Consider the following 112,007-nt stretch of genomic DNA (forward strand, 5'->3'; position numbering starts at 1 on the left):
GGTTGGGCCATCGCGGTGAAAAGAGCCTTGTTCGAAGCGGCAACCACAGCGAAGAGACAGCCCAGGAAGTAGAACGTCGAAAACACCGCGGTGAGCTCGCCGCCGCCTCCGGTTGCATCGATCAGTACGCCGACGGCGGTGACACCGGCAGCAAGCAGGATCACTCCCCACCAGGGCAGGCCGGGGACGGTCACGATGAGCGATCGCTTGTCCAGCGGTACCCCGGAGCGAGCACGTTGGGTTGCAGACACATAACGACATTAGCGGTTCTTGCGTTGTCGGCCGTGTTTGTGCGGGTCGTGGCTGGCGCATTTATCGGCGCGATGGCGCGATGGTTTCGGGTTCTTCGCCAAACGAACCGGACGGATTGTGTGCAGGGTCACCGGACGTTCGTGGGTTGGGGCACACCGTCGAAGCCGTCAGCGTGGGAGATCGGCAGTGTCGGTGGGCTGCTCTACCGTCGGATTCATGAAGATTCTGCACACCTCCGATTGGCACATAGGTCGCACGTTTCACGGCGTCGATCTGTTGGCCGATCAGGCTAGTGTGCTCGGTTCCATCGCGGATTCCGTCCGCGAACACGGTGTTGACGTCGTGGTCGTGCCCGGTGACATCTACGACCGCTCAATTCCCAGTTCCGACGCGGTCACGGTGTGCAATCGAGGCTTCGAGGCAATCCGGGCGGCCGGAGCGGTCATCGTCGCCACGTCCGGCAACCACGATTCCGCGGTGCGGCTCGGTGCCGGGGCGTCCTTTGCAGCTGCCGGCGGATTGCATTTGATCACCCGAGTCGGCCAGATCGGTACTCCGGTGATGCTCAGTGATCAGTTCGGACCTGTCGCGTTTTACGGGATTCCGTATCTCGAGCCGGAGATCACGCGCGTCGAGTTGGACGTGCCCCGGGCTCGTACTCATTCCGACATCCTCGGTGCGGCAATGTCGCGTGTTCGGCGAGACCTCGCCGAACGAACAGCTACCGATCCGTCGACTCGGTCGGTACTGCTCGCGCATGCCTTTGTCGTGGGCGGTGAGGCGTCTGAATCGGAACGCTCCATTTCGGTCGGCGGAGTGGAGACTGTCGCAGTGGGCGAGTTTGCCGGTGTCGACTACGTTGCGCTGGGGCATCTGCATTCGCCCCAGATGCTCTCGGAGAGCGTCCGCTACTCAGGTTCACCGTTGCCGTATTCGTTCGGTGAGCGCAGCCACCGCAAGGCTGCTCTTTTGATCGAACTCGACGCAGCCGGTCTGTCGTCGGTGCAGCGCCTCGATCTTCCGGTGATTCGAGGGCTGAGCCAGGTGACGGGAACTCTCGAGGAACTTCTCACCGAGTCGAAGTACGCCGATTCCGAGCAGTGCTACGTCTCCGCTTTGCTCACTGATCCGGTTCGTCCCGTCGATGCCATGAGGCAGCTCCAGGCACGTTTCCCCTTTGCCGTTCACCTCGAATGGCAAAGGCCGGAAGGACAATCGGATCTCAAGTATCGCGACGCGGTACGGGGTCGAACCGACATGGAGATCGCCCGTGGCTTTGTCTCGGCCGTGCGTAGTGACCCATCCGAGCGGGAGGTCACGTTGATGGCCGAAGCGCTCAGCGCTGCCGCGCGCGCCGAGGAGTCCACGGTAGAACTGAGTGAAACCGCGTGAGGCTTCACAAACTCGAAGTCAGCTCTTTCGGGCCCTTTGCCGACACTGTCGAGGTCGACTTCGACCGATTGGGTGCAGACGGGCTGTTCCTTCTGCACGGCGACACCGGTGCAGGCAAGACCACGATCCTCGACGCGGTTTCCTTTGCCCTGTACGGGCGGGTTCCGGGTGCGCGCAACGAGGGCAAACGGCTACTGTCCGATCATGCGCCTGCCGGTTCGGTGCCGCGCGTGGAACTCGAAGCGACCATCAGTGGTCGCAGAATCAAACTTGTTCGTAGTCCAGAGTATTCGCGCCCGAAGAAGCGTGGCACCGGTTCGATCACAGAGAATGCAAAGGCCACACTGACGTGGTTGGACGGCCGCGGCGAAAACCTTTCGCGCATCCCTGACATCGGTGACGAAATCAACCGCCTCATGGGCATGAGCGCTGATCAGTTCTTCCAGGTGGTGCTCTTGCCGCAGGGTGAGTTCGCCAAATTCTTGCGTGCCGAGAGCGACGAGCGAGGCAAACTGCTCGAGCGTCTGTTCGACACCAAGCGATTTGTCTCCGTCGAGGCATGGTTCGACGCCAAACGAAAGGCAAGTGCGACCGCGCTCGCGGCCAGGGAGCAATCCGTACGACTGCTGCTCGCGAAGGTCGAGACAGCTGCGGGACTCGAGGTGGGCGCCGAGGCACACCCACTGGAATGGTCGCGCAAACTCCTCGCCGAGGCTCAGGACACCCGCGATGCAAGTCTCGCGGAGCTGGTGACCGCGAAAGATGCAGCAGCCGAGGCTAATCGGGTTCTGTCGGCGGCGCAGCGAACCGCAGATCTGGTAGCTCGCCGTAATCGTGCGACCGCTGAACTCGCAGCATTCAATACGGGCGCCTCCCAAAGAGCTGTGATCGGCGCCGAACTCGAGACCGCCAAGCGTGCACTACCGGTGGCCGCTGTCGCCGGCGATGTGGACGCTGCCGGCTTGCATCTCGCTGCCGCACTCGAATCGATGACCACAGCGATGTCGACCTACTCCGCACTCGACGGTCCGGAGATTTTCGTGCCGGAGGTGTGGCCACCCACCGACGATGAGCGTCAACGCGTCGTAGCTCGGATCCGGACCTGGCGTGACGAGATCGTTCGCCTGGACGCAATGGCGGAGGACGCTCGACGAGCCGATGCGGCAGAAGCCGAGATCGAGAAACTCGGAGTTCGGCGGGACTCCCTGTCCGAGCGCATCGATGCCATCGCGGTTGAACGCACTCAACTGCCAGAAATGGTGCGCTCGGCCGGCCAACGACTGGAGGATGCGCAACGCGCGCACGCGGCTCTGCCTGGCCTCGAGGCTGCACTCGTAAGAGCGTCGGATGCTGCGACAGCGGCCCATGAAATCGTTTCTCTGCGTGCACAAGCCGAGAAGATTCGTGTGCAGGTGTTGGATGCGCGCGACGCCCATCAGAGTGCTCGCGGGCGCTGGCTCGACCTCGTGCAAAAGCGTATCGAGGGCATGGCGGCGGAGTTGGCGAGTTCACTCGCGCCTGGTGACCCATGCCAGGTGTGTGGTTCGCGTGAACACCCTGCGCTGGCTCAGTCGGATGTCGTCACGGTCACCGAGCCCGATCTGGAAGCCGCGTCAGCGGCCGAGCGTGCGGCCGAGAAAGCCCTCAGCAAGGTGGCCGATCGCCAGGTAACCGTCGAACGTGACATCGACCGGGTGATCGCGCGCGGCGGAGACGGCGATTCCGAAGAACTCGACAGGCTCCGCGCCGAGGCACGGAACGCCGTCGACGAGGCGACACACTCTGCCGGTCAGGTTGGAGTGCTGGCACAAAAACTTGCGCAACTCAATGGGCGTGACACCGAACTGCAGCAGGAATCCGCTTCTCTGACAGCCGAATTGGCGGCACTTGCCGAGCGTAGGACGACTCTGTCAGCGACGGTCGTGCAGATTCGAGCGGCGATCGTTGCTGCGGTGGGAGAAGATTCGACCATCGCTGCTCGGCGCTCGCGGTTTGACGGCCTTGCCTCCGCTGCCACGGCGGCGTCCGAAATGCGCGACGACGCCGTTCGTGCGCAGGCCCGATCGGCGGAACTTTCGGCCAAACTGGCCGCTGCGGCGGCCGCTGCCGGATTCGATTCGGTCGAGGCTGCGATCGGAGGGGTGAGAGCGCCTGCCCGAATAGCGGCGATCGAAACGGAACTCGCCAAGGCGCGTGACCTCGAGGTTGCCGCCCGGACTGTCCTCGACGACCCCGAGGTTGTTGCGGTGGGTGAAGTCGAGACCGTCGACGTGGACGGCCCTCGCGGCCTCGCGCTTCAGTGCGCCGAGGTGGTGAACTCGGCTGTTGCGGCCGCTTCCCTGGCCGAGAACCGTGTGTCGGATCTCGAACGTTTCAGCGGACAACTCGAGAAGGCCTACGAGGCGGTTGCACCTGAGCGTGAACTGCACGACGAACTCGCTGCCCTCGCAGACGTGATCGCCGGTAAAGGTCAGAACAGTCGCAAGATGTCGCTGCGAGCGTATGTGCTCGCTTCGCGGTTGGAAGAGATCGCCGTGTCGGCATCGGTTCGGCTGCAGCGGATGTCCGGGGGACGGTACGAGTTCGTGCACAGTGACGAGGCAGGATCTCGGGGTCGCCGCGGCGGTCTGGGACTCGACATCCGGGACGACTTCACGGGCGTCGTTCGCTCGGCGAAGACGCTCTCGGGCGGTGAATCATTCTTGGCGTCATTGTCTTTGGCGCTCGGACTCGCCGATGTGGTTGCGGCGGAGTCCGGCGGAATCGTTCTCGACACGATGTTCATCGACGAAGGATTCGGCACCCTCGACGCCGACACCCTCGACTCGGTGATGGCTGTGTTGGACGAGCTTCGCGACGGAGGACGAGTGGTGGGCATCGTCAGTCACGTGGACGAGATGAGGCAGCGAATCCCGAGTCGCCTGCACGTCATTCGCGGACGTGCAGGCTCCTCGGTGAAGGTGATCGCGGGCTGATCAGGCCTTTTTATTCTCTACCTCTGACTCGGCGTCGTCGTCTTGATCTTCGAGGATGTCCGAGGCATCGCCGGCGGGCATCGGCTCGTTGTCGCTTGCGCGTTCGTCGATCTGCTCTCCGATGTAGCGGATGACAACTGCTGCAACAGCGGCGACGGGCACTGCGAGGAAGGCGCCGACGATGCCGTACAGCGAGCTACCGGCGGCCACGGCAAGCAGCACGATGACGGCGTGGAGTTTCATCGACTTGCTCTGCAGCACAGGCTGAAGGACGTTTCCTTCGATCTGCTGAACGGCCAGGATGATGATCAGCACGATGATGGCGGTGGTTAGGCCGTTTGCCACCAACGCAACCAACACGGCCAGGGCGCCGGCGACAAACGCACCGACGATCGGGATGAATCCACCGATGAACGTCAGAATTGCCAGCACCGGTGCCAGCGGGACCCCGAGGATGAGCAATCCGGCGCCGATGAAGACCGCGTCGATCAGGCTCACCAGTGCTTGAGTCCTGATGAATCCGCCGAGCGTGTCCCACATGCGGGTGAGGACCTCTTCGAGATGCCGACCGGCGCGGCCGCCGCCGACAGCGTGCAGCCAGGGGATGAACCTCGGTCCGTCCTTGATGAAGAAGAAGGCGAGAATCAGGACCAAACCGAGCGTGACCAACAACGAGCTCGCCGTGCTCACACCGCTGAAAACGCCTGAAGCGATGGCGGTTCCACTTTCCTGCACCTTCGTGATGACGGCATGGACTGCGTTGTCGATCTGGTCGTCCTTCAGATTCAGTGGCGGACCCTGGAGCCAGTCCTGAACCTGATTGATGCCCTCGGTGGTCTTGTTCGCGAGCTCGGGGGCCTGGCTGACCACTGACGGAACGATGCCTGCGATCACACCGGCCAAGATTCCGATCGAGAGGACCAGGGTGATGCCGGCTGCCGCGGCCGGTGGCATACCGCGCTTGATCATTCCGCGGGTCGGCGGCCACATGACTGTCGCAACGACGATTGCCAGAGCCACCGGCAGGATGATGACCCAGAGCTTTTCGATCAGCCAACCGAAAATCCAGGCGCCCAGCGAAATCGATGCCAACACCAACGACCACTTTGCGAGCCACATACCCCCTTGCCCGATGATCTCGCCGCGGTCGCGCTTTCGCACCCCTGCGGACGTCCCCTTGTCTTGCTCGCTCACTGATCGTCCTTTCCGTCGGCGCAGGGATCTCCTCGCCGATGTGCGAATCCGGTGATCTAGCTGAGCTGATCGTAACGACTGCATGCGATAACTCGTGTGTTGCGCTTCAATACTGTGTTTTGAAGCATGCCAGGCGGACTAACATTTCCGTCATGAGAATCGCAGCAGCAGTCGGGGCAGCAGCAATCGTCGTTCTCGGGCTCACCGCGTGTAGCACCGAGGATCAGGACAACGCGCAGAACAAGATCAGCGAGGCAGTCACGAGCGGGCAACAGGCGCTCGAGACGGCGAAGCAGTCAGCGGGCAACGCCATCGACCAGGGCAAGACGGCGTTGTTCGTCGCCACCTTCCGTGGGGCTTACGCACCATTGGCGGAGAACCGCGACGACGCAGACATCGAGGAGATCTTGACGACCACGTGCAACGAGGTCGCCAACGGCACAGACGAGGCGGAGGTCAAGTCCAAGATCACCGACCTGGCCGAGAACAACGGCAACAAGCCCACCGACGAGCAGGCCGGCCACATTTACGACCTCGCGAAGGCCACCTGCCCCTGACCGGATTCAGCAGCAGCGGGCGCCCGGGTTGGCGTCGGCTGCTGCATGCCGGCGGCGCCAGAACTCTCGTTCGCTGATCACCGGTGAGTCGGCGTGGTGGCGTCGGGTGTGCTCGACGTAGCGCTGATAGTCGAGATCACCCATCACCGAGCGAACCCACCACAGCGTTCCGCGGAACGCTGTGGTGAGTTTTGCCGTCATGGTCATGGTCAGTGCCCACCTCCGTGCGCGGCGCCGGGTGCCCGGACCTTCCCGGCTTTGATGAGCTCGTCCCATTCCTTCTGGATTTCCTTCTCCGCGGGCGTCGGAATGAAGCTTGCGGGACCGAAGATCTTCGACGGTTCCTCCGGGGACTCGGTGGTCGGCAGCCCACCCGCTCGGATTGCCTTGGCACATACGATGATCCCGGCGATGACGACGACGATCACCAGTGACGCGAAGATGATCGACAACGTGCCCTGAATGAAGGTGTTGCGAATGACGGCATCGATGGCCTCCGGAGTCTTCGCAGAACCGTGCGCCGTCTCACCTGCGGCCTTCGCATCCTTGAACACGTTGTGCTGAGCCCAGTAACCGATCGCGGGGTTGTCGGAGAAGATCTTCTGGTACGACGCGGTCATAGTCACGACCAGGTCCCACACCAATGGCACGCCGGGGATCCAGGCCCATTTGAACAGGCCCTTCTTCATGACGATCGTCATGACCACCGTCAGTGCGATCGCGGCCAGAAGTTGGTTGGCGATGCCGAAGAGCGGGAAGAGCGTGTTGATTCCGCCGAGTGGATCGGTGACACCCATGAGCAGGATCGCGCCCCACGCAGCGACCACGATCAGCGAGCACAGCCACGCGCCGACGCGCCACGACGGGTCCTTGAACTTCTTTGCCGGACCGCCGAAGTTGCCGAGCGAGTCCGAGAGCATGAATCGAGCGACGCGAGTGCCGGCATCGATCGTGGTCAGGATGAAGAGAGCCTCGAACATGATCGCGAAGTGGTACCAGAACGATTTCAGCGAGTCACCGCCGAAGACGTCGCTGAGCACTTCGGACATGCCGAACGCGAGCGTCGGAGCGCCGCCGGTTCTCGAGATGATCGATTCTTCCCCGACGGCCTCGGCTGCCTGCGTCAGCACGTCCGGTGTGATGGGGGCGGTGCCGAGAGGCAGATTGTTGACGTATTCGGCTGCGGTTTCCGGTGTTCCACCGGTCAGCGCCGCGGGAGCGTTGAGTGCGAAGTACAGGTGCTGATCGAGGATGCAGGCGGTGACCAGAGCCATGATCGCGACAAACGATTCGGTCAGCATGCCGCCGTACCCGATCATCTTGGTCTGGCTTTCCTTCTCGAGCAGCTTCGGCGTCGTGCCGGACGCGATCAGCGCGTGGAAGCCCGAGAGTGCGCCACAGGCAATGGTGATGAATAGGAACGGGAACAATGAACCGGCAAAGGCCGGGCCTTCGCCGTTGGAGGCGAACGGCGTCACTGCAGGCATGTTCAGCGCGGGTCGTGCGACCAGAATTCCGATGGCCAGCAATGCGATGGTGCCGACCTTCATGAACGTCGACAAGTAGTCGCGCGGTGCCAGGAGCAGCCAGACCGGCAGCACCGAAGCGGCGAATCCGTACGCGATCATCAGCCACGCAATGGTGACCTTCGAGAGTGTGAACCAGTCTGCGCCCCAACCGGTATCGGCTACCCAACCACCGGAGACGATGGCCAGGAGAAGCAGGACGACGCCGATCAGGGAGACTTCGGAAACCTTGCCCGGCCGCAGATACCGCAGGTACACGCCCATGAACAGGGCGATGGGGATGGTCATCGCGATCGAGAACACACCCCACGGGGACTCGGCGAGCGCATTGACGACCACAAGTCCGAGAACGGCGATGAGGATGATCATGATGACGAACACGCCGATCAATGCGGCGACGCCGCCGACGAGGCCGAGTTCTTCGCGGGCCATCTGACCGAGGCTGCGCCCGCGGCGCTTCGACGAGATCCACAGGACCATGAAGTCCTGCACCGCCCCGGCGAACACCACGCCGACGATGATCCAGATCGTTCCCGGTAGGTATCCCATCTGCGCGGCCAGGACGGGTCCGACCAGGGGACCGGCACCGGCGATTGCCGCGAAGTGGTGACCGAACAGCACCCGACGATCGGTGGGCATGTAGTCGGCGCCGTTCTCCATGATCTCGGCGGGAGTTGCGACGTCGTCGCGGGGCTTGACGATCTTGCGTTCGATCAACCGCGCATAGAAGCGGTAGGCGATCAGATAGGTACAGATTGCGGCCAACACGAACCACACGGCGCTGATGTGTTCACCGCGGACGATCGCAATCATGTACCAGGAGCCCGCGCCGACCAGTCCGAGAACGAGGAAGACGACGCGCGCAGTGGTGGAAATGGGTGTTTTGTCGATGACGCCGACAGGTGGCAGGTCAGGATCGGTTTTCAGGTACTCGACATTTGGTTCCGGCGCAGTCGTCAAGCTCATCGTCGAACTCCGTCCACTAGTGCAGTGTGGCCGCCGTCACAGCGGGCCATCTGTCACTGTAGGACCAGACGGGTGAATCCGCGCGATCTGTGGCGCGGGAGTCGACCGGCGTCAGAATCGGTGAGCGTCGGCGTCGATCCAATCGGTGAGCCAGCTCTGCGGCGGGGAGTCGAGCAGTTCGCCCGGCATCAGCCAGTCGAACAGGTCGGCATAGGTACGCGTGGTGAGACCGTCGACGCGGCGGTTGAGCATTCCCGGTTGCAGTTGGTCGAACGAATCGATGCCCATCGACGCGATCATCTGTTGTGCGCTGGCGACAGTTGCCTTCTGGAAGCGGTAGACGCGCTCGCTCTTGTCGGGGATGTCGAGTGCGCGGGTGCGCGCCGGATCCTGAGTGGCAACGCCGACCGGGCAGCGGTTTGTGTGGCACATCTGGGCCTGAATGCAGCCCACTGCGAACATCATTGCGCGGGCAGCCATCGTGAAGTCTGCGCCTTGGATGATGCGTTTGACGATGTCGGAACCGCTCGCCACCTTTCCGGAAGCGCCGACTTTCACGAGAGCGCGCAGACCGGTTCCCACCAAGGCGTTGTGCACGAGCATCAGGCCTTCGGTCAACGGCATGCCCATGTGGTCCTCGAATTCCACCGGACCTGCGCCGGTGCCGCCTTCGGAACCGTCGACGATGATGAAGTCCGGCGTGATGCCGCGTTCGATCATCGCCTTGCAGATTCCGAGGAATTCACGACGCGAGCCGACGCACAGTTTCATCCCGACTGGCTTGCCGCCCGACAGTTTTCGCAGGGTCGCGATGAAATCGACCAGTTCGACCGGGGTGCTGAACGCGGTGTGCGCGGGTGGCGAAATCACGGTCTGGCCGACGGGTACCCCGCGGGTTTCGGCGATCTCGGGGGAGACCTTGACTCCGGGAAGCACGCCACCCAACCCGGGTTTCGCACCTTGCGAGAGCTTGATAGAAATGGCCTTCACCTGATCGAGTCCGGCACGCTCGGCAAAACGGTCAGGATCGAATCGGCCGTCCTCGGTTCGGCATCCGAAGTATCCCGAGGCAATTTCCCAGATCAGATCGCCGCCGTGTTTGCGGTGATACGGACTGATCGCGCCTTCGCCGGTGTCGTGGGCGAAGCCGCCTTTGGCGGCGCCGGCGTTGAGGGCCTCGATTGCGTTGGCGGACAACGACCCGAAGCTCATCGCGGAGACGTTCAAGAGAGCGATGTCGTACGGCTTCGTGCAATCGCGTCCGCCGAGGCGAACTCGCGGAACGGTGTCGGGGGCGGTCCGTGCGCGAATCGAATGCGTCATGAACTCGTAGCCGATCGCATTGACGTCGCGCTCGGTCCCGAAGGGCTCTTCCGCCAGTGTTCCCTTTGCCCGCTCGTAAACCAGATCTCGCGTTTCGCGATCGAATGGCATTCCATCGGTGGATGATTCGACGAAGTACTGCTGGATCTCCGGTCGAATCTTCTCGAGGAGGAATCGCGCGTGCCCCAGGACCGGATAGTTACGGAGGATGCTGTGGGACCTCTGAGTGAGGTCATAGGTGCCCATCGCCGCCAGCGCGAGAGTGACGACAGCGATCACCCACCATCCGGGCGAGGCGACAATTGCGAGCGCGGCGGTGCCGAGACCCACTATCCATATCAAGAGCACGATCAGCATCCGAGTCACCTCGAGAGCGTAGGCGCCCACTGTGACACGGCAGCGGTAAGTCTCCACTAGGTTCTGCGATAGAGAACCGAATCCGACTCTTTGGGGGAATGATGACCGAACCGCAATATCCGACCGACCCGCAGGATCCGAAGGAGCAGCAGTATCCGGCGAGCCAGCAGTATTCAGCCGGTCAGCAATATTCAGCCGGCCAGGAGTATCCGACGGGCCAGCAGTACCCGACCGACCCGCAGTACTCAGCCGGACAGCAGTATCCGACCGGTCAGCAGTACAGCGCGACCCAGCAGTACAGCGCCGCACCCACGTACGCGGCGCCTCAGTACGGTCCGCCGAAGTCCAACGCGGGATGGGCCGTCGCGTCGATCATCTTCTTTTGGCCTATCGCGTTCGCCGCGTTCAACCATCTCCACGACATCTACCCGAAGTGGGCGATGGGCGATCACCAGGGCGCGCAGTACGCGTCCGAGCGCGTGAAGAAGCTCGGGCAGATCTCGCTCCTCATAGCCGTCATCTGCTGGGTGCTGTTCATCGCGTTCTACGTCATCTTCCTGGTTGCGATCGTGTCGTCCGTCGATTCGTATACCTACAACTGATCACCTGCCGCGACGTGACGGTGGGGCGAGTACCCGTCACGTCGCCGCGAGGCCGTAGAATCCACAGACCGTGAGCCTTACCCTCGGAATCGTCGGACTGCCCAACGTCGGCAAGTCCACCCTTTTCAATGCACTGACCAACAACGACGTGTTGGCAGCGAACTACCCGTTCGCGACCATCGAACCCAACGTCGGCCTGGTCGAGCTGCCCGATCCGCGGCTGCAGAAGCTCGCCGAGATCTTCGGCTCCGAGCGCATCCTCCCCGCGACCGTGTCGTTCGTCGACATCGCGGGAATCGTGAAGGGCGCGTCCGAGGGCGCAGGCCTTGGTAACAAGTTCCTGGCCAACATCCGTGAAGCGGACGCCATCTGCCAGGTAGTTCGCGTCTTCGCCGACGACGACGTCATCCACGTCGACGGCAAGGTCGACCCGGCCTCCGATATCGAGGTCATCGAGACCGAGCTCGTGATCGCGGACATGCAGACCTTGGAGAAGGCTCTCCCGCGTCTGGACAAGGAAGCTCGCAAGAACAAGGAGCTCAAGCCGGCCCACGACGAGGCACTGAAGGCTCAGGCTTTCCTCAACGAGGGCACGACGCTCTTCAGCGTCAAGGACAAGCTCGACTTCTCGCTGCTGCGTGAACTGAGCCTGCTCACCACCAAGCCCTTCCTGTACGTCTTCAACGCCGACGAGTCTGTGCTCACCGACGCAGCGAAGGTTGCGGAATTGCGCGCATCCGTCGCACCGGCCGACGCTGTGTTCCTCGACGCGAAGGTCGAGCAGGAACTCCTCGAGCTCGACGAGGAAGACCGCCAGGAAATGCTCGACTCGATCGGTCAGACCGAGCCGGGCCTGCACGCTCTCGCGCGCACCGGCTTCCACACCCTCGGACTGCAGACCTACCTGACGGCTGGTCCGAAGGAAGCTCGCGCCTGGACCATCCACAAGGGTGACACCGCGCCCCAGGCTGCCGGCGTCATTCACACCGACTTCGAGCGCGGCTTCATCAAGGCTGAAATCGTGTCCTTCGACGACCTCGTCGAGGCGGGTTCCATGGCCGCAGCCAAGGCTGCAGGCAAGGTCCGCATGGAGGGTAAGGAATACGTCATGGCCGACGGCGATGTGGTGGAGTTCCGCTTCAACGTGTAAGTGTGCAGGTCATCGGCAGTTTTGTGTTAGATGGTACGCAGTGAGTACGCAGTTTGAATGTGGTGCCGAACAATCGGCATGACGATTGGGGCCGTTGGGTGGACTGAGCCCACGTCTAACAGGGGTGACTTGCATGGCGCAGTACGGATATCGAATTTTCACCGTCGAACGCATGAACGGCGCAGGCAACACCGTGACGCCCTTCGTTGATGACAAGTGGGGCGACTTCACTGCTCATGTAGCCGAGTCATACGAGCGTGCAATCGGAGGGAAGTGGCACGAGAATCCAAAAGATGCTTTCGACTCGGCCGGTAACCCTGCTCCTCTAGACCCCAACAGTCGGATTATCCGACTCGACTGGGTTCGGCGCGGTGACACTTCGATTCTGTTTGCGTTCTCACTCGGTAAGAACGATGGATTTGCCGACGCCATGTCTGCACAAGCCGGCGACCCTGACGTCTCGATCGAGCATCTCGCGCCCCGGCGCCAATTCCGCGGTGTATACGTTTTCCCGCCCGCTGAAACTCAGGGCGTACTCGTTTTGGAGTGCATCTCTAGATCGTGCCCGATCGTGCCACTCAAGAGGTGGAGCAAGAACTGGGGTAAAAACCTGGAAATGATCGATCCCAAGTCGAAACATTGCCGTGTTAGCTTCGCGCAAATGACGGACGACAGTCAGGTTCGGGAGCTCATTCGCGACGGTGAACCTCAAGAAATCGTCCTTTCGGAGCATGACTCTGCAGGCATTGGACTGCCCAGCGCCACTCAATATCGCCTCACAGCTCCGGTTAAGCAGAGGCAAACCGCCATGAGCGTTGTGCGAAAGTGGGCCAAGAACACGAGTACGACCACGATGGACGAGGGCATCGAGGAAGCAAAAGCGCTTATCGGACCCAAGGTTGCTGATGTGGACTTCGATGACTGCTACGTGAGCGTGAAGCACGAAGGGCAGGTTAAGCATGTCCGACCTGACGCCTACAGTGAGCTGTTCACGTACGACAATCGGATCGCGCAACGGCCCACCGACGAGTACTTTCGACTGGTCCAGGCGAAGTTGGCGTCTCTGGGGCTTGTGCGAAAAATGGGTCTAGACTTGAGGACGTGGCCGACTGATCTCCCTGAACTGGGTCAATCAAGCTAGAACACAAGGGCAGAAGGGGACTGAGGCGATGACTTCACGACTGAATCCCATGCCATTGTTTTACGGGCACGCTCGCACCCTTGCGAGCCATGCCGGACCGGATCGAGTGGCGCGATTGGTCCTCTGGGGTTTGCCGATTGCAATCGGAATAGCGGCGTACGTCTGCGAGTGGCGGTTCACTGCCCCATCCGCGCTGCTGACCGGTGCGGCTCTGTTGATGAGTGGGTTTCTGACTACAGCCGGCGCGCTGTCGACTTTCAGGTTGAAGCTGACCGATCGGGACGAAACGCACCGGGATGCGCAGAGCGCGAAGCGCAACCTTGATGAAGCTGTGCCGCAGGTGCTGGTCGCCGCTCTAGGTTGCCTCACGGCTGCTGTTCTCATCATTCTCGCAATGAACTTCCCGCTCGGCGAAGACACTGCGGCGATCAATCGAGGCTTCAGCGCTGCCGTGGCTACGAGCCTTTCCTTTGTCGCGCTGCTGTTCATCGCAACAATTATTCGACTCTATGCAGCGTACATCCAGGTCAACAGGGTCTCAGATGACCTGAACGGATTCGTGCGACATCATTCAGTGTGAGCGCTCGACCCCGATACCGACCTGCGTACACTGCCGTTCTCTGTAGCTTCCACAAACATCGAATCTGCCGCCTTTCGTGTTCGATCATCGGCGTTGGGCCACAGGTGTGCGTACGTCGACAGCGTGACGTTAGGGGAGCTGTGGCCGAGCGCCTTCTGGACAGTAACGACGTCGCATCCCGCGTAGATCAGGCCCGATGCGTAGAAGTGCCGTAGGTCGTGGAGGTGCCAATCCGGTTGGCCCGCGTTCTTTTTCGCCTTTCGCCATCTGTAACCGACCGAGTTCTGGTGCCATGGATGGCCGTTCTCTCCTGGGAACAGCCATCGCGTCGGGTCGCTGCCGGGCTGCCATTTGGCTATGTACTCGGCCAGCATGTCGAGTAAACCTTGTGGTGCCGGGATCGTCCGCTCGCTGCCATATTTCGGCGCGCGGATTTCGACGGCACCGCCGTTAGCCCGCTGAACCTGACGTTGCACGTTGATCTCGCGCCGCAGGAAGTCGATGTCCAGAACCTGTAACGCGGCGGCCTCGCCCAGTCGAAGGCCGGCGAACGCTGCGAGGGCGACAAACGGACTGAAGTCATCATCAGCACGTGCGACCAATGAGCCAACCTGAACCGGCGTCGGAATTTGCATCGCGGCTTCAGCTCGGCGTCGCCGGGGGAGTGTGATCCTCTCCGTGGGATCTTCCCCCAAAACCCTGTCCCGCTTTGCAGCTCGAAGCACCGAGCGGACGTTCATGAAGCGAGTTTTGATTGTCGAGGCAGCTAAAGGCTTGTCCTGCATTGCCTTCACCCAGGCCTCGATGTGGGACGGCCGAAGTTCGCCGAGTGCAACATTGCGGAAGGTGACCCCATTCGCTGCGAGGTCCATAGACTTCACGGTTCCGGAAACCCACACCTGCCGAGATGACCATTCCTGGTAGAACGACGCGAAGGTGATCTTGCCGAGCCGAGGATCTACGTAGTTGCCGGTAACCTGGCTCGCCACGATGTCATCAAGCCACTTTTGGGCGTCAACCTTGCGATCGAATCGCTTCGTGTGCTCAAGGCTTTCGTCGTCGACGTACCTTGCGCGCCAGCGCTTTCCTGAACCGTGGAGTTTTGACTTGATCTTTTGTTCGTTGCCATCGGCACGGATCGTCTTCCACCACAGATCCTCGACGCCCGCGCGCCGGTTACGCCTCGGGCGCGTCATCGCTGCCCAGCATTCCGAGTTGGTCAAGGAGGTGATTTAGAACAGTCTTTGCCGCCTTGAATTCCCAGGGCGCAACGCTTGCCACGGCGATATTGGCGGAAGTTCCGTCAATGAATAACTTTCCCTCGAACTCTGTCGAGTCCCGTATCTCCTCCAATAGATCGGCTACAGCCTGTTCGCGAGAAATGTCGCCGTCTCGATCGAGAAGCTCCTGCATTCCGAGCGTGTGAGCAACGTCGACAGCGAGCGTCACAATGGAATCTGCTGCGTGCGTATATGAAGCGACCGTATTCGCTACGAGCCCTGCCTCCGAGAATCCGGTCGGCGCAAAGAGGAACAGATCGAATTGCAGAAATCTGGAGAGAGCGATGCCCTCGCTAAGGCGAGGCTCTCGCTGGTTGTTCTCAAGCCTGGTCACGGCACTCGCATCGAGCGGGACTCCAAGTTCTGACATTTTCATCGCGAGCGCCCGCTGACTGAGTCCGAGCCTGTTCCTGCCTTGCCGAATCGCGTCGCCGAGCGTGCGGGGATGTTCGTCGACTGCGCGATTCCGTTCAACGTCACTCTTCGCGTGTTTCATGGGCGCAACACTAATGCTTGACAGCAACACAAATCAATGCCAGCATTCAAACTGTTGCAATCATGCATCGCTGTTGCGTTACAGAAACAGAGGAGTGAACTGGTGACAACCTCACAAGCGTCCGGTCCAGTCGGCATCGAGGTGGTGGAGCGGTACCTGACCACGAAGCAGGTCAGTGAGACGACTGGTCTTCCGCTCGGAACATTGCGCTACTGGCGGCATGTCGGAGAAGGGCCCGAGTCAATGACGTTGGGCAGGAAAAGAGTCGTCTACAAGCTATCGAAGCTGAACGAGTGGCTGGCCGCGCAGGAGGACAACAACGTGCGCGGCGGTGTGGCTTAGTGCGCAGGACCTTTACCACGAAGAGCGCCCTCGACGCCGACCAGGGCATCGAGGGCAATGAGACCCGCACCAACCTTCACGAAAGAACGGATTCAGCCGTGACTGTACCAACATTTCCGACATCTGCCGAGGTGCTCGCCTTGCTGAAACCAGATAGCAGCGAGATGACTAACCTTGTCATCCGCCCGCTCGGGTCAGGCGCACAACAGTGTGTCGTGGTCCTCGATCGTCACGATCAGCGCGACGAAGACGGCACGCCGATTCCCGCAGTGTTCAGCCTCAACTTCCGTGGCATCGACGCGAACTACCCCGAGATTCACCCGTCCGGCATCCCCGCACTGATCGACACACTCACTGAGATGCATCAGGCATGGCTCTACCTGGACCCGGAGAGCTTCGCATGAGCGCGACGCTAGGCCGAACCGTCAAATCCGCAATCGCCCTGTCGGGCATGACGATTGCCGAGGTCGGCCGACGGATCGACCTGACCGCCTCGGCAATGAGCAGACGGACGTCAGGCAGGGTGCCTTTCAAGTGCGACGAGATCGTACGGATTGCGATCGTTCTTGAGGTATCGGTACGGGATCTGTTGGCGGATTGGGAAACTGAGAAGAGCAGGGCCGCCTAGTGACCATCACCGAGGGACTTCTCGCCGCACTCCTGGTCGGTCAGTCGGCCGCCTGGATCGCGATCGACTTCCGGCGCTTCTGCAGAAACTTCGACCACTGGGCTGATCGACCCGCCGTGCTCGCCAACAACTTTGAGGACTTTTCATGATCACACCGACCACACTGGATTCCCTGAAGTACGCCGTCGCCGAAGCCGAACTCGAGATCTATTGGGCCACCGACCACATCGCGTGTGTCGACGGCATGACTGATGAGCTGGAAGAAGCCCTTTCACCAGCCCGAGAAGGACTACATGCCCTCGCGACCGAGCTCCGGTCAGCGCTTGCGCCGCATGTGAAGGATCGAGCTGACTGGTTCACCTACAGCGACGGTCGACCTCTGCAGACCGAGATCACTATCGGCAACAACACGTATTCCCACCTGTGGCACCCGGACCCATTGCATAAGGTCCCCCCAGTCCGAGACATCACGATCCCCTCAGGCTTAGAGGTTCCGTCCCACCGCTCGGCGACGATCTCGTACGAGTTGCCGTCGAAGATCATCATCCGGGCAGGAGATGAGGTGATCGCAGAAGCTGGCCGCGGCGACGCCGAGACTATCGACGCTTGGCGGAGCCGACCCGCGGAGGTGGCGTTAGGTGAGTTACGTAACCAAGCGGCTGACCTCAAAGAACTGGAGGATGCATCCGGTGAATCGCACAGTCCTTCGCTGAACCCGTCCGTGGAGCAGTTGCAATTGATGATTGAGCGAATCAAGGAGAGTCGCGAATCGCAGCCTGAGCGGATCTTTGACCTGCGAACGAAAATCATCATTGCTCGCGACGAAGCGCTGCAGGCGGAGCCGTGGAGTTCGTTTGTCACCGACGTCCCGGCCTTCTCTCGGGATGGTGAGCCTGCCGGTTCCATGGGGGTTCCGAACATTGCCGCGAAGGAGACGTTCGGCGTTCGCCTCGCACTGGAGATCGCGGCAGAGGCTGGTGACGAGAACGACGTCCAGGACACGATCAACGAGTACTTCTCGATGATCCGTGAGCCTGATCAGATGATGCTTGTGGCAATGGCCGCGCTGTCCACGATGGGAACGATGGTTCTACCGGCCCTGTTCGAAATTGCAGAGGAGAAGGCGGGCAACTGGGACATTCGGGTGAACTTTGCCGACACAGCGCGCCACACCTGGACGAAGCGAATCCGTGACTTCGATTCGGACAAGGCGATATGACCGCGCTGGGGGAGTTGCTGCCGTGGCCACCGCCGGACGGGCGGGCGGAGCAGATCCGAGAGTTGCGGCGCGAGAACGGGAAACTGCTGGCGATCGTCGCGGGGGTCGGCTCTGAAACTGGCCCCCGAAAGGGGCAGGACCGTAGGCGTCATGCCGTCGAAATCTTGCAGGCGATCGGTAAGGCCGGCGACGGCCGTCACGTCGCGCACTACGTTCGGTTGGGACGTCAGTACGGGCTCACTTACTCCACGATTGCATCCCTCCTTGATAGATCCGTGGACGAGACGCAGGCCCTCGCTGCGCACGGGAGTGGGGATATCCGCGACGAATAGGCGGGGATGCTCACTACGTGCGCCGGCAATCGAATTCAGAACTCACGGAACGGAAGTGGTCGACAATATGGCCCGCGAGTACGGGAAGGTGTGGTTTTCCATCTTCACTGACGAACATTTCACCGCTCAACCGGCAGTCGACAAACTGCTCTACATCGCGCTGATCGCGCAGCCGTCGCTGAACTACGCGGGAGTGCAGCCGATTAACATGCGCAGGCTTCGGAAGGCTATGCGCCACGGCGACTTGCTCCCGACTGAGCGAGAGCTCGAGCTGTCTCTACTTCGCATGGAGCGGCGCGGCTACGTCTACACCGATGAGGACACCGGGGAGATCCTGGTCCGGTCGTTCATGCGGCGCGACGAGATCGACAAGCAGCCGAATGTACTGAAGTCGGCGCTTCGGGCACTCTCACAGATTGAGTCCCGCAAGCTCGCTCACGTCATGCGCGGCGAATTGGCTCGACTGACAGCGCCTTCCGTGAAGAGCGAGAAGATTCGGGGCGAAATTGCCCGGCTGTGGACTGCTGCGGAAACCCACCTCGAAGGGTTGACGGAAGGGATCACCGAACCCTTTCCGGAACCCTTCACCGAAGGGTTAGCGGAACCCTTACCGCGACCTGGGGAAACGGATGGGTTACCGGAACCCTTAGCGGAAGGGTTACGGGAAGGGTCGGTTGTGGTTGAGGTTGAGGTTGTTAAGTCACCTACTGCATTTACTCAAGTTCTAGAGAAAAAGAACTTGTCCGAATCTTCGATCTCGAACACGCCGCGAAATTCCTACCCTGCCGAGTTCGAGCGTTTCTGGGCCGCGTACCCAAGGCGGGAGCAGAAGCGGGATGCGCTCAAGGCATGGCAGACAGCGATCAAGCGAGTCTCGAACGCCGAGCTGATCGACGGGGCAACGCGGTACGCCCGGGATCCCAATCGCGAGAGCCAGTACACCAAACTCCCGGCGGGATGGCTTCGCACGGACATGTGGCTCGATGGTCCGATCGCAGGCAGGAATGGCAACCAAGTTCGGGACGGGAAGTCCGGTCTGCTGGTGGAGCGATGAACGGGCATTCGGGTCGCCTCCTCGTCGACTGCCCCGAATGCACAAACGCGAAGGGCTGGCAGGGAGCGACCGGAATGCGCTTCGCAGCGCAGAACATCCGCCACGAAGCCGAGACCGAGGCAGATGTCGATCTCGCCGAGCTTTGCCAGTGGACCGTCGACACGCACTACCCCGACCCGAAGAACAACAACCTTTGCGTGACCTGCGGCGAGCGCTGGCACCAGGACGTGAACATCGGCGCCGTTCAATGCCAGGCGTTCACCGAGGTCCGAATCCAAAACAACCTCTGGGCCATGCGTAAAGCCTGGAAGATCCGCGAAAAATGGAAGGTGCAGCCATGAGCGAGCTCAACGATCCTGCTGCCGAAGCGACCGTCCTCGCCGCCGGCCTCGCGCAACGCGGGCTGATCAACGCGATGGTCGACCTCGACCCCGGCGTCTTCACGACGCCAATCCACCAAATCATCCACACGGCTCTCGTGGACTGTTTCCGGGCCGGTGACCCTCGAGACCACGCAACGGTGTCCAGGCGGGCCATTCAGCTGGCAGCAACGGAGCATCAGGGTAAGTCGGTTGCCGACTCGATCATGAACATGCTCGGGAAAGGCGAGGACTACGCAATCGGGTTCTACCTTGATCGGCTCAACCACCTCCGCACCATTCGGGCGGTACGCGACACAGCGCTCCGTCTGATCCACGCAACGGAGGAAGTCGCCGAGACCGAAGACAGCGAAATGCTCGAACTCGGAATCGACCGAGCGCAAGACGAACTCGCTGCCGTCAATCGCACCGCCAGCTCGACCGAGGCCGACCTACCGATGAGCCTCGACGAGCTCCTATCCAAGAAGTTCACGCATGACTGGCTGATCCCGGACCTGCTCGAGCGAACCGACCGGATGATCCTCACCGGATTCGAGGGCACTGGAAAGAGTTTTCTCGTCGCGCAGATGGTCATGACGATCGCCGCGGGGATGCACCCATTTCTCGGTACCCGGGTGTCTGATCACAACCAAGTGCTGGTGATCGACGCCGAGAACTCGGAACGTCAGACCGGGCGCCGATACCGGATGCTGCGAGAGAGGATCACCCGACTGGCCGACAAGTACTCGGTCCCAGTTCCCGACTGGTCGAAGATGGTTCGGTTCGTGATCCGCCCGGAAGGGATCGCGCTCAACGATCCCGCGCAGATGAAACGGATAGAGCGGGCGATCGCGGCAACGCAACCCAAGTTCGTCGCGCTCGGACCGCTCTATCGACTGCACAAGCTCGACACGCGGGACGAGCAGGCGGCGAAGGAGCTCACCGACGCCATTGACCGGCTACGCGTTAAGTACAAATTCGCTGTCGTCTGCGAGGCGCACGTCGCGCACGGTCAAGCGGGTGCACAACGACTCCTCCGGCCGACAGGTTCCTCACTGTTTCTGAGGTGGCCCGAGTTCGGGTTCGGTCTTCGGCCGGCGCAAGGCACCGAGTCGGAGCAACACCCGTCTCGTGTTGACCTTGCGACGTGGCGCGGTGGGCGTGAGGAGCGTTTGTGGCCGAGCACTCTGCAGCACGGCACTGAAAATCATCAGTTGCCCTGGCAGAACGGCGATCCCAACTACTACGACGTCATGAGAGAGAAGGGGTATTTGTGACGGGCGTTGGATCGCTTGTTAGGTCAGTTCCAATAGTCCATCGTAGGCGCGGCGCAGAGTGTCAGGCACAACCCTGTTGGCGAGGTGGGTCTCATAGTCGGAATCTCGTCCTAGATTATCGGGATCGGAATTGAACGTAGCCGAGGACAGCCAGCGTGGCACGCCGAACATCTGAGTGAAGTAGTCGGAATATTGATCACTCAGTTCAGATATCTGAAATATCTGATGAGTGTCGAACTTCCGGGACCAAATCGCTCCCGCGGCACCTGGGACGGTGAGTAGTTTGGGAACCCAGATGGCGTTGACGAAGTCGCCTTGGTTTTTCTTTAGCTCGGACAGCCGGTACATGTGATGCAGGCAGTTCGTTAGTTCAATTTCCGTCTCGGCGCTGCTAGAGGCCTGCAGCATTCGCCCAAATGCTCCCTCGAACCCTTCGCAGATGAGCGATTCGGGATCACGAGAAGTCACAATCAGATACCTGCCTCATTCTGTTGATGGCTACGACTCTGCACGGATGGCTATTTCAGTCCGATTTCCAATGCAACGTCCTCAATGAAGGTGTCGTCGTCGCGGGCCGTGGACACCTGCGTGAAGAGTTGTTGAAAATGCGCATGCCTCGCGGTCGGATCACCACTCTGTGCGGGCGGCGCGAAGGCTGGATTGGTTGAATTGATCATCAATTCCAGCTGGTCCAGCACTTGTTGCTTTCTTGTCAAACTCATCAACACTCCTGAGGTATGCGATAGGTAACGCCACGCTATCTCAGTTGCGTGGAGCTCGGGCTGTGATTAAAGCATGTGGTCCTGGAAGCAAATCAGGGCGGCCTGGACTATTCGGGAATATTCTCCAAACATGTTGTGGCGCAAAGTATCTGGGTGTGATATGTGGTAGAATCAGTCCAGAGTTGCGGACGGTTGGGAAGGTGTGACCATGAGCGTTGGGACGACCGAAGCGGATCACTTCTACCTCGATCGGCAGGGGCAGAAAGAGCTGATCAACATTCTGCGTAGCGTCACAGCGCTCATGGCCGGCCTCGATGCCGCAATCTGCTGCCAAGAGCGATTCTCCGAAGGCGGTCCACGGACGGGCAAGGTTGAGCGGTCGTATCCGCTGCCGTTCAACCCTGCTGCGTCCGCCGCTGCTACCGCTCTGCATCAAGAGTTGGCGTCGTGGGTTCGGTTCGTCTGTGAGCCTCGCGGAATCACCTACTGGCCGATCGGTTACACGCACGAATTCAACTTCATCGGTCCACTGCGAGTGCACGACAAACGTGTGCCGTCGCCGGACTTCCGTGACAACACCGCCGGTCTCGCGCTCTGGCTCGATCGCAACGTCGCCGCACTCGCACTCACTCCGGGTAGCGAGGAATCGCTTCGCGCAATCCGCCACCGAGTGCGCTCATCATGGGCAGTACTGACACCGCCGCGCGACCGATCTTCTCGACCTCTCGACGACGAGAAGCGGGAAGAGGCGCGCAAGTCTCAGGTGAACGCGTCCGCCGCCGCACGCATGGCCAAACTGATGGGCCGCCGAGTTGACGAGGACGGCAACGACATCGAGAACTATCTGACGCTCACCAAGCGGCGGATCTTCCACCTGTGTGAGGTCGGTGCCGTGAAGCCGATCCGGCACACCACGATTCGAGGCAAGGAATCGCCGGTGTTCGTGTTCGGCCAACTGCTCGACGCGCATCTCGCGCACCCGACGCTCGAAAGTGCCTGACCTGCCACGGACAGTGGATGTGTTAAGCTTCGCTCGCAAGGGCGTGAGAGGTATCCGAAAGGATGGGTCTCGCGCCTTCTTTGCGTCCAGGGGCGCGTCTGGATCTGTTGATGCACTAGCCGAAACATCGCCGGTGGGTGCTCCAGGAATCAACGCCACAATCTTCCATCCAGGTTTAAGTCACCGCCCGCCGTATACGTCGTCGGGATCACGGAATCCAAGCGGCTCACTATGGCGAACTTCGACGTCGAGCCTCTGTCTGGGTGGAATCGACTTGCTGCACACCGCGCCGGACCGTCAGACAACGGCGCTCCCTTTTGGGGATGGTGCAGCAACCCCCGTCTGCCGTTGTCCCCAAAATTGGGCAGCGCCGGCCGGGGCTCAACTTCAGGAGGCGACATGGCCGGCCTGCTTGGTGTCACGAACTCAGGCTGGGCTTGCTGTCGACCTCACATCCGAGGACACCGGCGCCGTAACGGATCCGCACGCATGGCCGAGAAGCGTGTAACTCAGAAGTGGTTGGACGAGTACGAGAACCGACCTGAGTCGAGCGCGGATTGTCCAGGCTGCGGCACCGACGCCAACTGCAACTACTGAGAGGTGAACATGATGACCCTCGACCTGATCGAAGCGATCCGAATTGTGTGGGCGCTCATCGAGTTCTGGGTGATCTAGCGGTTGGTCGCTGAGCTCGGCTCACTGCCGGGGCAGTGTCGCTGCTGTCCATTCGCTGCCGTTAAACCAGCGGACCTGAGACGGATCCTGCTGATCGGGATACCACCCCGCGGGCATGAGTACCCCCGGGGCGCGTCGCTGCAAGGGCAGGGGAGCGGGCTTGACGACCAGCGCTCGAATGGCGAACACAACCCAAGTGATCACGCCGCCTGTCACCGAGAACGACAACAAGATGAAGAACAGCCCAGCTCCACTCCAGTTCAGCCCCGTGGCCAACACGAGCAGGACAAGCAGTGCGGCGACAGATATCACCGCATTGGCGATCTTCACACCTTGGTCGTTCTTCACGGATCAACTCGCTTCTCTCGATGGTGGATACATCGTGCCACCTCAGACCAGATGCGACGTCTGGATTCCTGATCGGAAGAACGGCGGTACGCAGATGCCCAGCCTCGAAGATCGGCTCTACGACACTGAGGTGCATCTCGGCCGGATGCTCGCAGACCCACATCACAACAAGGCGCAGCTCAAAGTCCTGAAAGATGGGCGAGATTCGCTGGAATTGCAGATCCGCCAACTACAAGACCATGGCAAGCACTAAGACCACGACCCAACGAGGACTCGGTTGGGAACACCAGAAGCAGCGCGAAAAGCTACTGAGGGCCCACGTAGAAGGAACCCCATGCTGGTGGTGCGGGGAGCCGATGTACCTCGCCCAGGGTCTCGCCGCAGACCACTCCCACGCGAGGGCACACGGTGGGACCAAGGCCGACCGGCTACTGCACGGACTATGCAATAAACAGCGCGGAGACGGCTCCAAAGATGATCTGCGACCCGCGGTTACAGGAAAGCCCCTGGAGCAGGCTCAAGCCGACCAGGCGGCCCTAGGTGTCCGCGTAATGCCCTGGCCATGACCCCCGCCCCGAAATTATCGAGGGAGGGGGGTGCCTGACTGGCCATGTGGTAGTCAGGACGTTTTTTTACAGGGCTCTGAAACGCTGCGTGCAATAGGGGGTGACCAGCATGGAAGATCTCGATGAGTTCGATCCTGAGATTCATGAAACGGACACCCTTTCTCGTGCCGGACGCCAACTTTTCGACTCCTTGTATGACGCACTCGATCCGTATTCATTGACGGTGATGATTCTCGAAGCGTCGCGGATCAAGGATCGGCTCGATCTTCTTCATCGCCTGAACTCCGGCGACGAGGATCTGTGGTTCCACCTGGCGCCGACTCGTGGTGACGGCGACGTTCTCGAGATCAAGATCGATTCCGGACTACAGGAGGCGCGCCAGTTGGCGGCGGTCCTACGGCAGATGCTCGTTGAGATCGGCCGGCAGAAGAGCCCGAAGACAGGGGCTGACGATTATGACGGCCTCGCTGATCTGTGAGGATTTTCCGCAGCTAGAGGGTCGGCAAGAGCCGCACAATCTATCCGTCTTTGACGGCGACATCACCCACGGCGAGAAGTCGATCGAGTTGTCACGTCGAGCCGGCATGAAATCAATGCCGTGGCAGAGGGAATCACAGCACGCGATTCTGTCGATGACGCCTGCGGGTCGGTGGACTCACCCTGACTGCTGCTTGATTGTTCCGCGGCAGAACGGCAAGTCGGAAATCCTGATTCAGCGCTGCTTATACGGGCTCTTCAAGCTCGGCGAGACGATCATCTACACGGCGCAGCGCTGGAAGACTGCTCGCGATGCGTGGAAGCGCATGATGCAGATCATCAAATCTCGCTCCTGGCTGCGGAGTCGAGTTGTACGGTCGACATGCTCGCAGGGCGAAGGGATTATCGAGCTCGAGGACGACATAACGATCTCGTTCGGCACTCGCTCGAATGACACCGGCCGAGGATTGACCAAGGTCGATCTGATCATCTACGACGAGGCATACAACCTCACCGACGGCGAACTCTCGGCGATGTCGTTCGTACAGATGGCGGCTGAGAATCCGCAGACCATCTATGCGTCGTCGGCGGTGAACAAGGATCAACATCCGAATGGCGCTGTGCTCGCCGCGATTCGGAAGCGCGGGCTCAAGCTCGACGAAGGTCTGTACTTCGCGGAGTACATGGCGCCCGATGACATGGATCGCGAGTCTGAGGAGACTTGGAAGTACGCGAATCCGTCTTACGGCGTTGTTCAGACTGCGGAGAAGATTCTGCAGATCATGAAGCGTCTGTCGACTGAGGCGGGCCGAAAAGGCTTTGACGTCGAGGCGTTGGGTCGTGGCGATTGGCCGGTCGAAGCTGAAGATGCTTCATGGTCGGTGATTTCGGAACTGATGTGGACCGGCCTCGTCGACGAACGTCCTGAGCTCACCGGGCCGATCGCTCTCGGCATGGACCGAACACTCGACCGCAAATGGTGGGTGATCGCCGCCGCTCAGCGCACTGTCGAGGGGCGAATTCATGTGGAAATCGGCTACTTCCAATCGGCAGCCCAAGCAGAAGTCGTCGACTACCTGGTCGACATCGTCACAGCTTGGGATCCATGCGCACTGGCCACTGATGCGAACTCGCCGGCGAAGGTGCTCGAGCCACTCTTACTCACCGCAGGCATCGAACTGATCAAGACGACCGGCAATCAAGCCGTGCAGATGTGTGGCGGCCTGTATGACGACGCCGAGTCGAAGGTTCTCAGTCACAGCGATCAACCGGTCCTCAACGACGCTGTCGAGGGTGCCGTCAAACGGTTCTTGCCGCAGGGCGATTGGGCTCTCGACAAGCGCGGCGACACGATCGTCGCCCCGATGGTCGCCGCGGGTCTGGCGCGATGGGCATTGCTGACATTCGGCAGCCGAGCATCGACGCCGCCCGCCAGCCCTGCGTTCAAGCCACCGTCAGCAAGTCGTTCAGTCGACGAATTCGACGCTCTATCAGCTGCTTTCTAAGGGGGAACGATGGCCGAAACCAAGCGAGCGATGCCCTCTACGGCTGAAGTCGGTTACGTCAACGGCAAGGGCAATGACTGGCATCAGTGGGACGACGACGAGAAGGTCCCAGAACTGCAGTGGCCCGACTCGGTGCACGTCTACTCGCGAATGATGAAGGAAGACGGCCGAGTCGCATCGGTCCTTCAGGCGATCGGCTTGCTGATTCGTCGGACTGCTTGGCGGATCGATCCGAATGGCGCTGACCCCAAGGTGGTCGAGTTCATCGCCCAGAACCTCGGGCTGCCGATCGTGGGAACCGAGCCGGATTCGAAGGCCCGATCGCGTGGAAGGTTCTCGTGGCAGGAGCATCTGCAAACAGTGCTCCTCATGCTTCCGTACGGTCACAGTTTCTTCGAGCAGGTCTACCGCGTCGACGAGAACGACGTGACCTGGCTGCACAAGCTCGCACCGCGTCCACAGAAGACAATCTCGAAGATCAATGTCGCGCTCGATGGCGGTCTCGAATCGATCAGGCAGAGCCCGCCGGCAGGACCTCTGACTGTGGCATCGATGCTGCCGGACGGTTTTGTCATCGACGTCTCGCGACTTGTCGCATACGTGCGCGACCCGGAGCCGGGCGAATGGATCGGTACCTCATTGCTGCGTCCGGCCTACAAGCATTGGATTCTCAAAGACGAATTCATGCGCATCCAAGCTGCCACAGCCAAGCGCAACGGCATGGGCGTCCCGGTCGGCACCGCATCGTCGAACGATCAAGGCGAGGTCGACAAGATGCAGGAGTTGGCGTCGAGCTTCCGCGGAAGCATGCACGCGGGTGTAGGTCTCGCAGAAGGCCAGACGATGGAGCTGCTCGGCGTGAACGGAAACCTGCCGGACATGGGGCAGGCGATCGAGTACCACGACAAGCAGATTGCGCTGGCCGCGCTCGCCCACTTCCTCAACCTCGACAAAGGGGGCAGTTTCGCTCTCGCGTCCGTCCAGGAAGACATGTTCGTCCAGTCTGTGCAGACGGTCGCAGAGTCCATCGCCAACACGGCGAATGCGCACATCATCGAAGATCTGGTCGACATCAACTTCGGTGAATCCGAAGCGGCGCCGCGAATTGTGTTCGATGAGATCGGCTCTCGTCAGGACGCAACCGCAGCATCTCTGGCGCTGCTGGTACAGAACGGACTTCTCGAGGCTGACGAGGCGCTGAAGATCGCAGTCCGGCAGAACTTGGGCTTGCCGACGAACTCCCAGGCTGCTGAGGAGTCGACGACATGACCGATCTGGTGACGCCCGACCGCCCAATTCTCGTGACTATCCCCAACGTCGAGCTGATCAAAGCCGGATCCTGGGAAATCTCGACGGGCACATGGAATCCAACATCAGAAGATCTCTACGCCGCAGTCGCTGCACTGAGTTCGCCAGCCATTCGACGCCCCACTCTCAAACTCGGCCATACCGATCCGAGATTCGACGGTGAGCCGACGATCGGCTACATCGACAATCTGCGCGTCGAGGACAACGGGACCACGCTCGTCGGGGACTATTGCGGCCTTCCTGGTTGGCTTGGCGACATCATGGCGTCCGCCTACCCGGATCGCTCGATCGAAGGCCGGTACAACGTCACCGACCAAACCGGAAGAACTCATCCATTCGTTCTCGAAGCGGTTGCGCTACTGGGTGTCACATCGCCTGGCGTCGGGACGCTCGGGAGCATCATCGACGTCGCCAAGCTGTACGGCGTGGCGGCTACTTCCAGCGGAAAGGAGTCATTCACGATGCCAGTATCCAAAGACGGATCACCGCACGCTTCCGCTGTTGTGGTCGCTGCGTCAGTGACTGTGGCGGAGCTACAGAGCTCGTTCTACAACGGGCCCGCGGCAAACAGTTGGTGGTGGATCGAAGACATCTTCGTGGACCCACCCGAAGTGGTGGCAATCAACGACGAGGACGGCACCCTGCATCGGGTGCCGTTTGTCGTTGAAGGCGAAGAGATTACGTGGGGCGAGCCCCAGGAAGTGAAGCGCGAGTACGTCGCCGCTTCCTCCGGGCTCCGCGAACCCCTGGCCCACTGGGCCGACAAGGAATCTTCTCGGGCCGGCGTGCCAGAGAAGACCGTGGCCGCAACCTCGGGCACGAACACATCCGATACAGAAGGAGGCTCGACTGTGGCATTCACGGATGAGCAGATCAAGGAACTCCGCGAGGCCCTCGACCTCCCGGACACCGCAACCGAGCAGACACTCTTCGATGCGCTGCTCGACAAGGCGACGGCCCCCGACAAGTCCGAGGACGTGTCGGAATCCAACACTCCAGTCGCAGCGTCGATCTCGAAGCTGAGTGAGGTCGCCAAGGCGAACGGACTCGTGCTGGTCGAGGCCAGCGGATACGAGGAGACCCGAGCGATGGCCGAGCGAGGCGCCAAGGCGCTCGATCGCCAGGAGAACGCCGACCGCGAGAAGTTGGTTTCCGAAGCCATCCACGCCGGCAAGATCCCGACCGCTCGAAAGGATCACTGGCTCAAGGCTCTCGAAGCCGATCCCGAAGGCGTAGCTGCATCACTCGCAGCGCTCGCGCCGGGACTGATCCCGGTATCCGAGGTCGGCCACAGCGTTGCCGCCTCGACCGAGACCGCCGAACTCGGCTGGTTCGGTGCATCTACCCCGAAGGAGGCCTGATTATGGCGAACGAAAACATCGGCGTGTACGAGCCCGGAGCTGATATCTCCGGCCGCGCCAAGACTGCAGTCACCGGAAAGCGATTCCTCGCCATCGTCGGCAATCGCGACGGCGGGAACATCTCGGTCGGTCACGCAACCGCGGCCGGTCGCACCTGCGGCGTCTCGGACCGCGACACCGCGGCCGGCGATCTCGTGGGAATCAAGCGGGGCAAGGACCGCGTCACCTTCGTGACTGCCTCTGGACCCATCGCCGCCTTCGCCGAGGTGGAGGTCGGCGCCGCCGGCGTCGCAGTCACCAAGACATCGGGTGTAGCCGTGGGCTACGCCGTCACCGCTGCAGCGTCGGGTGCCGACGCTGAGATCAGCCTCTACTGAAAGGGGACGCATCATGCCTTCTCCCTCTCCCGTGGCGTACCCGCTCGGTGCGCCCACCCTCGTCGGCGGCGTCCTCACCGTCGACACTGCCCTGAAGCAGCCGCAGCGCATCACCAAGCGGCTCGCCGACATCACGCTCCAGAAGTTCATCGTGGACAAGATTTTCTCGTCCTCGGGTGTCTCTGTCGCGTCCGGAGCCGTGATCTACGACCAGGTCGTGGCAAACGAGCTCTACACCGCTCGTGACATCGAGCAGCGTGCGGCCGGCAACGAGTACCCGATCGTCGGCGGCGAGCGCCAGGACCCCAAGACCGCATCGGCCGAAGACTGGGGTGGCAAGTTCTTCATCACCGACCAGGCGAAGAGTCGAAACGATGTCGTGTACTTCGACAACCAGGTGACTCAGCTCGCCAACACGGTCGTGCGGAAGGTCAACGCGCGCGCAGTCGCAACTCTCGAGTCCGCCATCGCCGGTCTCAACGGCGCGGGCGTGGTCCCTGGCCACGACTGGTCGAACGTCACCCTCTCGGGCAACGCACCGACCCCCAACGCGGAGCGCCCCGGCGCCGACTTCGCCAAGGTCCAGCTTGCCGCCGACCGCGAGGAACTCGGCGTGGTCTACGACCTCTGGATCGTGAACCCGCAGGAGAAGGCGAACCTGGTCATCGCTTACGGCGAGGACTATGAAGCCATCCTCCGGGCATCCGGGATCGAAATCTTCGATTCCAATCGCGTGACCGCCGGCACCGCCTACGCCGTCGCGCGCGGCCAGGTCGGTTTCCTCGACTACGAAGTCGGCCTGACGACCGAGACGTGGCGAGAAGAGAAGACGCGCAAGAACTGGGTCCAGTCCTACGTCCAGCCGATCTTCGGAGTTACGAACCCGTACTCCATCAAGAAGGTCACCGGATTGGCGGGCTGACATGACCGAGAAGACAATTCGAGTTGCGGTATGGGAGTACCTCAACCACGAAGGTAAGCGACGGTTCGCCTACTTCGGTGATGTTGTCGATCTGCCCGATTCGGAGATCGAGCGCGGTGAGCAGGTCGAGGCGTTCGGCGCAGATCTGACACTCTCGGATCTCGCTGAACAGCCTGATCCGTCGACCAAAGCGGAAGTGCCTGCAGAACAACCTGCTACTCCGGCGGATCCCGGCACGGCAACCTCGGACACTCCACCGGCTTCCGACGTCAAGCTCGAGCGCCCGAAGAATGCGGCACCAAAGCCGGAATGGGTCGAGTACGCAGCCTGGCGCGGTATCGACGGTGTCGAGGACATGAGCAAGGACGAGCTCGTCGCCGCAGTCAACGCGCTCGACGCACAGTGAGATGAGGGGGCTTCATGGCATTCGCAACACCTGATGAGCTTGCGGCGCAATGGGGCCCCCTCGATTCGATCCAACGGGCGCGGGCGACCGCACTGTTGGACATGGCCGAGCGCATGCTGCGAAAGCATGTCGACTTCAGCGGAGCACAAGCGGGCGACGACCTGCTGGAGATCGCCAAGCAAGTGTCGATCGACATGGTGATCGACGCGCTGATTCCCGGGCAGCACCGAGGGAAGTCGTCGTACTCACTGGCTGCCGGAAGTTTTCAGGAATCGGCTACCTTGCTCAACCCCTCGGCGACGCTGGTGTTCACCAAGGATCAGCGCGCTCTGTTCGACCTTCCGGGAGGCGCTTCGCCGCGGTGGTACTTCGGGGATGATCCCCAGTGACATTCTCTCTGACTCGTTCTGTGGAGCATGCCGCGTATGTCGCAGCTGGCGAAGACGAGCTGGGCAACGAAATCGCCAGCTACGCCTTGCCAGTCACTGTTCGCGTATTCGGCTGGGAGCCGCCGCGATCGGATGAGCCCGCCTTGGCCGGCCACGATCGCGTTGTCGTCGACTTGAAGCTGTATGCGCCACAGTCCATGGGCGCCAAGCCTGCTGACTACGTAATGGTTGGCGGCAAACGCTTCGAAGTGATCGGCTGGCCCGAGGATCCGAACGATAACGGCATCTGGAGTCCTGGGCTCGTGTCGGTCAATCTGCGACGAATTGAGGGCTGATGGACAAGCGACTGCTGGTAACGCATGCCGAGGGTGTTGACTCCCACGACACTGATGCTTTCGGCGTCGAGGAAGGCGTCCTCCTGGTCTACGTCGACCGTTCGATGAAGGTCCTCATTAAGGCATACAACCGCGAGGTGTGGGCGTTTGCTGAGTTTGTCGAGGTGTCAGAGCTTACGAGGAGGTGGAATGAAGTTCGAGCCGAATGAACAAGCCTTCTTTCACATCCGCAGCGTGCTCGCGCGACCATTGGTCGAATCGACCGCGGCGCGCATCGCCGGATCGTTCGGCGCCGGATACGGCTGGTCGTCCAGGCAAGGTCAGAAGCGCTGGCGCGCAAGCGTCTACCCCAAGACGTGGGCGGCTCGCATGGACAACGCCACGAACAACACGATGGTCCGAAAGTTCGGGAGTGGATGATGGCCGACAACTGGGGCGAAGCCCCTCCGTCGCAGGCGGTCATGGTCGCAGCGCTCAAAGCCGGACTGGCTGCCGAGGGCGACACCACGCACGTTGGAACGAAGGCGCCGCGAGATACCGAAAACCCGAGCGCTCGCCGGATCCGCGTGTCTCGCATCGCCGGTGGAAGTGAAACCTTCGCCACTGATTCGGCGCGGTTTCTGATCGAGTGTTGGGACCCTAGTGAATTGGCTGCCGAGCAGTTGGTGAACAAGGTGCGTCGGCTCCTGAAACAGTTCCGGGGGCAGCGGTTCGCCGGGGCGTTCATTCACGGATCCAAAGCGACCTCACTTCCCGTCAATTTTCCCGATCCCGGCACGTCGTCGGCCCGTTTCCAATTCACTGGCGAGCTGACCATCGGCTTGCTGTAGCAGATTTCGCTCGACCCTCTGGCCCGGTGCAACGATGCCTGAGAGGGGCAAATCATGACTGTCAATGTCAACAACGCGTTCGTCGGCACTCCTCCCATCGATGGAGGCGTGTTCTTCCGCGCCCCGGTGGGAACCGAACTTCCCACCGATGCACTGTCCGCACTCGATCCGCTGTTTCTCGATCACGGCGCCGTGGGTGAGGACGGTCTGACTGTCGCTCAGACTCGCGACAACACCGACATCAAGATGTTCGGCGGCAAGACGTTCATCAACGTCCAGACCAACTACGACGAGACGATCACCATCACACTGCTCGAGGATGATCTCGTGGCAGTGCTCAAGACCTCGTTCGGTGATGCCAATGTCATCACGACTCCCGCGACCGCGCTGCATGGTGTGCAGAAGACGATCTACCACACTGCCGACCCGCTGCCGATCAGTTCGTTTGTCGTCGAGGCGATCTCCGGAAAGAAGACGAAGCGCTACGTCGTCGAGAACGGCCAGGTTGTCACGGTCGGTGAAGTGAAGGACGTTCACAACAACGTCACGAGCCGCACGCTGACCATCAAGACCTACGCGCCGACTTCGGTCGAGCTCAAGGGCGGAAACGTGGTCGAGTACCGCGACGACGGAGTCCTGACCCCTTAGTCGCCGTGCCGGGCCCAGCCACCTTGCCGAGCACGGCGCTACTCCCAGGAGGTAACTGATGACGTACGCCGAACAGACCTGGACCGACAACGATCCGTCCACCCCACTGTCCGCTTCGCGACTCCGTCACATCGAAGAGGGCGTGAAGGGTGCCCACGATTCGATCGACGAGTTGCCTGCGCCATTCTCTGGCGCATACGGCGATCTTTCCGGCAAGCCGACCATTCCCACCTTGCCGGCGCTGGCGACAGCCGCCGAATTGCAGGCAGGAACAGTCACAACGTCGCGTTTGGTGAGTCCCAAGTTGATTCACGACGAGATTGCACGGCAGATCGCTGCCATCGCGCCGTAACGGCGCTGAACCCACCCGGCAGGGGTTGATTGACACCCCACTGCACCGGGCCGCCCTTGCCGGGTGGCCTCAAAGGCCCGGTCGCATATCTCCCATAAGAAACACAACGAAAGGCCTGGTGCAACATGGCAACCCATCGCATTACCTCCGCACACGCTGAAAAGTCCAAGCTCAAGATCGAATTCGAGACCGTCGATCCGGCCGACGAAAACGCCGAACCGATTCTTCACACTCTGAACGTGCCGAAGTGGCACTACCGACCGAAAGCTGTTGTCCTCGAGTCCAAGAAGTGGCTCGAAAAGGAGAATGCCGATCGCAAGAAGTCCAAGGACGACGAAGTCACCGCACTCGAGCTGATGATCTTCACGGTCGGACTCGTGCAGCCCGAATTGAAGCCGCTCGTCGACGGACTGTCGATGGGGGAGCAGCACGAGATCTGGCAGGTCTGGTCGGGGGAGGTGCCGATCTCCGAGGGGGAATCGGAAGCCTCCTCAGAATCCTAGAAGACAGGAAAGCTGAGGGGGCCATACAGGCCGACCTACTGGACAGAGGGCGGTCGCTCGAAGACTTGGGCGACACCCTCTCCTGGTGGGACCTGGCGTGCATCATCGAGAACTTGCCTGCGTCGTCGGCGTACTCGCGCTACCTGGATCCGGACGCTATCTACCGGACGCCGGAGAACATGATCGCCATTCTCGCCGCAGATGGCGCGCGCGGCACGAACGCGCTCTTCAAGCTCCTGGTCTCAGATCCGGCAAGTAGGCCCGAGCTGCCCAAGAAGTCCGGCGTCGTCATAGATGCACGCGCAGAGATCAAAAAACGTCAGGCCCAGTTCGCCGCACAGAAGGCGGCGGAGGCCATGTGACAACTCAATAGTGGAGGTGCTCCGATTTCGGCAGTCAGACAACATGTGTCGGGTCCCCAGGGGTGTTACCGCGGTCAGATTGGTGAGGCATGATGTCGAGTCGATTCTGCTTGTCGTGTGGGGTTGAGGTGATTCGGGTCGGTCACTTTGGCCCATTTCCCAAGTACTGCTCAAGTGAATGTGTTCCGAATTGTGAGGTTGTGGGTTGCGACCAGCCGAGTCGTGGGTCCCGCTACTGCGCTCGACACAAAGCGCACTTTCGGCGAAATGGCGTTGGCGCCGAAGTGAAGTCGGTCTGGTCCACTGAGCGAAGCTGCCTCTCTTGCGGTCAAGAGGGTTGGCCGCCAAACGGGAGGCGAAAGTTCTGCTCAAGCCGATGCCAATCGATCCATCAGCAAAACGGAAACTGTGCGCCAGAGAAATTCGTGAAATGTGCTCAATGCGACACCCGAATCAACCTTTGGGCTCGGCATGCAAACGGCCGAAAGAAGCGCAGCGACACGCTACTTTGTACTCCCTGTAAGCGGGCGATGGCGAAACCACATCGAACGTCGGTCGTGAAGCTTTGCAATCGGGACGGCGACGTTTGTGGAATCTGTGACCAGCCGATCGATACGGATCTAAACCATCCCGATCCATTGAGCGCATCGGTGGATCACATTCTTCCGCGCGCGCATGGTGGTTCTCACGATCTTGCGAATCTGCAACTTGCGCACCTGCGGTGCAACCTAACTAAGCAGCAGCGCAAAGACTTCAAGCTCGCGAGTCTATCGCCATAGAGCAAAACTTCATTTCATTGAAGCCGTCGACGTAACCGTCTGGCGGCTTTATGCATCTCCGAGGAGGCCGCGATGTCAGGCAGTGTCGAGCTCGGAGTTGGATACCTGAGCGTCGTCCCGGAGACCTCCAAAGTCATCCCTGGTATCGACAAGGCGCTCACCGGTGCCCAGGCCAACGCCGACCGGGCCGGCCAGGGGATGGGCAGCAAGATCGCCGGTGGCATCGGCACCACACTGAAGTTCGGCGCCGCCACTGCAGGAGCTGCAGCCGCCGGCGTCATCGGTACGGCACTGACCCAAGGCATGGCCAGGGTCGTCGCGATCGACGATGCCAAGGGCAAGCTCGCGGGACTCGGCCATACGGCCGAAGGTGTCACCACCATCATGGATTCCGCTTTGGCTTCCGTGAAGGGGACCGCCTTCGGCCTGGGCGATGCTGCCGGCATCGCAGCATCGGCAGTCGCCGCGGGCATCAAGCCCGGCGAGGAACTGACGAAGTACCTCACCCTCACCGGTGACGCGGCAACCATTGCCGGATCCTCACTCGAGGAAATGGGCTCAATCTTCAACAAGGTCCAGACCTCTGGCAAGGCGTACACCGACAACCTGAATCAGCTTGCCGACCGTGGCATCCCGATCTTCCAGTGGCTCCAGGACGAGTACGGCGTCACCGCCGAAGAGCTGTCCAAGATGGTCAAGGAAGGCAAGGTCGACGCTGAGACCTTCAACAAGGTCATCCAGGAGAACATCGGCGGCGCCGCGCTCGAATCCGGAAAAACGCTTCGCGGTTCATTCGCGAACATGAAGGCCGCGCTCGGCCGCGCCGGTGCTGCAGTGATCGAGCCGTTCCTGCCGATGATGAAGGCAGGCCTCGGAAAGGTCATGGAGTTCACCGACAAGGTGACACCCCACCTGAAGGCCGGCGCCGAGAAGGCTGCCGCAGGACTGACCGACATGGGTCGCGCCTTCATGTCGTCGGGCGACTCCATCGAGGGTCCGGCGACGAAGATGGAACGCTTCGGCGTCAAGGCCCGCGAGGTCGTAGACGGCATCAAGGGCGTCTGGTCCATCCTGTCGAAGGGCGAGTTCGCAGGGTCCAAGATGACCTTCGGCCTCGAAGAGGACTCGAAGACTGTCGAAATCCTGTTCAAGATTCGCGAAGGGCTTCAGGGGATCAAGGGGCTGTTCGCGGGCGATGATGCTGGTGATGTCGGTGCGATGTTCGCCAAGTTGTCGCAAAGTGGCGGTGATGCCGAGGCTGCGATCGACGGACTCACGGGCGCGGCTGGCGAGAACAAGAGCGTTCTCGGGCAGCTCTGGGAGGTAACACAGCAAGTCGGCACGGCCGTCAAAGGCGCTGGAATATCGCTGGTTCAGCTCGGTGGAGACTCGGTCACTGTCGCAGCTTCCGGCCTTCGCGTCGTTGGTAACACGATGGGATTCTTGGCTGACCACTCCACGACCGCCCAGGTGGCGGTTGTTGGACTAGCAGGCGCAATGCTCAGCATCAAGGCCACCACTGCGATGGGCAACATCGGCCGATTCGTGCAGGCAATTCAGGCTCCCGCCAATTGGATAGTTCAGCGTCAACTCACGGCGGCGCTGAACGAGAACTCCGCTGCTATGCGCGCAAACATTGCGGCAATGGGTGGCGTGCCACCGGCGGCGGCGCAGAGCACCGCTGCGCGAATCCGAGATGCTGCAGCAACCCGAGCGCAGTCCGCTGCAGCCAGGATTGGCGCTGCAACAACGGTGACATCCTCGCAGGCGCTGGTTCGGTTCGCGACTGCCCAACGTCTCGCGGCCACAAGTAACGGCGTATTCGTCGGCGGCATGCGTCAAGCAACTGCATCCGCAGCGATCTTCGGTGCACGAGTTCAATCGGCAGGCACCGCGGCACTTGGCGGAATGCGAACAGCCGCAAGCGGACTAGCGGGATTCATGACAGGCCCCTGGGGAATTGCCATGGCCGCCGCGGCCGTTGGTTACCTTGCTTTCTCGAATTCCGGCCAGGATGCGGCGCAGCGCACTGACGAGATTCGGAGTGCAGTCTCTGATCTCGCTACGACCTTGCATGACAGTGGCGGCGCGTATACGACGGCCGGACAAAGTGCAGCAGCAGCAGCGCTCGAGTCGATCAAACTCGCAGACAGTTCCGACACTCTCTCGCAGACACTCGAGAATGTCGGAGTGTCCGCCAGGACTGCAGCCGCAGGCCTAGCGGGGAATGCCGATGCGCTGCGGAAGACCCGGGAGGAGCTCGCAGCCCAGGCTGGATCTGAACTCGATATCTGGGGTGGTCTCACAGACGTCAAAATGCCGGACTTCTCCTTGAAGTCGATACTCGGTCAATTCACGATCGGCGGACAATCCGACTACGCCAAAGACACTTTCACGAAGGACAATCCGGCAGGCGCAGCACTGAAGGCATATGACGAGGCTGAAGCTGCGATCAAGGAAAAGCAAGAATCACTGAAGCGGGTCGCGGCAGCGGGCGGCGATGCGAATGTCTCATTTGACGGCACCACCGCGAGTTTGGGGACCATGGCCCAGGCCATGAACGACTTTAAGTCCTCAACTGGTGGGGCGGCCGAGAAAATCGACATCCTCAGCGGCGGTCTTGCGAAGCTCCGTGGCGACCAGTTTTCCGCCGAAGAGGCGCAAAAGAAGGTCAACGACGCGATTCGAGGTTTCGGCGAAGCGGCTGCCGGTGCCGGTGCCAGTGTCGATGAGGCGACAGGGAAGATTGACACATCGACTGCGGCAGGCTCGAGACTCTTTGACTCGATGATGTCGGTCAGGTCCGCATTCGACGATGCGGGCGCTCAAGCCAGAACGGCAGCCGCAGAACAGAAGTTGAGCACTGGCGATGCGGCAGCTGCGGTTGAGGCGGCTGGGCAGCGGATCCGTGATGACTTCATTCGGCAGGCGATGGAAGCTGACTATTCGCGTGCTGCTGCAGAGGCGCTAGCGAATCAGTATGGCTTGCTGCCAAAAGAGCTGGTCACGAATGTCAAGCTGACCGGAACGGTCGAAGCCCAGGCTGCAATCACTGACTTCATCAACCGGAACACTGGCATTTCAGTCGACATCATGGCCAATGTCATCGCCCCAGGCCCATCGAATGCGCCCGCTGCGTCTCTCGGCGACTTCATGATGCCCGGCAGGGCAGAGGGTGGCCCGATCACCGGTGGCATTCCGGGCAAGGACTCAGTACCTATCCTGGCGATGCCCGGTGAGCACGTTCTCACCACAGCTGACGTTGACCGACTTGGCGGCCAAGCTGGCGCGTACCGTTTCCGGGCCGCGCTCGCGCAGGGCAAGGTCGGCAAATTCGCGGCCGGTGGCGCGGTTGGTGAGGCTGTCGACGCAGCTCGAAGTGTCACCGGGGTCAAGTACAAGTGGGGCGGCGTCGGTCCTGACGGGTTCGACTGTTCCGGGTTTGTCGGATGGCTGCAACAGATCCTCATGGGATTCGGAAAGGCCACCAGTCGGATTTACACGACCTACAGCCTGATCGGCGGCGCGACAGCAGGTCTCGCGAAGGGGCTGAACTCGGCCTCGCCGTTCAACGTGGGTGTCTCGGAAGAGCATATGGCCGCGACTCTCGACGGTCAGCCTGTCGAATCCGGCGGTTCGCACGGTGATTCACGGATCGGTGCGCCTGCCGTTGGAGCGAATGACGGGCAGTTCCCGTACAAGTTTCACCTGCCGCTCGACAAGATCGCCGGGGGATACTCGCCGGGATCGGGCACATCGGCCAATCAGTACTCGAGTGGCGAGTCGACGTGGACGGAAAAGGACGACCTGGCGCTTGAATCGGCTCGTGTCTCGATTCAGCAGGCGAAAGAGGCCCGAGACAAGGTCTACGCCAACGAGAAGAAGTCTGATGCTGACCGGCAACAGGCTGACCTCAGGGTGCAGCGTGCAGAGCAGCGGGTCATCGACCTGGAAGCGAAGCGCGAGGGCGCCGGCAGTGCCAAGTCCTACGGCCCTGCCCCGGATCTGCCGGGCGATATGACGGATGAGGCGATGGAGCTCCGCAACGCGGAGATTGCCGTCACCGAAGCTGAAATCGCACGCGACCGGGCATACGGCGAGGCGGATTCCACGAGCATCGACAAAGAGAAGGCCGACATGGCCGTCTATGCGGCGCGCAACCGCTTGTCGGAGACTCAGAAGAAGTTGCTCGAGGAAGGGGACAAGTCCGGCGACAAGTCGCGACTGAAGACCTTCGCAGAGATCGGTTCCGACCTCGGTGGCATCTTGGCCAACGGGCTACTCGAGACGTTCGGACTTCAGGATTCACTTCTTGCGGATCCGAACAAGTTCTTCGTCGACAACACCGGGCCCACCGGTGCGCGCACGACGGAACCACTCAAGAAGCCAAAGCCGTTGGGTGCAACTCCCGCGACGGAAATCGTCGCTCCACCGACGATGACCATCAGCCTGTCGGAAGCGATGACCCAGCTCCCGTTCACGCCGGACTGGAATGACCCGCTCGGGACGCTCAAGAAGTTGAGTGCGTTCGATCAGGGCGGCGAGGCATCGGGCTTGGGATTCATGCCCAAGGCGATCCTCGAGCCCGAGCGGGTTCTATCGCCGCGGACCACACAGGACTTCAACCGTCTGGTCGGGGTTCTCGACCGCGGAGACGTTCTGAACGACTTCGAATCCGGCAACCAGCGCGGTGGGGGGAGCACGACATACGCCCCCACGTTTACCGGGCTGCTCGACGAGGAGCAGATGTTTTCGATGTTCGAACGCTGGCAGCGCCGGACCCAAACCGGTGGCGGCCAGCGGACTGTCGCTCACCGTTCCAGGCGCCGGTGACAACGATTCGTAGGAGGTGCCACGCATGGCAAAGAATTTCGGCTACATAGATATTCTCGGCCGTCCGTGGCACCTCTACGGGTTCATGGAGGCCGCGGAGAACGTTGCGATTCTCGACAAGGCATCGGGACTGTATTTGCCACCGACCGAACTCGTTACGTCGTCGGGGGCATGGCAGATCGGTTCGACGCCCCGTAAAACGATCGAGGACGAGCGCAAGGTCGGACTTCTCATCGGTACACGAGGGGCGACCGAGGACATCCACGACGAAGTCGAAAGTGCTTGGTGGGACGGCTGGTCGACCGAGAGGGCGGGGCGTTTCACGGCGAGCAAAGGCAGCGGCCCGTATCGCTGGCTCGATATCCGCAAGAGCAAAAACCCTCCATCGGAGTGGTCGATCGCGCCCGACGTGAACAACTTCATGGAGCACGACATGGAGTTGGTCGCGTGCAACCCGGCATGGCAAGCAGGGATGCGCGAAGACGAGCAAGTCGTCTCAGGTCAGCAAATCTTCGAACTCACCAATCCGACGGACCGGCCGCTGTGGCCGATCATTCTCGGCACGCCCGGATCGACTTGGGAAATCCAAGACGGCACGACTTCGCGAATGGTGAAGATGCCGGCGCTCAATCAGAACTGGAAGCTCTACACGGATCCGCAGGTTCGAACGCTCGAAGTCGAAAACGGGCCGGCCGTGTGGCCGGAAGCGATGCGCGGCGTCACGTTCACTGAGCCGATTCCGCCGCGAACCATCTATCCGATTCAGTTCAAGATCAAGGGCACCGGCGACATTCGCATCGAATTGATCGACCAGTACTCGAAGCCGTGGGGGTGATTCGGTGAGCGTACTCAGCGCAGTCTCGGAAAAGATCACCGCTCGGCGCGAGAAGGAAGAGCGCGATCACAACGCGCGCGACCGAATCGGGTTGTGTGACAAAGAGTGGCGGCTGATCACCGAGATCGTCGGAGAAGAAGAAGTCGACTTCGGCAAGATGATCAACGACACCGAAGAAGGGCGCTTCGTCCTCCCTGGTGACCATCCGTGGAATGACTGGCTCGTCTATCAGAACACGGTCGAAGAAGACATTCACTTCTATGTCGAGCCGATCGACAACCCCGAGAAACGCATCGGGTACAAGGTCATCGATATCGAGGTCGAGTTCAACGCTGACGATGGCTACGAACGCGTCACAGTGATCGGTCTCGAAGACATCGAGCACGTCAAGAACAACTTGGCATGGGCAAATACGCTCGCACCGTTGGAGTTTCAGTTTCCGAAGTCCGACGTCCAGGCCAAACGCGCGAAGACCGCGGTTCGCTCGTATCTGTTCCGGAACTTCCTCCGCGAGTACCAATCGACCTGGCTTCCTCACCCGTTCAACCTGTGGGACAAGGCCTATTGGAAGAACAACATCGACCCCTCGAAGTGGAAGGTACTGATCGCCCCGCAGATCGGTCCGGACACATCCGAGTGGACTGTTCTCGCAGCACGGTTCGATAACCTGTGGGATCTGATCAAGGCCACTCTCGAAGACGCCGGCCTGATGCTCACGACGCAGCGGTGGATGCCCGGCGACTCACAACCGTTCCCTGATTACTGCATTCTCACCGAGGCGACGCTGATCATCGACGTCGTCGAAGCATCATTCGTCAGTGGCGCGACAGGAACGATCCTGGACCCGATCCTCGACCTCGTGCGCATCGTCTTCCCCGACGGCACGTCAGAGACGGTCACGATCGCGGATCCGAACTCCGGCCAGATGCCTCCGGACGGGGTCAATCCTCCGGTGGTGATCTGGCGAAGATCGCAACACCAAGGCCTCGTGAACTCGAAAATGGGGATACATCACGCGACCGGTCACACCGTGATCATCGGCGGGAAAAGTCCTCAGTGGGTCAATAATTCGGTCAAGCTCTTGCTGAACTCTGCATTGGCGTACATCGGACTACTCATAGGCCTGCCAGCGGCCGGACTCGGCATATTCGACCGAGCTGTCGAAGACGTCATTCTCGCGTGGCAGCGGTTCACGAACACCAAGCGCAAACAGTCGATGGGCTCACACTCGTATCGACAGACATACGCGCCGGGTGACGCCTGGTCACTATCCGGCCTACAGGGCGGCCGAGTTGCCCTGCACGAGAAACGCGGGTTCATCTCGTTCACCGCGGGCGTGATCGATGGCGTGCCATACCGAATCGGCCAAGACGTAGACCTCGGTCATCGCTGTGGATTCGAAATCGGCAAACGAATATGGCTCTCGTACGTGGTGAAAAAGCGCCGCAAATGGTCACGAACGCAGCCGCCGATATGGGAGATCACGATCGGCGATTCACGCGAGGACGAACTCCCCGGCTCGTCTGCACTCCGACTGATCGAAACCCTGCACGCGGAATCGACCAGATATCAGAACCTCATCTAGGAGCGATCGACTATGGCGGAGCACCACCCTGCATTTCCGTACACCTGGCCCGAGTCGATGCACCCCTACAGCTTCATCTTCCTGCATCCGCCGTTCGACGAAAATGGTTCAGCGGGAGTTTCTTTCGAGACTCCGCAATTGAACTCACTCGGGAAGTTTCTCGAAGACCTCGGAGTGAAGTTGCCGAACATCGCTCCGCGATCGATCACGTTGCGGATACGAATCGTTGAGCAGCTCTCGGGCGCGGAGGACGAGTATTTACTCGACCGGTCGCTGACCATTCCAGTGCCGGACGCCGACAAGACCGCCTGGCGCATCGTCACTGGCAGTCGGGTTCCGCCCGGACTTGGGCTCGACAAGCATGGGGGACTGATAGTCGGCCGGCCGAGTCAGACCGGATCCTGGATCGTACGCATTCACGTCGGACCGCTTGTTCATTACCAGCCGCCGCTCGTCGGTGAGATCGGCCCGAACAACCTTGGACAGTGGGTCGACATCGACAAGCCCATCGAGCGCCAAATTCCCACACCGGAACTCGACGATCTTCCCCTCGAAGACCTTCCCGAGAAAGAGATCGAGAAGGTCCGCACGGCGCTGGCGAGATACGACGCCATGCGCGCGAAACATCGAGCACCTAACGAGGAGTACAACAATGGCTCAGTACAAAGCTGACGTCGATATCTACACATCGAACGATTCAGGTCCGCGCAACACAGGCGCGCTGAAGTGGATTATCTTCCACACCACCGAGAACAGCGGCGCCACGACCGCCCAGGACGTAGCCCGATATCAGCAGAACCCGTCCGCCGGCGGCTCGTACAACGTGCTGACCGACAAGTTCGGCACTTCGGTCCGATCGAACGACGACAACTACGTCCCGTGGGCGGCCGGCTCGAATGCCGCAAACATCGGCGGACTGCACATCTCGGTTGTCGGCCAGGCCGCACAATCCCGAGAGGTGTGGCTTCGCGATTACGACAAAGCACTGCGCAAGTCCGCGGAGGTCGTCGCGAAGTGGTCGAAGGACTACGGCATCCCACTCGTTCGACGTTCGTCCGCTGACCTGAAGGCAGGCGTCAAGGGCATTGCGGGGCACAACGAGTGCTCACAAGCCTTCGGCGGCTCTGACCATTGGGACCCCGGAACCGGGTTTCCCTACGACGTCGTCATCGGCTACGCGCAAACAATTCTCAACCCCACCAACCCGTCAACTCCAGGAGGCACCATGTCGTATGAACAGGACACCAACGCGCAGCTCACCGGATCTCCCGAACTGGGCAAGTACCCCGGGTGGCCGCAGCTCGGCAACCGCACCGTCGTCGATGCCCTCGGTGCCATCGGCGCCAAGCTGGGAATCGCCGGGTTCGTCGACAAGAAGGCGGGCCAGTGATGACGAATCCGAATCTCGACATCCTCGGAAACATCCTCCGCGAGAAGGTCGCCGACCAACCGATCGTGAAGCGATATGCGAACACGGTCACGTCCGCCGTAGGCCTCCTTGTGGCTGTTGTGTGGACACTCATCTCCGCTGGCGTCGACCTGCCGTCACAAGTAACGACGGGGGTCCTGCTCCTTGTCAGTGTTTTCACTGTCGTCGGGATCAAGCTCACCCCGAACGGGGTGACAGAAAAGCAGGTCGCTGAGATCGAGGACTATGTCGGCAAGCATCGCGCAGGCAACTGACCCACCTACCCAGTAAGGGGGCCGGTGATGGTCCGCAGAATCGCCCTTGCGGCGCTGGGAGTGTCCTCGGTTTGTCGGGGGTCGTCGTATATCGGCCCCCGCTCTCCCGACTCGGCCCCCGCTCAATTGGCCTTCGTTGACCAAGTCGTTCCGCTGTCCTGGTATGCCGTCGGCTGGATCACGACAGGTGCAATCGCTCTCGTAGCGGTCTTTTGGAAACGCCTTCAGCCACTAGGCATCTCGACAGCCATATTCTTCAATCTGCTCTGGGGTGGGAGCTTCATGCTGTCATGGAAATTCCTGGACGTGCCTCGAGCGGATGTCTCAGCCATCAGTTACTTCACGATCGCCATACTGGCGATGTGCGTGGCTGCGCTCTACGAGCAGTCCCATTCCCTTCCTGGCGTTGAGCCTCCTGGCCTAGAAGGAGGGGATGAATGTCGCCCGCTGCCATAGCGCTCGTCAGTGTAGTCAGTGCTGTGGTCGCAGCCCTTTCGGCATACATCGGCCATCTACTCGCTCGGCGCTCGACGCGCGAAGCGAACATCACCGCAGACTGGACCGCCTTCGCGGAAGCTCAGAAGATCGCCACCGCAAATCTCGAAGAGACGGTCCGGCGCCAAGGCACCGAGCTCACAAACCAAGGCGAGCGGGTTAACCGTCTCGAGCGGATGTTGCGTGACGAGCAGAAGCGATTTCGTCTGGCTGTCAACTTTATTCGCGAGTTGTTGCGGTGGATCGAACATCACGTGCCTGGACAGCAACCCCCAGACGTTCCCGAGTCGTTGAAGGAGGAGGTGTGACATGACTTCACCCGATCATATGGTGCCGCCACCGTCCGGCTCGGGAGCGCAAGACACGAAGGATATTGCCGAACTCCTTGGAACCGGAATGCGCGACGGCCAAGAGGATTTGAACGAGCGAACGGATCTACTGTCCCCGCTTCTCGATTACGGTTCCGCGTACGCGAACACCGTTGCTGGCCTGTTCAACAAAGGGCAAGTGGGATTCACCAACAAAGTCGGACCGATGCAGGGTTGCCATCTCGCGAACGGCCGAATCGTGTTCGACGATCAAGGCCTGTGGGACATCAGGTGCCAGCTGTGGATTGACTACATTCAATTCCTCTCGGGCATGGTCGAGTGGGAGATCCGCGTACTAGACACGGTCGGACAGGTGTTTTCCAGGCAGAAGACACGCATGACCGATTCGGAACCGTTCTCGTCAACCAACATCACATCAGTGGTTGTTCCGACGCCGGGATACCAGGTGCAGATCTACATCACCGAAATGGCACCTGGCCGTGGCGCACTCGGCGGTCCTGCCTTCAACCGCCTGTCCGTGCAACACATCAGCCGCAAAATCAACGAAGGCGATACGGGACAGGGGTAATGGCGTGACAATCATCTTCGAGGACTTCCAGGATCTCGCACTGCGGCCGGACAAGGTCACTGCAACCTTCCACGGCGTCCCATATCGCACCAAGGCCGACGGCGACGGCATGATCACCCCGACTGATATCCCGGTCTACGCCGACGCGTCGGGACGAGTCACGTCCCCGGATCTCGACCCTGGGCCTGGTCGCGTCACGATCGCAACCCAGAACTGGCAAGCCACCTACGATTTCATGATTCCAGACTCTGGAAGCCACCGCCTTTCAGAACTCGAACAGATCGTGATCTCCGACCATAAAGTCATCACCAAGGGGGAGAAGGGGGATGTCGGCGCTGGCGTCACCCTCTCCGGTTCTGTGCCGACGTACGCAGATCTCGGCCCTGGCCCGTGGGATCTCGGCGCGGCGTTTGTCGTCAATGCGGACGGATTGCTCTACATCTACGGCACGACTGGATGGCCGGCCGATGGCGAAGGTGCAGCGTTCCGTGGTGAGCGCGGACTGTCGATTAATTCCGTCGCGGTAGTCGGTAATCAGTTGCAGTTCGGGCTCGAGGACAGCACTGCGCTACCCAAAGTTACGGTCCCGGCACTGGCCCAGGCGTCGGCAGACGCGGCGTCGGCCGCTACATCTCGCACGGCGGTTGACACGGCCAAGGCGGACACGTTCACCGCGCGTGACGCGACACTTGCGGCGAAGGGGCAGGTCGACACTGCGCGGACGGACACGCTCAACGCGAAGTCGTCAGTCGATGCGAGCGTCGGCACAGTGGCAGCCGACAAAGCTGCAACGATTGCGGCTCGCGATGTGACGCTTTCTGCGACGACGCAGGCCGAAGGATTTGCGAGCACCGCCAGTGCGCAGGCCGGCGCGGCGAACCTGAGCGCGACATCTTCGGCTACCTCTGCGAACGCATCCTCGATCCACGCCGATCGATCTGCGGCCGAAGCTGACCGCGCCGAGGCTGCGGCGGATGAAATCGCCACTGGCGCAGTTGCCGACAATGCGATCTCGACGATCAAGGTGCAAGACGGCGCTGTCACGAAACCGAAGCTCGGCACGTCTGTGCAGGCGAGTCTCGACAAGGCCGACAGTGCAGTCCAGGGGACCGATGCACGATTGACTGACGCTCGACCACCGACCGCGCACACTCACGCGATCGGGAATGTCACAGGTCTACAGACTGCGCTCGACGGGAAGTCGGCGACTGCGCACACGCATACAGCTGCCGACATCTCGGACGCTACGACCGTGGGCCGAAACGTCATGAAGGCCACCGATGCTGCTGCTGGGCGTACTGCGATCGGTGCGGGCACGGGAAACTCGAACCTATCGATCGGAACAACGTCGACGACAGCAATGCGTGGTGACGCGAACCAGTTCGTGACCGTACTGCCGACGACTGGACAGATCGCCGGTGTCATCTACCACGTGACGGAGTAGCCGGTGCCTGGATACAGCTGGAATGGCAGTGCGTGGAAGAAGGTTCTCCGCAAGACGATGTGGACCGGTACGGCATGGAAGGACATCAAGTCCTCACACCGCTGGACAGGCTCGGCATGGGAAACGATCTACTCGTCGTTCACCCCTGTTGGCATGTTGAAGTCAGGAACATTCGCCACACCATCTTCGTCCACACCTATACAAGTAACTGGATGGGGGAGCGACCCGGCATATCCTGGCAGCATCGTGACTAGCAATGCGCTGGTTGCATCTGGCACGAAGGCCGCTACTTTGGAAGTTTCGGTGGTATTCGGCCGACAGTACTTCAACCGGATCTACAAGGTGGAAGTGCGCCGAGGATCCACCGTTGTCGCTTCCCAAACCGCAACCGCGCCTGCAAATACCGGAACCTATGCAGTTTCCATTGCGCCCTCGGAGATTGCGGTGGCAAGCGGGGACCAGTTCACTGTGTGGGTAAGCGTCTCTGCGTTCGACAACACAGTGATTGAGGCTGGAAGCTTCGTCCGGATCTCGTGAACTACCTGAGATGATCGGGGCATGGCCTTCGAACCTGACCCCGACATCGGCCAACCCGGCACGGTGAAACTCGCTGACGGACGCTGGGCATACCGCTGGAAAGACGCACCGGACGCTGAACTGATCATCATGAAGCAGCCGGAAACGCCCGCAGAATCTGCGGATTAGAAACGACTGACGCCCCATCCTCATCGCGAGGGTGGGGCGTCTTTTGTCGTTTCACACGTAGATAACGCGCTGGTTAGCACTGCCAGCGATCCGTCCAGCCAGATGCCCGGCGTGGGTGACCCATTTACCCCGTGGCAGACCCGTCAAAGCCTGCGGAACAAGAGGGTTGAGAAGAACAAGGCCTGCAACCTCGGTGGCCACTGAACGAAAAGATGATCGACGGAAGCCATGGTGGCGGTGCTTTGCGTACAGGATCGCGTCCGCGGTGCCGTACGCCTTTGCCTGCTTCCACGCTGCCTTCAATCCTTCACGTAGGCGGTATGCAACGAGCGCACGTGGTTCATAGGCGAATGTCATGCCGGCCTGTTGAATCCGCCAGGAAATATCCACATCTTCGCCGATCAGCATGTCTTCATCGCAGCCGCCGACCGCCTGGTAGGACGACTTCCACACGCCGAAATTGCAGCCCATTGCGTGAGGCAAGTATGTCGCGTACGAGTATGGCTCGTCTCGAGGTTCGAGGCGGCGCCACTTCTGAACCTCATCCGAATTGATCGACGCCGTTTCCAGTGCGCCACTGACGAGGTCCGCTCCGGGGGCGGCTTCGACTAACGCCTTCAGCCACGTCGAGTGAACCCGATCGTCCGCATCACAAAAGGCGACGAACTCGCCAGAGGCTGCAGCCACTCCAGCGTTTCGTGCATGGGAAATTCCTTGCCTACGAGATGCCGAGACCCACCGCAGATTCAGTCGACTCGCCTGCGGATGATCCTCAATGAAATCCCGCAACCCGTCCGTGGAGTTGTTGTCGCTGACAATCACTTCCATCGGAGCGTCGTATTGCTGAGAAGACAGAGCTTGAAGTTGTTCGTCGATGACATCGACGCCGTTGTACGTGGGAATGACGACTGAGACGAGACTGGGGGACACTAGTCGAACATACCGTTCAGTCTAAAGTTTTGCTAACTAACTCCACCTCGCCCACGTCGGAACGGGCTGACCCCCGGCTTGGCATGAAGAGCGCCATGTCGAACATGAACCGCGGGGTGAGAGGTCAACTGCGAACAGGAGATACTTCTCGCAATGGAAACAACTGCGATCGACAAAATTCAGGCCGACACGCTGACGGTCCTGCGAACCCTCTTCGAACCTGGGCAGAGTGTTGCGCTTCTCGATTTTCCGGATCACTTCAACGCAGGCGATCATCTGATCTGGCTAGGCCAACTGAAGTACCTCAAACAACTGGGCCTTCAAATCAACTACACCGCAGATCCTTTGCGGTACGACGCCGAGTTGCTTCGCGACTTGGTGCCAGACGGCCCCATCCTGCTTACCGGCGGCGGAAACCTCGGTGACAGGTGGACAGTCGACCAGGATTTCCGAGAGCGCGTCATCCAAGATTTCCCGGATCGACAGATCATTCAACTACCCCAGAGCGTGGACTTTGCCGATGAGTCGCCTCGCCTTGCGATGGCGAAATCAGTCTTCGGTGCTCACCCGGACCTGACCATTCTGATCAGAGACACCGTGAGCCTGCGTAAGGCACGCGACTGGTTCCCCACCTGCAAGGTTATGTTCTGTCCTGACTTGGCATTTGGGGTTGGCGTCCTCGCGCCCGCAGGCGACCCCGCGGTAGATGTGTTGTACCTCAAGCGCGCTGATTCGGAGTCGATCCCAGAGAATGGATACCTGCCGGGAAGCGGTGTCACTGCGACCGAGCGAGACTGGGAGATTGGTAGCGCACCTCAGTGGCACTACCTGCATATCCCAGCTGCGTTTGCGATGCAGTTCCCGAAACTCGGCAGGCGATTGCAACCCACGGTCACGAAGTTCTACGAGAAGATTTCCACCGCAGCAGTCAATCGTGCAATCGCCAATCTGTCAGACGGCAAGGTAGTTGTTACCGATCGACTTCACGCAACAATCTTGGCCACGTTGATCGGACGGGAAGTAGCCGCCTTCAACAACGCGAACGGCAAGGTCCGTGCGATCTACGAGGACTACCTAAACACTGTTCCAGGCGTGACATTTCTAGAGTCCCCGGCACAAGCGCGCGCGTTCGTGGAATCTTCAATCTCTTGATTGCTTCACGACAAAGCCCCCAACCTTTCGAGGTTGGGGGCCTTTGTGGTTGCCCTACTTCTTTTCGTCGCTGTGGGTCGCGTAATAGAAGCCAGTAACCGCACCGAGCAAGGTCACTGAGGGGGCGAAGAGCAACTCCACGAGCGTTCGTATGTCGCTGAGTTGCAGCTTTAGTTGCTCATGCGCTGCAAGCAGCACAAATGAAAGAAGGACAATGCCCGAAACGATGCCCAGTAGCCAGTAGGCGATGTGCTTTCGCACGTTGTCGCGTCCGGGCAACGGATTGTAATTTTCGAGCTTGGGCCCGACTTTCGACCCCTGGTCATCGTTCGGACTTGCGGTTGCATATTGGGCGACCTCATCGTTGCCCAAGTCGCGCAGGTCCTCCAACGGAATGCCATCTCCACTGGGAGATGCTCGCGGGTGGACACCTTCTGAACTGGTCATGACACCCCTAAGCGCCGATCGAGAAGATCAGCGGATCACAAGCCGCTGCACGACGTCGTTCTTGTCTTTTACTAGGATCGCACCACCATCTGCCTCCTGCTCCTCAACGAACTTCTGCAAACTGATTGAACGACGCAGCGCTTCGGTCATCGTCGTTCCATCGCGCTTTGCCATATCCTTAAGCGCCTGAACGGCATCTTCTGGAAGGTTGACGGACACCTTGACGTTTGCCACGACTACTCCTTTTTATGCTGGTCACCACCAACTTTGACCGTCCCCGAATGCCCGGCCACGGCCGGGGTATGGAAGCGGTATGGCAATAGTATGGCAAAAATATGGTTGACGCAATAGCATTGATTTCGCTATCTGGCAACTCTCTCTACCGGGATTCCCTGGACGATTCCGGCCATGACGACGAACGGTTGCATGAGCGGACTCGTAAAGCGGTACGTGTGCCGCCGGTCGGGACCCGTTACACAGAGGATCTGGCCTCGTGATTCGGTGCACAACTGCGCCAAAATCCGCGTGACTGAAGATGCTGCGGGCAACGAAAGCAGCTCGAATTGATCACGGATGGCCGCTGGAGTAACCCATCCCTGATCGTCACACTCAGCCAGAGCGCATGCAACGAGGACGTTTCGGTACCCGTCACTTCGTCCGCCAATCGCGATTCGATAAGTGTTGAGAAGGCTGTGATGGGAGTGTTCGACGGCGTTCTCGACACCTGTCTCCACATCCGTGGTGGTCACGTCCGTGCGGCCATCTTCGGTTGCTCCGACCGCTGCGTGTTGAGCGACGAGATGAGTGAAATGAGGCAGGCCGCGGCTGAGGACCGCAATTCGCTGCAGCGCGAGCGGCTCGATCGACATCTCAACCGTCTCGAGGCCCTTCGTGACGATTTCCATCAATTCGTCGAGCGACATTCGAGGCATGCGAATTTGGTGGAGATTACGCTCCGTGCTCCGATGAGCTTCAATCAACTGTTCGACGTTTTCTGCAACACCGATGAAGACAATCGTCACGCTCAAGTCATCGTCTGAGAGAGCCTTCACCAGCTCTGCGAATGGTCTGCGTGCTCGGGCCCGTGCTCGATCAAACTCGTCGATGAAGAGAACGATATTGTCGCCCCCGGTGGAGAGCTGCTCGAAAACATTGGCGACGTCAGTTTGCGATAACTCACCTTTCGGCAGCATCGAGGTGAGCGCGATGCTCTTGGATTGTGAGTCGGGCGAAAAACCGATGGACACCTGTTCGGTCACAACATTGACTTTGGCGAACGCCTTTCGGCAGATCGAGGAGAAGTCATCCGTTTGGTTGCAACTGACGTACAGCGCCGTGATTCCCGGAATCGTGAGAATCTTCATCATGGTTTTGCCGAGACTCGTTTTGCCTACGCCTGGTTCGCCATAGATGACAGCATGCTGCCCTCGGTTCTGGATTGCGTAGAGCAATCTCTTCATCTCGCCGGATCGGCCTGCGAAAAGGAGCTTCTCACGAACGGGAGCGGAAGGCGTAAAGACTGCCCGGACAGTTCCCGCGCGCCGTCCGCGATCGGTACTTACCTCAGCCAACGAAAGATCCATCCTGTCGAGCACTCACAGACAAGAGTATTGGCCGATGAGCAGCAGTGGAGCGGAGAACTCACTTTATCTCATGAACGTGACATGACCGGTCGGTTGACTGCTTTAGTCAATCGGGTGGCTACCCAGCCTTCGGTTCTGACTGGCGCGCGCCCGGTGACCGCTTTTCAGACGTTTCCGAGATCCGTCCGCGTACCTCGGCCGAGGCGCGATTCCATCCATGCGTCGATCGCCTCGGGGAGCCGGCCGAAGTTACGCCCGACCTGTGTATTGGCCGCACGGCGGGTGTTGTGAGCGCGAGCAGGAGTCGTTTCATGCACAGATCAAACCAGACGGAATGCTCGCCGTGCCGCCAAGGCGCCCACCGGCGCGGAGCGTGACCGCAGCTCGGTGGGCGGCGCGCTCGAACTGTCGGGGACGGGCGCGCGGTCTTGGCGGTCCGCCGACGGTAGCTGTGAACATCCAGTCGGCGGACCATGCGTGTCGGGACCGATGAAAGTTCGACACGCAGATCAGTGGTCCGCCGGAGATCAGGTGGGGTTCGTTCCGGCGGACCAAACCGGAGGTGCCCCGGCCGTTCGCTTTGCAAACATGGGCGGTCCGCCCGTTCGCTAGTCAGCAACGAACGGGCGGACCAGATTGGTTGCCTCACTCGACCTGCGCGTGACCACATTGTGGGTAAGGCGTGCATCGACGTTGGAGGCCGGATGCCGTTCTAACTTTACCGAAGGAGGGGTGAGCCCGCTGATCATCGAGGAGGTGCCCACCGAGCATTTCTTGTGCCGTACTCGGTGGGCGCGCGTGTCGTACCGCTCCCCAGTCTCGACACGCAGTTCTCGGCAGCCCGCCCGATCGCTCATCAGTAACAACCAGGCGGGCCGTGTGCGCCCAAATCCGATTAAGGAAAAGACGCACAGTCCACAGGTGGCCCGCTCGAGCTAAATCGGGGGGGCTCGTCGAGCGGGCCAGGTACGCGCCGCGGGGGGGTGCAACGCGCACCGGGCGATGCTACTTCGCGCCGCGAACGAATGCCTATTGGCAGGGCCCGGCTGGTCTTCCCTTACCCTCCGGACCCCGCGGAGCAGACGCTACCACTAGTCGAACAGGTGTGCGAATCTTGGAGTATGCGGTCGACAGAACGAGCCCCACAACACTGCCCGAACGGGCACCCGCTGGCGGCGAACACATGCCTCGTCGGCTGGGAAGTCTGCGGCTGCACAACCGCTCACAACGGCGGCCATCGGACCCACTACTGCCGACAGTGCGGCGAGACGATCCGGACGCCTGAATGCTCCGGTGCGAGCCCGCAGAAGTCGCGGTGGAACTAGCCGAACAAATTCTCCCAGGGTGAGGACATTCCGGCCTGAGTGCGCGCGGCTCGGCGATCTGCACGGCGCTGCTTTCGGGCAGCTCGACTCTCCACCGTGTTTGCTCGGTACAGGATGTAGAGGCCGATCGCGAGCGCGAAATACGGCCACGCGCCGTACCCGCCGAAAAATAGCAAGGCGATGCCGATCGCGAGAAGTGTGGAGCCAACGGAAGGGCTTAATTCTCCCGCGACCCAGTGCTAGAACGGATGCGCGGATTGCCACCAGCAGGAGCGTTGTCCCGCGGCGTCTACTTCATAAGTCACTCCGATCTCGCCGAGCCAGTCGAGCATCCTGGCTGCCCCCTGGTAGATCGCAGCGGCTAGCTCGCCGGTGTCGACGTCGCGGTCTGATGAGGGAATTGACCTCAGGATGTTGAGTAGGTCGGGCCAAAAAGTAGCGGTGTATCGATGCCAGTCTTCAGGTGCGCTTGGCGGTAGTGGGTCACGGTCCTCGGCGACATACAGGGCTGCCATGTAGGCGAGCGCTTTGACGAACTCTTTAGCTGCAGTAAGTGTACGGATGCATGCTGTCCACCGGTCTTCCGGAATGAGTTGAACTGCCTCGTTAAGTGCTGCACGGAAGTGCTGGATATCGTCATCGAGGGACTCGTCCGCTGGGTATCCGCTGACCACAATGCGGTTGGCTGCGAGTTCGCATCTGTATTCGTCCACCGCCTCTGCAAAGCCCGCCACGATGTCGTTCACGGTTGCCGACTCGCCCAGGAGGTCAAGGTAGCTCGAGTCTGTCTGGCGCTGATGCATCAAGATGTGTTGAGGCTCGTGCGCCGCTAGGTGTTCCACTGTGGCGGTGATGCGCAGAACTTCGTCGGGAGACTGTCCCTCGAAGCTGGCAAATCGGAGGTAGTCGATAACGATGTCAAAGCTTCCGTCTGAGTGCACGACCGTTTTCGCAGCCGCCAAATTGGCGCCCCGCTGCCGATCGTAAGGTGAATCATCTTCCCTTGCAATTGAATTGATTCGGTTGAGCGTATTTGCCATGTCCGCTGAGATCCAGATACGGACGCGAGTTTGAGGCGGAACGATGTCGCTGACAGTTGTCTCCACAGCCTTCACTCGGCCATGGATCAGCCCAGGTTCTTGGTAAAGCTCAAGGATTCGAGGTAGGCCGCGTACTCGTTCAAATTCCGCTTTCAACTGAGGGGAAACGCCGTCGTAGTGGACAGTAATCCACTCGATGTCTTTCAATTTCGGGCCTCTGTGGGGAGACTTTCGGCCCCTGCTTTTTGCCATAAGTCAATGATGCAGCATTTTGCGGCTGCGTCTTCACATAAACGCGACACGAGGTATAGAAACGAGATACACACCGAGCTCGACCCACCCCATCGCTATATGGGGCCGTCTCGTCGAAAGAACGGCCGTCAGCGACTGAACTGCTCGTTCGCTCCAATGAAGCGCTCAATCTCCATCGTCGATACCTTGCGGCCGCGACCAATCTGGATGCATTTGAGCTCCCCTGCATTCCAGAGTTGCCGGACCGTGATCGCATGTATTCCCAGAACCTTTCCTGCCTCAACCGCGTTGAGTAGACGCGGGCCGGGAGGGATTTGCTCGATTCCGGTCGGCGTCACTTGCGTTGGGTCCATGGGAACCGGCTGATTCTGCGTCAGTTCGCGGACGATCATGCGGAGTGCCTCGACGACGTTCCCGGGAATATTGATAGGTTCCATTTCGGTCATTGTCCGAGTCAACCTCATTTGAATTAGAGGCCACCGCGGCGCCAGGCGATCGCATCAGAGGGCAGGATCAGCCATCGACTCTTTCGTCCACCGGCCTGTCGGGCCCTGAGTTCGCCATTTTGACAAGCGCGCACCACTGCGTCGTACGACGGACTCGTGTAGGAGCCCGCCCCTTGCCACCCAAGTAGGAAAGCAATCTGTTTCGGGCTTTGCGGGATCTCGGCAGCGATCGCAGCTTTCGTCATGAGGACGAAATTACCTGTGCCGCGGTAGGTCTTACAGGACCGTCGCGACTCTCCCGAATCCGAAGCAAATGCAGAAGTATGTGGTTGCATACGGCGGGCAGTCGATGGAGCATCGGATGATGAGATGGCCCAAGCCTGAGGTAGGCGACCACTTTGCACATCGGTCACGCCCGAAGGACCCTCTTGCCGAGGTGGAGATTCTCAAGCTTGGTGTAAAGAGAAGGCAGCATCAGCGCATCAATGTGCGCTGGGTCGATGAATCGTTTGAGGGGCAACGCGACTGGGTTCCGGCCACGCGGCTGAAATGCTATTGGAGGGACAGAGGCGACTTTCTGGCCTGGGAACGCAATTGGGCGGCGATCATTCCAAACCTGCGCGGCTCTGACGAAGTATGGGCGGCCGAGCTGGTGTTCGGGGTTGCCGTTGAGGCTAAGGTGGCCAGTGTCGGAATCAACAAGGAATCCGGTGTCGCTTGGATCTTCGACGTCGACGCGCTCGCGGCGCTACTGAACGTCGGTGTGGAGTTCTTCGACGATCCACTCAGTTTCACTGACGATGATGCATTGATCGTGAGTTGGCCAACAACTGAACGGATCTGCCGGCGACTCGCGGAAGTCCACACCGACGATGTCGTTCGAATGGTCACCAATAACTATGTGCCGGCTGTCCATCCACAGGATAAAGGCTTCGAGGACGACGCTTACGAACTTGTCCTCGATTGGTGCGGGCGACGAGGTCGCGCAGTCACCGACGATGTCGTCGCGCTGCGCAACGAACTCGCCCGGGTCCGGGAGATCGCAGAGAACGCGATTCAACTATTTCGCGATTCCGGATCATTGGCCAAGGCTGCCCGGACGCGGGACGCCAATACGCTACAGCGTCAGTTGAGTGGGAATGCTGACGATCGCCCCGCCGTTGATCGCGTGAAATTTGGTCGATGGAAGGCCGGATACGGACCACGGCATTCACCCAGGTTTCCATTGATTCGGTACGACGGCACGGATTAGATTTCGGAGGCTATGCCGCGCGACTACAGCTAGGGATTTCCAGCTTCAAATGAGGCGTAGTTATGAATGGAAGACACTGTCCGCATCCTCTGGAAATCTCGCTTCTGGTACGCAGAGGGTACGCAGTAGGCCCGAAACATGCCCAATCTCGCCAACAAAGGAAACGTACCTTTTCGCAGGTCAAGAGGATTGCCCTGTCTAGTCAGTTCTAGTCAACGCACGAGAACACATTCCGCTTCAACGTCTAAATCCGGCTTCTGGTCCTCACCCCACGGGCAACTCGCTGAGCGTCCGACGTGTCACAAACCGCCGCGCTCTCCCAGTCAACGGGTCGGTGAATTCGAGTTCCCTCGCGAGCAATTGGAGTGGGAGGGAATGATCGTCCGGGGCGTCGGGAAGCAGGTCGGGGTATCGCCGGTCGCCCAGGATCCCGGCGCCGAGAGCTGCCAGATGCACCCGTAACTGGTGCATCCGTCCGGACTGCGGACGTAGAACCGTGTGCAGCACAGCACGTCCGGAGGCGCTCACGCCCATCCCTCGCGCCTCGATCGTGGTCTCGGAGTTGGGTTCACGGCTGTCGTCGACGACGACCCGCAACTCGCCGCGTCGAGCTTCGATGTGGTTGCGGTAAACGAGAGGGACGTCGAGCGCTGGCGCATCCTGGCCCCACCGGGACGGTCGCGCCGACACCGCCTCGTAGACCTTCGTGACCTGCCGCTTCTCGAACAGTGACTGGTACGCGCCGCGCGTCGCGGGGCGGGCCGAGAACATCACCACCCCTGCGGTGCCGCGGTCGAGTCTATGGATCGGGGTCAGATCTGGGTTGTCGAGGCGGACCCGCAGTCGGACGAGCGCCGACTCGCGCAGGTAACGCCCGCTGGGGGTGGTCGGGAGAAAATGTGGTTTGTCGATCACGACGAGATCGTCGTCGAGGTGCAGGATCTCCTCGCGGAACGGCACCGGGTCCTCCGCCGGTAACTCGCGGTAGTACCAGACGAACCGGTGCGCGCTGAGCTCGGTGCTCCGGCAGATCGGGTGGCCGTCGATACCCACGAACTCGCCGTCATCGAACCGCCGATACAGGTTTTCGGCGTCCAGATGGTCGAACTTGGCTACGACGTACTCGGCGATCGTCGTCCATGGCCCAGAGAGCGGGATGCGTAGACGCGTCGGGCCAACCCCGTTCTTGACGGGCAGCGGTGGGGACATGGACACACAGGTAATCATCCCATCGACTGCTGGTCAGCGGTGATTCGGTGCGGCCTGGCCGGAGACGTCCCCGCGGGGACGTGGGGACCAACTCGGAGCGGTGATCACCAGAGATCGTCGAGTCGAAAATCAGTAGCGCAGGCGAGATGTGGGCCCGTATGGTTCGGCAGAGAAAGATCGCAGTCGAAAAGCACTGCGGTCCATACCTTCTGTAGCTCAATTGGTGAGAGCACCCGACTGTGACTCGGGCGACGGCGGATCGTAACCGCCCAGAGGGACTCAGTTCAGATACGGCTGACGTGAGGACTCTAGGCGCAGAGACCGGCAGCCCTTTGCCTGCACAGTTGTCGAACGAGCCTCAGCCGGTATTCCCTGAATCGCCGAACAGCATTCCAGTCACCCGCCATTTCCGCGTCGGCAAGTAGGTATTCGCAGTTGTCCAACTGATCCTTCAAAGACATCATCAGAATTCACCTCCGATCACCCGAGCAAGTACCTGTCCAGGATGCGTCCGGCGACACCCCGCGGACATCGGCCGAAGTACCTGTTCAGGTACCTGCTTCGGTGCGCGGTGGAGGTTACTTCTTGACCGCAGGCGCTGGTAGCGGCATACCGCGCTCGGACAGGACGGCGCGGAGACGGTCAGGGTAATCGGTGATGATTCCGTCGACACCCAGGTCTATGAGGGCGTGCATGGTGGCGGGATCATCGACGGTCCACGGGATGACCTTCATGCCACGCGCATGTGCGCTCGCGATCATGTCGGCTGTCGGGTACAAGGCGAAGCCGGGGTCGCCGACCTTTCCACCCTGGGGAGTTCCTTGGACAGGGGAGTAGGCGGAGGCGCCGAAGGTTGCCACCGCCGCGATGCCGTCGCCACCGAAATCATCGATGTCCAGACCGCCGAGCCACGGTGACGCTCCGTCCTTGCCTACCTGGAGAAAGTCACCGTTGGTGAGCGCGACCACGGGCACACTCGGCGCGAGTTGACGGGTGAGCATGAGCGAGCCCCAGTCGAAGCTCTGAATGGTGACGCTGTCCAACAATCCGGCTGCCCGGATCGTATCGAGGACTACAGAGACGAACTGCTCACGCGGGGCGGTCTCGTGGGGCGCTCCCGCTTCCACCTTGGTCTCGATGTTGAGCTTGATTCCGGGTGCGTTGTACGACTTCACCAGAGCGAGCACTTCTTCGAGTGTCTGCATTTTCGCTCCCGGAACATTTTGCTGCTCAGGGTATCCGGCAAGGGGGAGCGTGCCACAGTCCATGGTCTTGATCTGTTGCAGGCTCAGCGTGTTGACGAATTTGCCGACGTACGGGAACTCCGGGTCGCCGGTAGTGGCGGGCTCGGTGTCGAGGCATTTCTTGTTCGAGATCTTACGATCGTGCGTGACGACAGCGATCCCGTCCTCGGTGATCTGGGTATCGAGTTCCAGTGTGCTGACGCCCATTTCGAGAGCATTGGAGAACGCGGCCAGGCTGCTCTCCGTGTACAGGCCGAGCCCGCCACGGTGGGCTTGGACGTCGAACGTCGAAACCGGCTGGGGAGCTGAACTACCGAACGAACCGGACCAGTCGAGACTGCCGGTTGGCGATGCGCCGGCCGGGGTCGCCAGGGCGGTGAGGGGGAGTGCGACGGTCACGGCGGCACACCACAATATTCTGCTCAGTTGCATGAAAGGAACGTAAGGGCGTCGAATGGCTCGCCGGGGTTCGTTAGGTAAACTAACGGTAAAAGTCAGGCTGCGTGAACGCGCTGCTCGACGCCGTTTGCCTGGACCTTCATCCACGACGCCAGAAGCTCGCACCCGGTCAGTCCGCTCTCGTCGAGAGGTTCGATCGCGTAGCTGATGTGTCTACCGCCGCGAGGGTTCTCCAGCTGAAAGCGGTTCAGGTTCAACCGCGTCGGCAGATAGCCGAGGACTTCGAGGAACGCGGTGCGAATGCGTCGTAGATCGGTGCGCCACTGTTTCGGACTGAAACGAGTCTTCTGCGCATTCTGGAAAGCATTGCTACGAAGTAGTTCCCAAACTTTTTGTGCCCACACGCGTGCCTGGGAGAAGGACATCCAGCGCGTCAAGTCTGCGATGTCGCGAATGTAGCTGTCGTCGCTGGCATTACAGATCATGTCCTGTGGGTGCCCGATCCACTTGACCGGAATCCACGGCTGGACTTCGGGTCCGTCGCCGGCAACTCCGTGTCCCTCGCAACCTTCGATGACGCCGGTCGGTTGTTGTGGATCGGAGATCAGTCCGGCTCCGATGATGTTGGCGCCGTTCAGCGTCGGAGAAGTCGTCGGAGAAGTCAATGTCGGGAGTGCCGCGCGGATCACGGTGCATCCCTGTGAGTATCCGATCAGCATGACTGGGCCGTCTGTCTCTGCGATTGCGGTCGAGAGGGCCTTCACACCCATCGCGGTGCTGTGCCGAAAGCTCAGGCCGCCGTCGGCGACCGGGCCGTACGACGCGGGATAGGCGACCCAGCGAGAATCGAATCGACTGTCGAGTTCGTCGGTGACGGCACTGAGGAGTCCGCGCACACGCGCGCCGTGGTCGCCGACGTGGGATTCGCCGGTGCCGCCAACTGCAAGAACGGTTACCTCAGCCATGCCAGCGATGATCCACGTCGATTCTGAGAGGCCGGCATCCAAACCCTGAGAAGAGGCTGGCAATCCGTTGTGCTGCGAAATCGTTATCGAGCGAGCACCATTTACCCATGACGACGCCGAATCGTTCATCCAGGCGAAAAGTGTCCGTTGTCGGTGCGGGAAGCGTCGGCACTGCGATTGCGTACGCGTGCTTGATACGCGGATCAGCCGACGCGCTCGCCCTCTACGACACCAACAGTGCAAAGGTCCGCGCCGAAGTTCTCGATCTCAACCACGGAACCCAGTTCACACCGCCGTGCACCGTCGAGGGAGGTGATGACATCTCGGTCACCGCGGGATCCGACTTGGTCGTCGTCACCGCGGGCGCAAAACAGCATCCCGGCCAGTCGCGGCTCGAACTTGCCGCGGTGAACGTCAAGATTGCACAGACTCTGACCGAACAACTATTGGCGGTGTCACCGGACGCGGTTCTACTCTTCGTCACCAACCCGGTCGACGTGGCGACCTACGCAGCGATCCAGGCTGCGGGACCGTCGTACCGCAGCCGAATTTTCGGATCGGGGACGGTGCTCGACACGGCCCGATTGCGATTCCTGCTGGCCACCGAACTCGGAGTCGCGGTCGAGAACGTCCATGCCTTCATCGTCGGCGAGCACGGGGACTCCGAGATTCCGCTCTGGTCGAGCGCAACCATCGGCGGAGTGCCGGCAACCTCGTTCGTGGGACCGTCGGGCGGCGTCCTCGGCCCCGACTTACGCGCGAGTGTCGCGAAGTCTGTGGTCGAGAGTGCCTACGAGATCATCGAAGGAAAGGGTGCGACCAACCTCGCCATCGGATTGTCGAGCGCATTCATCGCGGAAGTCGTGTTGCGGGACGAACAACGGGTTCTTCCGGTATCGACCTTGCAGACCGGTGTCCACGGACTCGATCGCGTTTGCCTGTCCCTTCCCACGATGGTCGGTCGTGCGGGTGCCGGTCGAGTCCTCGAGGTACCGCTCTCAGAAAAAGAGGCTTCGGGGCTCCGATCTTCTGCCCGTACATTGCGAGAGGTGCAGGAATCTCTGGGATTGTGAATATCTGTTCTGCTCGATATCCGACATATAGGATCAACAAATGATCAGCTTCCTGATTCGCGCCGCGATCTTCCTGGGTTCTGCCGCTGTCGGGCTTCTTGTTGCGTCGTTGATTCTTTCGGGCTTCTCGGCGCCCACATCCGGATTCATCGTTGCGGTCGTGATCTTTGCGATAGCGCAGTCGGTCCTGGCGCCGTTCATCGCGACAGTGGCAAAGCGCCACGCACCAGCATTTCTCGGCGGAATCGGATTGGTGTCGACGTTTGTCGCTCTGTTGGTGGCGTCGCTCTTCTCCAATCTGTCGATCTCCGGTGTCTCGACGTGGATTCTGGGAACAGTCGTCGTGTGGCTGGTAACAGCACTTGCGACGCTGGTGCTTCCGTTGTTGTTCGTGCGTAAGAAAGTTCAGGAGAAGAAGGCTCAGTGACGCGTCCGAACATCGGTATGGACTACTCAGTCCTGGACTGCCCGGATCCGGCTGCATTGGCCAACTTCTACGTCCAGGTCCTCGACTGGAAAAGCGTTCGGGACGAAGATGATTGGCACGTGATCGAAGGACCCGCCGGCGAGCGGCTCGCGTTTCAGCTTGCTCCGGATTTTGTTCCGGTCGACTGGCCGACATCCGGCGTCGGAATCCATCTGGATCTGCTCGTCGATTCTCTCGACCCCGCGGAGGCTTGGGTGATCAGCCTGGGTGCGCAGCGGGTGACCGGCATCCCGGAGCATCAGACTTTCCGCGTCTACCGCGACCCGGTCGGTCACCACTTCTGCCTGTGTCTGCGCGACTGAGTGTCGACTCGCCCCGATCTCGTCGACCGTGGATAATTCCGAACACTTGTCACGCCCGAGAATTGGAGATCGACGATGGCTTCGCAGAATTCCGACGAATTCCTGGTAGAACGTACGACGATCGTCAAGGCAGAAGCATCGGTCGTCTTCGCGTTGATCAACGATTTCCACCAGTGGACGCAGTGGTCGCCCTGGGAAGGTCTCGACCCGGCAATGCAGCGCACGTACGCGGGTCCTGACGCGGGCGTCGGGGCTTCGTACGCCTGGGCCGGAAACAAGAAGGCAGGCTCCGGTTCGATGGTGATAACCGAATCCGTCCCAGACGAACGCGTAGTTTTGGACCTGGCCTTCCTCAAGCCGTTCAAGGCACAGAACGTCACCACCTTTCTCATCTCTCCGAATGCCGGTGCCTCTCCCAATGCCGGTGAAGTTCAGGTGACGTGGAAGATGACTGGAAAGAAGAATCTGTTCTTAAAGATCTTCGGTTTCATCTTCAGCATGGACAAGCTCGTCGGAAAGGATTTCGAGAAGGGCCTGTCCCAGCTGAAAGCTGCTGCCGAAAAGGGCTGACGAGCCGGTGGTACCGTCTCCCGGTGTTACGGATGACGCCCACCGATGCCCAAACCTTCTGGATTTCGGAGAAGATCCCCAACGATCAACTACTGCTCTACTGTTTCGGCGGGCAGAGCCAGTCGATCGACGAGCTACGACGCTCGGTGGTGGAACGAGCGTCGCTCATTCCGGATCTCAATGTTCGGATTCGTGAATCACCGTGGCATCTCGACTATCCGCTCTGGGATCCCATGCCGGTCGATGCCTCGTTGGTGAGAGTGCATGAGCTGCCGGATGACTCGTGGCCATCGTGTATTCACGGAATCGAAAAGCTTCTCGAAAACCACGTCGACCCGCGTGAGTCCCCGTGGACGCTTCACCTGTTCCACGGCGTCACCGGCGCGCCGCGTTGTAGCGGCCCGGCGCTGATCGCAGTTCTGCAGGTCGCTCATTCTCTGGCGGACGGCAAACGCGCGTCGGCGATTGCTCGCCAGCTGTTCTCGCCGCAACCGCCCGCGCAGCAGAAGACGGACGTGCGGCGTAGCGGATCAGCCGAGATTCTGGGCCGCGCCGCCCTGCGCCTTCCGGGTCAACTTGTTTCGCTGTTCCGCGACGGCCGGGCGGGGCACCGAGCGCAGTTACAGCTGCAGGCGGACACCGAATCGGGAGTTGTTGCGCCGCAGGCGGCGAGCCGTCCCAAGGTGCGCTCCAACATCCCGCCTGGACCTCACCGACTGGTGCGCATGGTCGTGCGGGACAGCGCAGATTTCCGTGGCGACGGCGTATCCGTCACAGTCGGAGCGATGACAGCCATCTCGGTAGCGATGGCGAATTACCTCACCCAGCGAGACGGCTCGGTACCGCCGGAACTGGGAGCTGAGGTGACCATCGCCAAGGCGGGTACACCCACGGCGCGCAACCACTTCCGCAATGCAGGTGTCGGACTGTTCCCGGATATCGATGACCTCCGTGAGCGAGCTCAACGGATCAAGGCGTCGACGGACGAGCGTCGCGCACGGGCATCCCATCCGTCCAGCGCAGCGTCGGATCTCGCGCTGAACGCGGTTCCCGGCCCGCTGGTCCGTTGGGGCGTGCAGCAATACGATTTCACGGCAGTGCCCGACGAGGTCACCGGCAACACCGTGGTGTCGAGTGTCGCGCGCGGTGACGCGGATCTGGTGCTCGGAGGCGGCGTCGTTCGGTTCACAGCGGGCTTCCCGAGTTTGTCACCGGTCATGTCGTTGACCCACGGCGTACACGGGATCGGAGACACGGTGACGATCAGCATCACCAGCAGTCCGGCCTCGATCCCGGACATCGACGTGTACGAGCAGATGATGCACGACGCGATCGACGAGGTACGCGAAGCGCTGTCGTGACGGCCTGATGTACTGGCAGCATGGGATTCACGCGCGCCGAACTGGAATCATTCCGAGACGCCGAGATCGAGGATCTGATCGGGCCGAATTGTCGTCTGTTGTTCGTCGGTATCAATCCGGGACTGTGGACGGCGGCGACCGGCGCGCATTTCGCCAGGCCGGGTAATCGGTTCTACCCGGCACTGCTGAGGGCAGGCATCATCGAGCGTCCGATCGATCCTTCCGCGGGTATGTCGGACGCCGATACGCAGCACCTGATCGATCGCGGCGTCGGTATCACCAATCTCGCCGTTCGCGCGACGGCCAGAGCCGACGAGTTGACGGCGGAGGAGCTTGCCGCCGGGGGAGTGCGGGTGCGGGCGGTCGTGCGTGCGACAAAACCGAAAGTAGTTGCCTTCGCCGGGATCACCGCCTATCGAACAGCTTTCGGTGACAAGAAGGCGAAGGCCGGGCGCCAAGACCGTGATTTCGAGGGGGCAAAACTGTGGATCGTGCCCAATCCCAGTGGCCTCAACGCACACGAGACGGTGGACACCTTGGCAGCGAAATATCGTTCCGCCGCATCCGAAGCCGGACTTCTCTGAGAGAAGTCGCAGTTCCGTTCGGCCAGAACAAGGTACAAGTTAAAGTGCTTGTATGTCTGTTCTATACAACGTTTTTGTAGTGATTCACCTACTCGGTATGGCTGCCCTGGTCGGTAGCTACTTCACCGTCCTCAAGGCTCCTTCGATCACCGAGGTCATGGTGTGGGGTGCCAGGATGCAGTTCGTGTCCGGCCTGATCATCGTCGGCTTGGGCGAAGGCGCGCTGGACAAGAACTACATTCACGCGAAAATCGCTGTGAAGCTGGTGCTTTCGCTGGTGATCGTGGCGCTGGCCGAGATCACCCGGGCGAAGCAGAAGAAGGGGCAACCCAATCCGAATCTGGTGCACGTCGTCGGCGGGTTGTCGATCGTAACCGTATTCGTGGCTGCGCTCTGGACCTGACAAGACACAAAAGAGCCCCGGCGATCGAAACTCGCCGGGGCTCTTTGCTGCTGACGCGTCTACAGGCCCGGACGCTTGCCGATCGTCAGGGTCACTTCACCGGTGTGGGCGAAGAAGTCGTTGCCCTTGTCGTCGACGACGATGAACGCGGGGAAGTCCTCGACGTCGATCTTCCAGACGGCTTCCATACCCAGTTCGGCGTACTCGAGGATGTCGACCTTCTTGATGCAGTCGAGTGCCAGACGAGCCGCCGGCCCACCGATCGATCCGAGGTAGAAACCTCCGTGGGTGTTGCAGGCGTCGGTAACCTGCATGGAACGGTTTCCCTTGGCCAGCATGATCATCGAGCCACCGGCGGCCTGGAACTGCTCGACGTACGAGTCCATACGGCCGGCCGTGGTCGGGCCGAACGAACCCGACGCCATACCGTCGGGCGTCTTGGCTGGGCCGGCGTAGTACACCGGGTGATCCTTGAGGTACTGCGGCATCTCTTCACCTGCGTCGAGACGCTCTTTGATCTTGGCGTGCGCGATGTCGCGTGCCACGACGAGCGGACCGGTGAGCGACAGACGAGTCTTCACCGGGTGCTTGGAAAGCTCGGCGAGGATCTCGGCCATCGGCTTGGTGAGGTCGATCTTGACCGCAGCACCCTTGCCGGTACCCGAAATGCCATCGGTCTCTTCGTCGAGCTGAGCGTCCGTGACCTCGGGCAGGAAACGGCCCGGGTTGAATTCGAGCTGTTCCAGGAACACGCCCTCCGGCGTGATTTTGGCCTTCGCCTGTCGATCGGCCGAGCACGACACCGCAATGGCGACGGGCAATGAAGCGCCGTGGCGGGGGAGTCGAACGACGCGGACGTCGTGGCAGAAGTACTTACCGCCGAACTGTGCGCCAATGCCGATCTTCTGCGTGAGCTCGAAGACCTTCTTCTCGAGTTCGTGATCGCGGAAGCCGCGGCCCGTGATGGCGCCTTCGGTGGGGAGCTCGTCGAGGTAGTGTGCCGACGCGTACTTCGCCGTCTTCATCGCGAACTCGGCCGACGTGCCGCCGACGACGATCGCGAGGTGGTACGGCGGGCAGGCAGCAGTGCCGAGTGAGCGGATCTTTGCCTCGAGGAACTGCATCATCGAGTCGGGGTTCAGGATCGCTTTGGTTTCCTGGTACAGGTAGGACTTGTTGGCGCTGCCGCCGCCCTTGGCCATGAAGAGGAACTTGTACGAGTTCTCATGTCCGGCAGCAGTATCGGCGTACAGCTCGATCTGCGCGGGCAAGTTATTGCCAGTGTTCTTCTCGTCCCACATCGTGATGGGGGCGTTCTGCGAGTAGCGCAGGTTCAGACGCGTGTAGGCGTCGTAGACACCGCGGGCAATGGACTTCTCGTCGTCGCCGGGGGTGAGTACGTGCTGTCCACGCTTGCCCATGACGATGGCGGTTCCGGTGTCCTGGCACATCGGCAGAACGCCGGCAGCGGCGATATTGGCGTTCTTGAGCAGATCGAGCGCGACGAACTTGTCGTTGTTCGACGCTTCGGGATCGTCGAGGATGCTCGCGAGTTGCGTCAGGTGATCCGTGCGCAGGTAATGAGAGATGTCGTGCAGCGCCGTTTCGGTCAGCAAGCGCATCGCTTCCGGCTCGACCTGCAGGAAGGTGCGGCCGTCCGGTCCCTCGACTGTCGACACCCCTTCGGTGGTGAGCAATCGGTACTCGGTGGTGTCATCACCGATCGGCAACAGGTCCTCATAGAGGAAGTCGGCCATCATCTCTCCTGAACAAGGGTGCGTGCGAGGGTCGCATTCAGGTTATCGTTGGGGGTTTCCTTCTCCGAATCGGGGCGGGTGTGAGCTGGAATTATCCGGATGCCACTGGCTCGATCAAGATACTTCGACCAGTTCGGAGAGCTCGACGCCGCGAAATTCGGCAAGTATTTCGGCCTGCTCGGCCACTGCTGCGCGGGCCGATCGTGACCACGTTCCCCACGGGGCGATCGCGACCTTCAGCTTCTTTCCGGACGCCCGCGGTCGCCACAGTCCGGTGATCGTGCCGCCGACCACCACCGTGCCCGGTCGCCCGAGGGTCGGCCACACCGTCTTCTGGGCGGCCGGATCGGGCACCAGGGTCTCCCGATCCTTGAGCTGTACATACGGATCGAAAGGCCCGAGCAAGCGCGTACTCGAATCGGAGGGGGAGCCGAGCAAGTCTTCGCGGTCTTGTTCGAGAATCCACCGCTTCTCGCCGTTCACCTCGATCTCCTCGGCATCGACGGGCCAGTGGGCTTTGACGTCCTTGACCGGAGCATCGAGAAACGACGCGATGTGAGCAGGAGTGGCGGGGCCGTAGAAGCGCAGATACCCGCGGATCACGTCGAAGCGGGGATCGGCGTCTGCTGCCGTGGAGGTGTACGGGCGTCGCCGCCAACCCGGAATGCGTTCGAGCACTGGGGGAGATGTGCCCGGCTGTAGTTCGAGGCCTGCCTGGAGTGCCGCGAGCCGGAACGGCATCTCGTACAGATGAGTGGCGTTGCACGGGCGGCAGAATCTCAAATAGGGCTCGGTGACTCGCGTGGTCAATTGCGCGGACATCTCGCCCTTTACGGTTGGTTTCGAGACGATGTCCCGCATCGCAGTAGCAACTGTTTGCAGGGCACTCAGCGTCGGGATGCCGGCGGCCTTCAGGGGCCGATTCGCGTCGTAAATGCGCTTGGCTGCATCGGCTTCGCTGAACGGCGACGTGGCGACGGCGATGGCAGGCAGGTCGCCCCGACGGTAATAGTGGGGAGCGCCGCGCAACGTCCAGGCAAGAGCGAGCTCGGTGACGTCGCCGCGGACGCCGCGGATCCGCAGGGCCCAGGCGGCTCCGTCAGGTCCGGTGTTCTGAATCCCGAGATCGAGAATGCTGCAATCGCTGTGATCGGCGTCACCGGCAGCCGCTCGGTCGAGTTGATGGCGGTGCCACCGGAAATTAGCTACCTGCGTGAGTGAGGTTGCGCTAGACATGATTTCAGTTTACTGGTGGGTAACCGCAGGATTTGGGGCGGTTGATCGATGAGACGACAGAATCGGTGAAATTCGACCGATTGGCCGGAATTTTTTCAGTAGCAGACCTTATTAGTCGAAATAATGACCCCATTGTCGGAATCCTTTGCCAACTGGTCGTTCGTATGATTACTGTTACCCACGTCACGGATACATTACAGATGTGACGCAGCTGTCACAGCACTGTCGGGTGCTTTGGGTAGCTGACCTCTGACTTCTCTAGGAGATTCACATGGGTTCACTGATGTCGATCGTCGAACTTGCACTCAAGGGCCTCGGCTCGGTCGGTGCCGGCGACCAGTTGTTCGAAACCTTCATCGGTTCGGTTCAGACGAACACGGGCAGCCTCAAGCCCCTCCTCTGATCCTGCTCGCTGGAATCGGATCGTTCGACCACACAACTTCCGCTCGGGTGACCGAGACCTAAACAACTGTAGGAGTTTTCATGGGATCCTTCGAAATCGTGGGGAACGTCATCACGGCTGTCAACAACGTCGGCACCGCATTCTTCAATTCGCTGACCGAGCTCAGTGGCGGCACGGTTACGCCCAAGTAAGCGTCGTCTGACGAGAAAGGCTCACGCACTCGGTGCGTGAGCCTTTCCGTGTCGACCGGATCGAGTTTTTCCGATCACGTCGGGTTTGCCTCTTTCAGCCGGTACCGTTCGAAAGGTTCCGCTGCCGAAGAGAGTGACCCGGATGATCGAGACTCGTGCTTTGCGAACGGTTTTCCGCGTCTTCGTGGCGTTGGCCACGGCAGTATGTGGGCTCCAGGTCCTCACGGCACCGGGTCACGCTCAGTCGGTGGACAGCAGGCTGGTCGACATCTCGGTGTACTCACCGTCGATGGGGCGCGACATTCCGTTGCAGGTCTTGCGGCCGGCTGATACCTCGACGCCCGCTCCGACGCTCTACCTACTCAATGGAGTGGACGGAGGAAAAGACGACGCGACGTGGTCGGTGCGGACCGATGCACCGAAGTTCTTCGCGGACAAGCACGTCAACGTGGTCACCCCTCTCGGTGGAGCATTCAGCTACTACACCGATTGGGAGCGGCCGGACCCCGGCCTCGCGAAATCCGGCAACAACAACGGGGTCAACATGTGGACCACGTTCCTGACGGAAGAACTACCGCCAGTCATTGATTCGACGTTCGGGACGACCGGCGAGAACGCCCTGGCAGGCTTGTCGATGGCAGGCACGTCGGTACTGGATCTGGCTATGGCGGCGCCCGCGCTGTACAACAGTGTCGGGTCCTTCAGCGGGTGTGCGATGACGAGTCCAGGCATCGGTCAGGACTTCGTGAAACTCGTGGTCGCAGTGGGTGGTGGCAACGCGGAGAACATGTGGGGTCCGTACGATGGCCCGGGTTGGCCGGCTCACGATCCGGTTGTCAACGCGGACAAGCTACCTCGAATCCCGATGTACATCACTACCGCAACCGGGATTCCGGGTCCGTACGACACGCTTGCCGATCCACGGATCGACAACGACGTCACAGATTTGGCGTTGCAGCTTGTACTCGGTGGCGGAATCGAGGCGGCAACTCACTACTGCACCACCCAGCTTGCGGACAGGACGAACGCATTGGGTATGAACAACATTCGCTACAACTTCAAGCCGGCAGGAACGCATTCATGGGGATACTGGGAAGACGACTTACACGACTCGTGGCCGATGATCGCCGCGTCGCTCGGCGTGTGAGGCCCCATCGAGCAAGCCTTCGAAGCGTCGTTCTCGTCGGCGCGCTCGCCTTGATTTCACTACTTGCGTTGCCCTCGACCGCGCTCGCCGACGAGACCCCGAAGGTAACGAGTGTCACCGAACTGTCCTCGCGCTTGGTTCTTCTCGACGTCGCGAGTCCCGCCATGGGGCGCACCATGCAGGTGAAAGTACTGCTTCCTGCCGACCGCTCGGAACCGCGCGGGACGCTGTATCTCCTGGACGGCAATTCCGGGCAGATCGAAGAGAACAACTGGCTGGCTCCGGCTAACGGCGATATCGTCCCGTTCTTTGCCGACAAGAACGTGAACGTCGTACTCCCCATCGGTGGAACCGGCACCATGTACACCGATTGGCAGGAAGACCACCCGAAATTCGGTCGTCTGAAATGGGAGACGTTCCTGACGAAAGAGCTTCCCTCACTGATCGACACGAGGTTCGCAACCAACGGGCACAACGCAATCGGCGGGATCTCGATGGGTGCAGAGGCCGCGCTGATCCTGGCCCAACGCTCGGCCGGGTTGTACGACGCGGTCGCGGGCTACAGCGGCTGCTACACAACCGTCGGAGGATTCGGCAAGGCGTTGACCGATCTTGTGGTCATCAACGGAAATGCCCGTTCGGAGCAGATGTGGGGTCCGGCCGGCAGTGAGGCTTGGCAAGAGCACGACATTTTCGCCAATGCCGACAAGCTGCGCGGCACCAAGGTGTATCTCGCCTCGGGATCGGGACTACCAGGCCCGCACGAAACTCTCGATACTCCTGCCCTGGGCCGGGTACTGGTCGTTGGCGGGGTCATGGAACTGGGATCGAACCTGTGCACCGACCAGATCGCGCAGGTGTTGCGCGATCGCGGAGTCGATGTCACCCGCAGCGCTCAACCGGTGGGGACGCACGGTTGGCCGTACTGGCGCGACGAACTCGTTCGCTCCTGGCCGATGCTCGACTCTGCGTTGTCGGCTTGAGTAATTCCTTGCGATGAGTTTCCGCTTCGGGCCGGGTCTATAACCCTGTACACCTGATTCTTAACCTCATCGACAAGGACAGAACATGCCTTCCATCACTCCCTGTTTGTGGTTCGACAACCAAGCAGAAGAAGCAGCGAACTTCTACATCTCGGTGTTCGGTTCCGGGCAGATCCTGGGAATCGAAAGATACGTCGAGGGATCGCCTTCCGGAATGCCGGCGGGATCGGTGATGACCGTCAGCTTCGAGCTCGGCGGTCAGCGATTCACCGGATTGAACGGCGGACCGATGTTCACGTTCTCGGAAGCAGTGTCGTTCGAGATTCCGTGCGTCGATCAGGCTGAGGTCGATCACTACTGGTCCAGGCTGACCGAAGGTGGGGAAGAGGGCCCGTGCGGATGGGCCAAGGACAAGTTCGGATTGTCCTGGCAGGTAGTCCCGAATCGTCTTCTCGAACTGATGAAGGATCCGGATCGGGCCAAGGCACAACGCGCCACGGACGCGATGATGAAGATGAAGAAGATCGACATCGCGGAGCTCGAACGGGCCGCAGACGCGTCCTGAACACGATCTGGCCGATGGGCGACAGCCTTCGTTAGCTGATGCTAGCCTTCCCTAATTCTCGCTGGAGCGTTGGAGGAGTGCTGGTAACCATGCGAATCAAAGTCTCTCGAATGAAGATTGCAGTCACCGCCTTGGCGGCCTCGCTCGCCGTCGCCGGGCTTGCCGGCTGCAGCAGCGACAGCGCTGACGCACCCGCGGAGGCGGGAGCAACCGTCTCGACCATGTTCGGCGACGTCGAGGTCCCGGCCAACCCGCAGCGCGTCGTCGCGCTCGGTTGGTCGGACGCCGAGACGGCACTTGCCCTCGGAACGCAGCCGGTCGGTGTCGCGGACTGGATGGCGTTCGGTGGCAAGGGCGTCGGACCCTGGATTGCGGACGAGTTCACCACAGACCCGAAGATCCTCGGAACCATGGACCTGAGCATCGAGGACGTCATTGCTCTCGACCCGGACCTGATTTTGTGGACGAGAAGCGACAACACGCAGGCCACCTACGACAAGCTCAGCGCCATCGCGCCGACGGTCGGGCCGCCTCCGGGTCTGGCCACTGCGTACGGGACGACGGTCGAGCAGCAGACCGAACTCGTCGCGAAGGCTCTCGGCAAGGAAGCAGAAGGAAAGGCGCTACTGTCCGGCCTCGACGCCAAGTTCGACGCTGCAATTGCCGCCAATCCGAGCTTTGCGGGTAAGACAGCGGCCGTCGGCGCCTACAGTTCCGATGGTTACGGCGCGTACGTACCCGGCGACGCACGCGCAGACTTCATGACGCGCCTCGGCTTCACGATCCCGACGGCGATCACCGAAAAAGCCACCGGAAACTTCTACATCCCGGTCGCCAACGAGAACCTGAACTTGTTCGACGCGGATCTCACGGTTCTGTTTCCGATCTTCCTCGACAGCAGTGCGTTTGCGAACGATCCGCTGCTGCGCGCAATCCCGTCGGCCCAGGAGGGACATCTGTTGATCCTCGATGACCCGGCACTCGTCAATGCGTTCTCGAGTGGCTCGGTACCGGGGTTGACCTACGCAATCGACAACGCCGTTCCGAAGTTTGCGAGCACGCTCGGCGCCTGATCAGAGGTGTTTCGGGACCTGCCCGTCACTGTGAGCGTGTTCGCAAACAGTGGCGGGCAGTTCTCGTGCGTCAGTACACTGGAAAAAGTGAACTTTCAGCTAACGAGCGGCGGCCCAGTGGAGATCGCTCCAGTGGAGATCGAAGCGACCGCTCCTCGTTTTCCGCGGATGCATGCATACGTGGATATCACTGTTGTGATCGTGGTGCTGGTGGGAACCAATCTGATCGCGCATTTCACCACCGCCTGGGCAAGCATCGCGACGGTACCCATCTCTGCTCTCGTCCTGTTGGCGCTCACCAAGCGCCGGGGAATGGGTTGGGCGGAATTGGGGCTGTCCCCTCGTGACCTGCGGCGAGGTTCGAAGTACGCGCTTGCTGCCGTCGGCCTGGTCCTGACCGTTGTCGCCGTCGGCGCTCTGCTTCCGCTCACACGTCCTTTCTTCATGGCGGATCGCTACGCCACTATTTCCGGCGCGATCATCGCGTCGATGATCGTGATCCCGCTGCAGACCGTCATTCCCGAAGAGTTGGCTTTCCGTGGCGTCCTGCACGGCACGTTGAACCGGGTCAGTGGATTCCGCGGCGTCGCCGCTGCCGGTTCTCTGATGTTCGGACTGTGGCATATCGCGTCGTCGATGGGTTTGACCAGTGGTAACGAAGGGCTGTCCGGCTTTCTCGGTACCGGAGTCGTCGGCCAGGTCGCCGGCATCCTCGGAGCTGTTCTCGCCACCGCTGCGGCCGGTCTCGTATTCACCTGGCTTCGTCATCGCAGCGGCAGCCTGATTGCGCCGATTGCTCTGCATTGGTCGTTGAATGGTGCAGGTGCACTGGCTGCGGCTCTTGTTTGGCATGCAACTCTTGCTTGATCCCAATATCTGACAAAAAGGACAGCATTCGCCGCGCGGCGCCGGGTAGTTTTGTGCTTTGCTCAGTAAGTGACGCACCTTCATCGAGGCCATGTCTTCCACATTTCCGGTCGTCCGACGGTTGAGGATGCGGCGCAGTCGCTCGTCTCGATCCCCGACGGCGTCTTGGCGATCGACGATGCCGGAACGATCGTCTACTGCGGAGAATTCGAATCGCTCCCCGGAGACCTCGCGGGCGGCGAAATTCACGATCATCGACCGGGTTTCCTGCTGCCCGGATTCGTCGATGCCCACATTCATTTCCCGCAGACCTACGCCGGCGATGCGTACGGCGGCGGCCAACTCCTCGAGTGGCTCGACCTGTGCGTCTTTCCCTCCGAATCGAGATTCGCTGATCCGGAGTTCGCCCAGCACGCTGCCGAGGCCTTCTGCGCTCGCCGAATCGCCACGGGAACCACGGCCGCGATGGTGTTCGGATCGGCCTTCCCGCATGCACAGGACGCGTTGTTCTCGGAAACTCTGAAACGCGGCCTTCGAGTGGTCAGCGGCCGCGGGATTCAGACCACCGGCCCGGCCTCCGCTGCCGCGCTGATCACCTCGGAAGAGGACGCGATCAGACTCACCCGCGAGGAGATCGACAAGTGGCACGCGGCCGACACCGGCGACGTGAACACCGCACTCATTCACGTTGCAGTGGTTCCCCGCTTCTCCCTCGCGGTGACAACACGGACGCTGAAAGACTTGGGGGAGCTGTACGACTCCGTCCGTGACAGGGGCGTCTACTTCCACAGTCACCTCAATGAGAACAATCGGCCCGGAACCGGCGAGGTCGCAACCACACTTGCCGAGTACGAGGTCGAGACCTATCTCGACACGTACGACGGCAAGTTCCTCCCCGGCTCACAGGTCGGCGGAAAGAGCTTTCTGGGTCCGCGCGCGATACTCGCGCACTCGGTGCACTGCCAGGACTCCGAACTCGCACGAATGGCCGAGACCGGAACCTCGATCGCACATTGCCCGACGTCCCAGCAGTTTCTCGGCTCAGGCACCATGCCGTGGAAGCGAACCGTTGCGTCAGGGGTCAACATCGCGATCGGATCGGACTTCGGCGGCGGCGACGAGTGCCTGCTCACCCGAGTCCTCGGCGACGCCTTCAAGGTTCATATCTCCGAAGCCGGCGACGACGGAGTGTCGATGCACCCCGCCGAACTGCTGTTCACCGGAACACTCGCCGGTGCTCGCGCGCTGGACATGGAGAACCGGATCGGTAACTTCGACGAGGGCAAAGAGGCCGACTTCCTGGTGATCGATCCCTCCGGGTGGCCGCCGCTCGCCGGGCTCGTCAACCACGGAACGCGTTCGGATGATCCGATACTCGCCCGCGACCAGACGCTCTTCGGCCTCCTGATGGCGATGCGCGAGCCCGCGATTGCGCACGTATACGTGCAAGGGCGCCGGGTGTCGGGCTGACGTGTCGGCAACCGCCATCACCGGGTATCACCGAACGAGTTCGGGATTCCGGGCGTGGGTCGAGCGTGCGGCCGAGACCGCCGGTCGATTCGACGGCTACCTGAGCTGTGGCATCAGTGATCAACCGGAACCGGTGTCGCACGGCATGTCTGTCACATTCGACAGTGCCGACGATCTTCACCGTTGGCTGGAGTCGAGTGATCGCCGCGATCTCGAAAGAGCTGCTGCGGCAACGGGAATTCTGGCACAGACGAGTGATCTGGTCCTCGTCGACGGAGTTCTGCCGCCGCCCGGTATCGGCGTGTACGACCACGTCGTCGTCGTGGGTAAGGAGAACGAGTTTCTGCGAACGCAACGCCATCTCATCGATCTCAGTTCGCGATTTTCCGGCTACGAGTCGGTGATGTTGTTGCGGTCGGTCACCGACTCCACCCAGTGGAAGTCCGTCCTTCGGTTCCGGACCGAGCAGCAATTGGCGGAGTGGATGGCGTCGCCCGAAAGGGCCGCGGCACTGCCGAAACTGCGAGCCGAGTTGGCCGAGGACTTCACCGAGACCACGCGGTCGACACCGTTCGGCACGATTCTGCGCACGGAGAACGGGCAGACCCGTGCGACGCCGAATTGGAAAACGGCGATGATCATCCTGCTCGTTCTCTATCCGACAGTGATGACGCTGTCACGATTTCTCGGTCCGCTGCTCGACGGGATCGGAGCGCCGCCGTGGCTGTCGATGTGGTTGAGCCAGATAGTCAGCGTCGGCGCCATGACGTGGTTCCTGATGCCGACGGTCACCAGGTGGTTCCGCCACTGGCTCGACCCGGTCGACGGCGCCGTTCCCCGCACCAACTGGCGCGGTGTCGCAGCGGTAATTGCGGTGTACGTCGTGACTCTGACGCTCTTCGCCTCCGTGAAGTGGCTGCAGTTCTGGGACTACTTCGACTGAATCCGGCCTCGGCGGAAGTAGGTGAGTGGCCCGAAGAAGTTGACGAAGATGATCGCCGCCCACTTCTTCTTGCTGCCGTTGACCGTATCGGCAGGGCGTCGCGCCAGGTCGGTCCACGCTGCGATCGCCAACAGGGACTGAATCGTTGCGAGCAGGGAGACGACGCGGCGCTGCGCGGGTGACAGCTCACTCCAGGATTTCTTTTTTGTGAGGTTCATGAACTCCACTGTGCCCTCGAACGTCCGATTGGTGTCGAGATAGGGCTGCTATCGGTGCCTGGAGTTCCGCAAATCGGTGTGAATAGCGTCACCATGATGACCGCTAGGTACGGTCCCGCGGTCAGTCGGGATGGTCGTTTTCGGCGTAAAGATCTCGCTAACTCGAACTGTGGCTGAATGTTTGCGCCCGGACTAACCTCGCGTGGCCACATTGCCGCGGGGGATTTGGCCAATCTGCTGGTACGCGCTCTAGCGGGAGCAACGCCCTCTCTGTTAAGTAAGGCTTGCCAATCTTGTGGTCCGCCTACAGGTTTGATGCTGCGAGATAGCTGTTATCGGGAACGATGTTCGGAATGCGTCAATAAATCGTCCGTAGGTGACAGTTTGATCACTGCCGGTGGGCGTCACCTGTGTGTATGTCCGTGTCCCGAAGGGGTCGAAATGTAACGTCCCGGACACATTTGGTGTCGCGGAAGTAACGGAAGACCTCTACTCTTATCGCCAGCAGCCACTCACGTGGCGGCAATCCTCTGGACCGTATCTTCGACAGGAGCACATCGCATGAGCAGCGCAGAATTCTCGGATGCCTTCACCTTCCTCAACGACTTCTTCAGCAACGCGTCTGATCTCTTCAGCGCTCTGAGCTTCTTCACCTCGCTCAGCTGATAGCTTCCGGCCGCTAGGCCGACTCAGTGGCCCCCGAAGACGATGTCTTCGGGGGCCACTGTTGTCTGTCTGACTATCTGTCTAGCGTCCAATTTGGTGACAATGTGAGCATTGTTGGCCAAGTGCATGGCGGGGTTGATGTGACTGTGGTGGAATGCGAGCGAAAGAAGATAGCTTGCCTGCCCGCCACTTCCAGCGGGACACGCCGATGATCGGAGCTTTGTGCACGTCTCGCGAAGAAACCTCTTCAAGTACGCAGCGGCTGGATCGGCAGCTGCCGGACTCGCTGCATTGAGCGGTACGACGTCGGTGGCCAATGCCGGTTCGCTGGGGACCTTGCTCGATTACGCCGCCGGTGTGCCGTCGGCTCAGGCAATCAAGGCCGCCGGGTATGCAGGCGCCATTCGATATGTCTCGGATAGGCGCCCGGGCGCCGATTGGATGGTCGGCAAGCCCGTACTGGCGCGGGAAACCGACGCGTTGTCGGCGGCCGGACTCCAAGTCGTTTCCTGCTATCAATTCGGCAAGGGCGGAACGGCGGACTGGCGCGGGGCTCGCGAGGCAGGCAAGCGTCATGCTTCCCGTGGCCTCGAACTGCACGCTGCGGCCGGTGGGCCGTCCGGTCGGCCGATTTACGCGTCGATCGACGACAACCCGACCAGTACCGAAATCACCACCCTGATCGCGCCGTACCTCGAGGGGTGGGCCTCGGTCGTCGGCAACGGAGCACTCGGTATCTACGGAAACACGCGCGTGATCGACGCAATGATCAGCGCCGGCATCGGAACCTGGTTCTGGCAGCACAATTGGGGTTCGCCCGCAGGATATGTGCACCCGAGGGCAAACCTGCACCAGTTCGAGATCGACAAGCGCAAGGTCGACGGCGTCGGCGTGGATCTGAACTCGATCCTCACTCGCGACTACGGGCAGTGGTCGTTGGCCGGCTCGGTCGTGCCGGCCCAACCGGTTGGTTCCTCGTTACCGACAGGATCTATCGCACCATAGCGCCGAATTTGGCGAGCCAGGCCTTGGCGTCATCGGGGAGGGTGCCCGCCGCTTCGGCGGCGAGGCACCATGCTTTTGCCATCGACAGGAAGTTCATCGGGTTGTAGGCGTCTTCTTCGCGAGACCACAATCCGTTGCCGGCGTAATGCAGGATCGTGATGTTGGTGGCTCCGTGCTTGGATCCGTCGCCCGGATCCTCCATCGGGTTGTCGATCTCGCACACGATCCATCCGCGCTGCTCGTCGACGACGAACCAGTTGGCCGGGAATTCGGTCATGCGGTGCCCCGGGAACTCTGTCATCGTGCGAGTGACCCACTTGCGTACAGCTTCTCGGCCATTGAGGGTTCCGAAAGCGTGTTCCACGTAGACGACGTCCTCGGTGAACATGTCCGCGAAGGCGTTCCAATCGCCGGAACGAGTGCACTCGACAACGGTGTTCTGGTACCCCGCGAAGGCGTCTTCGAGTTCGGTACGCGTCCAGGTCATGAAGGGCTCCTCGGTTTGTCGTCGCTTCAGATTAGAACACGTTGCAGAATTGATTGTCGGTGATTCGATGCAGAAGAGTTCTGCGGTACCGTCGTTGACGGGTCGGGGACCCATTATGTGAGAGGGCACCACGTGGAGATCATCATCAATTTCATCTACACACTTTTGTCGAAGTTGCAGACTGGCAGCATCGAAGGCTCTTCGGAGAAGTGAGTCCTCTGCCGGGTTGATTCCCTTACGTGACTTTCTGTTTGGGAATCAACCCGGCGAACACCATCGTCACAGCGGCGGCGGCGATGGAAATCAGGAACGTGGCACGAAACGCCTCGAACGAGGGGATCACTGCGGTGCCGACGGTGATGGTCATTCCAGCCAGAACGACGCTCACGATCGCGGCAGACGTCGACGTGCCGATCGATCGCATCAAGGAGTTCAGTCCGTTCGCGGCTGCAGATTCCGTGATGGGGACTGCTCCCATGATCAGGGCGGGCATGGCCGAGTAAGAGAGCCCGACGCCCGCGCCGATGAACATTCCGGCCACGGCGACCTGCCAGACGCTCGACACCGTGAAATATGCAAAGGCATAACCCAATCCGATGACGAGGGCGCCGAGCATCAGCGTGATTCGTGGGCCACGCCAAGCCGAAATGCGAGCGGAGACGGGTGAGAGCGCCATCATGACGAGTCCACCGGGGGCCAGTGCGAGTCCCGCTGCGACCATGGACAGTCCGAGTCCGTAGCCGGTGGACGTCGGTGCCATGAGGAGTTGGGGGAGCGTCAAGGAATTGCCGTACATGGCAAAACCGACGGCGATCGAGGCGAAGTTGGTGAAGAGAACCTGAGGCCGGGCCGATACGCGGAGGTCTACCAGCGGTGCGCTGCGTCGAAGTTCCCACCATCCCCAGACGAGGAAACTGAGAGCGGAAACTGCCAGGAGGCCCAGGGTTTTCGGGTCGCCCCATCCCCAGGTTCCGCCTTTGGTGATGGGGAGTAACAGAGTGATCAGACCAACGGTGAGGCCGAACGCTCCGACGAAGTCGAAGCGTCCCGGGCGTCGTACCGTCGATTCGGGAATCACGAACGCAACCAGTGCGATGCAGATCAGACCGAACGCTGCCGAAGTGACGAAGAGGAAGTGCCAGTTGGCATTCTGAGCGATCACCGCAGCGATCGGCAGTCCGATCGCACCGCCGACGCCGAGGGTGGCGCTCATGACCGCCATGGCTCCGGCCACTTTCTTCGGTGGAAGAACATCACGAATGATTGCTATGCCCAATGGAATTGCCCCGACCGATGCTCCTTGAAGAGCGCGGCCGACAACGAGCACGATCAGTGAAGGTGCGATCGCACAGATGGCCGAGCCCAAAACGACCATCCCGAGACTGACGAGCAGCATTCGTTTCTTGCCGAACATGTCGCCGAGGCGCCCGCTGATCGGCGTGATCACCGCGGCGGCGAGGAGCGTTGCGGTGACCGCCCACGAGGTGTCGGCGGGAGTGGAGTTCAGCAGGTGAGGCAACTGCGGAATGATGGGGACTACCAGCGTCTGCATCAAGGCGACGACGATTCCGCACAGCCCGAGGACAGTGAGTACGGGACCAGAAGGGGCGTAGTTCGTGGCCGTGGTTTTCTTGTCCGGGGATTTCTCGTCGACGCTCGACGAATCTGCGTGAACGGACATTCGGCTCCCGCCATGGCGTGTTCGGTTTCGGTGCGTTCGCCCCAGTGTGCACGCTACACATCGTGTGTATTCTGCACAATATGAGTGTGGATCGGGAACCCGAACTGGTGAATATCGAGTACGAGTTGACCCTGCTCTCGCGCTATCACGCGCTCGCTCAACGGGCGGAACTTCATCTGGACCGGTCCGCGTATCTACTGCTCGGACGACTGGAATTGCAACAACCGATGAGCCTCAAGGAGCTCTCCTGTGCCTTCTCGCTCGACATCTCGACCATCAACCGGCAGATCGGCGCGCTGAGGCGTCAGGGCTTGGTGGAGCGAGTGGAGGATCCGGACGGTGGGCTGGCGCGAAAGGTTCGGCCGACGGTGCAGGGTCTGTCGAAACTTCGTGCAGATCGCGAACATTCGACGGCCGGCGTCGAAAAGGTCTTGCGTGAGTGGACGCCGGAGCAGCGCCTCGCGCTCGGTGACCTACTGCGGCAATTCAATACCTCGGTCGAGTCCTTGGAAGGCCGCGACTGGCCGCGACCGAATCAGGTCTGAGAGTGCGAGACGGACCGCAGCGATCGATCCGGATCGCTCGAATCCGATTCCGGCGCAATGACAACAAGTTTCGGATGTTCCTCAGGTGCTGCGTGATTTCCACGCCAGGAGAGCAGTGACCAGCGTGAGAGGCCGGACAGTGCCGACCCGAGGCTGGCGAACGAGCCCGAACTCAGCACCGATGCCGTAGACCCGATGCTTCCGATGGAGAGGAAAGAGCCGACGCTACCGATCGACAGGATCGAGTACGCCGATCCGATCGAGAGAATGGAACCCTCGGATCGGATGGACAGTATCGATCGACTCGACTTGTGAGACCGTATCGACTGGTCGTCTGGGCTCGATGCCTTGTCTGGACGGCCATGCGTGATGTCCACTCGTAGATGTCCCATCTATCGGGTCTATCACGGTGATCGGAGATGCAAAAGGGACCCGCCGAAATTCGGCGGGTCCCTTTCACGAGACTTCGATCAAGCGACCGCGAACATACCCACGGTCGGGAGGAAGCTGCAGGTGATGCGATCTGCGCCTTCCGGCTGGGTGGTCAGCGAACCGCTGATCACCGAGAGGACGCGTCCCGGACCTGTATCGGCAATAGCCGACAAGGTGGCGGGACCATCCGGGTTGATGCGCGACGCGTTGGTCAGGTTCTGGGTGGCGCTGCGCTGGTTGTCGATGTTGACCCACGTCACGGTCATCGGCACCGGCTGGTCGTCGACGGCGGGAGCCGTTCCGAGAGCGGTGAAGACGAATCCAGCCTGACCGGCAGCGGGGCCGGGAGGAGGCAGGTGAGCCGGGCCCGGAACAGCAAGCGCGGTTCCGACCGAATCGGCGGTGGCCGAGATGCAGCCCTTGCCAAGCGTCGGGTAGAGGAACTGCGCGATGACGGGGGCGTTCTCGTTCGGGATTTCCGGTCCGCCGCCGCCGCTGCCGTCGAGGAAGGTGATGACCTTCTCGAGGGTGGCTTTGATCTCGGGCGGAATGCCGGGGGAGTTCAGGATCGCGCGAGCTTGGTCGAGCAACGCTTGCTGCGGGCCGCCGGCGACGTCAGCCGGACCTGCAGCGGCGCCGATGATGGCGGGCGCAAACGATGCGAGGAACTCGATCGGCACACTTTCGGGTGCGGGCGGTGCTGCCGGATCGGCCATTGCCTGTGCCGGCAATGCCAGTCCTGCTACTGCGGCAATAGCGACGGCGGTGAACGCCTTTCGCATACCTCGGGTTCGAAGCACTGTTTCCCCATCCTTAGTCATACCGCGCGGGCGCCTAGGCGAGCTCCGCGTTTGACGGCTCGAGGGGTCACTCTATGTACAGAGCCCCCGGGTTGTACAGCTGTTCAGTTGCTGAGCAGCTACGCACCGGGGGGAGTCTATGGCATGACCGGCCTCGATCGTGATTTACGGCGACCATACCTGTGACTGAAGTGATCTATGTGAAAGTTGATGCAACTGTTACGTCAGATTGCGAGGTTTGTTCACTCGGAGATCAGGCGAAACGGACCGAATCGTCGACGAGTACGTCAATTCGACGGGCAAGGTCGAAGTCCAGTTCCGTGAGACCGCCCGCCGAGTGTGTCGAAAGCGTGTACGTGACCTTTCGCCAGCGAACGTCGATGTCGGGATGATGATCTGCGGCCTCGGCGACTGCCGCGATGCGTTGAAGAAGCGCGATCGCATCCGGGAAAGTCGCGGAATCGACGGTACGAGTGATCGAGCCTGGCGACAGCTGCCAGGCCGGCAGTTCGTCGAGAGCGCTTTGGATCGCGGAGTCGGACAACAAAGTGGCCATACTCCATCATGGTGCGATGAGTGATGTGCCTGCAAGGGATCGCGAAGTTGTCGCCGGTGCGATCTTCCGTGGGGGAAGGCTGCTCCTCGCGCAGCGGACGAGTCCGCCGGCGTTGGCCGGTCGCTGGGAACTGCCGGGCGGGAAGGTCGAGGAGTTCGAAACGCCGCAGGCTGCGTTGGCCCGCGAGTTGCGCGAGGAGCTTGCGGTAGAGGTTCGATGCGGAACAAGAATCGGCGTCGATGTGCAACTGTCGGCCGGGTTGGTCCTGCGGGCGTACCGGGCGGAGTTGGTGTCCGGCGAACCGGTCGCGCTCGACCACGCCCAGTTGGCATGGGTCGATGCCGAAGAACTCTTGTCGATGGATCTGGTCGACAACGATCGAGCCTGGATCCCCGAACTGCTCGAGGAGTTGAGGGCGCTTACGCCGCGCGGGCCTTCTTGAGACCGGCTTTCAGTTCCTTCTTGGATGCGCCCTCGTTCTCGAGCTTCTTCATCCGCATGATGACAACGGGGCACTTGATGCACCGTGTCTTCTTCCGGCAGCACTTCTTTTTCGGCTTGAGCTTCGAGACCTTGCTTGCCTTGATTTTTCCCATGTGACGCTGCGGCTTTCCTGTTTCACTACGGCGGAGAGCCCGCTCTTGGAACGAGGTTAGCGTACCCTTAAACACCTTGTTTCTCCAGGTCGTAATCCTACTCGCTTCAGCGTGGTGCAGATCACTATTGGCTGGTGGGGGCGGTGATAGAGGCCGCACAATGCAGGAGTATCCGCTCGGAGCGAGTAGTATTTACTAGGCCGCGGTGCCTATTCAGGCGATTCGTGCCCTGATTCGGATCACACACTCGTGCAGCGGCCACCAGAAGAGCCGTGCGACTTGACTTTCGCGTGGCCGAATCAACTCAGCCAGGAGAGCCATCGCGTGACCACCACCAGCTTCCGTAACGTTGCCATCGTCGCACACGTCGACCACGGCAAGACCACCCTCGTCGACGCCATGCTTCGTCAGTCCGGCGCGTTCGAGGAGCGCGCCGAGCTGGTCGATCGCGTCATGGACTCCGGCGACCTAGAACGCGAGAAGGGCATCACGATCCTCGCGAAGAACACCTCGGTGCACAAGCGCAACGAGGATGGTTCGGTCACCGTCATCAACGTCATCGACACCCCGGGCCACGCCGATTTCGGTGGCGAGGTCGAGCGCGGTCTGTCCATGGTCGACGGCGTCGTCCTGCTCGTCGATGCGTCCGAGGGCCCGCTTCCGCAGACGCGTTTCGTGCTGCGTAAGGCACTTGCTGCCTCACTGCCCGTCATCTTGGTTGTCAACAAGACCGATCGTCCCGATGCTCGCATCGAAGAGGTTGTCTCCGAGGCTCAGGACTTGCTCCTGGACCTCGCGTCCGATCTCTCCGACGAGGCCGCCGAAGCTGCCGAGCTTGCGCTCGGGCTGCCGGTTCTCTACGCCTCCGGCCGCGAGGGCAAGGCTTCGACGGTGCAGCCCGAGAACGGTCAGGCTCCCGACGCCGAGGACCTCACCGCTCTGTTCCAGGTTCTGATGGAGTACGTCCCGGCCCCCAAGGGCACGGTCGACGCGCCGCTTCAGGCTCACGTCACCAACCTCGACGCGTCGGCATTCCTCGGTCGCCTCGCGCTGGTTCGCATCCACAACGGCGAGCTGCGCAAGGGCCAGACCGTGTCCTGGTGCCGCGAGGTCGACGGCGAGCCCGTCATCACCAAGACCAAGATCACCGAACTGCTCACCACCATCGGTGTCGAGCGTGTTCCCGCCGAGGTTGCGCTTGCCGGCGATATCTGTGCTGTTGCGGGTTTCCCGGACATCATGATCGGCGACACGCTCGCCGACCTCGACAACCCGGTTGCGCTGCCTCGCATCACTGTCGATCAGCCGGCTATCTCGGTCACGATCGGTACCAACACCTCACCGCTGGTCGGCCGCGTCAAGGGTCACAAGCTCACCTCGCGCATGGTCAAGGCTCGCCTGGACCAGGAGCTGGTCGGTAACGTCTCGCTCAAGGTCCTCGACATCGGACGTCCCGATGCCTGGGAGGTCCAGGGTCGTGGAGAGCTCGCGCTCGCCATCCTCGTCGAGCAGATGCGTCGCGAAGGCTTCGAACTGACCGTCGGAAAGCCGCAGGTGGTCACTCAGACTGTCGACGGTAAGATCCACGAGCCTTTCGAAGAGCTGACCATCGACAGCCCCGAGGAGTACCTCGGTGCCATCACTCAGCTTCTGGCCAACCGCAAGGGCAAGATGGTTCAGATGTCGAACCACGGTCAGGGCTGGGTTCGTATGGAGTTCATCGTTCCTTCGCGTGGTCTTATCGGCTTCCGTACGGAATTCCTCACGGATACCCGCGGAACCGGCATCGCCAACGCCGTCTTCGACGGGTACGGCCCCTGGGCCGGCGAGATTCGTGCACGCCACACCGGTTCTCTCGTGTCGGACCGTTCCGGCACAGTGACGCCGTTCGCCATGATCCAGCTGGCTGACCGCGGAACCTTCTTCGTCGAGCCCGGCGCAGACACCTACGAGGGTCACGTCGTCGGTATCAACCCCCGTCAGGAAGACCTCGACATCAATGTCACCCGCGAGAAGAAGCTGACCAACATGCGTCAGTCGTCCGCAGACGTGATGGAGACCCTCGCGAAGCCCATCAAGCTCGAGCTCGAAGCGGCCATGGAATTCTGCTCCGGCGACGAGTGCGTCGAGGTCACCCCCGAGGACGTCCGCGTCCGCAAGGTGCATCTCAATGCAACCGAGCGCGCTCGCGAGCGTTCGCGTAGCAAGTCTCGCGACAAGGCTGCTCTGTAGTCTTTCGTCGGTTACCACCTGACAGGCGGATGTGCCTTTCAGCCGAGTTTTCGGCGGAAAGGTACATTCGCCTTCATGGTTTCCGGGCGAAAGTTCTGCCCGGAAATCGAGTGCGAAGGGGCGACGCGGCCCCGTACGGAAGGAATTGTCTGTGGCCTCAGGACGTCGCTACCTGGCGTTGGCAGTGGCAGTGACGGCGTTGTCGCTGACTGCGTGTACGGCCGATCCGCCGCCTCCGGTCGAGAGCACCGAAACCGTCAAGCCCACACCGACTCCGGTTGTTCCGGCGATGAAGCAGGTCACTGTGGCGATCGACGAGGTAGGAGGCGGATTCAACCCGCACCTGCTCGCGGATCAGTCGCCGGTCAACTCCGCAGTCGGCAACCTCGTGTTGCCCAGTGCGTTTCGCCCGATCAATTCGCCGACGCAGCCTGGTGCGACGGAGTGGGCGATCGACGATTCTTTTCTCGTTTCGGCTGAAGTGACGTCAGAGGCTCCGTTCACTATTCGCTACCAACTGCGCAACGAAGCTCAATGGTCGGACGGCGCTCCCATTGCGGCAGAGGACTTTCGCTACCTCTGGCAGCAGATGATCTCGGTTCCCGGTGTGGTCAACCCCGCCGGCTATCAGATGATCGACGACGTGAACTCGTCCGGCGGTGGCAAGACGGTCAACGTCGTGATGCGTGCGCCGTATCCGGCGTGGCGAGAGTTGTTCACCGATATTCTTCCATCCCACCTGATCAAGGACACTCCCGGCGGTTTCAGCACCGGTTTGAGTGAGGGGATTCCGGTGTCTGGAGCCCACTTTCACGTGCGCTCGGTCGACCGTGGTCGAGACGAAATCGTGCTGGAACGCAACGACCGATTCTGGGGCAAGCCTTCAGATCCGGATCAGATAGTTCTGCGACGCGGAGGAACGGCTTCGCAATTGGCGGATGCACTGCGTACCGACGATGCTCAAGTGGCGCAAGTTCATTCGGGTAGTGCCACGGATATTCAGCTTTCTGCAATCCCGGGTGTCAGTACTGCATTCTCCTACGTTCCGCGCACTCTCGACATCAACGTCAATGGGCGCAGCAAGAACTTCGCGGACGTTCGGGTGCGTAAAGGTGTTCTGGGACTGCTCGATCCGGACCTGCTCGCCGTAGTGGCGGCCGGGAGTGAATCGGCGTCGGCCCCGGTGAAAGCTCAGATCCTCGCTCCGTCGGATCCGGGATATGCGCCAACCGCGCCGCCGAAACCGACCAGAGAGCAGGCGCTCGGCGAGCTGACCGCAGCCGGTTACTTGACAGCACCGCCAACCGGAATCGTCACTGGCACTGGAACGGTCGGATCGATCGTCCGGGACGGCGCTCAGTTGACCCTGCTGATCGGCGCTCCCGAAAACGACGACATCGCGATCGCCGTGGCAAACACCGCTGCCGACGAATTGCGTGACGTGGGGATCCTGGCGACCGTCGAATCGGTGCCGCCGGAGGAGCTCTACGGCGAGGATCTGACTACAGGACGCGTCGACATGATCGTCGGTTGGAGCAGAGCAGGCGCCGACACCGCAACTTCACTGGCCTCCCGGTTCAGTTGCCCGACAGCGCCTTCCACTCCTGCGACAGGTTCGGCGGTGCCCACACCGACGCCGTCGCAGTCTCCGGAGCCTGTCCGAACGACAAGCGTCGAGGCTCCGAGCAACCTGTCCGGGCTGTGTGATCCGGCGTTGCAAGGTCGGATCGACGAAGCGCTCAGTGGCATCGGGGATCTCGGGTCGTTGATCGCCGATGCGGAACCCAAGCTGTGGGATCTGGCGGCGGTTTTGCCGATCGTGCAGAGCCGAGCGCTGGTTGCAGTCGGGACCGGAGTCGAGGGCGTGGTCCTCGACGGGCCGGTGCAGGTGGGGATATTCGGAAACGCTACGGACTGGGTGAGGGTGGCAAAGTGACCGCGGCGGCGAAGCGACTTCTGTTGGTGCACGCACATCCGGACGACGAAACGATCACCACCGGTGGCACTATCGCGCGTTACGCGTCCGAAGGCGCCGACGTCACGGTCCTCACCTGCACTTTGGGGGAGGAAGGCGAAGTGATCGGTGACGCGTGGGCAGGGCTCGTGGCTGCCGAGGCCGATCAACTCGGGGGCTACCGGATCGCGGAACTGAGCGCTGCTTTGTCGGCTTTGGGCAGTGCCGCTCCTCGCTTCCTCGCCGGTGCCGGTCGTTATCGCGATTCCGGAATGATCGGCACGCCTTCGGCCGCCAATCCCCGTGCTTTTGTCAATGCTCGACTCGACGAGGCAGTCGGCGCGGTGGTCGCCGTCATTCGTGAGATTCGGCCGCACGTCGTGATCACGTACGACCCCAACGGAGGCTACGGGCACCCGGATCACATCCAGGCACACGCGATCACGACAGCGGCCGTGGAAGCTGCAGCAACGACCGCATATCCCGAGGCCGGCGAACCGTGGTCGACTCCGAAGTTCTACTGGACCGTGACCGAGCGCAGCGGACTCGAACGCGGCATCGCGGCGATTTCCGAGTTCCCGGAGAACTGGCGTCTGCCCGAGCCCGGTGAATTGCCGAGCGTCGAGGACGCAGACGTGACGACGGCAATCGATGTTCGAGGCGTCATCGATGCGAAGGCGAGGGCATTGAGCGCCCACGCCACTCAGGTGACGGTAGCCCCGAGTGGAGCCGAGTTCGCGTTGTCGAACAACGTGGTCCAACCGATCCTGACGGTCGAGCATTTCGTATTGGCCGCCGGCACGCTCGGTCCGGTGGGTGAGGACGGTCGCGAGCGCGATCTGTTCGGCGGGCTGCACAGCTGACCTGGGCGTCGGCTCACAGGCATTGCGATCGACGCCGTAGTGGTGTGTGATGCGTGTCACCGGATGGGTGGTCCTTTCGGTAACAGCAAAGCCTGGGGGCTGAAGAAATGTACAACTGGGACCTGCAGAACCAGATCGTCGCCTTCGTCGATTCGTTGCGTCCGATGGCCGGTTACTACCACGACATGTATTACGGATCGCTCTACGCATTTGCAGATCAGCAAAGTCATCTGCTGACGCTGCTCGGGTTCCCGCCGGTTCCCTGATCGACTTCGTGCTTTTCGGGCGCGAGCCGGGGTGCTTGTCGGGAGGGACCCCGCGCTCGCGCGTTGGCCGTCGATAGACCACTATCAAAACCATGATCACGGCCGAGAACAACACAGACGCTTCGACAGAAACGTCGCTGTCGTGGCTCGACCCCATCATCCTCGGTGTCCTGATTTTCGACGGGTTCTTGTGCGCGGTGTTGTCCGTCCTGTTCTTGCCGACTCATCTCGGTACGACGGCATTTCCGATCAGCATTCTCGTTGCAGCGACCGCGAACCTCGTATTGGTGATCGCCGCCCGCACGGTTACGACGCCGGGTATGGCCGCATTGCCGCTCGCCGGTTGGATCGTCGGGTTCTTGGTGTGCATGGTCGGCGGTCCGGGCGGCGACGTGCTGGTGCTCTCGTCCCCTCTGACGTTCTTGCTACTGGTCGGCGCGATCGCTCCGGCCGCGGTTTTCCTCTTCAAAGTAGCGATCAACAGGCTTGCCACCCTCAGTTCGCAATAGTTCTCGGCGCGCGCGTAGGAAAGTAACCCATCCATAAGGGACACTCAGCCTGTGGCTGAAGATGATCTGGCGGGCGCGACTATCGCCTTGACCGCAGAACGGCGTGTCGAAGAATTTGCGACGCTCCTCGAACGTCGAGGCGCGGAGATCGTGCGGACACCGGTGATCCATGTGCTGCCGTTGGTGGACGATCGGGACCTGCGCACTCAGACGTCCGCGTTGATTGCCGATCCGCCGGAATTGGTCGTGATCAGCACCGGAATCGGCTTTCGGGGTTGGCTCGACGCCGTCGCGTCGTGGGGTTTGACCGACGAGTTCCTCGGAGCTCTGGCCCGCACGCGCATCATCGCCCGCGGCCCCAAGGCGACGGGCGCCATCCGGGGCGCCGGACTGCGTGAGGAATGGTCGCCTTCGGGTGAGTCGTCCGAGGAAGTTCTGGCGCACCTCGGAAGCGAGGGAGTGGCAGGCTTACGCGTCGCGGTCCAGTTGCACGGCACCATCACCGAATGGGAGCCGTTGACGGACCTGAGCGCCTCCCTCGCCGACATCGGCGCGGTTGTCACCCCGGTGTCGGTCTATCGGTGGATCCGGCCGCCGGATCAGTCACCGGTCCGCGCGTTGGTCGCTGCAGTTCGTTCCGGTGCAATCGACGCACTGACCTTCACCAGTGCCCCCGCGGTCTCCTCGATGCTCAGCACGGCCAAAGAGATGGGCGAGCTGGAGCGGTTCGTCGCAGCTATGCGCGGACCGGTACCGACCTACTGCGTCGGACCGGTGACGGCCGCCCCGCTGGAGTTGCTCGGCGTTCCGACCATCCAGCCGGAGCGATCGCGTCTCGGTTCGCTGGCGAGGCTCATCATCGACGACCTGCCCAAACGTCGCCACCGCCCGGAGTGACGGCTTCGATCAATGCCCACGCGTTCTCGGCGGGGAGATCGATCACCTCGTAGCTTCCGGTGCCTGCTGGCGTCGCGGCGATGACGGTTGCCACGCCTGCGCGTCGCTGGAAGAACGTCTCGCGCACCGTCCATCCGATGACACCTTCGGATTCGAGGCTGTGGCGCTGGCGATCGAGCGAGCCGCTTCGGGTGATCAACCATCCCGGCAGGACTGCGTGGCCGAGGCCGTTGTATCGGTCGTAGGCGAGGGCAGCGCCAGCGATGGCGAGTACGGCGACCCCGAACCACGCGTAGATCGGTACATCCAGACCAGAAGCCGTGCACGCCACGCAGACCAGAAACGCCACTGTCGCGAGAAACAGTGCCCTGGTGTACCGGCGACGCCGCGCGGCCGGGCCGTGCGGGATCAGCGGGGCGGACGCCTGACGTGAATCACCGATGACGGTGGCCATCACTCGCTCGGCTTCCCTGCGTGGTCCCTGCGGGAGCAGCAGCGAAGATTCCTTCTTCTCGGCGCTGACCCCGGTCATGATGGCGTCGAGCCGCGCGCCGCGGGCCAATCGCAGTAGAAGCGGTTCCTTGAGCGTCGTGCCGCGGAGGCGGGCGCGGTCGAGTGTGGTTTGCCGAGTTTTCAACAGGCCGTGACTGACATGCAGGATGCGGCCGTTGTCGGTGAGTTTCATGTTGCCGAACGCGATCAGGTACTGGACGCAGGCGAGTGCACTCGACAGCACCAGCAGCACGACGAGTGCGATGACGACCATCAGCGCGATGCCCAGGCTCTCGAGTGAGTCGAAGCTGTCGCTTACTGCCGACGATTTCGCGACGGCAGTGCCGATGCCGTATTGGAACGAGATGCCGATGATCGCTGCGATGATGGCGATTCCGGTGAACGAAAAGGGAGCGTAGCGAACCCAACTGGGCTCCCAGTGACCGATCTCGGTGTCGACCGGTTCGGCGATGTTCTCGACCGGTGTGCCCGGGGTTTCCAGTCGCCGTGCCTGTTGCGCGCTGGCCAACAGTGCGGCACGTAGGTCCGGAACCAGGGCAGTCGAGAGGGCATTGAGTTCGAACTTGTTCGAATCGTGGCCGATCCCGGCGCGCTGGCCGGTCCCGATGCGCACGATCGACAGCCCGAGCAGTCGGTGCATGACCCCGGCCTCGACGTCGACGGATCGGATGCGGCTACGCGGGACGGAGAGCAGCTTTTTCTGGAATACCCCGGTGCGCAGTTGTACGTGAACGGGCCCGATTCGGTACGTGGTGGTGAAGTACCGCAACAGACCGAAGACGACGAGCAGAGTGACGACGCCGAGTCCCCACCAGTGGTTTCCGGATTGGCTGCCGAGAACTACGGAGACGAGCAGGACCGGGAGCAGTTTGACGACTTCGTTGACGGGGTGGACCAGAAGCATGCGGCGGTCGAGGCGGAGCCATGGCTGTTCCTCCTCGGCTGCCTCGGCAGCTGCCGTTTCCGCCTCGACCGGGATTTCGATCGCGGTCGGGTCGCCCAACTGCTTCTCGTTCACGTTGCGTCTCCCACGTTGGTGCCCGCGATCTCCGTCAGTTGGGCCACTGTGCGGTCGGCGATTTCCTGGTCGAGCGCGGAGATCTTCACAGCCCCGGCCGACGACGCCGTAGTGACGGTCACGGTTGCCAGACCCAACATGCGGTCGATCGGTCCGCGTTCGGTGTCCACGGTCTGCACGCGCGATATCGGTGCGATCCGTCGTTCCTGGGTGAACCACCCCGTGCGTGTGTACACCGCAGTGTCACTGATTTCCCATCTGTGGACGCGATACCGCCACGCCGGAACCATCAGAATGTAGGTGGCCGCGAATAGGACGGTGACTGCGAAGACCAGGCCCACCACCCAGGACGGGATTCCGGGTATCAAGACGGCACAGACGATTTCGGCGACGATGACGGGTACCCAGAACAGCGAGGCAGTGATTGCCCACAGCCTCGGGGCTTTGGCGCTGGGTCGCCATACCGGGTCGGCCATGGTCAGCGGTTGCGGGGCAGTCATGGGCACTACTTTGGTCGAGTGAGGGGCGATCTGTCGACATCGGCCCTATCGTGGAGTGTGGCGACTGCGAAGGGAGCACGTGATGACCGAACAAGATGCGACATTCGACCCGGAGGCTCCGGAATCAGATGCGCTCGAACAATCGACACCCGTAGATCCGAACGCCCCCGAAGAACCCGATCTGACCGACATTCCACTCGACGCGCCAGTGGCTGACGTGGTGGATCAACGAGTCGAGGTCGCGGTCGACGACGACTACCGGCCGTCGTGATCGAGGCCGTGTCGGGGCGGTAAGGCCTCCTACTTCTGGCACCGGGTGGCACTAGTCGTCCCGCATGGCGCATGATCGCTAGGTGAACCGAACTGGTGATGACTCCGGCAAACCCACCATGCTTCCGATGCCAGGTATTTCCGCGTCCGCCTCGTCCAGTCCGTCGCCCGGCCCGTCAGCGTCGGCGATGCGGCGAGTTCTCCGTCGCGCACGCGATGGAGCGACCCTGAACGTCGACGAGGCGGCAACGCTGCTGCAGGCGCGGGGAACCGATCTGACCGATCTGTGTTCCTCGGCAGCCAAGGTTCGCGATGCGGGTCTGCTGGCAGCGGGTCGGCCGAACACCGTGACGTATTCGCGGAAGGTTTTCATTCCGCTGACCCGTCTGTGCCAGGACAAGTGCCACTACTGCACGTTCGTCACGGTGCCCGGGAAACTGCGTGCCGCTGGGCACGGCATGTTCCTGGAGCCGGACGAGGTTTTGGACATTGCCAGGGCAGGCGCCGAATTGGGCTGCAAGGAAGCGCTGTTCACGCTGGGTGATCGCCCCGAGGCTCGCTGGCCGGAAGCAAAGCAGTGGCTGGACGAACGCGGCTACGACTCCACCCTCGACTATGTGCGAGCGATGTCGATTCGGGTGCTCGAGGAGACCGGACTGCTCCCGCACCTCAATCCCGGTGTGATGAGCTGGCAGGAACTCTCGCGGCTCAAGCCCGTTGCTCCGTCGATGGGCATGATGCTCGAGACGACCGCTACCCGCCTGTTCACCGACAAGGGCGAATGCCACTACGGCAGCCCGGACAAGGACCCGGCGGTTCGGCTGCGCACCCTGACCGACGCAGGCCGACTGAACATCCCGTTCACCACGGGAATTCTTGTGGGCATCGGGGAGAACTTTCTCGAGCGTGCCGAATCGATCATGGCGATACGCAAGTCGCAGAAGGCGTTCGGGCACATCCAGGAAGTGATCATCCAGAACTTCCTGGCCAAACCTGATACCGCGATGCGCGATACCCCTGATGCAGGACTCGACGAATTTCTCGCGGCCATCGCCGTCGCACGCCTGTTGCTCGGGCCGACGATGCGGATTCAGAGTCCGCCGAATCTCGTCTCGAACAGCGAGTGCCTCGCACTGCTCGGCGCCGGTGTGGACGACTGGGGCGGGGTGTCACCGTTGACCCCCGATCACGTCAACCCGGAGCGTCCGTGGCCGAATCTCGAGACCTTGGCGGAGATCAGCGCCGAAGGCGGCTTCACCCTGACCGAACGCACTGCGGCTCAGCCTGCATATGTCCTGGCCGGGGCTCCGTGGATCGATCCGCGCATTGCGGGCCACGTGCAGGCACTGGCGGACCCCAAAACCGGCCTCGCCCGGCCCGACACCAAACCGGTGGGTCGACCGTGGCAGGAACCGGACGAGTCGTGGGAATCGAGCGGACGCGTCGATCTCAATACCGAGATTGACACGGACGGGCGCAACACCGAGACCCGCAGTGACCTGGGCAGTGCGTTCGGCGACTGGGAGACCGTGCGCGAACAGGTCCTCGAGCTCAGTGCTCCGATTCGCGTCGACACCGATCTGCTGGCTGCGCTGCGCAGTGCCGAACGCGACCCGGCCGGATGCTCCGACGACGAGTACCTGGCCCTTGCCACGGCGGAGGGACCGGGCCTGGAAGCTGTTGTGGCACTGGCGGATGCGCTACGCAAGGATGCCGTCGGCGAGGACGTCACCTACGTGGTGAACCGAAACATCAACTTCACCAACATTTGCTACACGGGCTGCCGGTTCTGTGCATTCGCGCAGCGCAAGGGCGACGCCGACGCGTTCACGCTGTCGGCAGAGCAGGTCGCCGACCGTGCGTGGGAAGCGCACGTCGCCGGCGCGACCGAGGTGTGCATGCAGGGCGGTATCGATCCGGAACTTCCCGTCACCGGTTACGCCGACCTGGTCCGGGCCGTCAAGAAGCGCGTGCCGTCGATGCACGTCCACGCGTTCTCGCCGATGGAGATCGTCAACGGTGCATCGCGCAGCGGTGAAAGCATCAGGGATTGGCTGACCGCTCTGCGTGAGGCGGGCCTGGACACCATTCCCGGTACGGCAGCGGAGATCCTCGACGACGAGGTGCGCTGGATCCTCACCAAGGGCAAACTACCGACGGCGGAGTGGATCGAAGTGGTCACCACGGCCCACGAGGTGGGACTGCGGTCGAGTTCGACGATGATGTACGGGCATGTCGATCAGCCGCACCACTGGGTCGGGCACCTGAACGTTCTTCGCGGAATCCAGGACCGTACAGGAGGATTCACGGAGTTCGTGCTGCTGCCGTTCGTTCACCAGAGCGCGCCGCTGTACCTGGCGGGCGCTTCACGGCCAGGGCCGACCAACCGGGACAACCGCGCTGCGCATGCACTGGCACGCATCATGCTGCACGGTCGTATCCCCAACATCCAGACCAGCTGGGTCAAGCTCGGGATCACCGGAACGCAGATGATGCTCAACGGCGGAGCCAACGACCTCGGCGGAACGCTGATGGAGGAGACGATCTCGCGGATGGCAGGCTCCGAACACGGCTCCGAGAAGACCGTCGCAGAACTGCGCGCCATCGCCGAGGGAATCGGACGCCCGGCGCGCGAACGAACCACCACACATGCACGACGCGAAGGAGCGATTGCCTGATGGCCGATGTTCTGGGGGACCGCAAGGTCGTCGAGGTTCTCGATCGAGCGGTGTGGGGGATCAACCCGGTTCTCGATCTCGCCTACAGCGATCCGCTCGGTATCAAGCGTCGGACCTTCGAGCCGACCGATCCCGAGCGAAATGCCGCAGCGATGGTGTTGGACGCGGCGGCCTGGGTCCTCGACGTCGTCAAGTTCCCCGGGACGGCGGCGTGGTCGGTGATGACCGACGAGCAGCGCTCGAAGTGGTGGACGACCCGGTTGGGTGCACTCAACACCGTCGCCGTCGCGTTCCCCGGCATCTTCGGCGTCCTCCTCAATCGGCTGCCGATCCAGGACCTCTTGGCATTCGCGAATCAGGCCGTTGTGCTCGTTGCGGTTGCCCGTGAACACGGAGTGACGGAGCGGGATCAGCAGGTGGACCTCCTGGCGTCGGTGCTGTGCCGGCGTGAGACCAAGTCCCGAGATCTGCTCGCCGGTGAGGATTTCGCCGAAAAGTCGGTCAGCGGTGCCGACGAGACCTGGCGCCCGTTCGCGCTCATCGGCACCTTGTGGCGCACGTCCAAGACTTTTCGTGCCATCACGGACGAGCTGCACAAGCGGCCGTCGCGGACAAAACCGTACGAGATTTTCGGCAAGATTCCGGTGGTCGGCGTCGTGGCGGATTATCTCGGTGAGCGCGGCGCTTTGGTCCGCGCGGCTGCCGCGGGGGAGAAGTGGATCGCGATTCGGTCGAGGAACATCACCGCAGTAGGCTGAAATGTGTTACCCCCGCCTGCTCAGAGTCGGTTGGCAGGGGGATAATAGGCTGTTCCCGCGGTACGTGAGAGTCGTATCGGATTTTCGGCCCCTTGCAACTGCGTGTTGCGGCGGCGATGCACGACAGGAAGGCAGGGAGATCGGCAGTGACCTACACGATTGCTGAACCGTGTGTAGATGTGATGGACAAGGCGTGCATCGAAGAATGCCCTGTCGACTGCATCTACGAGGGTGGACGCATGCTTTACATCCACCCCGACGAGTGTGTCGACTGCGGCGCGTGTGAGCCTGTCTGTCCCGTCGAAGCCATCTTCTACGAAGACGACGTCCCGGACCAGTGGAACGCGTACATCAGCACCAACGTCGATTTCTTCGACGATCTCGGTTCGCCGGGTGGAGCGGCCAAGCTCGGCAAGGTCGACTACGACACGCCGTTCATCAAGGCGCTGCCTCCCATGGGTGAGGAATAGAGATCTTGTCTCGTACTCCGGTGGCCGCTGGGCTTCCTGATTTTCCGTGGGATTCGCTCGCCGACGTCACGGCGAAGGCGCACTCTCATCCCGACGGCATCGTGAACCTGTCCGTGGGAACGCCGGTTGATCCCGTTGATCCGGTGATCCAGGAGGCTTTGTCTTCTGTTGCCGAGATACCCGGATATCCGACGACGCACGGCACGCTCGCACTTCGCGAGGCCGTAGCGGAGTCACTCGATCGCCGTTACAACATTCCCGACGTCGATCCGGCAGCGGTCCTGCCGGCCATCGGTACCAAGGAAATGATCGCGTGGCTGCCGACATTGCTCGGTCTCGGAGCCGACGATCTGGTGGTCATTCCGGAGTTGGCATACCCGACGTACGAGGTTGCGGCGAAGCTGGCAGGCGCTCGCGTCCTGCGCGCCGACGGCTTGAACAAGCTCGGTCCCGAGTCGGCGGCGATGATCTTCGTGAACTCGCCGTCGAACCCCACCGGCAAAGTGCTCGGCCTCGAGCACTTGCAGAAGGTGGTGGCCTGGGCGCGCGAGCGCGGCGCGATCGTCGTCTCCGACGAGTGCTACCTCGGATTGACGTGGGAAGCCGATGCACTCTCCATTCTCGATCCCCGTGTCAACGACGGCGATCTGACCGGTTTGCTTGCGGTCCACTCGCTTTCGAAGACGTCCAATCTCGCGAGCTATCGCGCGGGGTTCGTCACCGGTGATCCGGCTTTGGTGTCGGAACTGCTCGAGGTGCGTAAGCACGCGGGCATGATCCTGCCGCTGCCGATCCAGGCGGCGATGACCGCAGCTTTGGGCGACGACCAACACGAGAACATCCAGCGCGAGCGGTACCGCGAGCGTCGCAGCGTGTTGATCGAAGCTGTTCGAGGCGCCGGATTCACCGTCGACAATTCCGAGGCGGGTCTGTACCTCTGGGCGACGCGCGGCGAGGAATGTCGAGCGACGGTCAGTTGGTTCGCCGATCGTGGGATCCTCGTTGCCCCCGGTGAGTTCTACGGACCGAGCGGGAGCAAGCACGTGCGGATCGCGCTCACTGCAACAGACGAACGAATCGCCGCGGCAGCAAAGCGCCTCTCCGCCTGAACCGTGTGCTTTCCCAGGTGTCAGGTTCCCTGATGTCGGTATCGGTCCGATGTAAGGTCGCGCTGTGACCACCTCAGGGACCGGCGGCTTGGACGCGGTACTGATTTTTGCTGTCGTTGTCGCCTCGGTTGCACTGATGCTCGTGTGGTTGAAAAGTCGTCGAGTTTTCGGAGAGTTCCCACTCTCGGCAGCTCTCCTCTGGCTGATGGTTGCAGTGCCGTCCATCCTGCAGGCGCTGATACCAGGACTACTCGAGATGTTTCGTCGTGATCCCGCATTGATTCGCGACGGTCAATGGTGGCGCATTCTGACCTCCGTGCTCGTCCAGGACGGAGGGGTCGCAGGAACCGTCACCAATCTCGTGACGCTGGCTGTGGTTGCACCGCCTGCGTTTCGGCTCTGGGGCGCCGCACGCGGCTGGGCTCTCTTCCTGCTCGGTCAACTGTTGTTCGGTTTGCTCACCACCGCAGTCTTTCCGTCGACCGGCGCAGGAAACTCCGGTGCCACACTTGCTCTGGCAGCGGCGGCCGCGGGGATCGGTGTTCTGGTGCGCCCGCGAATGCCTGAGATTGTTCTGACGGCCGTGATTGTCGTCGGCGGCGCAACCCTGGTGACGGTCGACGACGCGCACGGATTCGCCGTTCTTTCCGGGGCGCTCTTGGGGGCGGCGCTGGTGACGCTGTTCCCTCCGCACTCGATAGATGCGCGTCGGGCAGGAGAAAGTTTGCGACCATCGGCGCTGTGAGATGCTGTCGTGGTGCTGCTGAGATCACTGAACCCCCTTGCTGTCGCCCGCGGTGACGACCTCGACGACGCCGTGACGATCGGTGACACGGTTCTCTCGCGGAGTGCCATTCTCGGTGCCGCGACCTCGGTCGCGGAACGAGTGGCGCAGGCCGATCGGGTTGCCGTATTGGCAACTCCCACAGCAAAAACGATCCTCGCCGTCGTCGGGGCATTGATTGCCGGTGTCACCGTTGTGCCGGTCCCGCCGGACTCGGGGAAGGCTGAGCGGGAGCACATTCTGCGTGACTCGGGTGCTCAGGCGTGGCTCGGTGAAACGGACGACCACTGCGACACTCTGCCGGTAGTTCCCGTCCGGTTGCACGCTCGCTCGTGGCACAGCTATCCCGAACCGGCACCGCAGTCCACAGCATTCGTCCTGTACACGTCCGGTACCACTGGCCCACCGAAGGGCGTTCTGCTCAGTCGCTCGGCCATCGCAGCCGGGATCGACGCGCTCGCCGAGGCCTGGGACTGGACGTGGCGAGACACGCTCGTGCACGGGCTTCCGCTCTTCCACGTGCACGGACTGATCCTCGGAATCCTCGGCCCCCTCCGGATCGGCAGCCGGGTGATCCACACCGTCAAGCCGACGCCGGAAAATTACGCCCGGGCGAAAGGCTCCCTCTACTTCGGTGTTCCCACCGTCTGGTCGCGTATCGCCGAAGACGAAGAAGCTGCCCGCGCGTTGTCCGGTGCCCGACTTCTGGTTTCCGGTAGTGCGCCGCTTCCTGTGCCTGTCTTCGAAAAGTTACGGGACCGAACAGGATTGACGCCCATCGAGCGTTACGGCATGAGTGAGACGATGCTGACTTTGAGCACACGTTTCGACGGCGAGCGACGCCCAGGGTGGGTCGGCGTGCCGCTGCGCGGAGTCGAGACTCGTCTTCGTGACGAGAAGGGCAACGACGTGCCACACGACGGCGAGAGTATCGGCGGTCTACAGGTACGTGGGCCGATGCTTTTCGACGGCTACTTGAACCGTCCAGACGCAACCGCCGAGTCCTGGACGGAGGACGGCTACTTCAAGACCGGTGATGTCGCCGTCATCGACGAGGGTGGGTTCCACCGAATCGTCGGCCGCGAATCCATCGACTTGATCAAAACCGGTGGATTCAGAGTCGGCGCCGGCGAGATCGAGACCGCCATCCTCGGGCACCCTTCGGTGTCCGAAGTTGCGGTGATCGGTGTCCCCGACGCCGATCTGGGTCAGCGGATCATCGCCGTCGTAGTCCGTAAGCCCGGGAGCCCCGAGGTCACCGAAGCTGAATTGGTCGAGTTGGTCGGGGCTGAGTTGTCGGCGCACAAGCGTCCCCGTGAGGTTCGCTTCGCCGAGACTCTGCCGCGTAACGCGATGGGCAAGGTCCAGAAGCGCGAGCTCTTCTGAGAAGAGTGGTTTGCTGAAAAGTCGCTGTGACGCTTGAAGGTTCGTGACTTCGGTCGGACTGTCCCGGAATATGGGCTCGTCGGTTCTCCGACGATTCAGCGCTAGTTGGAATTTCTGTGTTCTTGGCTACACTACCGCCCGGTAGGGATAGCTCCAGTCGCACGCATGCCGTCGGTATGTCCTAGTGCGAGTGGCCTCGGAAGGGCAGATTTCATGGCGGGCGGACGGCATTCGAGTCCTGACAGCGGGCGATCGATCGGGTTCTACGCAGTGGGTGGGTTGGTTGCCGTCGCGGTAGTCGCTACCGGGGTGGTGGTCTTCAAGGCAACACAGTCCGATTCCTGCGAGAGCGTCGACGAGTACTCGCTGGCAGCAGATCCTGCGATCGCGCCTGCAGTCACGGAGATCCTCGCAGAATCGTCGCCGGAGCAGACAGGCTGTTCGCGGATCACGGTCACCTCTGCGTTGCCAGGCGACGTAGCGGGAACCCTGGGTAAGGGCGTGGACGCACCGGACATGTGGATACCGGATTCGACAGCGTGGGTCGGCAAAGCTGCACTGACGGCCAAGGGACCGGTCGCTGCCGCCGGCGGTTCGATCGCCACCTCGCCTGTCGTCCTCGCGTCCGGCGGTGGCGAGCAGTTTGCCAGTTGGCTCACGGCGCTTCAGGTTCCTGATCTCGCGCTGGGCAATCCGTTGTTCACAGGGGTTGCGTCGGCGCCCATTCTCGGAGCCCTCGCGGAGACCGGGGCCACCTCCGAATCGGTTCGAGCGGCCCTCGTACCCCATGCCCAAGCAGAGAGCGTTCGTACCGAAGATCAGCCGGTAGGGCAGAAGATGCTCACCGAATTGGTCAGCTCCGGCAAGGTCGGTGTTTCGACCGAGCAACAGGTCGTCGAGTTCACGAAAGCCGAGTCGAAGATTTCCGCGACAGTACCGGAGACGGGAACCATGATCATGGATTACCCCCTGGTGGTCAGTGCGTCGGCACCGGATCGGCACTACGCGGCAGCGAAGAAGAGTGACGCCATCGCCGACCTGTTGCACAGTGAATCTGCTCAGGAAGTGCTGACACGCAGCGGTTTCCGTACTTCCGGCGGTGGAGCTGTCGAAGGTGGAGTTGGTGACGTGACGGCCTTGACGGTCTCCGAACAGTCGGTGGCCGATCAAACGCTGGGCGCTTGGGCTCTGATGGCCAAGCCGATCCGGACACTCGTTGCGATCGACGTGTCTGCGTCGATGGACTACCCGGCAGCAGGCGGCAAGACGCGCATGCAGTTGACCACTGCTGCCGCTCTCGCCGGCAATCAGGTCTTCCCGGACAGTGTCGCTGCCGGTCTCTGGGCGTTCTCCCAAGGTATGAACGGAACCCAGGACTTTCAGGAATTGGTGCCGATCAGGCGCTACGACACCATCGTCGACGGCATGACTCAGCGAAAGTTGATGGCTGATCAGGCGAACCGTCTCACCGAACTCAAGCGTGGCGCCACCGGTTTGTATGACACGACTCTGGCCGCCTTCCGTAAGGTGCAGGAATCGTACGATCCGCGAGCGGTCAACAGCGTCATCATCTTGACCGACGGTGCCAACGAAGATCCCGACAGCATCAGCCGTGAACAGCTGCTCGATGTTCTCGCACGCGAGCAGGATCCGGCGCGTCCGGTCATCATCGTCACCATCGGCATCACCGATGACGCCGATGCGGCGGCACTCGCCGATATCTCCCGCGTGACGGGCGGTTCGACGTACATCGCTCGAGACCCCTCGGAGATTTCCGAGGTGTTTGTGAACGCACTGGCTCACCGAGGATCGTGAGCCACGCCGAGGACCTCAGGCCGCGTCGGGACCGGCCCAGGGCGTCGGAAGTGGCGGAGCCTCAGACGAATATCGGTGCCCGGTAGGCGTCGTCGTGGTGAAGGTGTGCCGGGTACCTGGTACAGGTTCGGCAGACCAGTCCGAGCCCTGTTTCGCGTAGTTGCATGCCGCGCACAGCCCGGCACCGTTGGCTGCGCTGGTGAGGCCACCCCTGGAGTGATCGCGGATGTGGTCGCGGTGGCGAACCGGCGCGTCGCACCACGGAGTGCGGCAGCTTCGATCACGAAGTTCGATCAATCGTGCCAACCCCTTCGGGAAGGTTCTCGCGGTGGATTCCATTGCGGTCAGTGCGCCCGTATCGGGGCGTGCGTAGAGCTTTCGAACCGTAGTCATGGTTTCGGAGTCCTCGCCGGACAAGGTGATCCATTCACGTGCGATGGCTGCTGGAACAGGTCCGTACCCGTGGACGTGGGCAGGGTCGGAACCGTCGCCGAGTAGCGACTGGTCGGAGACAATCAGATTCACCGTGACGGGTGTCGGTGTGGCGCGGCCGATTCCGGTGACTCGCTCCACCAGGAGATCAGCCATGATCTGAGCTCGCGTGCGATCGTCCCCGCCGGCAAGTACGGAATCTGCATCGCGGCCGAGCGTGGCATATACGACGGTACCCGCGGCAGCGGGAAGTAGGACATTGAGCCAGCACATCGTGTCGGGCGCAGGCCGAGACGTCACACGTCTGTCTCGTACGGCTTTGCGTGCTCGTCTGGCAACACTGTCGGCGTCTATTTCCGCAGTGCGTGCGCGGATTCTTTCTGTCAGTTGGTGGGTGCCACATCCGTCCAAGATTGCAGCGTCGCAGCAGAACTCGCGATCCAATGCAGCGCGATCCTGGACTGTGAGACACGCAGTTTCACGCATGAGAATTGTCGCTTGATGCTCACTGATGGAGCCACGGACGAGTAGTCGAAGTGTGTGCGGCATCTCGTCGTTCAGTGCGCGGGCCAGGTTGAGATGCTGAGTTCCGAACCATGCCGACTCTCGCCGTGCGAGGGCAATCTGCGCGTTGATTCCACGGCCCTGGTACGAGCGCGGAACTCCCCGTTCGCCGCGGTCCTTGCGGGTTACCGTGTCGAGATCGGCAGCCAGCAATGCCTGGGCCCCAGCGCAACTGGCCTTCAGCTCTTCCAGTGCGCGTAGTAGATCCACGCGAGCTGCGTTGTCGATGGAACGATCCATGCTGACGAGTGACGCTCGGAATTGTCCGATCGTCTCTTCGGATATCGTCTGTTTGGATATCGCCTGTTCAGATACTTTCGTCGTCACTTTTACCCCCCGGTAGTGTCGAACATACATTCGATACTAGCGCCGACAGTGAACGCACGCAACGGCTTTCTCTGTTGGCGTCCGAAAGTTCCGACAGTTCGGTTTTCATGGTTGACTGGTCCTCATGATCGAGTTGAGGGGATTGACCAAGGTTTACGGACCGACGAAAGCGGTGGACGATTTGTCGTTCGCGGTCAAGCCGGGCATCGTGACGGGCTTTCTGGGCCCGAACGGTGCGGGTAAGTCGACAACGATGCGGATGATTCTGGGTTTGGATCAGCCGACGTCGGGTGCGGCGTTGATCGAGGGCAAGCCGTACCGGGAGTTGAAGACGCCGTTGCGGACGGTGGGCGCGTTGTTGGATGCGAAGTGGGTGCATCCCAATCGCAGTGCGCGGGCGCATCTGCAGTGGATGGCTGCTTCGAACGGGATCCCGAAGTCCCGCGTCGACGAGGTGCTCGGGTTGGTCGGGTTGTCCGAGGTGGCGGGCAAGAAGGCCGGCGGGTTCTCGTTGGGTATGTCGCAGCGTCTCGGGTTGGCGGGTGCGTTGTTGGGTGATCCGAAGGTGTTGTTGTTCGACGAGCCGGTCAACGGTCTCGATCCGGAGGGCATCGTCTGGATTCGTAAGTTCATGCAGCGGTTGGCGGCCGAGGGTCGCACGGTGCTGGTGTCGAGTCACCTTCTCTCGGAGATGGCGTTGACGGCGGAGCAGTTGGTGGTGATCGGCCGGGGTCGGTTGATTTCGGATTCGACGGTGGCGGAGTTCGTGGATCGTTCGTCGGAGTCGACGGTGCGCGTGCGTAGTCCTCAGCTCGATGCGTTGCGCAGTGTGTTGCTCTCGCAGGGGTTGACGGTGCGTGAGGACGGTTCCGGTGTTGCGCCGGCGTTGGTGGTCGTGGATTCGACGACTGATGTGATCGGTGGTTTGGCTGGTTCGCAGGGAATCGTGTTGTACGAGTTGGCGTCCCAGCAGGGGTCGCTCGAGGATGCGTTCATGAAGTTGACCGGAGACGATGTCCAGTACCACGCATCCGGTATCGAAGCAGTCCCCGAAACTCAGAACGCATACACACAGAAGGCTATGGGAGGTGCACTGTAATGGCTGTTCTCAGTGCTGAACGTATCAAGATCACCACGACCAAATCACCGTTGTGGTGCACGATCATCATCATCGTGCTCGGGTTGGGACTCGCTACGGTTTTCGGACTGAGCGCCAAGTCGTCGCTCAGCAGCCCCAATGGTGCAATGATGCCGACAGTGTCGGGGGCGCTCAGTGGAGTGACCGGCTTCGGTGTGTTGGTTCTGATGATCATGGCGGCTCTCGCGATCACCAGCGAATATCGCTTCGGGACCATCCGCACCACCTTCCAGGCAGTTCCGAACCGCGCTTCGGTGCTCATCGCCAAAGCGGGCCTCATCGGTGGTTTCGGAGCGGTACTGACTCTCGTATTGTCTTTCGGCGCTTTCGCTCTCACGAAGGCCACATCAGGTGACGCCGGAAGATTCCTGACTCTGTCTGGCGACGATAACTGGCGGGTCGTCTACGGAACACCGATCTACGCGTTCTTCTGCGTAGTTCTAGCCGTAGGAGTGGGTGCGTTGCTCCGGCAGTCTGCGGGTGCTATCGCATTACTGCTGTTGTGGCCCTTGCTGATCGAGAATCTGTTCAACCTGTTCGGAAGTATCGGCGAGAAGATCATGCCGTTCCTGCCGTTCATGAACGCCAACAACTTTCTCGGTTCCGGCGGTAGCGTCGACTTCCACTGGGGACCCTGGGGCAGCCTGGTCTACTTCGCCCTCTTCGTGCTCGTCGTATTCGGCCTCAGCATCGTCGTCGTGAACAGGCGGGATGCATAGGCGAACGGATCAGGCGGGCTGATTCTGCTTACGCCAACGGGCGTTCAGGAAACCCAATGCCGCGATCACGAGGAACAACACGGTGGTCGAGATCAACTGTGCACGGGCATCGGCGTCGAAGAGCATGAGGACGACGAAGACGCCAAGCATCGCGAGAGTCGCGTAGCTCAGATACGGGAACAGCCACATACGAACTGTCAGCTTGCCCGACGCTTCGAGTTGTTTACGCAGTCGCAGATGCGAGACGACGATGAAGATCCAGATGACGAGCAGCGCGGCGCCGACTGCGTTGAGCAGGATGCCGAGCAGGTCGTCGGGGAGCAGCCAGTTGAGCAGGACGCTGACGAAGCCGAAGAACACCGACAGCAGAACGGCATTGGTCGGAACTCCGGTGCTCGACAGTTTCGCCATGAAAGCGGGTCCGTCGCCGCGGCGCGAAAGTGAGAACGCCATCCGAGAGGTGCCGTAGATGTTGGCGTTGAACGCGGACAGCAAAGCCACTACGACGACCAGTTCCATGAACCCGGCAACGCCCGGAATGTTCGCCTTGTTCAAGACGGCCACAAACGGGCCGCTCTCGAGTTCGGGGTCGTTCCAGGGCAGCACCAGAACCATGATGGAGATGGCACCGATGTAGAAGACGCTGATGCGCCACACCACGGAGCGGACAGCGACGGCGATGGAGCGTTCCGGATTCTCGGATTCGGCTGCGGCGATGGTGACGATCTCGATCCCACCGAAGGCGAACGCCACGACGAGCAGTCCTGCGGCAATGCCGGACAACCCATTGGGCATGAAGCCGCCCTGCCCGAACAGATTGCTCGTACCGACCGGATCGGTATCGGGGAGGATGCCGAACACCAGCAGGACACCGATGACGAGGAAGGCGATGATGACGGTGACTTTGATTGCGGCGAACCAGAACTCGAACTCACCGAAGTTGCTGACCTTGGCCAGGTTCACCACGGCGAAGAACACCACGAATACCAGGGCGACAACCCATTGCGGGATCGACGGCACCCAGTCGTTCACGATCGCCGAGGCTCCGGTGATCTCGGCACCCAGCACCATGATCAGCATGAACCAGTAGAGCCAGCCCATCACGAAGCCGGCCCACTCGCCGATCCCCAGGCGCGCGTAGTGAGAGAAGGAACCGCTCGCCGGGATCGCAGCTCCCATCTCACCGAGCATGCGCATCACGAACACCACGACGGCGCCCGCAAGGATGTAGGAGATCAGGACGGCCGGGCCGGCCTTGGCGATACCGACGCCGGTTCCGAGGAACAGGCCGGCGCCGATGGCCGAGCCCAGGCCCATCATCGTCAGATGGCGGACCTTGAGACCGTGGCCGAGAGCAGTGGTTGTTCCGTCCGAGACGTCGGTGTCAGTCATCAGTCGTTGGCGTGCAAAGCAGCGTTCAGTTCGACGCCGGTGCCCTTCCACGGCACGACCTCGACGGCACCCGAGACCGAGTTACGACGGAAGAGAAGGTTCGACTTGCCGCTGAGTTCCTTGGCCTTGACGACGGTGCCGTCCGGGCCGGTGACCTTGGTGCCCGCGGTGACATAGAGGCCCGCTTCGAGGACACAGTCGTCGCCGAGCGAAATGCCGAGGCCGGCGTTTGCGCCGAGGAGGCAGCGCTTGCCGAGGGAGATGGTTTCCTTGCCGCCGCCGGAGAGGGTGCCCATGATGGAGGCGCCGCCGCCAACATCGGATCCGTCGTCGACGACGACGCCCGCGGAGATGCGGCCTTCGACCATGGAGTTACCGAGGGTGCCGGCGTTGAAGTTGACGAAGCCTTCGTGCATGACGGTCGTTCCGCTGGCGAGGTGCGCACCGAGTCGGACACGGTCCGCGTCACCGATACGCACTCCGGACGGCACGACGTAGTCGACCATGCGGGGGAACTTGTCGACGCTGAACACGGTCACGACGCCGCGGATGCGCAGACGTGAGCGAACTTGCTCGAAGCCTTCGACGGCGCACGGGCCGAAGTTGGTCCACACGACGTTGCTGAGCAGGCCGAACTGGCCGTCGAGGTTGACGCCGTGGGGTGCGACGAGACGGTGCGAGAGGAGGTGGAGGCGCAGGTAGACGTCGTGTGCGTCGACCGGTGCCTTGGAGAGATCGGCGATGGTGGTGCGGACGACGACCTGCGAGACCTCGCGAGCGTCGTCAGTGCCTGCCAGCAGTGCAAGATCGGAAGGAATGTCTGTTCCCTCGACGTTCTCGGTACCGGTCTTGTCGAATGTTCCCAGCTCCGGTGCCGGGAACCAGGTGTCGAGGACGGTTCCGTCCGCGGTCACGTTGGCGATACCTACTGCTGTTGCTCCCTGTGCGCTCACGGGACTAGAGATTACTGGGTGGTGGGTGCACCGGCCTAGGCTGGTGCGTGTGAGCATCCTCGATCTTGCTTCGGACCCCATCGACTTGACGGCCGCCCTGGTCGACGTCCCCAGCGTCTCGCACGACGAATCCGTCATCGCGCAGGCCGTCGAGGATGCGCTGCGCGAGCAGACTTCGGGCTTCGAGATCATCCGCAACGGCAACGCCGTGTTGGCGCGGACCTCGCGTGGTTTGCCCAGTCGCGTCATGCTCGCCGGACATCTGGATACGGTGCCCATCGCGGACAATGTTCCTTCGCGGCGTGACGGCGACATCCTGCACGGCTGCGGGACCGTGGACATGAAGTCGGGCGATGCGGTCTTTCTGCACCTGGCGGCCACCATCGAGAACCTGGCCCACGATCTGACCCTGGTTTTCTACGACTGCGAAGAGATCGCCGCGACGTACAACGGCCTGGGACGAATCGAACGCGAGATCCCGGAATGGCTCGCGGCCGACGTCGCAATTCTCGGTGAGCCGACGGCCGGTTTCATCGAGGCCGGGTGCCAGGGCACGATGCGGGTTCGGTTGACGGCTTCGGGAACTCGCGCACATTCGGCCAGGTCCTGGCTGGGGGACAACGCCATTCACAAGTTCGGCGGTGCGTTGGAGCGGTTGTCGAGTTACCAGCCGCGCTCGGTCGACATCGACGGTTGCGGCTACCGCGAAGGTTTGTCGGCGGTGCGGATTTCTGGCGGGGTCGCCGGAAACGTCGTCCCGGACGAAGCCGAGATGGACGTCAACTTCCGATTCGCGCCCGATCGCAGCGAGGCGCAAGCCGAGTCGCACGTGCGCGAAGTGTTCGACGGCCTGGGCCTCGGATTCGAGGTCACCGACTCCTCGCCCGGCGCGCTGCCTGGCTTGGCGAACCCGTCCGCTGCCGCCCTGATCGAGGCGGCCGGTGGTCAGTTCCGTGCGAAGTACGGGTGGACCGACGTGTCCAGGTTCTCGGCGCTCGGCATTCCTGCCGTGAACTACGGACCGGGTGATCCGAACCTCGCACACAAGCGCGACGAGCACGTTCCGGTGCAGCAGATCACCGACGTCGCGGCCGTGCTGAGGAAGTATCTGTCGGCCTGACCGTTAGCCTTGCCGCATGGCACCAGAGAAGAATTCGGCTTCGAAGAAGCAGAGCTCGTCGATCAAGCACCGCGGGCCCGTTCAGCTTCGACGCAAGCGCAAGGACGAGAAGACCACGACCGATCAGCGCTTGCTCGACAAGCGCGGACCCACGGACTGGGTACACACCGATCCGTGGCGTGTGCTGCGTATCCAGAGCGAATTCATCGAAGGTTTCGGCGCACTCGCCGAGGTCCCGCGTGCGGTGACAGTGTTCGGTTCGGCACGCACCACGGTCGATCATCCCGAGTACCAATCCGGCCGTGAGCTGGGAACGGCGTTGGCCGAAGCCGGATACGCCGTCATCACCGGCGGTGGACCGGGAGTCATGGAAGCTGCCAACCGCGGTTGCAGCGAGGCCGGCGGATACTCGATCGGTCTGGGCATCGAGCTGCCGTTCGAGCAGGGTCTCAACGAGTGGGTGGATCTCGGAATCAACTTCCGGTACTTCTTCGCACGCAAGACGATGTTCGTGAAGTACTCCCAGGCATTCATCTGCCTGCCGGGTGGCTTCGGAACACTCGACGAGCTGTTCGAGGCACTGACCCTGGTGCAGACCCACAAGGTCACGCGCTTCCCGATCGTCCTGTTCGGTACCGAGTACTGGTCCGGACTCGTCGACTGGATTCGCGGCACCCTCGAGCGTGACGGCAAGATTTCCGAGGGCGACGTGAACTTGCTGCACGTCACCGACAGTGTGGAAGAAGCAGTACGAATCGTCCTCAACGCCGACAAGGGCGTCGACGAGGCCGCAGATCTGGGGAAAGAAGAAGAATGGTGACCGATTCCGACAAGAAGTACTCGATCTGCGTCTACTGCGCGTCGGGTCCGGTGGACGAATCGTTCCTGGCATTGGCGTCAGAAGTGGGAACCGCGATCGGTCGACGCGGATGGCAGTTGGTCTCGGGCGGTGGCAACGTCTCGATGATGGGCGCTGTCGCCGAGTCGGCCCGCGCGGCGGGCGCCTGGACCGTCGGCGTCATTCCGAAGGCCCTGGTGCACAAGGAAGTAGCCGACGTCGATGCCGACGAGCTGATCGTCACGGACACCATGCGCGAGCGCAAGAAGCTGATGGAAGATCACGCCGACGCGTTCATCACGCTGCCGGGCGGAATCGGGACGCTGGAAGAGCTGTTCGAGACGTGGACCGCCGGCTACCTCGGAATGCACGAGAAACCAGTGGTGATGCTCGATCCCGTCGGGCACTTCACCGGCCTGCTCGAGTGGTTGAACAAGCTCGACGGGACCGGCTTCGTCGGGCGTCAGGCTTTGGACACTCTGTTGGTGCGGACGGACGTCGAGGCTGCGCTCGACGCGTGCGTCAGATCCTGATCAGACGCCTGCGTGAAACCCTGACCTGGAGCATGGCGGGCTTTATTACCGTGCAGTAAGGTGGCCGCAGACTGGGCGGCCGAATGGGCGCCGGATACGTGTTAGGGGAGCCATGAGTTCGGAAGCCCGTTCGACCGTCGGCCTGCTTGATCTGGCGGCAAAACTGCCGTCGATGATCACCGAGGTGCCGATCCTGGCGCGGGGGGCCGCCGGGCTCACCCGCAAGCCTTCGGCCAAGGAATCGATCGGGTTGATCTTCCAGAAGGCCGCGCACGCGCACCCGTCGCGCCCGTTCATCCGGTTCGAGGGCCACGCGACCAGTTACGCGGAGGCCAACGAACTGGTGAACCGCTACGCCGACGTCCTCCGCGGACGAGGAGTCGACCGCGGAGACGTCGTCGGAGTGCTGGCAAAGAACACCCCCGAAGCCCTGCTGATCGCGTTGGCCGCCGTCAAACTCGGCGCGGCAGCGGGCATGCTGAACTACAACCAGCGCGACGACGTTCTGGCACACAGCCTTACGCTGCTCGACGCGCGCGTCCTGGTGGTCGCCGACGAGTGCGAAGAGGCCCTCGAATCCTTGCCGGCGGGGTTTACCGGACCGAAGCAGCTTCTCGTCAGTGAACTCGCGGATCTGGCGAAGACGGCTGATGCCGCCAATCCGGCGGTCACCGCCGAGGTGCTTGCGAAGGAGAAGGCGTTCTACATCTTCACCTCGGGTACCACGGGAATGCCCAAGGCCAGCTTGATGACTCACTTCCGTTGGCTGAAGTCGATGTCGGGCCTCGGGTTGATGGGTGTGCGCTTGCGCGGCTCGGACACTCTGTACTGCTGCCTGCCGCTCTACCACAACAACGCGTTGACGGTCTCGCTGTCCTCGGTGCTCGCGTCCGGCGCGACAATCGCGATCGGTCGTCAGTTCTCCGCCTCGCGGTTCTGGGACGACATCGCACTCAACAAGGCGACCGCGTTCACCTACATCGGCGAACTGTGCCGCTATCTGCTCAACCAGCCGGTCAAACCGACCGACAGCGACAATGCGGTTCGGCTGATGGTGGGTAACGGTCTGCGCCCGGAGATCTGGGCCGAATTCACCCAGCGCTTCGGCATTCCCCGCGTCGCCGAGTTCTACGGTGCCAGCGAATGCAACATCGCGTTCGTCAACGCACTCAACGTCGACAAGACGGCCGGCATCTGTCCGTTGCCGCACGCCGTCGTGGAGTTCGACGAGGACACCGGAAAAGCGTTGCGTGGAGCCGACGGTCGCCTTCGCAAGGTGTCCACGGGTCAGGTCGGGCTCCTGCTGTCGAAGGTCACCGACCGAGCGCCTTTCGACGGTTACACCGACGAAGCCGCGAGCAACAGCAAGCTGGTGCGCGGCGGATTCAAGGACGACGACACCTGGTTCGATACCGGAGACCTGGTGCGCAAGCAGGGATGGGGCCACGTCGCCTTCGTCGACCGCCTCGGCGACACCTTCCGTTGGAAGGGAGAGAACGTTGCCACCACGGAGGTCGAGGGCGCACTGAGTTCGCACCCAGCCGTCGAGGAAGCGGTTGTCTACGGCGTCGAGATTCCGGGCACCGACGGTCGTGCGGGCATGGCGGCGGTGAAGCTACGGGACGGTCAGAGTTTCGAGGGCAGTGAAGTCGCGGCTCACCTCTACGGCAAGCTCCCCAACTACGCGGTCCCGCTGTTCATCCGCATCGTCGACTCACTCGAACACACCAGCACTTTCAAGTCGCGCAAGGTGGAATTGCGCAACGAGGGTTACGACGTCGGCGCCGACACTCTGCACGTTCTCGAAGGCCGCGAGGGTGGTTACGTGGACTCGTACGACGAATACGTCGGAAAGGTCGCGGCGGGCTCGGTACCCAAGGGCTAGACCGAGTTCCGTCATGCCAGTATGAGTGGCATGTCTTCACTCTCCGGTTCGACCGCGCAGCCAGGTCCGGCGCCCACCCTGTGTGGGCGTCCGGTCGCGGTCGACCGTGCATTGGTGATGGCGATCGTCAACCGCACTCCCGATTCCTTCTACGACCAGGGCGCGACGTTCTCGGATTCGGCAGCGATGGCTGCCGTCGACAGGGCCGTCGACGAGGGCGCCGATCTGGTGGACATCGGGGGAGTGAAAGCCGGGCCCGGTGACCTCGTCGACGCCGACGAAGAGGTCAGGCGGGTGGTTCCGTTCGTCGCCGCGATCAGAGCCAAGTACCCCGAGCTGATCATCAGCGTCGACACCTGGCGGAGCGGCGTCGCGCGGTTGGCACGCGGCGAAGGCGCCGACCTGATCAACGACACGTGGGCGGGTGCGGATCCCGACCTCGTTGTGGTTGCCGCCGAGACTGGTGCCGGCATCGTCTGCTCGCACACGGGTGGCGCGGTTCCGCGCACCCGCCCGCACCGTGTCCGCTACGACGACGTCGTCGCAGATGTGGTCACCGAGGTTGTGTCGGCGGCAGAACGCGCCCTGGCACTCGGAGTGCCGCGTGACGCGATTCTGATCGATCCCACTCACGATTTCGGCAAGAACACCTTCCACGGGCTCGAGTTGTTGCGGAAAGTGGACGTTCTTGTAAACACCGGGTGGCCAGTGCTGATGGCGCTGAGTAATAAGGACTTCATCGGGGAGACTCTTGGTGTGGAGCTTTCCGAGAGGTTGGAGGGAACATTGGCAGCGACAGCAATGGCCGCGGCTGGCGGCGCCCGGGTGTTCCGTGTTCACGAGGTGGCGTCCACCCGTCGAGTAGTCGACATGGTGGCCGCGATCCAAGGACGACGTGCCCCGGTACGTACGGTTCGAGGTCTGGCATGAGCATCACCGGTGCGGGCCCGACCCGCGTATGGGCAGAAGCCAACAGTTGGGACCATCCGAGTTGGACGGTCGCCGAACTCGAACGGGCGAAGGGTGGCCGAACCGTCTCGGTGGTGTTGCCCGCGCTCAACGAAGAGGACACCGTTGCTGCGGTGGTCGACACCATTCACCCGTTGCTCGGTGGTTTGGTCGACGAGTTGATCGTTCTCGATTCCGGTTCGACCGACCGTACCGCCGAGCGTGCTCGCGCGGCGGGGGCGACGGTGATCAGTCGTGAGAGCGCAGTCCCGTCCATCCCGCCGACCGCGGGCAAGGGTGAGGTGCTGTGGCGTTCGGTCGCCGCAACGACCGGCGATCTGATCGCATTCGTCGACTCCGATCTCATCAATCCCGATCCGGCGTTCGTGCCCAAACTGCTGGGGCCGCTGCTCACGGTGGACGGCATCCATCTGGTGAAGGGCTACTACCGCCGTCCGCTGCGCGTGAGCGGCACGGAGGACGCCAACGGCGGCGGACGAGTCACGGAATTGGTTGCGCGGCCCATGTTGGCTGCGCTGCGGCCCGAACTCACGTCGGTACTGCAACCATTGGGCGGTGAATACGCGGGCACCCGTGAGCTGCTGTCGGCTGTTCCGTTTGCGCCCGGCTACGGCGTCGAGATCGGCCTTCTGCTCGACACGTACGACACGTTGGGGCTGGCGGCGATCGGTCAGGTCAATCTCGGTGTGCGCAAGCATCGCAACCGGCCGCTCGCCGACCTCGGCGTGATGAGCCGGCAGATCATCGGAACGATGCTCCGGCGGTGCGGGATCGAGGATTCGGGTGCCGGGTTGACCCAATTCCTGGTCGACGGCGATTCTTTCGTGCCCGAGACCACTGAGGTTTCGCTACTCGATCGACCCCCGATGAATTCGATAGTGCGCACCGCGGGGGTCTGACCGCTCACACTCGGGTATGGGAGTATCGGTTCATGATGACGATCCTCCTGTACCTGATTGTCATGGCACTGGTCGGCGCGATGATCTTCCTCGCCGCCAGCGCTGTGTTCGGGCGCTCGGAAGAGCTGCCGCCGCTGCCTCCTGGCACGACGGCGACCGTACTCCCGGCAGAGGACGTCACCGGGGCGGACGTCGACGCTCTTCGTTTTCAGCAGGTGTTGCGTGGA

At 61.5% G+C, this 112,007-nt stretch carries 122 protein-coding genes and 1 tRNA gene (2 of these 123 cut by a window edge); 89 read left to right on the forward strand and 34 right to left on the reverse strand.

Going from position 1 to position 112,007, the window contains the following annotated elements:
- Nucleotides 1-251, reverse strand: partial view of a DUF6542 domain-containing protein gene (locus tag AC2ETI_RS18560; protein WP_029255846.1) — the 5' end (the start) only. The gene continues 706 nt to the left of window position 1, outside the view; only the first 251 of its 957 coding nucleotides appear in the window; the start codon lies at nucleotides 249-251; its stop codon lies beyond the left edge, outside the window.
- 217 nt (nucleotides 252-468) lie between these two features.
- On the opposite strand from AC2ETI_RS18560, the gene AC2ETI_RS18565 reads away from it, so the two are divergent.
- On the forward strand, nucleotides 469-1,644 hold the full coding sequence (locus AC2ETI_RS18565) for an exonuclease SbcCD subunit D (RefSeq protein WP_020908513.1): 1,176 nt from the start codon (nucleotides 469-471) through the stop codon (nucleotides 1,642-1,644).
- Entirely contained in the window at nucleotides 1,641-4,619 is a 2,979-nt protein-coding gene (locus AC2ETI_RS18570; protein WP_483634202.1) for an AAA family ATPase, read from the forward strand. Before AC2ETI_RS18565 ends, AC2ETI_RS18570 begins: the two co-directional genes overlap by 4 nt.
- Here the strand turns inward: AC2ETI_RS18570 and AC2ETI_RS18575 are convergent, their stop codons facing one another.
- Nucleotides 4,620-5,813, reverse strand: a complete 1,194-nt coding sequence (locus tag AC2ETI_RS18575) for an AI-2E family transporter (protein ID WP_003945249.1) — start codon at nucleotides 5,811-5,813, stop codon at nucleotides 4,620-4,622. It lies immediately after the preceding gene.
- A gap of 152 nt (nucleotides 5,814-5,965) precedes the next feature.
- Here AC2ETI_RS18575 and AC2ETI_RS18580 point away from each other — a divergent pair, with 152 nt between their 5' ends.
- Nucleotides 5,966-6,370 carry a hypothetical protein gene (locus AC2ETI_RS18580; RefSeq protein ID WP_113683164.1) on the forward strand — a complete coding sequence of 135 codons (405 nt, stop codon included), beginning with the start codon at nucleotides 5,966-5,968 and terminating at the stop codon, nucleotides 6,368-6,370.
- Between the two features lie 6 nt (nucleotides 6,371-6,376).
- Here AC2ETI_RS18580 and AC2ETI_RS18585 read toward each other — a convergent pair whose 3' ends face one another.
- The 3 genes from AC2ETI_RS18585 to AC2ETI_RS18595 form a co-directional block, all read right to left on the reverse strand.
- Nucleotides 6,377-6,577 carry a YbdD/YjiX family protein gene (locus AC2ETI_RS18585; protein WP_019744572.1) on the reverse strand — a complete coding sequence of 67 codons (201 nt, stop codon included), beginning with the start codon at nucleotides 6,575-6,577 and terminating at the stop codon, nucleotides 6,377-6,379.
- A 2-nt stretch (nucleotides 6,578-6,579) separates the two neighbouring features.
- Nucleotides 6,580-8,862 (reverse strand): carbon starvation CstA family protein, encoded by a 2,283-nt coding sequence (locus AC2ETI_RS18590; protein ID WP_483634203.1) that lies wholly within the window; start codon nucleotides 8,860-8,862, stop codon nucleotides 6,580-6,582.
- Nucleotides 8,863-8,973: 111 nt separating this feature from the next.
- Entirely contained in the window at nucleotides 8,974-10,551 is a 1,578-nt protein-coding gene (locus tag AC2ETI_RS18595; RefSeq protein ID WP_029255844.1) for an FMN-binding glutamate synthase family protein, read from the reverse strand.
- A gap of 92 nt (nucleotides 10,552-10,643) precedes the next feature.
- Between AC2ETI_RS18595 and AC2ETI_RS18600 the strand changes: the two genes are divergently transcribed.
- The 4 genes from AC2ETI_RS18600 to AC2ETI_RS18615 all read left to right on the forward strand — a co-directional run bounded on the left by AC2ETI_RS18600 (nucleotide 10,644) and on the right by AC2ETI_RS18615 (nucleotide 14,015).
- Nucleotides 10,644-11,144 carry a CD225/dispanin family protein gene (locus AC2ETI_RS18600; protein WP_483634279.1) on the forward strand — a complete coding sequence of 167 codons (501 nt, stop codon included), beginning with the start codon at nucleotides 10,644-10,646 and terminating at the stop codon, nucleotides 11,142-11,144.
- A 70-nt stretch (nucleotides 11,145-11,214) separates the two neighbouring features.
- Nucleotides 11,215-12,294, forward strand: coding sequence for a redox-regulated ATPase YchF (gene ychF / locus AC2ETI_RS18605; protein WP_019744568.1), 1,080 nt, complete (start codon nucleotides 11,215-11,217; stop codon nucleotides 12,292-12,294).
- 133 nt (nucleotides 12,295-12,427) lie between these two features.
- Nucleotides 12,428-13,435 carry a hypothetical protein gene (locus tag AC2ETI_RS18610; protein WP_483634204.1) on the forward strand — a complete coding sequence of 336 codons (1,008 nt, stop codon included), beginning with the start codon at nucleotides 12,428-12,430 and terminating at the stop codon, nucleotides 13,433-13,435.
- A 28-nt stretch (nucleotides 13,436-13,463) separates the two neighbouring features.
- Complete coding sequence (locus AC2ETI_RS18615; protein ID WP_483634205.1) at nucleotides 13,464-14,015, forward strand: hypothetical protein; 552 nt, start codon at nucleotides 13,464-13,466, stop codon at nucleotides 14,013-14,015.
- Here AC2ETI_RS18615 and AC2ETI_RS18620 read toward each other — a convergent pair.
- On the reverse strand, nucleotides 14,003-15,238 hold the full coding sequence (locus AC2ETI_RS18620; protein WP_483634206.1) for a tyrosine-type recombinase/integrase: 1,236 nt from the start codon (nucleotides 15,236-15,238) through the stop codon (nucleotides 14,003-14,005). The two genes, AC2ETI_RS18615 and AC2ETI_RS18620, sit on opposite strands and share 13 nt — an antisense overlap.
- Complete coding sequence (locus tag AC2ETI_RS18625; protein WP_483634207.1) at nucleotides 15,192-15,791, reverse strand: helix-turn-helix domain-containing protein; 600 nt, start codon at nucleotides 15,789-15,791, stop codon at nucleotides 15,192-15,194. The genes AC2ETI_RS18620 and AC2ETI_RS18625 overlap by 47 nt, the downstream gene beginning before the upstream one ends.
- Before the next feature lie 102 nt (nucleotides 15,792-15,893).
- Here AC2ETI_RS18625 and AC2ETI_RS18630 point away from each other — a divergent pair, with 102 nt between their 5' ends.
- The 8 genes from AC2ETI_RS18630 to AC2ETI_RS18665 all read left to right on the forward strand — a co-directional run bounded on the left by AC2ETI_RS18630 (nucleotide 15,894) and on the right by AC2ETI_RS18665 (nucleotide 21,002).
- A complete protein-coding gene (locus tag AC2ETI_RS18630; RefSeq protein ID WP_483634208.1) occupies nucleotides 15,894-16,133 on the forward strand; it encodes a helix-turn-helix transcriptional regulator in 240 nt (79 codons plus the stop codon).
- A gap of 164 nt (nucleotides 16,134-16,297) precedes the next feature.
- Nucleotides 16,298-16,537, forward strand: coding sequence for a hypothetical protein (locus AC2ETI_RS18635; RefSeq protein WP_483634209.1), 240 nt, complete (start codon nucleotides 16,298-16,300; stop codon nucleotides 16,535-16,537).
- Nucleotides 16,534-16,761, forward strand: coding sequence for a helix-turn-helix domain-containing protein (locus tag AC2ETI_RS18640; protein ID WP_483634210.1), 228 nt, complete (start codon nucleotides 16,534-16,536; stop codon nucleotides 16,759-16,761). The genes AC2ETI_RS18635 and AC2ETI_RS18640 overlap by 4 nt, the downstream gene beginning before the upstream one ends.
- A gap of 145 nt (nucleotides 16,762-16,906) precedes the next feature.
- A complete protein-coding gene (locus AC2ETI_RS18645) occupies nucleotides 16,907-17,980 on the forward strand; it encodes a hypothetical protein (RefSeq protein WP_483634211.1) in 1,074 nt (357 codons plus the stop codon).
- Nucleotides 17,977-18,312, forward strand: coding sequence for a hypothetical protein (locus AC2ETI_RS18650; RefSeq protein WP_483634212.1), 336 nt, complete (start codon nucleotides 17,977-17,979; stop codon nucleotides 18,310-18,312). Before AC2ETI_RS18645 ends, AC2ETI_RS18650 begins: the two co-directional genes overlap by 4 nt.
- Before the next feature lie 67 nt (nucleotides 18,313-18,379).
- Nucleotides 18,380-19,366, forward strand: coding sequence for a hypothetical protein (locus tag AC2ETI_RS18655; protein ID WP_483634213.1), 987 nt, complete (start codon nucleotides 18,380-18,382; stop codon nucleotides 19,364-19,366).
- Between the two features lie 74 nt (nucleotides 19,367-19,440).
- Nucleotides 19,441-19,707 carry a hypothetical protein gene (locus AC2ETI_RS18660; RefSeq protein ID WP_483634214.1) on the forward strand — a complete coding sequence of 89 codons (267 nt, stop codon included), beginning with the start codon at nucleotides 19,441-19,443 and terminating at the stop codon, nucleotides 19,705-19,707.
- Entirely contained in the window at nucleotides 19,704-21,002 is a 1,299-nt protein-coding gene (locus AC2ETI_RS18665; protein WP_483634215.1) for an AAA family ATPase, read from the forward strand. The genes AC2ETI_RS18660 and AC2ETI_RS18665 overlap by 4 nt, the downstream gene beginning before the upstream one ends.
- 18 nt (nucleotides 21,003-21,020) lie before the next feature.
- On the opposite strand, the gene AC2ETI_RS18670 is transcribed toward AC2ETI_RS18665, so the two are convergent.
- Entirely contained in the window at nucleotides 21,021-21,470 is a 450-nt protein-coding gene (locus tag AC2ETI_RS18670) for a hypothetical protein (protein ID WP_483634216.1), read from the reverse strand.
- Between the two features lie 50 nt (nucleotides 21,471-21,520).
- A complete protein-coding gene (locus AC2ETI_RS18675) occupies nucleotides 21,521-21,724 on the reverse strand; it encodes a hypothetical protein (protein ID WP_483634217.1) in 204 nt (67 codons plus the stop codon).
- Nucleotides 21,725-21,932: 208 nt separating this feature from the next.
- On the opposite strand from AC2ETI_RS18675, the gene AC2ETI_RS18680 reads away from it, so the two are divergent.
- Complete coding sequence (locus AC2ETI_RS18680) at nucleotides 21,933-22,724, forward strand: hypothetical protein (protein WP_256519687.1); 792 nt, start codon at nucleotides 21,933-21,935, stop codon at nucleotides 22,722-22,724.
- Nucleotides 22,725-23,420: 696 nt separating this feature from the next.
- Here AC2ETI_RS18680 and AC2ETI_RS18685 read toward each other — a convergent pair.
- Nucleotides 23,421-23,747: a DUF2510 domain-containing protein gene (locus tag AC2ETI_RS18685; protein ID WP_483634218.1), complete on the reverse strand. Its 327-nt coding sequence runs from the start codon at nucleotides 23,745-23,747 to the stop codon at nucleotides 23,421-23,423.
- A gap of 34 nt (nucleotides 23,748-23,781) precedes the next feature.
- On the opposite strand from AC2ETI_RS18685, the gene AC2ETI_RS18690 reads away from it, so the two are divergent.
- The 29 genes from AC2ETI_RS18690 to AC2ETI_RS18830 all read left to right on the forward strand — a co-directional run bounded on the left by AC2ETI_RS18690 (nucleotide 23,782) and on the right by AC2ETI_RS18830 (nucleotide 47,344).
- Complete coding sequence (locus tag AC2ETI_RS18690; RefSeq protein WP_483634219.1) at nucleotides 23,782-24,000, forward strand: hypothetical protein; 219 nt, start codon at nucleotides 23,782-23,784, stop codon at nucleotides 23,998-24,000.
- A 422-nt stretch (nucleotides 24,001-24,422) separates the two neighbouring features.
- Nucleotides 24,423-24,791, forward strand: coding sequence for a hypothetical protein (locus AC2ETI_RS18695; RefSeq protein WP_483634220.1), 369 nt, complete (start codon nucleotides 24,423-24,425; stop codon nucleotides 24,789-24,791).
- Between the two features lie 193 nt (nucleotides 24,792-24,984).
- Complete coding sequence (locus AC2ETI_RS18700; RefSeq protein WP_483634221.1) at nucleotides 24,985-26,295, forward strand: hypothetical protein; 1,311 nt, start codon at nucleotides 24,985-24,987, stop codon at nucleotides 26,293-26,295.
- Between the two features lie 9 nt (nucleotides 26,296-26,304).
- Nucleotides 26,305-27,564, forward strand: a complete 1,260-nt coding sequence (locus tag AC2ETI_RS18705; protein WP_483634222.1) for a phage portal protein family protein — start codon at nucleotides 26,305-26,307, stop codon at nucleotides 27,562-27,564.
- Entirely contained in the window at nucleotides 27,561-28,964 is a 1,404-nt protein-coding gene (locus tag AC2ETI_RS18710) for a phage protease (RefSeq protein WP_483634223.1), read from the forward strand. The genes AC2ETI_RS18705 and AC2ETI_RS18710 overlap by 4 nt, the downstream gene beginning before the upstream one ends.
- Nucleotides 28,965-28,966: 2 nt before the next feature.
- Nucleotides 28,967-29,341, forward strand: coding sequence for a capsid cement protein (locus AC2ETI_RS18715; protein WP_256082706.1), 375 nt, complete (start codon nucleotides 28,967-28,969; stop codon nucleotides 29,339-29,341).
- A 13-nt stretch (nucleotides 29,342-29,354) separates the two neighbouring features.
- Entirely contained in the window at nucleotides 29,355-30,263 is a 909-nt protein-coding gene (locus AC2ETI_RS18720) for a major capsid protein (protein WP_350491284.1), read from the forward strand.
- 1 nt (nucleotide 30,264) lies between these two features.
- Entirely contained in the window at nucleotides 30,265-30,669 is a 405-nt protein-coding gene (locus tag AC2ETI_RS18725) for a hypothetical protein (RefSeq protein ID WP_483634224.1), read from the forward strand.
- Between the two features lie 14 nt (nucleotides 30,670-30,683).
- Nucleotides 30,684-31,058, forward strand: a complete 375-nt coding sequence (locus AC2ETI_RS18730) for a hypothetical protein (RefSeq protein WP_095971163.1) — start codon at nucleotides 30,684-30,686, stop codon at nucleotides 31,056-31,058.
- A complete protein-coding gene (locus AC2ETI_RS18735; protein ID WP_095971162.1) occupies nucleotides 31,055-31,393 on the forward strand; it encodes a hypothetical protein in 339 nt (112 codons plus the stop codon). The genes AC2ETI_RS18730 and AC2ETI_RS18735 overlap by 4 nt, the downstream gene beginning before the upstream one ends.
- Entirely contained in the window at nucleotides 31,393-31,602 is a 210-nt protein-coding gene (locus AC2ETI_RS18740; RefSeq protein ID WP_483634225.1) for a hypothetical protein, read from the forward strand. Before AC2ETI_RS18735 ends, AC2ETI_RS18740 begins: the two co-directional genes overlap by 1 nt.
- On the forward strand, nucleotides 31,583-31,813 hold the full coding sequence (locus AC2ETI_RS18745) for a hypothetical protein (RefSeq protein WP_483634226.1): 231 nt from the start codon (nucleotides 31,583-31,585) through the stop codon (nucleotides 31,811-31,813). The genes AC2ETI_RS18740 and AC2ETI_RS18745 overlap by 20 nt, the downstream gene beginning before the upstream one ends.
- Nucleotides 31,813-32,223: a hypothetical protein gene (locus AC2ETI_RS18750; RefSeq protein WP_483634227.1), complete on the forward strand. Its 411-nt coding sequence runs from the start codon at nucleotides 31,813-31,815 to the stop codon at nucleotides 32,221-32,223. The genes AC2ETI_RS18745 and AC2ETI_RS18750 overlap by 1 nt, the downstream gene beginning before the upstream one ends.
- A 54-nt stretch (nucleotides 32,224-32,277) precedes the next feature.
- Nucleotides 32,278-32,871, forward strand: coding sequence for a hypothetical protein (locus tag AC2ETI_RS18755; protein WP_219466110.1), 594 nt, complete (start codon nucleotides 32,278-32,280; stop codon nucleotides 32,869-32,871).
- A gap of 58 nt (nucleotides 32,872-32,929) precedes the next feature.
- A complete protein-coding gene (locus AC2ETI_RS18760) occupies nucleotides 32,930-33,223 on the forward strand; it encodes a hypothetical protein (RefSeq protein ID WP_483634228.1) in 294 nt (97 codons plus the stop codon).
- Nucleotides 33,224-33,348: 125 nt separating this feature from the next.
- A complete protein-coding gene (locus tag AC2ETI_RS18765) occupies nucleotides 33,349-33,726 on the forward strand; it encodes a hypothetical protein (RefSeq protein WP_350491290.1) in 378 nt (125 codons plus the stop codon).
- A 65-nt stretch (nucleotides 33,727-33,791) separates the two neighbouring features.
- Nucleotides 33,792-34,088 (forward strand): hypothetical protein, encoded by a 297-nt coding sequence (locus AC2ETI_RS18770; protein WP_219466118.1) that lies wholly within the window; start codon nucleotides 33,792-33,794, stop codon nucleotides 34,086-34,088.
- Between the two features lie 530 nt (nucleotides 34,089-34,618).
- The gene (locus tag AC2ETI_RS18775) at nucleotides 34,619-34,867 is read left to right on the forward strand and encodes an HNH endonuclease (RefSeq protein ID WP_483634229.1); all 249 of its coding nucleotides are present in this window, start codon (nucleotides 34,619-34,621) and stop codon (nucleotides 34,865-34,867) included.
- Nucleotides 34,868-34,939: 72 nt separating this feature from the next.
- On the forward strand, nucleotides 34,940-39,700 hold the full coding sequence (locus AC2ETI_RS18780; protein ID WP_483634230.1) for a tape measure protein: 4,761 nt from the start codon (nucleotides 34,940-34,942) through the stop codon (nucleotides 39,698-39,700).
- Nucleotides 39,701-39,725: 25 nt separating this feature from the next.
- Entirely contained in the window at nucleotides 39,726-40,535 is an 810-nt protein-coding gene (locus tag AC2ETI_RS18785; RefSeq protein ID WP_483634231.1) for a hypothetical protein, read from the forward strand.
- Between the two features lie 4 nt (nucleotides 40,536-40,539).
- Nucleotides 40,540-42,120: a Gp37-like protein gene (locus tag AC2ETI_RS18790; RefSeq protein WP_483634232.1), complete on the forward strand. Its 1,581-nt coding sequence runs from the start codon at nucleotides 40,540-40,542 to the stop codon at nucleotides 42,118-42,120.
- A 12-nt stretch (nucleotides 42,121-42,132) separates the two neighbouring features.
- Nucleotides 42,133-42,792, forward strand: coding sequence for a hypothetical protein (locus tag AC2ETI_RS18795; RefSeq protein ID WP_483634233.1), 660 nt, complete (start codon nucleotides 42,133-42,135; stop codon nucleotides 42,790-42,792).
- Entirely contained in the window at nucleotides 42,773-43,510 is a 738-nt protein-coding gene (locus tag AC2ETI_RS18800) for a peptidoglycan recognition protein family protein (RefSeq protein ID WP_483634234.1), read from the forward strand. Before AC2ETI_RS18795 ends, AC2ETI_RS18800 begins: the two co-directional genes overlap by 20 nt.
- On the forward strand, nucleotides 43,510-43,803 hold the full coding sequence (locus tag AC2ETI_RS18805) for a hypothetical protein (RefSeq protein WP_483634235.1): 294 nt from the start codon (nucleotides 43,510-43,512) through the stop codon (nucleotides 43,801-43,803). Before AC2ETI_RS18800 ends, AC2ETI_RS18805 begins: the two co-directional genes overlap by 1 nt.
- A gap of 437 nt (nucleotides 43,804-44,240) precedes the next feature.
- Complete coding sequence (locus AC2ETI_RS18810) at nucleotides 44,241-44,606, forward strand: hypothetical protein (protein ID WP_483634236.1); 366 nt, start codon at nucleotides 44,241-44,243, stop codon at nucleotides 44,604-44,606.
- Nucleotide 44,607: 1 nt separating this feature from the next.
- On the forward strand, nucleotides 44,608-45,195 hold the full coding sequence (locus AC2ETI_RS18815; protein WP_483634237.1) for a hypothetical protein: 588 nt from the start codon (nucleotides 44,608-44,610) through the stop codon (nucleotides 45,193-45,195).
- 4 nt (nucleotides 45,196-45,199) lie between these two features.
- Nucleotides 45,200-46,639 carry a phage tail fiber repeat family protein gene (locus AC2ETI_RS18820; protein WP_483634238.1) on the forward strand — a complete coding sequence of 480 codons (1,440 nt, stop codon included), beginning with the start codon at nucleotides 45,200-45,202 and terminating at the stop codon, nucleotides 46,637-46,639.
- A gap of 3 nt (nucleotides 46,640-46,642) precedes the next feature.
- Nucleotides 46,643-47,176 carry a hypothetical protein gene (locus AC2ETI_RS18825; protein WP_483634239.1) on the forward strand — a complete coding sequence of 178 codons (534 nt, stop codon included), beginning with the start codon at nucleotides 46,643-46,645 and terminating at the stop codon, nucleotides 47,174-47,176.
- Between the two features lie 21 nt (nucleotides 47,177-47,197).
- Nucleotides 47,198-47,344 carry a hypothetical protein gene (locus AC2ETI_RS18830; RefSeq protein WP_483634240.1) on the forward strand — a complete coding sequence of 49 codons (147 nt, stop codon included), beginning with the start codon at nucleotides 47,198-47,200 and terminating at the stop codon, nucleotides 47,342-47,344.
- Nucleotides 47,345-47,395: 51 nt separating this feature from the next.
- Here AC2ETI_RS18830 and AC2ETI_RS18835 read toward each other — a convergent pair whose 3' ends face one another.
- Nucleotides 47,396-48,274 (reverse strand): glycosyltransferase family 2 protein, encoded by an 879-nt coding sequence (locus tag AC2ETI_RS18835; RefSeq protein ID WP_483634241.1) that lies wholly within the window; start codon nucleotides 48,272-48,274, stop codon nucleotides 47,396-47,398.
- A gap of 153 nt (nucleotides 48,275-48,427) precedes the next feature.
- On the opposite strand from AC2ETI_RS18835, the gene AC2ETI_RS18840 reads away from it, so the two are divergent.
- Nucleotides 48,428-49,426 (forward strand): polysaccharide pyruvyl transferase family protein, encoded by a 999-nt coding sequence (locus tag AC2ETI_RS18840; RefSeq protein ID WP_483634242.1) that lies wholly within the window; start codon nucleotides 48,428-48,430, stop codon nucleotides 49,424-49,426.
- 54 nt (nucleotides 49,427-49,480) lie between these two features.
- Here AC2ETI_RS18840 and AC2ETI_RS18845 read toward each other — a convergent pair whose 3' ends face one another.
- The 6 genes from AC2ETI_RS18845 to AC2ETI_RS18870 form a co-directional block, all read right to left on the reverse strand.
- Nucleotides 49,481-49,873, reverse strand: coding sequence for a hypothetical protein (locus AC2ETI_RS18845; RefSeq protein ID WP_483634243.1), 393 nt, complete (start codon nucleotides 49,871-49,873; stop codon nucleotides 49,481-49,483).
- Nucleotides 49,874-49,900: 27 nt separating this feature from the next.
- Nucleotides 49,901-50,107, reverse strand: a complete 207-nt coding sequence (locus AC2ETI_RS18850) for a ribbon-helix-helix domain-containing protein (RefSeq protein ID WP_483634244.1) — start codon at nucleotides 50,105-50,107, stop codon at nucleotides 49,901-49,903.
- A 128-nt stretch (nucleotides 50,108-50,235) separates the two neighbouring features.
- Nucleotides 50,236-51,456 (reverse strand): ATP-binding protein, encoded by a 1,221-nt coding sequence (locus AC2ETI_RS18855; RefSeq protein WP_483634280.1) that lies wholly within the window; start codon nucleotides 51,454-51,456, stop codon nucleotides 50,236-50,238.
- 164 nt (nucleotides 51,457-51,620) lie between these two features.
- Nucleotides 51,621-51,773 carry a hypothetical protein gene (locus tag AC2ETI_RS18860; RefSeq protein ID WP_483634245.1) on the reverse strand — a complete coding sequence of 51 codons (153 nt, stop codon included), beginning with the start codon at nucleotides 51,771-51,773 and terminating at the stop codon, nucleotides 51,621-51,623.
- Between the two features lie 1,247 nt (nucleotides 51,774-53,020).
- Entirely contained in the window at nucleotides 53,021-54,028 is a 1,008-nt protein-coding gene (locus AC2ETI_RS18865) for a hypothetical protein (protein WP_483634246.1), read from the reverse strand.
- Between the two features lie 173 nt (nucleotides 54,029-54,201).
- The gene (locus AC2ETI_RS18870; RefSeq protein WP_483634247.1) at nucleotides 54,202-54,519 is read right to left on the reverse strand and encodes a helix-turn-helix domain-containing protein; all 318 of its coding nucleotides are present in this window, start codon (nucleotides 54,517-54,519) and stop codon (nucleotides 54,202-54,204) included.
- A 436-nt stretch (nucleotides 54,520-54,955) separates the two neighbouring features.
- Here AC2ETI_RS18870 and AC2ETI_RS18875 point away from each other — a divergent pair, with 436 nt between their 5' ends.
- A complete protein-coding gene (locus AC2ETI_RS18875; protein ID WP_483634248.1) occupies nucleotides 54,956-55,771 on the forward strand; it encodes a hypothetical protein in 816 nt (271 codons plus the stop codon).
- A 264-nt stretch (nucleotides 55,772-56,035) separates the two neighbouring features.
- Here AC2ETI_RS18875 and AC2ETI_RS18880 read toward each other — a convergent pair whose 3' ends face one another.
- Nucleotides 56,036-56,998: a pseudouridine synthase gene (locus AC2ETI_RS18880; protein WP_113683161.1), complete on the reverse strand. Its 963-nt coding sequence runs from the start codon at nucleotides 56,996-56,998 to the stop codon at nucleotides 56,036-56,038.
- A gap of 187 nt (nucleotides 56,999-57,185) precedes the next feature.
- On the opposite strand from AC2ETI_RS18880, the gene AC2ETI_RS18885 reads away from it, so the two are divergent.
- A tRNA-His gene (locus tag AC2ETI_RS18885) sits at nucleotides 57,186-57,258 on the forward strand.
- A 300-nt stretch (nucleotides 57,259-57,558) separates the two neighbouring features.
- On the opposite strand, the gene AC2ETI_RS18890 is transcribed toward AC2ETI_RS18885, so the two are convergent.
- Nucleotides 57,559-58,623: a glycerophosphodiester phosphodiesterase family protein gene (locus tag AC2ETI_RS18890; RefSeq protein ID WP_113683332.1), complete on the reverse strand. Its 1,065-nt coding sequence runs from the start codon at nucleotides 58,621-58,623 to the stop codon at nucleotides 57,559-57,561.
- Between the two features lie 95 nt (nucleotides 58,624-58,718).
- Nucleotides 58,719-59,588 carry a PE-PPE domain-containing protein gene (locus tag AC2ETI_RS18895; protein WP_483634249.1) on the reverse strand — a complete coding sequence of 290 codons (870 nt, stop codon included), beginning with the start codon at nucleotides 59,586-59,588 and terminating at the stop codon, nucleotides 58,719-58,721.
- A 107-nt stretch (nucleotides 59,589-59,695) separates the two neighbouring features.
- Here AC2ETI_RS18895 and AC2ETI_RS18900 point away from each other — a divergent pair, with 107 nt between their 5' ends.
- The 7 genes from AC2ETI_RS18900 to AC2ETI_RS18930 all read left to right on the forward strand — a co-directional run bounded on the left by AC2ETI_RS18900 (nucleotide 59,696) and on the right by AC2ETI_RS18930 (nucleotide 64,368).
- Complete coding sequence (locus tag AC2ETI_RS18900) at nucleotides 59,696-60,661, forward strand: L-lactate dehydrogenase (protein WP_021332766.1); 966 nt, start codon at nucleotides 59,696-59,698, stop codon at nucleotides 60,659-60,661.
- Between the two features lie 40 nt (nucleotides 60,662-60,701).
- Complete coding sequence (locus AC2ETI_RS18905; RefSeq protein ID WP_019744552.1) at nucleotides 60,702-61,088, forward strand: phage holin family protein; 387 nt, start codon at nucleotides 60,702-60,704, stop codon at nucleotides 61,086-61,088.
- Nucleotides 61,085-61,450, forward strand: a complete 366-nt coding sequence (locus tag AC2ETI_RS18910; protein WP_019744551.1) for a VOC family protein — start codon at nucleotides 61,085-61,087, stop codon at nucleotides 61,448-61,450. Before AC2ETI_RS18905 ends, AC2ETI_RS18910 begins: the two co-directional genes overlap by 4 nt.
- A 75-nt stretch (nucleotides 61,451-61,525) precedes the next feature.
- Nucleotides 61,526-62,020, forward strand: a complete 495-nt coding sequence (locus tag AC2ETI_RS18915) for an SRPBCC family protein (protein WP_483634250.1) — start codon at nucleotides 61,526-61,528, stop codon at nucleotides 62,018-62,020.
- A gap of 32 nt (nucleotides 62,021-62,052) precedes the next feature.
- On the forward strand, nucleotides 62,053-63,381 hold the full coding sequence (locus tag AC2ETI_RS18920) for a WS/DGAT domain-containing protein (protein WP_483634251.1): 1,329 nt from the start codon (nucleotides 62,053-62,055) through the stop codon (nucleotides 63,379-63,381).
- A 20-nt stretch (nucleotides 63,382-63,401) separates the two neighbouring features.
- Nucleotides 63,402-63,965, forward strand: a complete 564-nt coding sequence (locus tag AC2ETI_RS18925) for a mismatch-specific DNA-glycosylase (RefSeq protein ID WP_020970240.1) — start codon at nucleotides 63,402-63,404, stop codon at nucleotides 63,963-63,965.
- 52 nt (nucleotides 63,966-64,017) lie between these two features.
- Nucleotides 64,018-64,368, forward strand: coding sequence for a hypothetical protein (locus AC2ETI_RS18930; RefSeq protein WP_003945214.1), 351 nt, complete (start codon nucleotides 64,018-64,020; stop codon nucleotides 64,366-64,368).
- Nucleotides 64,369-64,427: 59 nt separating this feature from the next.
- On the opposite strand, the gene AC2ETI_RS18935 is transcribed toward AC2ETI_RS18930, so the two are convergent.
- A complete protein-coding gene (locus AC2ETI_RS18935) occupies nucleotides 64,428-66,125 on the reverse strand; it encodes a fumarate hydratase (protein WP_069146466.1) in 1,698 nt (565 codons plus the stop codon).
- Between the two features lie 114 nt (nucleotides 66,126-66,239).
- The gene (locus AC2ETI_RS18940; protein ID WP_355332194.1) at nucleotides 66,240-67,361 is read right to left on the reverse strand and encodes a winged helix DNA-binding domain-containing protein; all 1,122 of its coding nucleotides are present in this window, start codon (nucleotides 67,359-67,361) and stop codon (nucleotides 66,240-66,242) included.
- 271 nt (nucleotides 67,362-67,632) lie between these two features.
- On the opposite strand from AC2ETI_RS18940, the gene AC2ETI_RS18945 reads away from it, so the two are divergent.
- From AC2ETI_RS18945 to AC2ETI_RS18980, 8 genes are all read left to right on the forward strand, one after another.
- Nucleotides 67,633-67,764, forward strand: coding sequence for a hypothetical protein (locus tag AC2ETI_RS18945; RefSeq protein WP_255246888.1), 132 nt, complete (start codon nucleotides 67,633-67,635; stop codon nucleotides 67,762-67,764).
- A gap of 333 nt (nucleotides 67,765-68,097) precedes the next feature.
- Nucleotides 68,098-69,102 (forward strand): alpha/beta hydrolase, encoded by a 1,005-nt coding sequence (locus AC2ETI_RS18950; RefSeq protein WP_031331070.1) that lies wholly within the window; start codon nucleotides 68,098-68,100, stop codon nucleotides 69,100-69,102.
- On the forward strand, nucleotides 69,099-70,085 hold the full coding sequence (locus AC2ETI_RS18955; RefSeq protein ID WP_483634252.1) for an alpha/beta hydrolase: 987 nt from the start codon (nucleotides 69,099-69,101) through the stop codon (nucleotides 70,083-70,085). The genes AC2ETI_RS18950 and AC2ETI_RS18955 overlap by 4 nt, the downstream gene beginning before the upstream one ends.
- Nucleotides 70,086-70,170: 85 nt before the next feature.
- The gene (locus tag AC2ETI_RS18960; RefSeq protein ID WP_007726307.1) at nucleotides 70,171-70,650 is read left to right on the forward strand and encodes a VOC family protein; all 480 of its coding nucleotides are present in this window, start codon (nucleotides 70,171-70,173) and stop codon (nucleotides 70,648-70,650) included.
- 110 nt (nucleotides 70,651-70,760) lie between these two features.
- Nucleotides 70,761-71,723 carry an ABC transporter substrate-binding protein gene (locus AC2ETI_RS18965; protein WP_223257893.1) on the forward strand — a complete coding sequence of 321 codons (963 nt, stop codon included), beginning with the start codon at nucleotides 70,761-70,763 and terminating at the stop codon, nucleotides 71,721-71,723.
- A gap of 168 nt (nucleotides 71,724-71,891) precedes the next feature.
- Nucleotides 71,892-72,590 carry a CPBP family intramembrane glutamic endopeptidase gene (locus tag AC2ETI_RS18970; protein ID WP_279164091.1) on the forward strand — a complete coding sequence of 233 codons (699 nt, stop codon included), beginning with the start codon at nucleotides 71,892-71,894 and terminating at the stop codon, nucleotides 72,588-72,590.
- A 69-nt stretch (nucleotides 72,591-72,659) separates the two neighbouring features.
- Nucleotides 72,660-74,060 carry an amidohydrolase family protein gene (locus AC2ETI_RS18975; RefSeq protein WP_472795390.1) on the forward strand — a complete coding sequence of 467 codons (1,401 nt, stop codon included), beginning with the start codon at nucleotides 72,660-72,662 and terminating at the stop codon, nucleotides 74,058-74,060.
- Nucleotide 74,061: 1 nt separating this feature from the next.
- Nucleotides 74,062-75,003: an antibiotic biosynthesis monooxygenase gene (locus tag AC2ETI_RS18980; protein ID WP_020970233.1), complete on the forward strand. Its 942-nt coding sequence runs from the start codon at nucleotides 74,062-74,064 to the stop codon at nucleotides 75,001-75,003.
- Here the strand turns inward: AC2ETI_RS18980 and AC2ETI_RS18985 are convergent.
- Nucleotides 74,991-75,221: a PLD nuclease N-terminal domain-containing protein gene (locus tag AC2ETI_RS18985; RefSeq protein ID WP_031331074.1), complete on the reverse strand. Its 231-nt coding sequence runs from the start codon at nucleotides 75,219-75,221 to the stop codon at nucleotides 74,991-74,993. The two genes, AC2ETI_RS18980 and AC2ETI_RS18985, sit on opposite strands and share 13 nt — an antisense overlap.
- Before the next feature lie 888 nt (nucleotides 75,222-76,109).
- On the opposite strand from AC2ETI_RS18985, the gene AC2ETI_RS18990 reads away from it, so the two are divergent.
- A complete protein-coding gene (locus tag AC2ETI_RS18990; protein ID WP_483634253.1) occupies nucleotides 76,110-76,892 on the forward strand; it encodes a DUF1906 domain-containing protein in 783 nt (260 codons plus the stop codon).
- Here AC2ETI_RS18990 and AC2ETI_RS18995 read toward each other — a convergent pair.
- Together AC2ETI_RS18995 and AC2ETI_RS19000 are read right to left on the reverse strand one after the other, a co-directional pair.
- Nucleotides 76,879-77,379 (reverse strand): nuclear transport factor 2 family protein, encoded by a 501-nt coding sequence (locus AC2ETI_RS18995; protein ID WP_483634254.1) that lies wholly within the window; start codon nucleotides 77,377-77,379, stop codon nucleotides 76,879-76,881. The genes AC2ETI_RS18990 and AC2ETI_RS18995 overlap by 14 nt on opposite strands.
- A gap of 235 nt (nucleotides 77,380-77,614) precedes the next feature.
- On the reverse strand, nucleotides 77,615-79,060 hold the full coding sequence (locus AC2ETI_RS19000) for an MFS transporter (protein ID WP_019744532.1): 1,446 nt from the start codon (nucleotides 79,058-79,060) through the stop codon (nucleotides 77,615-77,617).
- Nucleotides 79,061-79,140: 80 nt separating this feature from the next.
- On the opposite strand from AC2ETI_RS19000, the gene AC2ETI_RS19005 reads away from it, so the two are divergent.
- Nucleotides 79,141-79,605: a MarR family winged helix-turn-helix transcriptional regulator gene (locus AC2ETI_RS19005; protein ID WP_024487315.1), complete on the forward strand. Its 465-nt coding sequence runs from the start codon at nucleotides 79,141-79,143 to the stop codon at nucleotides 79,603-79,605.
- On the opposite strand, the gene AC2ETI_RS19010 is transcribed toward AC2ETI_RS19005, so the two are convergent.
- From AC2ETI_RS19010 to AC2ETI_RS19020, 3 genes are all read right to left on the reverse strand, one after another.
- Nucleotides 79,596-79,997: a hypothetical protein gene (locus AC2ETI_RS19010; RefSeq protein ID WP_021332779.1), complete on the reverse strand. Its 402-nt coding sequence runs from the start codon at nucleotides 79,995-79,997 to the stop codon at nucleotides 79,596-79,598. The genes AC2ETI_RS19005 and AC2ETI_RS19010 overlap by 10 nt on opposite strands.
- Nucleotides 79,998-80,075: 78 nt before the next feature.
- The gene (locus AC2ETI_RS19015; protein ID WP_029255827.1) at nucleotides 80,076-80,819 is read right to left on the reverse strand and encodes an Rv1157c family protein; all 744 of its coding nucleotides are present in this window, start codon (nucleotides 80,817-80,819) and stop codon (nucleotides 80,076-80,078) included.
- A 271-nt stretch (nucleotides 80,820-81,090) separates the two neighbouring features.
- Nucleotides 81,091-81,393, reverse strand: a complete 303-nt coding sequence (locus AC2ETI_RS19020; RefSeq protein ID WP_019744528.1) for a 4a-hydroxytetrahydrobiopterin dehydratase — start codon at nucleotides 81,391-81,393, stop codon at nucleotides 81,091-81,093.
- A gap of 16 nt (nucleotides 81,394-81,409) precedes the next feature.
- Between AC2ETI_RS19020 and AC2ETI_RS19025 the strand changes: the two genes are divergently transcribed.
- On the forward strand, nucleotides 81,410-81,835 hold the full coding sequence (locus AC2ETI_RS19025; RefSeq protein ID WP_024487314.1) for a (deoxy)nucleoside triphosphate pyrophosphohydrolase: 426 nt from the start codon (nucleotides 81,410-81,412) through the stop codon (nucleotides 81,833-81,835).
- Here the strand turns inward: AC2ETI_RS19025 and AC2ETI_RS19030 are convergent.
- The gene (locus tag AC2ETI_RS19030; protein WP_019744526.1) at nucleotides 81,813-81,989 is read right to left on the reverse strand and encodes a hypothetical protein; all 177 of its coding nucleotides are present in this window, start codon (nucleotides 81,987-81,989) and stop codon (nucleotides 81,813-81,815) included. The two genes, AC2ETI_RS19025 and AC2ETI_RS19030, sit on opposite strands and share 23 nt — an antisense overlap.
- Nucleotides 81,990-82,313: 324 nt before the next feature.
- On the opposite strand from AC2ETI_RS19030, the gene typA reads away from it, so the two are divergent.
- The 6 genes from typA (at nucleotide 82,314) to AC2ETI_RS19060 (ending at nucleotide 88,710) form a co-directional block, all read left to right on the forward strand.
- Nucleotides 82,314-84,221 (forward strand): translational GTPase TypA, encoded by a 1,908-nt coding sequence (typA, locus tag AC2ETI_RS19035; RefSeq protein WP_019744525.1) that lies wholly within the window; start codon nucleotides 82,314-82,316, stop codon nucleotides 84,219-84,221.
- Between the two features lie 151 nt (nucleotides 84,222-84,372).
- A complete protein-coding gene (locus tag AC2ETI_RS19040; protein ID WP_019744524.1) occupies nucleotides 84,373-86,157 on the forward strand; it encodes an ABC transporter family substrate-binding protein in 1,785 nt (594 codons plus the stop codon).
- Nucleotides 86,154-87,038 (forward strand): N-acetyl-1-D-myo-inositol-2-amino-2-deoxy-alpha-D-glucopyranoside deacetylase, encoded by an 885-nt coding sequence (mshB, locus tag AC2ETI_RS19045; RefSeq protein ID WP_483634255.1) that lies wholly within the window; start codon nucleotides 86,154-86,156, stop codon nucleotides 87,036-87,038. The genes AC2ETI_RS19040 and mshB overlap by 4 nt, the downstream gene beginning before the upstream one ends.
- A gap of 107 nt (nucleotides 87,039-87,145) precedes the next feature.
- The gene (locus tag AC2ETI_RS19050; protein ID WP_019744522.1) at nucleotides 87,146-87,304 is read left to right on the forward strand and encodes a hypothetical protein; all 159 of its coding nucleotides are present in this window, start codon (nucleotides 87,146-87,148) and stop codon (nucleotides 87,302-87,304) included.
- 92 nt (nucleotides 87,305-87,396) lie between these two features.
- Nucleotides 87,397-87,813 (forward strand): hypothetical protein, encoded by a 417-nt coding sequence (locus AC2ETI_RS19055; protein WP_019744521.1) that lies wholly within the window; start codon nucleotides 87,397-87,399, stop codon nucleotides 87,811-87,813.
- A 51-nt stretch (nucleotides 87,814-87,864) separates the two neighbouring features.
- A complete protein-coding gene (locus AC2ETI_RS19060; RefSeq protein WP_019744520.1) occupies nucleotides 87,865-88,710 on the forward strand; it encodes a uroporphyrinogen-III synthase in 846 nt (281 codons plus the stop codon).
- On the opposite strand, the gene AC2ETI_RS19065 is transcribed toward AC2ETI_RS19060, so the two are convergent.
- Both AC2ETI_RS19065 and AC2ETI_RS19070 read right to left on the reverse strand, forming a co-directional pair.
- Complete coding sequence (locus AC2ETI_RS19065; protein WP_483634256.1) at nucleotides 88,670-90,241, reverse strand: PH domain-containing protein; 1,572 nt, start codon at nucleotides 90,239-90,241, stop codon at nucleotides 88,670-88,672. The genes AC2ETI_RS19060 and AC2ETI_RS19065 overlap by 41 nt on opposite strands.
- The gene (locus AC2ETI_RS19070) at nucleotides 90,238-90,741 is read right to left on the reverse strand and encodes a PH domain-containing protein (RefSeq protein WP_483634257.1); all 504 of its coding nucleotides are present in this window, start codon (nucleotides 90,739-90,741) and stop codon (nucleotides 90,238-90,240) included. Before AC2ETI_RS19070 ends, AC2ETI_RS19065 begins: the two co-directional genes overlap by 4 nt.
- Before the next feature lie 82 nt (nucleotides 90,742-90,823).
- Between AC2ETI_RS19070 and AC2ETI_RS19075 the strand changes: the two genes are divergently transcribed.
- From AC2ETI_RS19075 to AC2ETI_RS19110, 8 genes are all read left to right on the forward strand, one after another.
- Nucleotides 90,824-91,012, forward strand: a complete 189-nt coding sequence (locus AC2ETI_RS19075; RefSeq protein ID WP_003945217.1) for a hypothetical protein — start codon at nucleotides 90,824-90,826, stop codon at nucleotides 91,010-91,012.
- A 118-nt stretch (nucleotides 91,013-91,130) separates the two neighbouring features.
- Entirely contained in the window at nucleotides 91,131-93,689 is a 2,559-nt protein-coding gene (locus AC2ETI_RS19080; RefSeq protein ID WP_019744516.1) for a bifunctional FO biosynthesis protein CofGH, read from the forward strand.
- On the forward strand, nucleotides 93,689-94,447 hold the full coding sequence (locus tag AC2ETI_RS19085; RefSeq protein ID WP_020908480.1) for a hypothetical protein: 759 nt from the start codon (nucleotides 93,689-93,691) through the stop codon (nucleotides 94,445-94,447). The genes AC2ETI_RS19080 and AC2ETI_RS19085 overlap by 1 nt, the downstream gene beginning before the upstream one ends.
- A 146-nt stretch (nucleotides 94,448-94,593) precedes the next feature.
- Complete coding sequence (fdxA, locus tag AC2ETI_RS19090; protein WP_003945248.1) at nucleotides 94,594-94,917, forward strand: ferredoxin; 324 nt, start codon at nucleotides 94,594-94,596, stop codon at nucleotides 94,915-94,917.
- Nucleotides 94,918-94,922: 5 nt separating this feature from the next.
- Nucleotides 94,923-96,026, forward strand: a complete 1,104-nt coding sequence (gene dapC, locus AC2ETI_RS19095; protein ID WP_021332787.1) for a succinyldiaminopimelate transaminase — start codon at nucleotides 94,923-94,925, stop codon at nucleotides 96,024-96,026.
- 64 nt (nucleotides 96,027-96,090) lie between these two features.
- Nucleotides 96,091-96,771: a rhomboid family intramembrane serine protease gene (locus AC2ETI_RS19100; protein ID WP_021332788.1), complete on the forward strand. Its 681-nt coding sequence runs from the start codon at nucleotides 96,091-96,093 to the stop codon at nucleotides 96,769-96,771.
- A gap of 12 nt (nucleotides 96,772-96,783) precedes the next feature.
- On the forward strand, nucleotides 96,784-98,196 hold the full coding sequence (locus AC2ETI_RS19105) for an acyl-CoA synthetase (RefSeq protein ID WP_029255819.1): 1,413 nt from the start codon (nucleotides 96,784-96,786) through the stop codon (nucleotides 98,194-98,196).
- Between the two features lie 213 nt (nucleotides 98,197-98,409).
- Nucleotides 98,410-100,011, forward strand: a complete 1,602-nt coding sequence (locus tag AC2ETI_RS19110) for a substrate-binding domain-containing protein (protein ID WP_483634258.1) — start codon at nucleotides 98,410-98,412, stop codon at nucleotides 100,009-100,011.
- A gap of 15 nt (nucleotides 100,012-100,026) precedes the next feature.
- Here the strand turns inward: AC2ETI_RS19110 and AC2ETI_RS19115 are convergent, their stop codons facing one another.
- On the reverse strand, nucleotides 100,027-101,247 hold the full coding sequence (locus AC2ETI_RS19115; protein ID WP_483634259.1) for an HNH endonuclease: 1,221 nt from the start codon (nucleotides 101,245-101,247) through the stop codon (nucleotides 100,027-100,029).
- Between the two features lie 211 nt (nucleotides 101,248-101,458).
- Here AC2ETI_RS19115 and AC2ETI_RS19120 point away from each other — a divergent pair, with 211 nt between their 5' ends.
- Nucleotides 101,459-102,433 (forward strand): ABC transporter ATP-binding protein, encoded by a 975-nt coding sequence (locus tag AC2ETI_RS19120; protein WP_483634260.1) that lies wholly within the window; start codon nucleotides 101,459-101,461, stop codon nucleotides 102,431-102,433.
- Nucleotides 102,433-103,191, forward strand: coding sequence for an ABC transporter permease (locus AC2ETI_RS19125; protein ID WP_020908473.1), 759 nt, complete (start codon nucleotides 102,433-102,435; stop codon nucleotides 103,189-103,191). The genes AC2ETI_RS19120 and AC2ETI_RS19125 overlap by 1 nt, the downstream gene beginning before the upstream one ends.
- Before the next feature lie 9 nt (nucleotides 103,192-103,200).
- Here AC2ETI_RS19125 and AC2ETI_RS19130 read toward each other — a convergent pair whose 3' ends face one another.
- Both AC2ETI_RS19130 and dapD read right to left on the reverse strand, forming a co-directional pair.
- Entirely contained in the window at nucleotides 103,201-104,583 is a 1,383-nt protein-coding gene (locus AC2ETI_RS19130; RefSeq protein ID WP_020908472.1) for an amino acid permease, read from the reverse strand.
- Nucleotides 104,583-105,536 carry a 2,3,4,5-tetrahydropyridine-2,6-dicarboxylate N-succinyltransferase gene (dapD, locus tag AC2ETI_RS19135; protein ID WP_019749368.1) on the reverse strand — a complete coding sequence of 318 codons (954 nt, stop codon included), beginning with the start codon at nucleotides 105,534-105,536 and terminating at the stop codon, nucleotides 104,583-104,585. The genes AC2ETI_RS19130 and dapD overlap by 1 nt, the downstream gene beginning before the upstream one ends.
- A 49-nt stretch (nucleotides 105,537-105,585) precedes the next feature.
- Here dapD and dapE point away from each other — a divergent pair, with 49 nt between their 5' ends.
- From dapE to AC2ETI_RS19170, 7 genes are all read left to right on the forward strand, one after another.
- Nucleotides 105,586-106,656: a succinyl-diaminopimelate desuccinylase gene (gene dapE, locus AC2ETI_RS19140; RefSeq protein WP_483634261.1), complete on the forward strand. Its 1,071-nt coding sequence runs from the start codon at nucleotides 105,586-105,588 to the stop codon at nucleotides 106,654-106,656.
- Nucleotides 106,657-106,672: 16 nt separating this feature from the next.
- Nucleotides 106,673-107,476 (forward strand): LOG family protein, encoded by an 804-nt coding sequence (locus AC2ETI_RS19145; RefSeq protein WP_003945176.1) that lies wholly within the window; start codon nucleotides 106,673-106,675, stop codon nucleotides 107,474-107,476.
- Nucleotides 107,470-108,027, forward strand: a complete 558-nt coding sequence (locus AC2ETI_RS19150; protein ID WP_019749366.1) for an LOG family protein — start codon at nucleotides 107,470-107,472, stop codon at nucleotides 108,025-108,027. The genes AC2ETI_RS19145 and AC2ETI_RS19150 overlap by 7 nt, the downstream gene beginning before the upstream one ends.
- 112 nt (nucleotides 108,028-108,139) lie before the next feature.
- Nucleotides 108,140-109,912, forward strand: coding sequence for a long-chain-acyl-CoA synthetase (locus tag AC2ETI_RS19155; RefSeq protein WP_019749365.1), 1,773 nt, complete (start codon nucleotides 108,140-108,142; stop codon nucleotides 109,910-109,912).
- Nucleotides 109,913-109,942: 30 nt separating this feature from the next.
- Complete coding sequence (gene folP, locus AC2ETI_RS19160; RefSeq protein WP_483634262.1) at nucleotides 109,943-110,842, forward strand: dihydropteroate synthase; 900 nt, start codon at nucleotides 109,943-109,945, stop codon at nucleotides 110,840-110,842.
- Nucleotides 110,839-111,780, forward strand: coding sequence for a glucosyl-3-phosphoglycerate synthase (locus AC2ETI_RS19165; RefSeq protein ID WP_019749363.1), 942 nt, complete (start codon nucleotides 110,839-110,841; stop codon nucleotides 111,778-111,780). Before folP ends, AC2ETI_RS19165 begins: the two co-directional genes overlap by 4 nt.
- Nucleotides 111,781-111,812: 32 nt before the next feature.
- Nucleotides 111,813-112,007 carry the 5' portion of a DivIVA domain-containing protein gene (locus tag AC2ETI_RS19170; protein WP_019749362.1) on the forward strand. The gene runs 183 nt beyond the window's last position, so 195 of the gene's 378 nt are visible here — the first part of the coding sequence; the start codon lies at nucleotides 111,813-111,815; the stop codon falls past the right edge of the window.

Source organism: Rhodococcus sp. MurmanLake-1, from assembly GCF_056945715.1.

Bases quoted from the DNA above. Each gene is read 5' to 3' on its own strand.
- AC2ETI_RS18565 (WP_020908513.1), top strand. From the start codon at position 469: ATGAAGATTCTGCACACCTCCGATTGGCACATAGGTCGCACGTTTCAC.
- AC2ETI_RS18580 (WP_113683164.1), top strand. From the start codon at position 5,966: ATGAGAATCGCAGCAGCAGTCGGGGCAGCAGCAATCGTCGTTCTCGGG.
- AC2ETI_RS18585 (WP_019744572.1), bottom strand. From the start codon at position 6,577: ATGACCATGACGGCAAAACTCACCACAGCGTTCCGCGGAACGCTGTGG.
- AC2ETI_RS18590 (WP_483634203.1), bottom strand. From the start codon at position 8,862: ATGAGCTTGACGACTGCGCCGGAACCAAATGTCGAGTACCTGAAAACC.
- AC2ETI_RS18600 (WP_483634279.1), top strand. From the start codon at position 10,644: ATGACCGAACCGCAATATCCGACCGACCCGCAGGATCCGAAGGAGCAG.
- AC2ETI_RS18610 (WP_483634204.1), top strand. From the start codon at position 12,428: ATGGCGCAGTACGGATATCGAATTTTCACCGTCGAACGCATGAACGGC.
- AC2ETI_RS18615 (WP_483634205.1), top strand. From the start codon at position 13,464: ATGACTTCACGACTGAATCCCATGCCATTGTTTTACGGGCACGCTCGC.
- AC2ETI_RS18625 (WP_483634207.1), bottom strand. From the start codon at position 15,791: ATGAAACACGCGAAGAGTGACGTTGAACGGAATCGCGCAGTCGACGAA.
- AC2ETI_RS18635 (WP_483634209.1), top strand. From the start codon at position 16,298: ATGACTAACCTTGTCATCCGCCCGCTCGGGTCAGGCGCACAACAGTGT.
- AC2ETI_RS18640 (WP_483634210.1), top strand. From the start codon at position 16,534: ATGAGCGCGACGCTAGGCCGAACCGTCAAATCCGCAATCGCCCTGTCG.
- AC2ETI_RS18645 (WP_483634211.1), top strand. From the start codon at position 16,907: ATGATCACACCGACCACACTGGATTCCCTGAAGTACGCCGTCGCCGAA.
- AC2ETI_RS18650 (WP_483634212.1), top strand. From the start codon at position 17,977: ATGACCGCGCTGGGGGAGTTGCTGCCGTGGCCACCGCCGGACGGGCGG.
- AC2ETI_RS18655 (WP_483634213.1), top strand. From the start codon at position 18,380: ATGGCCCGCGAGTACGGGAAGGTGTGGTTTTCCATCTTCACTGACGAA.
- AC2ETI_RS18660 (WP_483634214.1), top strand. From the start codon at position 19,441: ATGCGCTTCGCAGCGCAGAACATCCGCCACGAAGCCGAGACCGAGGCA.
- AC2ETI_RS18665 (WP_483634215.1), top strand. From the start codon at position 19,704: ATGAGCGAGCTCAACGATCCTGCTGCCGAAGCGACCGTCCTCGCCGCC.
- AC2ETI_RS18675 (WP_483634217.1), bottom strand. From the start codon at position 21,724: ATGAGTTTGACAAGAAAGCAACAAGTGCTGGACCAGCTGGAATTGATG.
- AC2ETI_RS18680 (WP_256519687.1), top strand. From the start codon at position 21,933: ATGAGCGTTGGGACGACCGAAGCGGATCACTTCTACCTCGATCGGCAG.
- AC2ETI_RS18695 (WP_483634220.1), top strand. From the start codon at position 24,423: ATGGAAGATCTCGATGAGTTCGATCCTGAGATTCATGAAACGGACACC.
- AC2ETI_RS18705 (WP_483634222.1), top strand. From the start codon at position 26,305: ATGGCCGAAACCAAGCGAGCGATGCCCTCTACGGCTGAAGTCGGTTAC.
- AC2ETI_RS18710 (WP_483634223.1), top strand. From the start codon at position 27,561: ATGACCGATCTGGTGACGCCCGACCGCCCAATTCTCGTGACTATCCCC.
- AC2ETI_RS18715 (WP_256082706.1), top strand. From the start codon at position 28,967: ATGGCGAACGAAAACATCGGCGTGTACGAGCCCGGAGCTGATATCTCC.
- AC2ETI_RS18720 (WP_350491284.1), top strand. From the start codon at position 29,355: ATGCCTTCTCCCTCTCCCGTGGCGTACCCGCTCGGTGCGCCCACCCTC.
- AC2ETI_RS18725 (WP_483634224.1), top strand. From the start codon at position 30,265: ATGACCGAGAAGACAATTCGAGTTGCGGTATGGGAGTACCTCAACCAC.
- AC2ETI_RS18730 (WP_095971163.1), top strand. From the start codon at position 30,684: ATGGCATTCGCAACACCTGATGAGCTTGCGGCGCAATGGGGCCCCCTC.
- AC2ETI_RS18740 (WP_483634225.1), top strand. From the start codon at position 31,393: ATGGACAAGCGACTGCTGGTAACGCATGCCGAGGGTGTTGACTCCCAC.
- AC2ETI_RS18745 (WP_483634226.1), top strand. From the start codon at position 31,583: ATGAAGTTCGAGCCGAATGAACAAGCCTTCTTTCACATCCGCAGCGTG.
- AC2ETI_RS18750 (WP_483634227.1), top strand. From the start codon at position 31,813: ATGGCCGACAACTGGGGCGAAGCCCCTCCGTCGCAGGCGGTCATGGTC.
- AC2ETI_RS18755 (WP_219466110.1), top strand. From the start codon at position 32,278: ATGACTGTCAATGTCAACAACGCGTTCGTCGGCACTCCTCCCATCGAT.
- AC2ETI_RS18760 (WP_483634228.1), top strand. From the start codon at position 32,930: ATGACGTACGCCGAACAGACCTGGACCGACAACGATCCGTCCACCCCA.
- AC2ETI_RS18765 (WP_350491290.1), top strand. From the start codon at position 33,349: ATGGCAACCCATCGCATTACCTCCGCACACGCTGAAAAGTCCAAGCTC.
- AC2ETI_RS18775 (WP_483634229.1), top strand. From the start codon at position 34,619: ATGGCGAAACCACATCGAACGTCGGTCGTGAAGCTTTGCAATCGGGAC.
- AC2ETI_RS18780 (WP_483634230.1), top strand. From the start codon at position 34,940: ATGTCAGGCAGTGTCGAGCTCGGAGTTGGATACCTGAGCGTCGTCCCG.
- AC2ETI_RS18785 (WP_483634231.1), top strand. From the start codon at position 39,726: ATGGCAAAGAATTTCGGCTACATAGATATTCTCGGCCGTCCGTGGCAC.
- AC2ETI_RS18795 (WP_483634233.1), top strand. From the start codon at position 42,133: ATGGCGGAGCACCACCCTGCATTTCCGTACACCTGGCCCGAGTCGATG.
- AC2ETI_RS18800 (WP_483634234.1), top strand. From the start codon at position 42,773: ATGGCTCAGTACAAAGCTGACGTCGATATCTACACATCGAACGATTCA.
- AC2ETI_RS18805 (WP_483634235.1), top strand. From the start codon at position 43,510: ATGACGAATCCGAATCTCGACATCCTCGGAAACATCCTCCGCGAGAAG.
- AC2ETI_RS18810 (WP_483634236.1), top strand. From the start codon at position 44,241: ATGTCGCCCGCTGCCATAGCGCTCGTCAGTGTAGTCAGTGCTGTGGTC.
- AC2ETI_RS18815 (WP_483634237.1), top strand. From the start codon at position 44,608: ATGACTTCACCCGATCATATGGTGCCGCCACCGTCCGGCTCGGGAGCG.
- AC2ETI_RS18830 (WP_483634240.1), top strand. From the start codon at position 47,198: ATGGCCTTCGAACCTGACCCCGACATCGGCCAACCCGGCACGGTGAAA.
- AC2ETI_RS18840 (WP_483634242.1), top strand. From the start codon at position 48,428: ATGGAAACAACTGCGATCGACAAAATTCAGGCCGACACGCTGACGGTC.
- AC2ETI_RS18845 (WP_483634243.1), bottom strand. From the start codon at position 49,873: ATGACCAGTTCAGAAGGTGTCCACCCGCGAGCATCTCCCAGTGGAGAT.
- AC2ETI_RS18855 (WP_483634280.1), bottom strand. From the start codon at position 51,456: ATGGATCTTTCGTTGGCTGAGGTAAGTACCGATCGCGGACGGCGCGCG.
- AC2ETI_RS18870 (WP_483634247.1), bottom strand. From the start codon at position 54,519: ATGACCGAAATGGAACCTATCAATATTCCCGGGAACGTCGTCGAGGCA.
- AC2ETI_RS18880 (WP_113683161.1), bottom strand. From the start codon at position 56,998: ATGATTACCTGTGTGTCCATGTCCCCACCGCTGCCCGTCAAGAACGGG.
- AC2ETI_RS18895 (WP_483634249.1), bottom strand. From the start codon at position 59,588: ATGGCTGAGGTAACCGTTCTTGCAGTTGGCGGCACCGGCGAATCCCAC.
- AC2ETI_RS18900 (WP_021332766.1), top strand. From the start codon at position 59,696: ATGACGACGCCGAATCGTTCATCCAGGCGAAAAGTGTCCGTTGTCGGT.
- AC2ETI_RS18905 (WP_019744552.1), top strand. From the start codon at position 60,702: ATGATCAGCTTCCTGATTCGCGCCGCGATCTTCCTGGGTTCTGCCGCT.
- AC2ETI_RS18915 (WP_483634250.1), top strand. From the start codon at position 61,526: ATGGCTTCGCAGAATTCCGACGAATTCCTGGTAGAACGTACGACGATC.
- AC2ETI_RS18920 (WP_483634251.1), top strand. From the start codon at position 62,053: ATGACGCCCACCGATGCCCAAACCTTCTGGATTTCGGAGAAGATCCCC.
- AC2ETI_RS18925 (WP_020970240.1), top strand. From the start codon at position 63,402: ATGGGATTCACGCGCGCCGAACTGGAATCATTCCGAGACGCCGAGATC.
- AC2ETI_RS18930 (WP_003945214.1), top strand. From the start codon at position 64,018: ATGTCTGTTCTATACAACGTTTTTGTAGTGATTCACCTACTCGGTATG.
- AC2ETI_RS18935 (WP_069146466.1), bottom strand. From the start codon at position 66,125: ATGGCCGACTTCCTCTATGAGGACCTGTTGCCGATCGGTGATGACACC.
- AC2ETI_RS18940 (WP_355332194.1), bottom strand. From the start codon at position 67,361: ATGTCTAGCGCAACCTCACTCACGCAGGTAGCTAATTTCCGGTGGCAC.
- AC2ETI_RS18945 (WP_255246888.1), top strand. From the start codon at position 67,633: ATGGGTTCACTGATGTCGATCGTCGAACTTGCACTCAAGGGCCTCGGC.
- AC2ETI_RS18950 (WP_031331070.1), top strand. From the start codon at position 68,098: ATGATCGAGACTCGTGCTTTGCGAACGGTTTTCCGCGTCTTCGTGGCG.
- AC2ETI_RS18960 (WP_007726307.1), top strand. From the start codon at position 70,171: ATGCCTTCCATCACTCCCTGTTTGTGGTTCGACAACCAAGCAGAAGAA.
- AC2ETI_RS18965 (WP_223257893.1), top strand. From the start codon at position 70,761: ATGAAGATTGCAGTCACCGCCTTGGCGGCCTCGCTCGCCGTCGCCGGG.
- AC2ETI_RS18970 (WP_279164091.1), top strand. From the start codon at position 71,892: ATGCATGCATACGTGGATATCACTGTTGTGATCGTGGTGCTGGTGGGA.
- AC2ETI_RS18985 (WP_031331074.1), bottom strand. From the start codon at position 75,221: ATGAACCTCACAAAAAAGAAATCCTGGAGTGAGCTGTCACCCGCGCAG.
- AC2ETI_RS18995 (WP_483634254.1), bottom strand. From the start codon at position 77,379: ATGACCTGGACGCGTACCGAACTCGAAGACGCCTTCGCGGGGTACCAG.
- AC2ETI_RS19000 (WP_019744532.1), bottom strand. From the start codon at position 79,060: ATGTCCGTTCACGCAGATTCGTCGAGCGTCGACGAGAAATCCCCGGAC.
- AC2ETI_RS19005 (WP_024487315.1), top strand. From the start codon at position 79,141: ATGAGTGTGGATCGGGAACCCGAACTGGTGAATATCGAGTACGAGTTG.
- AC2ETI_RS19010 (WP_021332779.1), bottom strand. From the start codon at position 79,997: ATGGGACATCTACGAGTGGACATCACGCATGGCCGTCCAGACAAGGCA.
- AC2ETI_RS19015 (WP_029255827.1), bottom strand. From the start codon at position 80,819: ATGCGAAAGGCGTTCACCGCCGTCGCTATTGCCGCAGTAGCAGGACTG.
- AC2ETI_RS19020 (WP_019744528.1), bottom strand. From the start codon at position 81,393: ATGGCCACTTTGTTGTCCGACTCCGCGATCCAAAGCGCTCTCGACGAA.
- AC2ETI_RS19025 (WP_024487314.1), top strand. From the start codon at position 81,410: ATGAGTGATGTGCCTGCAAGGGATCGCGAAGTTGTCGCCGGTGCGATC.
- AC2ETI_RS19030 (WP_019744526.1), bottom strand. From the start codon at position 81,989: ATGGGAAAAATCAAGGCAAGCAAGGTCTCGAAGCTCAAGCCGAAAAAG.
- AC2ETI_RS19050 (WP_019744522.1), top strand. From the start codon at position 87,146: ATGTACAACTGGGACCTGCAGAACCAGATCGTCGCCTTCGTCGATTCG.
- AC2ETI_RS19055 (WP_019744521.1), top strand. From the start codon at position 87,397: ATGATCACGGCCGAGAACAACACAGACGCTTCGACAGAAACGTCGCTG.
- AC2ETI_RS19070 (WP_483634257.1), bottom strand. From the start codon at position 90,741: ATGACTGCCCCGCAACCGCTGACCATGGCCGACCCGGTATGGCGACCC.
- AC2ETI_RS19075 (WP_003945217.1), top strand. From the start codon at position 90,824: ATGACCGAACAAGATGCGACATTCGACCCGGAGGCTCCGGAATCAGAT.
- AC2ETI_RS19080 (WP_019744516.1), top strand. From the start codon at position 91,131: ATGCTTCCGATGCCAGGTATTTCCGCGTCCGCCTCGTCCAGTCCGTCG.
- AC2ETI_RS19085 (WP_020908480.1), top strand. From the start codon at position 93,689: ATGGCCGATGTTCTGGGGGACCGCAAGGTCGTCGAGGTTCTCGATCGA.
- AC2ETI_RS19110 (WP_483634258.1), top strand. From the start codon at position 98,410: ATGGCGGGCGGACGGCATTCGAGTCCTGACAGCGGGCGATCGATCGGG.
- AC2ETI_RS19115 (WP_483634259.1), bottom strand. From the start codon at position 101,247: ATGGATCGTTCCATCGACAACGCAGCTCGCGTGGATCTACTACGCGCA.
- AC2ETI_RS19120 (WP_483634260.1), top strand. From the start codon at position 101,459: ATGATCGAGTTGAGGGGATTGACCAAGGTTTACGGACCGACGAAAGCG.
- AC2ETI_RS19125 (WP_020908473.1), top strand. From the start codon at position 102,433: ATGGCTGTTCTCAGTGCTGAACGTATCAAGATCACCACGACCAAATCA.
- AC2ETI_RS19130 (WP_020908472.1), bottom strand. From the start codon at position 104,583: ATGACTGACACCGACGTCTCGGACGGAACAACCACTGCTCTCGGCCAC.
- AC2ETI_RS19145 (WP_003945176.1), top strand. From the start codon at position 106,673: ATGGCACCAGAGAAGAATTCGGCTTCGAAGAAGCAGAGCTCGTCGATC.
- AC2ETI_RS19150 (WP_019749366.1), top strand. From the start codon at position 107,470: ATGGTGACCGATTCCGACAAGAAGTACTCGATCTGCGTCTACTGCGCG.
- AC2ETI_RS19155 (WP_019749365.1), top strand. From the start codon at position 108,140: ATGAGTTCGGAAGCCCGTTCGACCGTCGGCCTGCTTGATCTGGCGGCA.
- folP (WP_483634262.1), top strand. From the start codon at position 109,943: ATGTCTTCACTCTCCGGTTCGACCGCGCAGCCAGGTCCGGCGCCCACC.
- AC2ETI_RS19165 (WP_019749363.1), top strand. From the start codon at position 110,839: ATGAGCATCACCGGTGCGGGCCCGACCCGCGTATGGGCAGAAGCCAAC.